This is a genomic window from Comamonas aquatilis, from assembly GCF_965139575.1.
Taxonomy (GTDB): domain Bacteria; phylum Pseudomonadota; class Gammaproteobacteria; order Burkholderiales; family Burkholderiaceae_C; genus Comamonas; species Comamonas aquatilis.
Genome location: NZ_CBCSIW010000008.1, coordinates 55,001 through 153,744 on the forward strand (window position 1 = coordinate 55,001; position 98,744 = coordinate 153,744).

The 98,744-nt window shown below is 59.9% G+C and carries 99 protein-coding genes, 1 tRNA gene and 2 pseudogenes (1 of these 102 cut by a window edge); 60 read left to right on the plus strand and 42 right to left on the minus strand.

Annotated features, from left to right (window positions below):
* The 3 genes in view from ACNAZA_RS11880 to ACNAZA_RS11890 are tightly spaced (at most 55 nt apart) and all read right to left on the minus strand, a layout consistent with a single transcriptional unit that may run on beyond the window.
* On the minus strand, positions 1 to 281 hold the 5' portion of the coding sequence (locus ACNAZA_RS11880) for a DoxX-like family protein (protein WP_415796788.1). The gene continues 139 nt to the left of window position 1, outside the view; only the first 281 of its 420 coding nucleotides appear in the window; the start codon lies at positions 279 to 281; its stop codon lies beyond the left edge, outside the window.
* A 4-nt stretch (positions 282 to 285) separates the two neighbouring features.
* A complete protein-coding gene (locus ACNAZA_RS11885) occupies positions 286 to 1,158 on the minus strand; it encodes an NAD-dependent epimerase/dehydratase family protein (RefSeq protein WP_415796789.1) in 873 nt (290 codons plus the stop codon).
* A gap of 55 nt (positions 1,159 to 1,213) precedes the next feature.
* The gene (locus tag ACNAZA_RS11890; RefSeq protein ID WP_415796790.1) at positions 1,214 to 1,747 is read right to left on the minus strand and encodes a GbsR/MarR family transcriptional regulator; all 534 of its coding nucleotides are present in this window, start codon (positions 1,745 to 1,747) and stop codon (positions 1,214 to 1,216) included.
* Between the two features lie 234 nt (positions 1,748 to 1,981).
* Here ACNAZA_RS11890 and ACNAZA_RS11895 point away from each other — a divergent pair, with 234 nt between their 5' ends.
* Both ACNAZA_RS11895 and rlmD read left to right on the plus strand, forming a co-directional pair.
* Positions 1,982 to 2,308, plus strand: a complete 327-nt coding sequence (locus ACNAZA_RS11895) for a hypothetical protein (RefSeq protein ID WP_415796791.1) — start codon at positions 1,982 to 1,984, stop codon at positions 2,306 to 2,308.
* 179 nt (positions 2,309 to 2,487) lie between these two features.
* Positions 2,488 to 3,975, plus strand: a complete 1,488-nt coding sequence (rlmD, locus tag ACNAZA_RS11900; RefSeq protein ID WP_415796792.1) for a 23S rRNA (uracil(1939)-C(5))-methyltransferase RlmD — start codon at positions 2,488 to 2,490, stop codon at positions 3,973 to 3,975.
* Positions 3,976 to 4,059: 84 nt separating this feature from the next.
* Here rlmD and ACNAZA_RS11905 read toward each other — a convergent pair whose 3' ends face one another.
* Together ACNAZA_RS11905 and ACNAZA_RS11910 are read right to left on the minus strand one after the other, a co-directional pair.
* Positions 4,060 to 4,419 (minus strand): hypothetical protein, encoded by a 360-nt coding sequence (locus ACNAZA_RS11905; RefSeq protein ID WP_415796793.1) that lies wholly within the window; start codon positions 4,417 to 4,419, stop codon positions 4,060 to 4,062.
* A gap of 92 nt (positions 4,420 to 4,511) precedes the next feature.
* Positions 4,512 to 5,204 (minus strand): Bax inhibitor-1/YccA family protein, encoded by a 693-nt coding sequence (locus ACNAZA_RS11910; RefSeq protein ID WP_415796794.1) that lies wholly within the window; start codon positions 5,202 to 5,204, stop codon positions 4,512 to 4,514.
* Positions 5,205 to 5,395: 191 nt separating this feature from the next.
* Here ACNAZA_RS11910 and ACNAZA_RS11915 point away from each other — a divergent pair, with 191 nt between their 5' ends.
* Positions 5,396 to 5,803: a GlcG/HbpS family heme-binding protein gene (locus tag ACNAZA_RS11915; RefSeq protein ID WP_415796795.1), complete on the plus strand. Its 408-nt coding sequence runs from the start codon at positions 5,396 to 5,398 to the stop codon at positions 5,801 to 5,803.
* A 237-nt stretch (positions 5,804 to 6,040) separates the two neighbouring features.
* Here ACNAZA_RS11915 and hemP read toward each other — a convergent pair whose 3' ends face one another.
* The 9 genes from hemP to ACNAZA_RS11960 form a co-directional block, all read right to left on the minus strand.
* On the minus strand, positions 6,041 to 6,196 hold the full coding sequence (hemP, locus tag ACNAZA_RS11920) for a hemin uptake protein HemP (protein WP_415796870.1): 156 nt from the start codon (positions 6,194 to 6,196) through the stop codon (positions 6,041 to 6,043).
* 87 nt (positions 6,197 to 6,283) lie between these two features.
* Complete coding sequence (locus tag ACNAZA_RS11925; protein ID WP_415796796.1) at positions 6,284 to 6,487, minus strand: hypothetical protein; 204 nt, start codon at positions 6,485 to 6,487, stop codon at positions 6,284 to 6,286.
* A 158-nt stretch (positions 6,488 to 6,645) separates the two neighbouring features.
* Positions 6,646 to 7,062 carry an ExbD/TolR family protein gene (locus ACNAZA_RS11930; protein WP_415796797.1) on the minus strand — a complete coding sequence of 139 codons (417 nt, stop codon included), beginning with the start codon at positions 7,060 to 7,062 and terminating at the stop codon, positions 6,646 to 6,648.
* Between the two features lie 3 nt (positions 7,063 to 7,065).
* Positions 7,066 to 7,788 carry a MotA/TolQ/ExbB proton channel family protein gene (locus ACNAZA_RS11935; RefSeq protein ID WP_415796798.1) on the minus strand — a complete coding sequence of 241 codons (723 nt, stop codon included), beginning with the start codon at positions 7,786 to 7,788 and terminating at the stop codon, positions 7,066 to 7,068.
* Positions 7,789 to 7,811: 23 nt separating this feature from the next.
* A complete protein-coding gene (locus tag ACNAZA_RS11940) occupies positions 7,812 to 8,537 on the minus strand; it encodes an energy transducer TonB (protein WP_415796799.1) in 726 nt (241 codons plus the stop codon).
* Between the two features lie 153 nt (positions 8,538 to 8,690).
* Entirely contained in the window at positions 8,691 to 8,984 is a 294-nt protein-coding gene (locus tag ACNAZA_RS11945; protein ID WP_120967123.1) for a (2Fe-2S)-binding protein, read from the minus strand.
* A 146-nt stretch (positions 8,985 to 9,130) separates the two neighbouring features.
* Positions 9,131 to 10,282: an alpha-hydroxy acid oxidase gene (locus ACNAZA_RS11950; protein WP_415796800.1), complete on the minus strand. Its 1,152-nt coding sequence runs from the start codon at positions 10,280 to 10,282 to the stop codon at positions 9,131 to 9,133.
* A gap of 43 nt (positions 10,283 to 10,325) precedes the next feature.
* A complete protein-coding gene (locus ACNAZA_RS11955) occupies positions 10,326 to 11,021 on the minus strand; it encodes a Fe2+-dependent dioxygenase (protein ID WP_415796801.1) in 696 nt (231 codons plus the stop codon).
* A 125-nt stretch (positions 11,022 to 11,146) separates the two neighbouring features.
* Positions 11,147 to 13,405 (minus strand): TonB-dependent receptor, encoded by a 2,259-nt coding sequence (locus tag ACNAZA_RS11960; protein WP_415796802.1) that lies wholly within the window; start codon positions 13,403 to 13,405, stop codon positions 11,147 to 11,149.
* A gap of 412 nt (positions 13,406 to 13,817) precedes the next feature.
* On the opposite strand from ACNAZA_RS11960, the gene ACNAZA_RS11965 reads away from it, so the two are divergent.
* The 5 genes from ACNAZA_RS11965 to ACNAZA_RS11985 all read left to right on the plus strand — a co-directional run bounded on the left by ACNAZA_RS11965 (position 13,818) and on the right by ACNAZA_RS11985 (position 18,543).
* The gene (locus ACNAZA_RS11965; RefSeq protein ID WP_415796803.1) at positions 13,818 to 14,471 is read left to right on the plus strand and encodes a PepSY-associated TM helix domain-containing protein; all 654 of its coding nucleotides are present in this window, start codon (positions 13,818 to 13,820) and stop codon (positions 14,469 to 14,471) included.
* A 69-nt stretch (positions 14,472 to 14,540) separates the two neighbouring features.
* Positions 14,541 to 15,068, plus strand: a complete 528-nt coding sequence (locus ACNAZA_RS11970; protein ID WP_120970865.1) for a DUF2271 domain-containing protein — start codon at positions 14,541 to 14,543, stop codon at positions 15,066 to 15,068.
* A gap of 62 nt (positions 15,069 to 15,130) precedes the next feature.
* Positions 15,131 to 15,931, plus strand: coding sequence for a DUF4198 domain-containing protein (locus ACNAZA_RS11975; RefSeq protein ID WP_415796804.1), 801 nt, complete (start codon positions 15,131 to 15,133; stop codon positions 15,929 to 15,931).
* Between the two features lie 108 nt (positions 15,932 to 16,039).
* Entirely contained in the window at positions 16,040 to 17,155 is a 1,116-nt protein-coding gene (locus ACNAZA_RS11980) for an FAD:protein FMN transferase (protein ID WP_415796805.1), read from the plus strand.
* Positions 17,152 to 18,543, plus strand: coding sequence for a sulfite reductase subunit alpha (locus tag ACNAZA_RS11985; RefSeq protein WP_415796806.1), 1,392 nt, complete (start codon positions 17,152 to 17,154; stop codon positions 18,541 to 18,543). The genes ACNAZA_RS11980 and ACNAZA_RS11985 overlap by 4 nt, the downstream gene beginning before the upstream one ends.
* A 94-nt stretch (positions 18,544 to 18,637) precedes the next feature.
* On the opposite strand, the gene ACNAZA_RS11990 is transcribed toward ACNAZA_RS11985, so the two are convergent.
* Positions 18,638 to 18,940 (minus strand): SWIB/MDM2 domain-containing protein, encoded by a 303-nt coding sequence (locus ACNAZA_RS11990; RefSeq protein WP_120967131.1) that lies wholly within the window; start codon positions 18,938 to 18,940, stop codon positions 18,638 to 18,640.
* Here ACNAZA_RS11990 and ACNAZA_RS11995 point away from each other — a divergent pair.
* Positions 18,864 to 19,124: a hypothetical protein gene (locus tag ACNAZA_RS11995; protein ID WP_162989456.1), complete on the plus strand. Its 261-nt coding sequence runs from the start codon at positions 18,864 to 18,866 to the stop codon at positions 19,122 to 19,124. The two genes, ACNAZA_RS11990 and ACNAZA_RS11995, sit on opposite strands and share 77 nt — an antisense overlap.
* A gap of 174 nt (positions 19,125 to 19,298) precedes the next feature.
* Positions 19,299 to 19,829 carry a ribonuclease E activity regulator RraA gene (gene rraA / locus ACNAZA_RS12000; RefSeq protein WP_415796807.1) on the plus strand — a complete coding sequence of 177 codons (531 nt, stop codon included), beginning with the start codon at positions 19,299 to 19,301 and terminating at the stop codon, positions 19,827 to 19,829.
* A 5-nt stretch (positions 19,830 to 19,834) separates the two neighbouring features.
* Here rraA and ACNAZA_RS12005 read toward each other — a convergent pair whose 3' ends face one another.
* A complete protein-coding gene (locus ACNAZA_RS12005) occupies positions 19,835 to 20,737 on the minus strand; it encodes a DMT family transporter (protein ID WP_415796808.1) in 903 nt (300 codons plus the stop codon).
* Positions 20,738 to 21,220: 483 nt separating this feature from the next.
* Between ACNAZA_RS12005 and aceA the strand changes: the two genes are divergently transcribed.
* From aceA to ACNAZA_RS12065, 12 genes are all read left to right on the plus strand, one after another.
* Entirely contained in the window at positions 21,221 to 22,552 is a 1,332-nt protein-coding gene (gene aceA / locus ACNAZA_RS12010; protein WP_415796809.1) for an isocitrate lyase, read from the plus strand.
* 352 nt (positions 22,553 to 22,904) lie between these two features.
* The gene (gene thrS / locus ACNAZA_RS12015) at positions 22,905 to 24,836 is read left to right on the plus strand and encodes a threonine--tRNA ligase (RefSeq protein WP_415796810.1); all 1,932 of its coding nucleotides are present in this window, start codon (positions 22,905 to 22,907) and stop codon (positions 24,834 to 24,836) included.
* An 83-nt stretch (positions 24,837 to 24,919) separates the two neighbouring features.
* Positions 24,920 to 25,546, plus strand: a complete 627-nt coding sequence (infC, locus tag ACNAZA_RS12020) for a translation initiation factor IF-3 (protein WP_120967136.1) — start codon at positions 24,920 to 24,922, stop codon at positions 25,544 to 25,546.
* 258 nt (positions 25,547 to 25,804) lie between these two features.
* Positions 25,805 to 26,008 carry a 50S ribosomal protein L35 gene (gene rpmI / locus ACNAZA_RS12025; protein WP_120967137.1) on the plus strand — a complete coding sequence of 68 codons (204 nt, stop codon included), beginning with the start codon at positions 25,805 to 25,807 and terminating at the stop codon, positions 26,006 to 26,008.
* A 26-nt stretch (positions 26,009 to 26,034) separates the two neighbouring features.
* Entirely contained in the window at positions 26,035 to 26,394 is a 360-nt protein-coding gene (rplT, locus tag ACNAZA_RS12030; RefSeq protein WP_120967138.1) for a 50S ribosomal protein L20, read from the plus strand.
* A 186-nt stretch (positions 26,395 to 26,580) separates the two neighbouring features.
* Positions 26,581 to 27,636: a phenylalanine--tRNA ligase subunit alpha gene (gene pheS, locus ACNAZA_RS12035; protein ID WP_415796811.1), complete on the plus strand. Its 1,056-nt coding sequence runs from the start codon at positions 26,581 to 26,583 to the stop codon at positions 27,634 to 27,636.
* A gap of 160 nt (positions 27,637 to 27,796) precedes the next feature.
* Entirely contained in the window at positions 27,797 to 30,250 is a 2,454-nt protein-coding gene (gene pheT / locus ACNAZA_RS12040) for a phenylalanine--tRNA ligase subunit beta (RefSeq protein ID WP_415796812.1), read from the plus strand.
* A gap of 29 nt (positions 30,251 to 30,279) precedes the next feature.
* Positions 30,280 to 30,606, plus strand: coding sequence for an integration host factor subunit alpha (locus tag ACNAZA_RS12045; protein WP_120970869.1), 327 nt, complete (start codon positions 30,280 to 30,282; stop codon positions 30,604 to 30,606).
* Positions 30,607 to 30,801: 195 nt separating this feature from the next.
* Positions 30,802 to 31,242 carry a MerR family transcriptional regulator gene (locus ACNAZA_RS12050; RefSeq protein ID WP_415796813.1) on the plus strand — a complete coding sequence of 147 codons (441 nt, stop codon included), beginning with the start codon at positions 30,802 to 30,804 and terminating at the stop codon, positions 31,240 to 31,242.
* A 31-nt stretch (positions 31,243 to 31,273) separates the two neighbouring features.
* Positions 31,274 to 31,350: transfer RNA gene (locus ACNAZA_RS12055), tRNA-Pro, on the plus strand.
* Between the two features lie 234 nt (positions 31,351 to 31,584).
* Entirely contained in the window at positions 31,585 to 33,081 is a 1,497-nt protein-coding gene (locus tag ACNAZA_RS12060) for a nitronate monooxygenase (protein WP_415796814.1), read from the plus strand.
* Between the two features lie 145 nt (positions 33,082 to 33,226).
* Positions 33,227 to 33,952: a ferredoxin--NADP reductase gene (locus tag ACNAZA_RS12065; protein ID WP_415796815.1), complete on the plus strand. Its 726-nt coding sequence runs from the start codon at positions 33,227 to 33,229 to the stop codon at positions 33,950 to 33,952.
* 95 nt (positions 33,953 to 34,047) lie between these two features.
* On the opposite strand, the gene chrA is transcribed toward ACNAZA_RS12065, so the two are convergent.
* On the minus strand, positions 34,048 to 35,409 hold the full coding sequence (gene chrA, locus ACNAZA_RS12070) for a chromate efflux transporter (RefSeq protein WP_415796816.1): 1,362 nt from the start codon (positions 35,407 to 35,409) through the stop codon (positions 34,048 to 34,050).
* Between the two features lie 355 nt (positions 35,410 to 35,764).
* Here chrA and ACNAZA_RS12075 point away from each other — a divergent pair, with 355 nt between their 5' ends.
* Both ACNAZA_RS12075 and ACNAZA_RS12080 read left to right on the plus strand, forming a co-directional pair.
* Positions 35,765 to 36,619 carry a nitroreductase family protein gene (locus ACNAZA_RS12075; protein ID WP_415796817.1) on the plus strand — a complete coding sequence of 285 codons (855 nt, stop codon included), beginning with the start codon at positions 35,765 to 35,767 and terminating at the stop codon, positions 36,617 to 36,619.
* A 310-nt stretch (positions 36,620 to 36,929) separates the two neighbouring features.
* Positions 36,930 to 37,256: a winged helix-turn-helix domain-containing protein gene (locus ACNAZA_RS12080; RefSeq protein ID WP_415796871.1), complete on the plus strand. Its 327-nt coding sequence runs from the start codon at positions 36,930 to 36,932 to the stop codon at positions 37,254 to 37,256.
* Positions 37,257 to 37,292: 36 nt separating this feature from the next.
* On the opposite strand, the gene ACNAZA_RS12085 is transcribed toward ACNAZA_RS12080, so the two are convergent.
* Positions 37,293 to 38,612: a DUF2325 domain-containing protein gene (locus tag ACNAZA_RS12085; protein ID WP_415796818.1), complete on the minus strand. Its 1,320-nt coding sequence runs from the start codon at positions 38,610 to 38,612 to the stop codon at positions 37,293 to 37,295.
* 160 nt (positions 38,613 to 38,772) lie between these two features.
* On the opposite strand from ACNAZA_RS12085, the gene ACNAZA_RS12090 reads away from it, so the two are divergent.
* Entirely contained in the window at positions 38,773 to 39,201 is a 429-nt protein-coding gene (locus ACNAZA_RS12090) for a TOBE domain-containing protein (RefSeq protein WP_415796819.1), read from the plus strand.
* 83 nt (positions 39,202 to 39,284) lie between these two features.
* Positions 39,285 to 39,578: a hypothetical protein gene (locus ACNAZA_RS12095; protein WP_415796820.1), complete on the plus strand. Its 294-nt coding sequence runs from the start codon at positions 39,285 to 39,287 to the stop codon at positions 39,576 to 39,578.
* 255 nt (positions 39,579 to 39,833) lie between these two features.
* Here the strand turns inward: ACNAZA_RS12095 and ACNAZA_RS12100 are convergent, their stop codons facing one another.
* Positions 39,834 to 40,238 (minus strand): hypothetical protein, encoded by a 405-nt coding sequence (locus tag ACNAZA_RS12100; protein WP_415796821.1) that lies wholly within the window; start codon positions 40,236 to 40,238, stop codon positions 39,834 to 39,836.
* A 315-nt stretch (positions 40,239 to 40,553) separates the two neighbouring features.
* On the opposite strand from ACNAZA_RS12100, the gene ACNAZA_RS12105 reads away from it, so the two are divergent.
* The 4 genes from ACNAZA_RS12105 to ACNAZA_RS12120 all read left to right on the plus strand — a co-directional run bounded on the left by ACNAZA_RS12105 (position 40,554) and on the right by ACNAZA_RS12120 (position 43,717).
* Complete coding sequence (locus tag ACNAZA_RS12105; RefSeq protein WP_415796822.1) at positions 40,554 to 41,600, plus strand: methionine ABC transporter ATP-binding protein; 1,047 nt, start codon at positions 40,554 to 40,556, stop codon at positions 41,598 to 41,600.
* 8 nt (positions 41,601 to 41,608) lie between these two features.
* The gene (locus ACNAZA_RS12110; protein WP_415796823.1) at positions 41,609 to 42,274 is read left to right on the plus strand and encodes a methionine ABC transporter permease; all 666 of its coding nucleotides are present in this window, start codon (positions 41,609 to 41,611) and stop codon (positions 42,272 to 42,274) included.
* A gap of 141 nt (positions 42,275 to 42,415) precedes the next feature.
* On the plus strand, positions 42,416 to 42,724 hold the full coding sequence (locus ACNAZA_RS12115) for a single stranded DNA-binding domain-containing protein (protein WP_120967155.1): 309 nt from the start codon (positions 42,416 to 42,418) through the stop codon (positions 42,722 to 42,724).
* A gap of 192 nt (positions 42,725 to 42,916) precedes the next feature.
* On the plus strand, positions 42,917 to 43,717 hold the full coding sequence (locus ACNAZA_RS12120) for a MetQ/NlpA family ABC transporter substrate-binding protein (RefSeq protein WP_415796824.1): 801 nt from the start codon (positions 42,917 to 42,919) through the stop codon (positions 43,715 to 43,717).
* Between the two features lie 111 nt (positions 43,718 to 43,828).
* On the opposite strand, the gene ACNAZA_RS12125 is transcribed toward ACNAZA_RS12120, so the two are convergent.
* From ACNAZA_RS12125 to ACNAZA_RS12140, 4 genes are all read right to left on the minus strand, one after another.
* Positions 43,829 to 45,736, minus strand: a complete 1,908-nt coding sequence (locus ACNAZA_RS12125) for a TonB-dependent receptor domain-containing protein (RefSeq protein ID WP_415796825.1) — start codon at positions 45,734 to 45,736, stop codon at positions 43,829 to 43,831.
* A 209-nt stretch (positions 45,737 to 45,945) separates the two neighbouring features.
* On the minus strand, positions 45,946 to 46,278 hold the full coding sequence (locus tag ACNAZA_RS12130) for a DUF3325 domain-containing protein (RefSeq protein ID WP_415796826.1): 333 nt from the start codon (positions 46,276 to 46,278) through the stop codon (positions 45,946 to 45,948).
* The gene (locus ACNAZA_RS12135) at positions 46,275 to 47,972 is read right to left on the minus strand and encodes a PepSY-associated TM helix domain-containing protein (protein ID WP_415796827.1); all 1,698 of its coding nucleotides are present in this window, start codon (positions 47,970 to 47,972) and stop codon (positions 46,275 to 46,277) included. Before ACNAZA_RS12135 ends, ACNAZA_RS12130 begins: the two co-directional genes overlap by 4 nt.
* Complete coding sequence (locus tag ACNAZA_RS12140) at positions 47,969 to 48,295, minus strand: iron transporter (protein ID WP_415796828.1); 327 nt, start codon at positions 48,293 to 48,295, stop codon at positions 47,969 to 47,971. Before ACNAZA_RS12140 ends, ACNAZA_RS12135 begins: the two co-directional genes overlap by 4 nt.
* A gap of 288 nt (positions 48,296 to 48,583) precedes the next feature.
* Here ACNAZA_RS12140 and ACNAZA_RS12145 point away from each other — a divergent pair, with 288 nt between their 5' ends.
* Complete coding sequence (locus tag ACNAZA_RS12145) at positions 48,584 to 49,282, plus strand: response regulator transcription factor (RefSeq protein WP_415796829.1); 699 nt, start codon at positions 48,584 to 48,586, stop codon at positions 49,280 to 49,282.
* Positions 49,263 to 50,600: a sensor histidine kinase gene (locus ACNAZA_RS12150; RefSeq protein ID WP_415796830.1), complete on the plus strand. Its 1,338-nt coding sequence runs from the start codon at positions 49,263 to 49,265 to the stop codon at positions 50,598 to 50,600. The genes ACNAZA_RS12145 and ACNAZA_RS12150 overlap by 20 nt, the downstream gene beginning before the upstream one ends.
* A gap of 69 nt (positions 50,601 to 50,669) precedes the next feature.
* Here the strand turns inward: ACNAZA_RS12150 and ACNAZA_RS12155 are convergent, their stop codons facing one another.
* The 8 genes from ACNAZA_RS12155 to ACNAZA_RS12190 all read right to left on the minus strand — a co-directional run bounded on the left by ACNAZA_RS12155 (position 50,670) and on the right by ACNAZA_RS12190 (position 58,041).
* Complete coding sequence (locus ACNAZA_RS12155; RefSeq protein WP_415796872.1) at positions 50,670 to 51,374, minus strand: nitroreductase; 705 nt, start codon at positions 51,372 to 51,374, stop codon at positions 50,670 to 50,672.
* A gap of 27 nt (positions 51,375 to 51,401) precedes the next feature.
* Positions 51,402 to 52,631: a thiolase family protein gene (locus ACNAZA_RS12160; RefSeq protein ID WP_415796831.1), complete on the minus strand. Its 1,230-nt coding sequence runs from the start codon at positions 52,629 to 52,631 to the stop codon at positions 51,402 to 51,404.
* Positions 52,619 to 54,124 (minus strand): AMP-binding protein, encoded by a 1,506-nt coding sequence (locus ACNAZA_RS12165; RefSeq protein WP_415796832.1) that lies wholly within the window; start codon positions 54,122 to 54,124, stop codon positions 52,619 to 52,621. Before ACNAZA_RS12165 ends, ACNAZA_RS12160 begins: the two co-directional genes overlap by 13 nt.
* Positions 54,117 to 54,716: a biotin transporter BioY gene (locus ACNAZA_RS12170; RefSeq protein ID WP_415796833.1), complete on the minus strand. Its 600-nt coding sequence runs from the start codon at positions 54,714 to 54,716 to the stop codon at positions 54,117 to 54,119. Before ACNAZA_RS12170 ends, ACNAZA_RS12165 begins: the two co-directional genes overlap by 8 nt.
* Before the next feature lie 26 nt (positions 54,717 to 54,742).
* The gene (locus ACNAZA_RS12175; RefSeq protein WP_415796834.1) at positions 54,743 to 55,336 is read right to left on the minus strand and encodes an energy-coupling factor transporter transmembrane component T family protein; all 594 of its coding nucleotides are present in this window, start codon (positions 55,334 to 55,336) and stop codon (positions 54,743 to 54,745) included.
* Entirely contained in the window at positions 55,329 to 56,093 is a 765-nt protein-coding gene (locus tag ACNAZA_RS12180) for an energy-coupling factor ABC transporter ATP-binding protein (RefSeq protein ID WP_415796835.1), read from the minus strand. The genes ACNAZA_RS12175 and ACNAZA_RS12180 overlap by 8 nt, the downstream gene beginning before the upstream one ends.
* Before the next feature lie 689 nt (positions 56,094 to 56,782).
* Entirely contained in the window at positions 56,783 to 57,190 is a 408-nt protein-coding gene (locus ACNAZA_RS12185; RefSeq protein WP_415796836.1) for a hypothetical protein, read from the minus strand.
* Between the two features lie 233 nt (positions 57,191 to 57,423).
* Positions 57,424 to 58,041, minus strand: coding sequence for an FMN-dependent NADH-azoreductase (locus ACNAZA_RS12190; RefSeq protein ID WP_415796837.1), 618 nt, complete (start codon positions 58,039 to 58,041; stop codon positions 57,424 to 57,426).
* A 202-nt stretch (positions 58,042 to 58,243) separates the two neighbouring features.
* Between ACNAZA_RS12190 and ACNAZA_RS12195 the strand changes: the two genes are divergently transcribed.
* From ACNAZA_RS12195 to ACNAZA_RS12225, 7 genes are all read left to right on the plus strand, one after another.
* Positions 58,244 to 59,158: a LysR family transcriptional regulator gene (locus tag ACNAZA_RS12195; protein ID WP_120967167.1), complete on the plus strand. Its 915-nt coding sequence runs from the start codon at positions 58,244 to 58,246 to the stop codon at positions 59,156 to 59,158.
* A 145-nt stretch (positions 59,159 to 59,303) separates the two neighbouring features.
* Positions 59,304 to 59,912 carry an RBBP9/YdeN family alpha/beta hydrolase gene (locus tag ACNAZA_RS12200; RefSeq protein WP_415796838.1) on the plus strand — a complete coding sequence of 203 codons (609 nt, stop codon included), beginning with the start codon at positions 59,304 to 59,306 and terminating at the stop codon, positions 59,910 to 59,912.
* Between the two features lie 253 nt (positions 59,913 to 60,165).
* Positions 60,166 to 61,167: a sulfate ABC transporter substrate-binding protein gene (locus ACNAZA_RS12205; RefSeq protein ID WP_415796839.1), complete on the plus strand. Its 1,002-nt coding sequence runs from the start codon at positions 60,166 to 60,168 to the stop codon at positions 61,165 to 61,167.
* A 159-nt stretch (positions 61,168 to 61,326) separates the two neighbouring features.
* Positions 61,327 to 62,208 carry a sulfate ABC transporter permease subunit CysT gene (gene cysT / locus ACNAZA_RS12210; protein ID WP_415796840.1) on the plus strand — a complete coding sequence of 294 codons (882 nt, stop codon included), beginning with the start codon at positions 61,327 to 61,329 and terminating at the stop codon, positions 62,206 to 62,208.
* Entirely contained in the window at positions 62,208 to 63,248 is a 1,041-nt protein-coding gene (cysW, locus tag ACNAZA_RS12215; protein ID WP_415796841.1) for a sulfate ABC transporter permease subunit CysW, read from the plus strand. Before cysT ends, cysW begins: the two co-directional genes overlap by 1 nt.
* A gap of 29 nt (positions 63,249 to 63,277) precedes the next feature.
* A complete protein-coding gene (locus ACNAZA_RS12220) occupies positions 63,278 to 64,405 on the plus strand; it encodes a sulfate/molybdate ABC transporter ATP-binding protein (protein ID WP_120967171.1) in 1,128 nt (375 codons plus the stop codon).
* A gap of 113 nt (positions 64,406 to 64,518) precedes the next feature.
* Positions 64,519 to 65,019: a disulfide bond formation protein B gene (locus tag ACNAZA_RS12225; RefSeq protein ID WP_120967172.1), complete on the plus strand. Its 501-nt coding sequence runs from the start codon at positions 64,519 to 64,521 to the stop codon at positions 65,017 to 65,019.
* A 321-nt stretch (positions 65,020 to 65,340) separates the two neighbouring features.
* Here the strand turns inward: ACNAZA_RS12225 and ACNAZA_RS12230 are convergent, their stop codons facing one another.
* Positions 65,341 to 65,616: an oxidative damage protection protein gene (locus ACNAZA_RS12230; protein WP_120967173.1), complete on the minus strand. Its 276-nt coding sequence runs from the start codon at positions 65,614 to 65,616 to the stop codon at positions 65,341 to 65,343.
* Positions 65,617 to 65,758: 142 nt separating this feature from the next.
* Here ACNAZA_RS12230 and ACNAZA_RS12235 point away from each other — a divergent pair, with 142 nt between their 5' ends.
* From ACNAZA_RS12235 to ACNAZA_RS12280, 10 genes are all read left to right on the plus strand, one after another.
* Positions 65,759 to 66,790 carry a sulfate ABC transporter substrate-binding protein gene (locus ACNAZA_RS12235; protein ID WP_415796842.1) on the plus strand — a complete coding sequence of 344 codons (1,032 nt, stop codon included), beginning with the start codon at positions 65,759 to 65,761 and terminating at the stop codon, positions 66,788 to 66,790.
* 57 nt (positions 66,791 to 66,847) lie between these two features.
* A complete protein-coding gene (locus ACNAZA_RS12240) occupies positions 66,848 to 67,051 on the plus strand; it encodes a hypothetical protein (RefSeq protein WP_415796843.1) in 204 nt (67 codons plus the stop codon).
* A 121-nt stretch (positions 67,052 to 67,172) separates the two neighbouring features.
* Positions 67,173 to 67,778, plus strand: a complete 606-nt coding sequence (gene ssuE, locus ACNAZA_RS12245) for an NADPH-dependent FMN reductase (RefSeq protein WP_415796844.1) — start codon at positions 67,173 to 67,175, stop codon at positions 67,776 to 67,778.
* Between the two features lie 210 nt (positions 67,779 to 67,988).
* On the plus strand, positions 67,989 to 69,014 hold the full coding sequence (locus tag ACNAZA_RS12250) for a sulfonate ABC transporter substrate-binding protein (RefSeq protein ID WP_415796845.1): 1,026 nt from the start codon (positions 67,989 to 67,991) through the stop codon (positions 69,012 to 69,014).
* Positions 69,015 to 69,039: 25 nt separating this feature from the next.
* The gene (locus ACNAZA_RS12255) at positions 69,040 to 70,101 is read left to right on the plus strand and encodes an aliphatic sulfonate ABC transporter substrate-binding protein (protein WP_415796846.1); all 1,062 of its coding nucleotides are present in this window, start codon (positions 69,040 to 69,042) and stop codon (positions 70,099 to 70,101) included.
* Between the two features lie 12 nt (positions 70,102 to 70,113).
* Positions 70,114 to 71,322: an FMNH2-dependent alkanesulfonate monooxygenase gene (ssuD, locus tag ACNAZA_RS12260; protein WP_415796847.1), complete on the plus strand. Its 1,209-nt coding sequence runs from the start codon at positions 70,114 to 70,116 to the stop codon at positions 71,320 to 71,322.
* Positions 71,323 to 71,332: 10 nt separating this feature from the next.
* Positions 71,333 to 72,160, plus strand: a complete 828-nt coding sequence (gene ssuC / locus ACNAZA_RS12265; protein WP_415796848.1) for an aliphatic sulfonate ABC transporter permease SsuC — start codon at positions 71,333 to 71,335, stop codon at positions 72,158 to 72,160.
* 109 nt (positions 72,161 to 72,269) lie between these two features.
* Positions 72,270 to 73,238 (plus strand): ATP-binding cassette domain-containing protein, encoded by a 969-nt coding sequence (locus ACNAZA_RS12270; protein ID WP_415796849.1) that lies wholly within the window; start codon positions 72,270 to 72,272, stop codon positions 73,236 to 73,238.
* Positions 73,239 to 73,270: 32 nt separating this feature from the next.
* A complete protein-coding gene (locus ACNAZA_RS12275; protein WP_415796850.1) occupies positions 73,271 to 73,486 on the plus strand; it encodes a TOBE domain-containing protein in 216 nt (71 codons plus the stop codon).
* A gap of 204 nt (positions 73,487 to 73,690) precedes the next feature.
* Entirely contained in the window at positions 73,691 to 74,803 is a 1,113-nt protein-coding gene (locus ACNAZA_RS12280; protein ID WP_415796851.1) for an enoyl-CoA hydratase/isomerase family protein, read from the plus strand.
* Positions 74,804 to 74,864: 61 nt separating this feature from the next.
* Here ACNAZA_RS12280 and ACNAZA_RS12285 read toward each other — a convergent pair whose 3' ends face one another.
* The 7 genes from ACNAZA_RS12285 to ACNAZA_RS12315 form a co-directional block, all read right to left on the minus strand.
* The gene (locus ACNAZA_RS12285; protein ID WP_415796873.1) at positions 74,865 to 75,644 is read right to left on the minus strand and encodes an SDR family oxidoreductase; all 780 of its coding nucleotides are present in this window, start codon (positions 75,642 to 75,644) and stop codon (positions 74,865 to 74,867) included.
* Between the two features lie 159 nt (positions 75,645 to 75,803).
* Positions 75,804 to 76,817: an ABC transporter substrate-binding protein gene (locus ACNAZA_RS12290; protein ID WP_415796852.1), complete on the minus strand. Its 1,014-nt coding sequence runs from the start codon at positions 76,815 to 76,817 to the stop codon at positions 75,804 to 75,806.
* Between the two features lie 25 nt (positions 76,818 to 76,842).
* Positions 76,843 to 77,631, minus strand: coding sequence for an ABC transporter permease (locus ACNAZA_RS12295; protein WP_415796853.1), 789 nt, complete (start codon positions 77,629 to 77,631; stop codon positions 76,843 to 76,845).
* Positions 77,628 to 78,386: an ABC transporter ATP-binding protein gene (locus ACNAZA_RS12300; protein WP_415796854.1), complete on the minus strand. Its 759-nt coding sequence runs from the start codon at positions 78,384 to 78,386 to the stop codon at positions 77,628 to 77,630. Before ACNAZA_RS12300 ends, ACNAZA_RS12295 begins: the two co-directional genes overlap by 4 nt.
* A gap of 4 nt (positions 78,387 to 78,390) precedes the next feature.
* The gene (locus ACNAZA_RS12305) at positions 78,391 to 79,842 is read right to left on the minus strand and encodes an acyl-CoA reductase (protein WP_415796855.1); all 1,452 of its coding nucleotides are present in this window, start codon (positions 79,840 to 79,842) and stop codon (positions 78,391 to 78,393) included.
* Positions 79,839 to 80,921 (minus strand): LuxE/PaaK family acyltransferase, encoded by a 1,083-nt coding sequence (locus ACNAZA_RS12310; protein ID WP_415796856.1) that lies wholly within the window; start codon positions 80,919 to 80,921, stop codon positions 79,839 to 79,841. Before ACNAZA_RS12310 ends, ACNAZA_RS12305 begins: the two co-directional genes overlap by 4 nt.
* A 225-nt stretch (positions 80,922 to 81,146) precedes the next feature.
* The gene (locus ACNAZA_RS12315; protein WP_415796857.1) at positions 81,147 to 82,247 is read right to left on the minus strand and encodes a DUF72 domain-containing protein; all 1,101 of its coding nucleotides are present in this window, start codon (positions 82,245 to 82,247) and stop codon (positions 81,147 to 81,149) included.
* Between the two features lie 179 nt (positions 82,248 to 82,426).
* On the opposite strand from ACNAZA_RS12315, the gene ACNAZA_RS12320 reads away from it, so the two are divergent.
* The 6 genes from ACNAZA_RS12320 (at position 82,427) to ACNAZA_RS12345 (ending at position 91,824) form a co-directional block, all read left to right on the plus strand.
* Positions 82,427 to 84,799 (plus strand): Tex family protein, encoded by a 2,373-nt coding sequence (locus ACNAZA_RS12320; RefSeq protein ID WP_415796858.1) that lies wholly within the window; start codon positions 82,427 to 82,429, stop codon positions 84,797 to 84,799.
* Positions 84,800 to 84,855: 56 nt separating this feature from the next.
* On the plus strand, positions 84,856 to 85,698 hold the full coding sequence (locus tag ACNAZA_RS12325; RefSeq protein WP_415796859.1) for an HDOD domain-containing protein: 843 nt from the start codon (positions 84,856 to 84,858) through the stop codon (positions 85,696 to 85,698).
* 418 nt (positions 85,699 to 86,116) lie between these two features.
* A complete protein-coding gene (locus tag ACNAZA_RS12330) occupies positions 86,117 to 86,884 on the plus strand; it encodes a LuxR C-terminal-related transcriptional regulator (RefSeq protein ID WP_415796860.1) in 768 nt (255 codons plus the stop codon).
* A gap of 14 nt (positions 86,885 to 86,898) precedes the next feature.
* Positions 86,899 to 87,771, plus strand: a complete 873-nt coding sequence (locus tag ACNAZA_RS12335; RefSeq protein ID WP_415796861.1) for a sensor histidine kinase — start codon at positions 86,899 to 86,901, stop codon at positions 87,769 to 87,771.
* Between the two features lie 78 nt (positions 87,772 to 87,849).
* Positions 87,850 to 88,950, plus strand: a complete 1,101-nt coding sequence (locus ACNAZA_RS12340; RefSeq protein WP_415796862.1) for a patatin-like phospholipase family protein — start codon at positions 87,850 to 87,852, stop codon at positions 88,948 to 88,950.
* A gap of 456 nt (positions 88,951 to 89,406) precedes the next feature.
* Entirely contained in the window at positions 89,407 to 91,824 is a 2,418-nt protein-coding gene (locus ACNAZA_RS12345) for an AI-2E family transporter (RefSeq protein ID WP_415796874.1), read from the plus strand.
* A gap of 59 nt (positions 91,825 to 91,883) precedes the next feature.
* Here ACNAZA_RS12345 and ACNAZA_RS12350 read toward each other — a convergent pair whose 3' ends face one another.
* Entirely contained in the window at positions 91,884 to 93,020 is a 1,137-nt protein-coding gene (locus tag ACNAZA_RS12350) for an iron-containing alcohol dehydrogenase (protein WP_415796875.1), read from the minus strand.
* A gap of 457 nt (positions 93,021 to 93,477) precedes the next feature.
* On the opposite strand from ACNAZA_RS12350, the gene ACNAZA_RS12355 reads away from it, so the two are divergent.
* From ACNAZA_RS12355 to ACNAZA_RS12365, 3 genes and pseudogenes are all read left to right on the plus strand, one after another.
* Entirely contained in the window at positions 93,478 to 94,008 is a 531-nt protein-coding gene (locus tag ACNAZA_RS12355; RefSeq protein WP_415796863.1) for a TniQ family protein, read from the plus strand.
* A gap of 65 nt (positions 94,009 to 94,073) precedes the next feature.
* Positions 94,074 to 94,433, plus strand: a pseudogene (locus ACNAZA_RS12360) (TnsD family Tn7-like transposition protein); the annotation flags it as partial.
* 290 nt (positions 94,434 to 94,723) lie between these two features.
* Positions 94,724 to 95,230: a TnsD family Tn7-like transposition protein gene (locus tag ACNAZA_RS12365; RefSeq protein ID WP_415796864.1), complete on the plus strand. Its 507-nt coding sequence runs from the start codon at positions 94,724 to 94,726 to the stop codon at positions 95,228 to 95,230.
* Between the two features lie 191 nt (positions 95,231 to 95,421).
* Here ACNAZA_RS12365 and ACNAZA_RS12370 read toward each other — a convergent pair.
* Positions 95,422 to 95,696, minus strand: a pseudogene (locus ACNAZA_RS12370) (LysE family transporter); the annotation flags it as partial.
* 209 nt (positions 95,697 to 95,905) lie between these two features.
* Between ACNAZA_RS12370 and ACNAZA_RS12375 the strand changes: the two are divergent.
* On the plus strand, positions 95,906 to 96,409 hold the full coding sequence (locus tag ACNAZA_RS12375; RefSeq protein ID WP_415796865.1) for a hypothetical protein: 504 nt from the start codon (positions 95,906 to 95,908) through the stop codon (positions 96,407 to 96,409).
* Positions 96,410 to 96,554: 145 nt separating this feature from the next.
* Here the strand turns inward: ACNAZA_RS12375 and ACNAZA_RS12380 are convergent, their stop codons facing one another.
* Positions 96,555 to 96,884 (minus strand): hypothetical protein, encoded by a 330-nt coding sequence (locus ACNAZA_RS12380; RefSeq protein ID WP_415796866.1) that lies wholly within the window; start codon positions 96,882 to 96,884, stop codon positions 96,555 to 96,557.
* A 277-nt stretch (positions 96,885 to 97,161) separates the two neighbouring features.
* Between ACNAZA_RS12380 and ACNAZA_RS12385 the strand changes: the two genes are divergently transcribed.
* Positions 97,162 to 98,004, plus strand: coding sequence for a CHAD domain-containing protein (locus ACNAZA_RS12385; protein WP_415796867.1), 843 nt, complete (start codon positions 97,162 to 97,164; stop codon positions 98,002 to 98,004).
* The last annotated feature ends 740 nt before the right edge of the window (positions 98,005 to 98,744 follow it).

Consider the following 98,744-nt stretch of genomic DNA (forward strand, 5'->3'; position numbering starts at 1 on the left):
ATGCTCGTCATCAACACCAGTGCCGCCAGATAGCTGGCGCGCACCGGTTTGAACAGCAGGGCCAGGCCCACGAGCAGATCCGTCAGCAGGCCGCCCCAGATCAGCAAGGCCTGCCAGCGCCTATCGTCTATGCCGGCGTCGGCCAGCAGTGTTGCGCCGGCGTGATCCAGGCCGGAATACCCCAGATAGTCCAGCGCGCTGACCAGGGCCGTGCCCAGCCAGACCACGACCAGGCTCAGATGCATGGCACGCCAAGCTTGCGCTGTTGAAACAGGACCCATGTTCTCAGTCATGTTTGGGCAGGGTGGAGAGCAACTGGCCGGGGGCTGTGGCGGTTCTGCCCAGCAGGGCGGCCAGGGTTTGCGGGTTGGTGACGTTGTTGTTCTCCAGCAAGGCCATGGTTTCACTGCACCAGGGAAGCCAGGGAATGTGGTCGCCCAGTTTGGCGCTGCTGCTGCTCAGCCAGCCGGGCAGGGTGCGCACGCTGGCCGGGCTGTATTTCATCTGCGCGCGCAGGCTGGCAATAAAGCGCTCTATGGAGATGGGCTCGGGCCCGCCGATCTCGATCACCCCGCCGGGCGTGGCTGCCGTGGCCATGCGGGCGACCACCTCGGCCAGCTCGCGCACGGCCACCGGCTGTATGAAGCTGTCCTGCATGAGCTGGGGCAGCAGCAAGACAGGCAGTCTGGCCAGGTTCAGAAACAGCTTGCTGCTGGCGCCGCCTGCGCCAAAGATGACGCTGGGGCGTACCACCACGGGGTTTAGCCTGGCGGCGGTGCCCAGCGCCAGCAGATGCTCGTCTGCCGCGCGCTTGGTGCTGGCGTAGCGTGTCTCGCTTTGCTCCACGCCCAGGGCCGAGATTTGCACCACGCGTTGGATGCCCAGCTGGGCGCAGGCATCGAACAAGGCCATGGGCGCTGCCGTGTGCAGGGTCTGCAAATCCTGGCCGGGTTGATCGCGCAAGGCGCCCACGGCATTGATGACGACATCAATGCCCTGCAGATGAGGCAGCCATTGCTCGGGCGAGGTGGCCTGGGCAAAGTCCAGCGGGGGCGAGGAGTGGCGACTGAGCACCACCGGATCATGCTCTAGCTGTGCCACCGCGTTCACGATATGGCGGCCCAGAAAGCCGGTGCCGCCGCAGATCAGAATTCGCATCTTGACTCCTTTGGTGGTGGCGTTTACTTCAGCCGCAGCCGAAACTCAGCGCCTGTCATAGCTTGTCATTGCCGCGCACAAAGCGCTGTACGCTGGCACCCAGGCGCAAGATCTTGTCCAGCGTGGCGGGCGACAGGCGCAGCATCTCGTCGGTCCAAAGGCCCATGGAATCCATGAGGCGCAGCGTCTCGTGCACCCGGTCCTGGGTGTCCGGGGTTTCCTGGTCGAATTCGGGCTGGGCAATCAGCTCGCGCAGCAGGGCCGAGGTTGGATTGAATTCGCGCTGTTTGCGCTCGCGCACAATGGTGCGTAGCAGCTCCCAGACATCGGCCGAGGTCTCGAAATAATCACGCCTGTCGCCGCTTTTGCGGCTGACGCGGATCAGATTCCAGCTTTGCAGCTCCTTGAGGCTGGTGCTCACATTGGAGCGGGCCGCGCCCAGGGTGTCGCCAATTTCCTCGGCATTGAGGGCGCGGCCGTGAAAGAACAGCAGGGCATGGATTTGCGCGACGGTGCGGTTCACGCCCCAGGCGTTACCCATTTCACCCCAGTGGTGCACAAAGCGCTCGGCGATTGGACTCATTTGCATAGATGGCAGTCTGGGTCTGTCTGAAATTTCTGTCAATACAGAAATTTGTTATTCCAAATACGATGAGTGAAGCCGTTCAGTGCCTATGCATTGAGTAGAAAGTACTGATCTTCAGATACATTGAAATTTCCGTAAATACAGAAATTTTGTGTTGCCGCCCGCTTGAATCGGCCTGAATCATAATGGCGTCATGCAGCTGAGCTGTGTTGAACCACGACCCGGAGACTTTCATCCATGATCGCCATCCAAGCCAGAACCGCCTTGCGTTGCGCTTTACTGCTGTCGGCCTGTGCCCTGGCCCAGGCCGCTTCGGCTGCCTGTTACATGGTTTACTCGCCCAGCAATGAACTGATCTATCGTTCCAACCGCGTGCCGGTAGATCTGTCTTTGCCTTTGCACCAGACCGTGCCCCAGCTCGCGCCGGGTGCCCGCATGGTGTTCTCGCTAGACGAGTTCAACTGCGCCACCGAAGTCAATCTGATTGCCGAGCGCGCGCAACTGAGCCAGGCCAAGGCCGAGCGTGGCCGCCGCCAGCGCGAGGACACCCGTTTCGGCTCTTGAAACCGTAGCGGCTGGCGTTGATTTTTCAATGGTTTTACGCATATTCAAGGCTGAAATCCATGTGTTGGATGCGCAAGGCGCTATGAAATTCGATAGCTTCGGCGTTTGACGGGCCTCAGCCATGGGTTTTTGTCGGGGTCGGCTCTCGGGTATGGGGCAGCCTGAGACAATCGGGCACCATGAGTGAATCCAGCCACAACAAAATTCCCGATAACCTGCCCGAAACCCCTGCCGATGCGCCCGTGCTGCCCGAGGGCTGGCTGGAAGTGCTGTCCATGGACATGGACGCTCAGGGCGTAGCCCGCAAGCCCGATGGCAAAGTCATCTTCATCGACGGCGCCTTGCCGGGCGAAATCGTCAGCGCCAGCACCTATCGCAAGAAGAACAACTGGGAAGCGGCCACGCTGACCGAGATCCATCGCGAGTCCTCGCAGCGCGTCACGCCCGGCTGCCCCAATTTCGGCCTGCATGCCGGCGCCTGCGGCGGCTGCAAGATGCAGCATCTGCATGTGGGCGCCCAGGTGGCCATCAAGCAACGCGTGCTGGAAGACAATCTCTGGCATCTGGCCAAGGTCAAGCCCGAAAACCTGCTGCGCCCCATCGAAGGCCCGGCCTGGGGCTACCGCTTCCGTTCGCGCCTGTCCATGCGCTTTGTGGCCAAGAAGAACAAGGTGCTGGTGGGCTTTCACGAGCGCAAGAGCCGCTACATCGCCGACATGGAAATGTGCAAAATCCTGCCGCCCCATGTGGATGCCATGCTCATGCCCATGCGTGCTCTGATCAGCAGCATGGATGCGCGGGAAACCCTGCCGCAGATCGAAGTGGCTTGCGGCGACGAGGTGACGGCCTTGGTGCTGCGCCATCTGGAACCTCTGAGCGAGGCCGACCAGCAACGCCTGCGCGACTTTGCCGCCGAGCACCAGGTGCAGTGGTGGCTGCAGCCCAAGGGGCCGGATACCGTCAAGCTGATGGAAGAGGGCGGCACTCAGCTGTCCTATGCGCTGCCGGACTTCGGCATCACCATGCCTTTCAAGCCCACGGACTTCACCCAGGTCAATCCGCATATCAACCGCGTGCTGGTCACCCGTTCGCTGCGGCTGCTGGACGCGCAAAAGCATGAGCGTGTCATCGACTGGTTCTGCGGTCTGGGCAATTTCACTCTGCCGATTGCCACCATGGCCCGCGAGGTGCTGGGCATCGAAGGCTCGGAGACGCTGGTCAAGCGCTCGCACGAGAATTACGCCGCCAACAATGCCAGCCGTGCCGAGGACGACAAGTTGTCGCCCACCGCTTTTGTGGCGCGCAATCTGTTCGAGATGACGCCGGCCATGCTGATTGCCGACGGCCATGCCGACAAATGGCTGGTCGATCCTCCACGCGAAGGCGCATTTGCCCTGTCCAAGGCCCTGGCCGACATTCACCAGATCCGCATCGGTGCTGAGACGCCCGAAGATGCCGAGCCTTTGCCAGCCCTGCCCGAAGGCCATGAGAGCTGGAACTTCCCCAAGCGCATCGTGTATGTGAGCTGCAACCCTGCCACCCTGGCGCGCGATGCCGGCTTGCTGGTGCACAAGGCCGGTTACCGCTGCGTGGCCGCCGGCGTGGTCAATATGTTCCCCCACACCGCCCATGTGGAGAGCATGGCTGTGTTTGAGCGCGCCGAATAAGCGCTAGCTGCCATCAACGCAAAAAGCCGTGGACGCGAGAGCGCCACGGCTTTTGTTTTGGGGTGAGGTCGCTGGGCGCCGCAATCAGCTGCGGTTGCGGCTGCTCGTGCCTTCTGCCTCTTCGCTGCGCTTTTCCGGCACGGCCTGACCCAGCACGGAAGGCACGCCTTCCATCTTGTTGCTGCGCATGTATTCGTCCATGTCCTTCCAGCCGGCAAACACCAGGGCCTTGCTGGCCTTGGGGTTCAGGGCGTAGCAGTCCTCCAGCCCGCGCATGGCATGGCGGCAGCCGCCGCCCACGGCCTTGGCCTCCGCCTCGCGCGCAAGCGTGCGCGGGTCCGGTCCCAGGCCCGGAATGTCTTCGATCTTGCAGCCTGTCAGCATCAACGATGCGGCCACAGGTAGCAGCAGGGCAAGGGCTCGGAGCAGGTGGTTTGGCTTCATCTTGTAGAGACTATCGGCAATTGCGGCGTTCTATTAAGGCTTGAAAACAAAAAGGCTTCCGAGGAAGCCTTTTTGCATGGTGCGATCGCAGTTTAGTCGCGTTCGCCGCCCATCAGGCCCAGCAGGGCCAGCAGGCTCTGGAACACGTTGAAGATGTCCAGGTACAGCGACAGGGTGGCGCTGATGTAGTTGGTCTCGCCGCCGTCGATGATCTGCTTGAGGTCATACAGCATATAGGCCGAGAAGATGCCGATTGCCAGCATGGAAATCGCCATCATGCCTGCGGTGGAACCCACAAACACGTTGATGATGGCGCCCACCATCAGCACCAGAGCACCCACGAACAGGAACTTGCCCATGCCCGAGAGGTCACGCTTGATGACGGTGGCCAGCATGGCCATCACGAAGAACACGCCTGCAGTGCCGGCAAACGCCGTCATGATCAGCTGCGTGCCGTTGGAAAAGCCCAGGATCATGCCGATCATGCGCGACAGCATCAGGCCCATGAAGAAGGTAAAGGCCAGCAGTACAGGCACGCCCGCAGCACTGTTCTTGGTCTTTTCAATGGCGAACATGAAGCCGAAAGCACCGACCATGAACACGATCAGGCCGACGCCGCCCGTCAGCGAGCGAGTCAGTCCCGTGGCCACGCCCAGCCAAGCGCCCAGCACGGTGGGTATGAGGCTGAGTGCCAGCAGCCAGTATGTATTGCGCAATACACGATTGCGCTCCTGCTGCGAGACACCGTAGCCCGCAGTGCCCAGTGTGGTGACTTGTTCATTCATGTAGCCATTCCTCCTTAGGAATTGTGAGTTGAGACTTCGTATTCTAGGTGGGGGCCCTCGGATTGCATTGCAATACCCTGGGGGAAACAGGCAGTTTTAGGATGAAATGTTTTGCATATTCCATCTACTTTTGTCTTGTGGGTACAGAATATCCTCTCCATATCGATAATCCAACGGAGCCTTGTACCTGTATGAAGACCAAGCACGAACTCGAACTGGCCGACGTGAAAGCCATTGCCGCTGCCGCAGAGGCCGAAGCACTGAAGAACAACTGGGCAGTCACGATTTCCATCGTCGATGACGGCGGTCACCTGCTGTGGTTGCAGCGCCTGGATGGCGCAGCCGCCATCTCTTCCCATATTGCTCCTGCCAAGGCACGCTCTGCGGCTCTGGGTCGCAAGGACACCAAGGCGTTCGAAGACATGATCAACAACGGTCGTACCGCTTTCCTGAGCGCTCCCACCGTGGACGGCTTGCTCGAAGGTGGCGTTGCCATCATGAAGAGCGGCCAATGTCTGGGTGCCGTCGGCGTCTCTGGCGTGAAGGCCAATGAAGATGCACAAGTGGCCAGCGCCGGCATTGCCGCCCTGGGCCTGTAAGCGTCCTGGTGCTGGATGCGGTCTTGCTGCGGGCTTTCAGCCTGGCAGCAAGACCGCTAGAAGGCCAAAAACAAAACCCCTGCGCGCATAAGCGGCAGGGGTTTTGTTTTTGAGCTTTGGGGGCGAAGAAAAAACGCTTGGCTATATGAGTTGCAGATGCAAGAGAGGGCAAGCATCCGGCGAACTCTGTGGCTGGCGAATAACGACACTTGCGGTGTCGCCCCACGATGAAACGGTTTACTTGGTCAGGATCAGCTTGCCAAGTTTGGTGGCCTGCAGGCGGTAAGGCGTGCCGTTGTGCACGATGGTGACTGCTTTTTGGCCATTGAGCAGCAAGGCGCTGTCGACGCCCATCTGCAGGCCCAGGCTGGCACAGCTCTCGGAACTGTCCATGGCGGCCGCATTGCTGCCCGTTGCGGCGGGTGTGTAGGGCTGTGAGGTCGCAACAAACGATGCAGACATGCCGTCAATTCCTTGAAATCAAAAACTGATGTAATGATAACGATTCTCAATTAAAAAACAAGTGATATTGACTCGCATTTCACAATATTTTTTTGCTGAGCTCGATGCTTTCGGCAATGCATGAGAGGGAGTGAGCGTTTTCAGTGAAGCAAAGCCCTGATTTTTGCTATCAAAAGAAAAGCAGATGGCGCTGATTGATGCTTGAATGCCGTATGGATTCATGCCAGAAATCATTCAAGGCAGGCGCTGAATGCTCATGATTTGATGAAGATGATGTGCGTGCGCCCATGAAAAAACGGCCCGATGGGCCGTTTCTCGTGGGCTAAGCCTTGATGCGCTCAAGCCGGCAGGCTTGCTATCAAGGCCTGTGTGCCTGCTGCTTATTTGGCGGGATCGGTCACAAAACCGATTTTTTTCACGCCGGCGCGCTGGGCTGCAGCCATGGCCTGGGCCACGCGTTCGTAGCGCACTTCCTTGTCGCCGCGGATGTGCAGATCGGGCTGCGGTTCCTTGGCGGCTTCGGTGGCCAGATTGGCTTCCAGTGCTTCGTCGCTGATGTCCTGGCCGTTCCAGGAGTATTTGCCGTCGGCGGTGATGCCCAGTTGCACCGTAGCTGGCTTGGCATCCTCGGGCTGATTGGTGGCGCGCGGCAGATCCACATTGACCGAGTGCTTCATCACGGGGACGGTGATGATGAAGATGATGAGCAGTACCAGCATGACGTCCACCAAAGGCGTCATATTGATCTCGTTCATCACCTCATCGCCGCCCTCGTCGTCCATGGTTCCGAATGACATGGCTTAAGCGCCTTTCTTCAGGGGCAGCACATTGCCGGAGCCCTGGCCGTCCACCGTCACGCGGGTGCCGGTCACAAAGTAAGCGTGCACGTCGTGGGCAAAGCTGTTGAGGGTATTCAAGATGCCCTTGTTGCCGCGCACCAGAGCGTTGTAGCCCAGCACGGCGGGAATGGCCACGGCCAGACCCAGAGCGGTCATGATCAGGGCTTCGCCGATGGGGCCTGCCACCTTGTCGATGGAGGACTGGCCGGACATGCCGATGGCTACCAGCGCGTGGTAAATACCCCAGACGGTGCCGAACAGGCCGATGAAGGGAGCGGTGGAGCCGACGGAAGCCAGAATGGCCAGACCCGATTGCAGACGGGCCGTGAATTCGCTGATGCCGTTGCGCAGGCAGCGGGTCACCCAGTCGCTGATGTCCAGCGTGTCATGCAGGTGGGCGCTGGTCTTGCGGTGGTGGGCGGTAGCTTCACGGCCTTCCAGCACCATGTGCAAAAAGGGGTTGACCTTGTCGTTGCCCAGTTTTTCAAGACCGGAGGCCAGATCGCTGCTGTGCCAGAAATCTTGCGAGCGATTGGCGAATTTCTTGAACTTCACAAGGTCCAGCGCCTTGATGACGATGACCAGCCACGATGCGACTGACATGGCGAGCAAGATGATGGCCACAGCACGCGTGACGAAGTCACCCTGTGTCCAGACGTGGGCAATGCCGAATTGGGATTCCATGGGTACTCCTGAAACTGCTGAAATTATTTGAGAACGAAATTGATGGGGACCACGTGCCACATGGGCTCGGCCACGCCGTTGCGCTTACCTGGCACGAATTTCCAGCGCTGTACGGTGCTGATGGCCGCTTCGTCCAGTCGCTCGAAGCCGCTGGACTGCTTGATTTCTATCTTCTCGGGCTGGCCCTGCTCGTTGATATAGACGCGCAAGAACACCTTGCCCTGTTCACCCATGCGCTTGCTCACTGCGGGGTAAGCCGGTGCGGGGTTGTTCAGATAGGCTGCGTTGCTCGACGGCAATTCCATCTTGGGCGCGGCAGGAGGTGCGGGTGGCGCCGGCGGGGCAGGTGGAGCCGGAGGCGCGGGTGGCGCAGGCGGTGACTTGTCCGGCTTGTTCTGCGCATCATCGGTAGAGCCTTGCGGCGCCGATGGCGAGGGTGTGGGGTCCTTGATGGCCTTGGGCAGCGGGGCCTTCTTCTCCACAGGCTTGGGCTGCGGCTTGACCGTGGGCTTGGGGGCCGGTGCCGGAGGAGAAGGGGGAGGCGGTGGTGCCGGCTTGGGTTCGGGCGCGGCTGCAGCCACAAACTCTGCAATCACCGTGGCGGGAACGACGACCTCGGGTATGGCGACTTTGCCAAGACCATGCTGCATGGCCAGCAAAGCCGCTGCGTGGGCAACAACCACCGCACCGGCAACCGCCATGTTGCGGCTGGTGCCGCCCACAGGCGTAAAACGATCAGACTGGGACATAAAAGAGCAGGAAGCAACCAGCGCGGGCTGGCTCAGAAAACAAAGAGCGCTGGTTGGCAGTGCGGCAAAAGACTAGGCAATGGATGAAACTGGGCTTGGCAGGGCAAAAGCATCAATCATGCAAGATCCACCAGGTGCAGGCCATCACAAGAATCAGGCTGCCGACAAGGGCTGAGAAGACGCTGAGGTATGCCATGCTTTGCTTTCCAATATGTTGGCGGCAAGCTGAACCGTCTGCTGTGGTGCGCTGGCATGCGCTTCGTTGTGAATCGCTGCCACGGGATGGCTGGCGCAGCACTGTGCCACCACATCGCGGGCGCAGCTTTCACACTGGCCGCATTGCATGGCAACGCCCAATTCAAACTGGATTTCATCAAAGCTCATACCCGCATGCGCGTGGCGTGCTATTTCTCGGTCCGAAACCCGGCGGCATACACAGACGATCATGGCTGCAAACAGTTGTGGCTGGCTATTGATACGATAGCGAGATTATAAATGAGAATCCGTCGCATTTGCAATGCATCCATAAGGCAGGTGTGGGAATGCCTGCTGAGCAACCTGTGATTTGAGCTAAGACCGGAGGAAATTTGCTCTTATTTTGAGAGCGTCAGATGCAGGTGGTCTGGCGTGATTTGCTCCAGTGTGGCGCAGCCCATCTGAGCCATGCTCAGCTCCAGCTCCGCCCGCAGCAGGTGCAGCATATGGGCCACCCCCAGCATGCCAGCCACGGCCAGTGCGTGCAGCTGTGGGCGGCCGACCAGCACGGCATTGGCACCCAGGGCCAGGGCTTTGAAGACGTCGGTTCCCAGGCGTACGCCGCTGTCCAGCAGCAGCGGAAACTGCGGCCCCAGGGCGGTTCGCAGCTCCGGCAGTACTTCAATCGGGGCGACGGCTCCATCAAGCACGCGACCGCCATGGTTGGAGACCACCACCGCATCGGCTCCCAGGTCCGCCGCTTTGCGGGCGGCATCGGGTGACAGAATGCCTTTGACGATCAGAGGCAGCCGGGTTTGCTGGCGCAGCCACTGCAAATCCTTCCAGCTTGGTGCCTGGGCAGCCAGCGGCGTGCCAAACAGAATGTGCTCGCTCATGAGATCGCCGCTTTGGCGATGCTGGGGCATGTTGCGCAAATTGGCCGCCTCCACGCCGGCAGGCAGCGGGTAGCTGGAGCGCTTGATGCTGGCATCGATGGTCCAGACCAGGGCCTGATAGCCCGCGCGCTCGGCGCGCTCGATCAGCTCCAGGGTATGAGCGGGGTCCGGCTGGCTATAGAGTTGAAACCACAGCGGGGCGGTACGCCCCAACTCCTGCGAGGCGCTGCTGGCCGCCTGGGCGATGTCCTCAAGGGTATGGCTGGACAAGGTGCTGGCCATCATGCCGGTATGCATGGCCATGGCGGCGCGAACGCTGGCCAACTCCCCCTCAGGGTGTGCCAGCCGCTGATACGCCACGGGTGCCAGCATGACAGGCCATTCCAGCAACTGGCCCAGCAGTGTCTGCCGGATGCTCGCCTGCGACAGATCGGCCAAGGGCTGGGGCCGCAAGCGAATGCCGTCAAATGCCGCGCGATTGTGCGCAAGCGTCAAACCCTGGTCTGCACCGCTTTCCATATGTGCCCAGGCCTGGGCTTCGACATGGTACTGCGCTCTCAGACGGTAGTCTGCGAGGCAGGCGATGCCTGCCGGAATCCGGCTGAGCGGGGCTTGCACGGGCTGGTCGAGACAGTTGGTGGGCGCTGAAGTCATGATGAGAGTATCTCTGGAGCGGTGGCAATGACGGCGCCGGGGCTCAGGCCTCGGACCACATGCGCAGCAGCTTGTGATAAGTGCCCGATAGCGAGGCGATGCGGGTGTGCCCAGGGTGATCTTGGGTTAGTTGCTGTATGGATTGGTCCAGATCGAACAGCAGGCTGCGCTGCTCGTCGGATTTGACCAGGCTGTGTGTCCAGAAAAACGAGGCATAGCGGGTGCCGCGCGTCACAGGGTTGACCCGGTGCAAGCTGATGCCGGGGTAGACGATGGCATCGCCGGCTGCCAGCTTGACCGACTGCTGGCCATAGCTGTCCTCCACCACCAGCTCCCCACCGTCGTATTCATCAGGTTCGCTGAAAAACACCGTGGTGGAAACATCCGTGCGCACCTTGATGGCCGTGCCCGGGATGGTGAAGAAAGCGTTGTCTATATGGTTGCCGTATCCATGATTGCCTTGTTTGCCGCCGCCTTCATAGCGGTTAAAGCGTGGAGGCAGAACCTTGAGCGGCAGCGCCGCCGACATGAACAACGGGTTGCGGCCCAATCTGTCCAGAATCAGGTCGCCTATCTGCTGGCCGATCTTGCTATCCAGCGGCAGTTGCAGATTGCTTTTGACCTGGGCCGCCACATGGCCTGCCGTGGTGCGCCCATCTTGCCAAGCGGCGGCTTCCAGGGCCTGGCGGCACTGGCGCACCTCATCGGCAGAGAGAAGGGCAGGGATTTTGAGCATCATGGCGGAGTATTTTCCTCGCAAGACGAGATGGGAGTGTGCATGTAAAAAGCCCCGCTGGCAGAAGCTGCCAACGGGGCTGTCAAGCCAGTCTGCGCCAGATCAACGGTGCAGACGCTGGCTCAGGCTCAGTACATGAACTTGAGCGAAGCCACGGCCGAGCGGCCTGCACCCATGTTGGCATAGTGGGGCGAACGCACGCCGGTGTAATAAGTCTTGTTGCCCAGGTTGTAGACGTTGAGCTGGAAGGCCAGGTTCTTATCGATCTGATAAGCCATCATGGCGTCATACCGGGCATAACCGCCAGCACCCTTGGTCACAATGCCGCCGTCCACGGTGGAAACCGCATAAGCTGCATTGACGCTGCTTTGTGCATAAACGCCCAGGCCCAGGGTCAGCTTGGCCATGGGCTTGTAGCTGGTCCACAGGCTGAAGCTGTGCTTGGGTGTGTTGACGAAGGGACGGCCGTTGGCCACGTTGCCGATGCCCATGTTCTTTTGCTCGCTATCCATGAAGGTGTAGCCGCCGAACACGCTCAGGTTGGACAGAATCTGACCGGTGAAGCCCAGCTCCAGACCGTTGACTTCCTTGTTGCCGCCCATATAGGTGCCGGTCGCATCGGAGATGCGGACATTGGTCACTTCATTGCGGAAGACGGCTGCCGTCAGGTTCAGCTTCTTGTTCAGCAGATCCCACTTGGTGCCCAGCTCGATGGACTTGGTCTTCTCGGGCTTCAGATCAGCCAGAGTCTGCGTGGTGGTGGTCAAGTCTTCGCTACCGTTGCCCAGCGTGGAGCCGCCGGGGCGGGAAGAGGTGCCGATATTGGCGTAGATGCTGCCATTGGTTGCTGGCTTGTAGACCACGCCCAACTGGTAGTTGAACAGAGTATCGCTGCGGGTCAGGTCGTACGCAGGGTAGTTGTTGGGCGCACGGCCGCCGGCAGGGCCGGAAGCGTTGAGCTTGTAGTGATCCACGCGCAGACCGGCATTCAGCAGCCACTGCTCATTGAGCTTCAGGGTGTCAAAGCCATACACGGCCACGGTGTCGATTTTGTTGACGGTGGATTGTGCTGGCAGAGCCCAGGCAAAGTTCCAGGGGGCGTTGGCGCCGCTGGGGTTGCTCAGCGTGGTGCACCAGGGATCGAGCACCGAGGTGCAGGTGCCGCCGCTCTGAATGGCGCTGGAGCGCACATCGGACTTTTCCTTGGACAGTTCCAGGCCAAAGGCATAGCTGTGACCGATAGAGCCGGTTTGTTCCTTGCCGGTGAACTCGGTCACGTTCTGCAGTGTCGTGGTGTCGGACACGCGCGCGTTGCCGCGGCGCCAGACATAGCCGTTGATGGCATTGCCCTTGGAGTCGTCAGGCTGGGTCCAGACATAGTCCTGCTTGGTCTTGCTGTAGCGCAGGCTGTTGCGGATCTTGTTGGTGTCGGTGAACTTGTGCGTGACCGAGGCGGTGAACAGATCGCTTTTTTCTTTTTCGAAGTCACGGTTGTTCAGGCCATACCAGTTGGCGCGGTCATTGCCATAGGTGGGGCGCACGGTAGAGCCGCCGGGCAGCTTGACCATGGCAGCATTGCTGTACAGATATGGCACGCCGCCATCGGGCGTGTTGTCGGTCTGCAGATGCTGCCAGGACAGGCTCACTTCGGTGGGCGTGCCCATGCCGAAGGTCACGGTGGGAGCAATACCCCAGCGCTTGTTGTCCGGGCCGTTGCGACCGGGAACATCGGCGCTGTGGCCCATGGCGTTCAGGCGGAAGGCGGTGGTGTCGTTGATCTTGCGGTTGATGTCCAGCGTGCCGCGCAGATAGTTGTCGGTGCCCAGGCCCACATCGCCAGAGATGAAGTTCTCGTTCTTGGCCTTCTTGGTGGCAATGTTGATGGAGCCGCCAGCGCCGCCGCGACCGGCGTAGGCCGAGTCAGCGCCCTTGATGACTTCCACGGATTCGACGTTGAACACTTCGCGGGTGCCGGCGGCGATGTCACGCATGCCGTCCACAAAAGTGCTGGACTGGGCGTCCATGCCGCGGATAAAGGGCTGATCGCCGGAGGGGTTGCCGCCTTCGCCGTTACCGAAAGTGATGCCGGGGGTGGAGCGCAGCGCGTCCTGCAGGCTGGTGGCACCGGTTTGCTTGATCAGATCTTCGCTGATCACCTGAACGGTCTTGGGCGTGTCCAGCAAAGGAGCGGTGAACTTGCCTTGCGTGCTGGCTTCGGTCTTGAAGCCGCTGTCTGCTGCAGCTTCCACGTTCACGGTGGAGAGTGTGGTTTCCTGCTGAGCCATGGCATGGCCGGCCACCAAGCCCAGGCCGACGGCGATGACGATCTGGCGCAGTTCGCAGCGACGGCCGCGGGAATCCATGGGAGTTGTCTTGTTTGTTTGCATGTTTTTACAAGTAGTGGGGCGAAGCAATCGAAATTCGCGATCGAATTCTAGATGCTATTGATAATAATTCTTGATTCCATTGACAAAACAGAGTTGTGTTTCACACGTTATGTAGTGTCGGGGCAACAGTGAAGCATGCCTGTGGGCATGTAGGTCTTTGCTTACTCCATCCAGGCCGGTGTGTGTCTCACAGGTAAAGTAAATGAAAGTGATATGCATTTGAATTGTGTCGTCTTCCCGTCGCCACTAGAATGCTTGCTGCTTTCGGTGAGCTCGGGCCTTGCATCTGGCTTGCTATGGAAGTGAAAGCAGCTTGCGCATGATGCATATGCGCTTGAAGGCTGTTTGCCATGAAATGACAGATTTAGGGCCGCGAAGTCATCGCTGCGGCTCTTCCCATCAAAGGTTTGCAATGAAGGCGGCTTCCTCCAGCGCTCCGCAAAGAGCGTATTGGCTTAAAAAACTGCATGAGTGGCACTGGATCAGTTCCGCCATCTGCTTGATAGGCATGCTGCTTTTTGCCTTTACCGGCATCACGCTCAACCATGCAGGCCAGATCGAGAGCAAGCCGCGCGTCGAGTCCCGCGAGGGCCAGCTGCCCGCTCCTTTGCTTGATGTGCTCAAGGCCGCGCAGCAGCAAGGCAGTGCCGCCAAGGATGACAAGACTTCGGTGCCGCTGCCCGATGCCGTCAAGCATTGGCTGGGCGAGGAGATGAAACTCAGCATGGGTCAGCACGAGGTGGAGTGGAGCGAGGATGAGGCCTATGTGCCCATGCCGCGTCCCGGTGGCGATGCCTGGCTGCGGGTGGACCTCAAGGATGGTGCTCTCGAATACGAGAGCACCGACCGGGGCTGGATCTCCTATATCAATGATTTGCACAAGGGGCGCAACACCGGCTCGGCCTGGAGTCTGTTTCTCGATGTGTTTGCAGTGGGCTGCCTGGTGTTTTGCATCACGGGCCTGCTGATCCTGAAGATGCATTCCGAGCGTCGCCCGCTGACCTGGCCCATGGTTGGACTGGGTCTGGTGATTCCGGCCCTGCTGGCCTTGCTGCTGATCCATTGAATGCTCTGAATCGGCGAGGCCGGGCCTGAGCGCGCTGCCCGGATGGTGATTTTTGTTGAAGGAAATGACATGGCAAGCAAGATTTATCAATATTCGGCGGCGCTGGCTGCCGTGGCCGGTTTGCCCGCAGCGGCCCTGGCGGCCGACCTGAGCGTGACGGTCACGGTGCCCCAGTTGCAGGTGGCCGAATACCACAAGCCTTATGTCGCCGTGTGGCTGGAAAATGCCGATGGCGGTGTGGCAGCCAATCTGTCCGTCTGGTATGACGCCAAGATGCGCAATGCCGAGGGCACGAAGTGGCTTAAGGACATGCGTCAGTGGTGGCGCCGCACCGGCCGTGAGCTGACCATGCCCGTCGATGGCGTGACCCAGGCGACCAAGCCAGCAGGCGCGCACGCTCTGTCGTTCGCCGAAGGCAAGAACCCGCTGCCCAAGCTGGCGCCCGGCCAATACAAGCTGATGGTGGAAGCTGCCCGTGAAGTGGGCGGGCGCGAACTGGTATCCATTCCCTTTGAATGGCCGGCCAAGGCTGCGACCAATCTGTCTGCCAAGGGCAGCACGGAACTGGGCTTGATCAAGCTCGATATCAAGCCCTGATCCCGGTATCCCGTTCTACGTTTTCCGCTAACCGATTCCAACCAGTCTTCAAGGGACTATCAATGATGTTCAAAAAGCACGCGATTCTTGCCGCAACACTGGCTCTGGCCGCCATGTCTTCGCAGGCGCATGACCTGTGGTTCAAGCCATCGAGCACGGTTCTCTCCAAGGCCGATTGGGTGACCATCGATGCCGCCGTGTCCAACGATGTGTTCTTCTTCAATCACCGCCCGCTGGGGCTGGAGAGTGTGGCCGTCTCCGCACCCGACGGCTCCGCCGTTGAAATGAAGAACGTCGCCAAGGGCGAGCTGCGCAGCGTGTTTGACTTCAAGGCCGAAAAGACCGGCACCTACCGCGTCACCATGCTGATGAACGGCGTGATGGGTGGCTACAAGGATGCTAGCGGCCAGCCCAAGCGCCTGCGCGGCACCGCCGAGGAAATCCTCAAGCAGATTCCGGCCGATGCCAAGGATGTGCGCATTACCGAGAACGTGCGCCGCATGGAGACTTTTGTGTCCGTGGGCAAGCCTTCGACCGTGGCCGTGACCGGCAAGGGTCTGGAGCTCAAGCCCGTGACCCATCCCAATGATCTGGTGAGCACCGAAGAAGCCCGCTTTGCCTTCCTGCTCGACGGCAAGCCTGCGGCCGATCTGGAAGTTGAACTGGTGGCCGACGGCATTCGCTACCGCGATGGCGTGAATGCGCTCAAGCTCAAGACCGACGCACAAGGCGTGCTCAAGGTCAAGTTCCCCCGTCCCGGTCTGTACTGGCTGAGCGCCGACAGCAAGGACAGCAAGACCAGCGTTCCCCAGGCCAAGGAACGCCATCTGGCTTATGTCGCGACCCTGGAAGTGTTGCCTTAATTTAGAGGGCAACGGTGCAGCCTGGGCGCATGGCCCATGCTGCACGGAACTCCAAACAGGCGCTCACCCGAGCGCCTCTGGTTTTTGCACTCCGTATTTGCAGTCCCCATGAGTCAAACTCCGCGCGTAAGCTATGCGCCCCATATCTGGACGCTGCCAAAGGCCGCTTCCACAAGCGCCGCTGCCGCCAATTACTCGGCCGGTGGCTGGGGGCGCGTGGCCATGCAGCGGCAGCAGGACTCCAGTCTGCACCGATTGACGGGCCAGACCATGGGAACCACCTGGTCGCTGCGCCTGCCCAATCCGGATTACCTGGATTTACGCCCCGTGGAGGACTGCGTGCAAAGCGTGCTCGGCGCCGTCATTGCGCAGATGAGCAATTGGGAGCCGGATTCGCTGATCTCCCGCTTCAACACAGCGCCTGCGGGCAGCCGCTTTGACCTGCCCGAGTCATTTGCCCAGGTGCTGCAGGCGGCTTTGCACTGGGCACGCTTGTCGGGCGGCGCCATGGACCCCACCATGGGTGCCTTGGTCTCTTTATGGGGTTTTGGGCCTGTAGCCCATAGTCGTCAAGCGCATCCAGCTACTAAACCCGTAGCAACTGATATTGAGCAACTGCTGCGCCGCTCCGGTCACACGCGGCTTGACTGGGAAGCCGGTCAGCCTCTGCTGCAGCCAGGCGGGCTGGTGCTGGATTTTTGCGGCATTGCCAAAGGTTTTGCCGTGGACTGGGTGGTGCAGCGCCTGCAAGGCAGTGGCTGGAAAGCCGGGATGTTTGAAATTGGTGGCGAGCTGCGTAGCTGGGGCTCGAAGCCGGACGGTAAGCCCTGGCAGGTGCAACTGGGCGGTCAGGCCACCGACGACTATGCGCCGCTGATTGTCGGGCTGTCCAGTGACCTGGAGGAGAGCGGCAGCTTTGCCACCTCGGGCGACTTCTGGCATCACTTCAGCGTGGATGGCAAGCGCTATTCGCACACGCTGGATCCGCGCACCGGCCAGCCCATAGAGCATGGCCTGAGCAGCGTGACGGTGTTTCACCCCGAATGCATGCATGCCGATGCGCTGGCCACGGTGCTGACCGTGCTCGGCCCGCGGCAGGGCCTGGAATTTGCCGAGCAGCACGGCATTGCGGCCGTGCTGTATGAGCATGGTGCTGCCCCATCCACAACCGCAGAGAGGCATCCTGCCATGAGCTCTGCATGGAATAAGCGCTTTAAGTCATGAGTCTTGATTGGGTTCTCACCCCCCAGCGACTGGCCTGGGCCGCAGCCTTGATCCTGGGCTACGCAGCTTTGTGCTGGGGTATTGCACGTGCCACGCGCCGGCGCAATGCAGCCCTGGCCCAGGAAGGGGCCTTGAGCGCAGGCGATGGCCCCAGCGTTCTCGTCGTGTTCGCCAGCCAGACCGGTCAGGCCGAAAGCATTGCCCGGGCCACGGCCAGAACGCTCACGCAATGCGGTTTTCGCGTCAGCCTGCAGTCCATCAGCCAACTTTCGGCAGCCACGCTGGAGCAGTATCCGCGCAGTTTGTGGATGCTCTCCACCACGGGTGAGGGCGATGCGCCCGATCAGGCCTTGGGCTTTGTGCGCCAGCTTTTGCCTGCGGCGCCGGGTTTGCAAGCGCATCAAGCCCAGGTTCTGGCCCTGGGTGATCGCGAATACCAGCAGTTTTGCAGCTTTGGTCTGGCGGTGCAGGACTGGCTTGCGGCCGGCGGCGCCCAGGTGCAGTGCAGCTGCATCGACAATTTGAACGCCGGCGATCTCAAGCTGTGGCAGCAGCAGGTGGCCGAGCTGGCGGCCCAATGGGGCGGCTCTGCGGTGCAGGCTTTGCCGCGCGATTGGCTGCAACCGCCGGTCAGCCAGCAGTTCAGGCTGCAAAACAGAAGCATGCTTAACCCCGGTAGCGAGGGCGGGCCTTTGTATTTGCTGGATTTTCTGCCGGTGTCCGGCGTGATGCCGCAATGGCAATCCGGCGATCTGGTCTCGCTGGCGCCGCCGGCGCAGGCAGACAAGCCGCGCGACTATTCCATTGCCTCCATCGTGAGCGAGCAGCGTCTGCAGCTTATGGTGCGGCTGAGCGCACGTGCAGACGGTTCGGTGGGCGCGGCGTCGGGCTGGCTGTGCCAGAACCTGGCTCTGGGGGACAGTCTGGAGCTCACGCTGCGTGAGCACGCGGCATTCCGTCTGGGTGAAAACGCCGAGCGGCCGCTGATTCTGATCGGCAACGGCTCGGGGTTGGCCGGCCTGCTCAGTCATATCAAGGCCAGAGTGGAAGCCGGGCGCTGCGATCAATGGCTGGTTTTTGGCGAACGCAGCCCCGAACACGATGCCATCTTCAATGGGCAGCTGCAGCAGTGGCACAAGCACGGCCAGCTGGAGCGCCTCGATTGCGCCTGGTCGCGTCATCCGGTTCAGCGGCGCTATGTGCAGGATGTGTTGCGCGAGCAGGGGGCATTGCTCCAGTCGTGGGTGGCACGTGGGGCAGCGATTTATGTGTGCGGCAGTTTGAAGGGCATGGGCCAGGGCGTGCACGAGGCACTGGAGCGCCTGCTGGGGGCCGAGACGCTGCAGCATATGCAACTACAGCGCCGCTATTGCCGGGACGTGTACTGAAGACCGCCTTGCTGCGGCGCGGAAAAACAAAAAACCGGCACATGTGCCGGTTTTTTTATGGGACAGCGCCTGCGGGCTCTGCTCCAGCGTCAGCTTACTTGACGTGTTTGCCGATCAGGCCGGCCATCTCGAACATCGAGACTTGGGGCTTGCCGAACACTTCCTTGAGCTTGGCGTCGGCGTTGATCATGCGCTTGTTGGCAGCGTCTTGCAGCTTGTTGGCCTTGATGTAGACCCACAGCTTGCTGATGATTTCGGTGCGGGGCAGGGGAGCAGCGCCCACCACGGCAGCCAGAGCAGGGCTGGGAGTCAGGGGTTTCATGAAGGCTGCGTTGGGAGTGCGCTTCTTTGCGGGTGCTGCTGCGGGTGCAGCCGTTGCCTTCTTTGCAGTTGCCATGTTGCTTATTCCTAATTGGGAGTGGATTCTGTACCAGCGAAAGACAGCTGCTATCCACTGGCACGGTGATGCTAATGGCAAAAAAACGCTCTTCCAAGCTGAGAATGGGTTTTTTTGCCTCGATTTGTTGTTCCAAGGCCAGTATGGGCAAGTTTTTGCGGGTTTGTCCGGGGCGTCGGGGTGAAAAACCGGTTTTTCGCAGGTGGCTGACTACTTCTGCCAAGAGGGCGAAACAGCGTGAAGGCCGGCTCTGACGGTGATGGCGGCGAGGCGATGGGGGTCTGGATTCAGGCAAGATGTGCTGCCGCTTTGCATGCGGTGTAGTGCTATGGGTACAACGAAATTTGGGGAGAGAGGTATGAGCGATTCTCTACAGTCGGCCGCCACGGGCCAGCAGGCCTTCAGCACCTGCGACTTTTGCGATGCCTATCTGACGGACGATAGTGGGCGGTTTCGCGTGCTGCCAGCCGTGTTTCGCCACTTTGGTGCCGTAGCGCGTTTTGGCGGCCAAGTCAGCACGGTGCAGTGCCTGGACGACAACAGCCTGGTGCGCGCCGCGCTGGCAGAGCCCGGCAATGGGGGTGTGCTGGTGGTAGATGGCGGTGGCTCGCTTCGGCGCGCGCTGGTGGGCGGCAATGTGGCGGCCTCGGCCGCGAAAAACGGCTGGTCCGGCGTGCTGGTCTATGGTTGTGTGCGGGATGTGGCCGAGCTCAATGCCACGCCTGTGGGTCTGCTGGCGCTGGCACTTCAGCCCATGCCCACCGTCAAGCAAAACCAGGGCTTGCGCGATGTGGTCGTTCAGATTGCAGGCTGCCCGGTACGCCCTGGCGACTGGCTGTATGCCGATGAAGATGGCGTGGTGGTGGCAGACCGCAATCTGCTGGGTTAAGGCCTCTATGCCTTGGCCCGCACCGGCCAGGTGGCAATCACCACGCTGGCCAGTGCGATGCCAAAGGCGAGAAACTGCACCGGGCTGATGCGCTCGCCCAGGGCCAGCATGCCCACCAGTGCGGCGCTGATGGGCAGCAAGACGGTGAAGATGCCGGCTTGAGAGGCCGCTATGGCGCGCAGCCCGGTCATCCACAACCACACCGTCCATACGCAGGCGGCCAGTGCGTAAAACAGTAGCAGGCCCCAGATGGGCAGTTGGACCTGGCTGAAGTCGAACCGCCAGGCCAGATAAACACCCATGGGCGTTGAGAGCACAAAGCCCCAGAGATTGATCAGGGCCGTGATGCGCTTGGGGCTGACGCTGGCGGTGAGCTTTTTGCCGATCACCGCATACAAGGCTTCGCAGAGCACGGCCGCAATCAATAGCAACTGGCCCAGCAGCGGTGAAGCGTTGGCGGCATTGGTATCGCCGCTTTGGCTCAATGCATTGAGGCCGATACCCAGCACTGCGAAAACAATAGCTGCCCACGTGCGCAGGGCAACGGCTTCGCGCAGAAAAAGCCAGCTCATAACGGCCACGGCGACCGGAATGGCCGCCATGGTGACGCCTGCAGTCACGGCGCTGGTCATGGCGACGCCGGTAATCATGCACAGGGTGAACAGGAAGTTGCCAAAAAAGGATTCGAGAAACAGCAGGACCTTGGTCTGCCCCGACATCCTGGCCTCGTGGCTGGGGCGCTTGAGCCAGCTCAGCATGGCAATGGCGCCGATGCCAAAACGCAGCCAGGCCAGCAATGCCACCGGAAAAACGAGCGCCAGAGGTTTGCTGAGTGCCACATAGCTGCCGACCAGAGACATGCTGAGTGCCAGGCAGAGAAAAGCGATGGGGCGGCTGGGAGTGAACATGGGTGGTATGGCAAAAGCCTGGCGGTGAAGCCCAGCAAGCATAACGGCCGGCAGGCCAGCGCTGGACGTTTGCTGATGATCTTCATGAAGCTGCGGGACTGGACTCCATGGCACAAGGGTGGACTCAGTTCCAAGGTCGGCCGACCGCCGAATCATCCGGGTCAGATATTTGCAGCAGCAAGGCAGCCGTTTGTCTGAACCTGAATGTGACTAGTGCATTCATACGATGCGTGTATATTTTTCACTGAAACGGTATACGGTTTCGTATTGTGAAATATTCAAATGTTGCATTGCCGCAATTTTTCTCAATATGAGAAATAAGTTTTCACATTGAGAAATATAAAAATAACTTGTTGTTTTTATTAATTAAAATATTTAGTCTTTTATAAGACACAAGAGTTGCTGCAATGCCCGATTGCTCGTAAATTTGATTCCAAGGACGAACACCCGAGTCACCTTGCTTCAACATCAAAGGAGTGCAACATGCCCCAATCTCTGAACCAGCAACTGAGCCGTGAACAGCAAATCGCCGCCCTCGAGAAGGACTGGGCACAAAACCCCCGTTGGAAGGGCGTGAAGCGGGGTTACTCTGCCGCCGATGTGGTGCGTCTGCGCGGCAGCATGCAGCCCGAGCACACCCTGGCTCAACGCGGTGCAGAAAAGCTGTGGGAAAAGATCAACGGCGATGCCAAGAAGGGCTATGTGAATGCCTTCGGCGCCATCTCCGCCGGTCAGGCCATGCAACAAGCCAAGGCCGGTCTGGAAGCCGTGTATCTGTCGGGCTGGCAAGTGGCTGCCGACGGCAACACCTCGGAAACCATGTACCCCGACCAGTCGCTGTACGCCTATGACTCGGTGCCCACCATGGTGCGCCGCATCAACAATACCTTCAAGCGTGCCGATGAAATCCAGTGGGGCCGTGGCGTGAACCCCGGTGACAAGGAATTCATCGACTACTTCCTGCCCATCGTGGCCGATGCGGAAGCCGGTTTCGGCGGCGTGCTCAACGCCTTCGAGCTGATGAAGAATATGATCGCTGCGGGTGCATCCGGTGTTCACTTTGAAGACCAGCTGGCTGCCGTGAAGAAGTGCGGTCACATGGGTGGCAAGGTGTTGGTGCCCACGCAAGAAGCCTGCGAAAAGCTGATTGCGGCCCGCTTTGCTGCTGACGTGATGGGCGTGCCCACCATTGTGCTGGCCCGTACCGATGCGGAAGCCGCCAACCTGATCACCAGCGACCACGACGCCAACGACAAGCCTTTCCTGACTGGCGAGCGTACGCAAGAAGGCTTCTATCGTGTCAAGAACGGTCTGGAGCAGTCCATCAGCCGTGGCGTGGCCTACGCTCCTTATGCCGATCTGGTGTGGTGCGAAACCGGTGTGCCCGATATCGGCTTTGCCCGTGAGTTTGCCCAGGCCGTCCATGCAGCCTGCCCCGGCAAGCTGCTGAGCTACAACTGCTCGCCATCGTTCAACTGGAAGAAGAACCTCAACGACAGCCAGATCGCATCCTTCCAGGAAGACCTGTCTGCTCTGGGCTACAAGTTCCAGTTCATCACCCTGGCCGGCATTCACATCAACTGGTTCAACAGCTTCAAGTTCGCCCATGCATACGCTCGCGGCGAAGGCATGAAGCACTACGTGAATATGGTGCAAGAGCCCGAATTCGCAGCCCGCGAGCAAGGCTACACCTTTGTGTCGCACCAACAGGAAGTGGGCGCCGGTTACTTCGACGATGTGACCACCGTGATTCAAGGCGGCAGCTCCAGCGTCAAGGCGCTGACGGGCTCTACCGAAGAAGAGCAGTTCCATTGATCCGCAAGGAGTCGTGAAACTGCATAGGTTGTAAATAGTGGGGTTATGGCGCCTGGGGCTTGTGTCTCGGGCGCTTTTTTTATTGCCGGGTTAAAATGCCACCCAGCATTTATCCATCAACAATTTTCAAGGGCGAGAAAGGCATGCTGGTTATGACACCGCGAACTACATCGGAGATGTATTTCAGCTGCTAATGGCAGCTGGCGGTTCGCGCCTGCACGAGTCATCTCGATACCCTCATCAAAGCGCGGACTGGTTCCGCGCTTTTTTGCATTCTGGCGGTGGGCCAGCAGCAAGCAGATCAAGCCCAGGCTTTCTCCTCTTACAAGAATTTGCTCAGACAAGGAATTTCATGATCAACATCACGCTCCCCGATGGTTCCAAGCGCGAATATCCAGGCCCGGTCTCGGTCGCTGAAGTCGCGGCCTCGATTGGCTCCGGCCTGGCCAAGGCGGCTCTGGCCGGCAAGGTCGGCACGGGTGACGATGCCAAGGTGGTGGATACCAGCTTTGTCATCGACCAGGACATGCCTTTGTCCATCGTGACTGCCAAGGATGCTGATGGCCTGGAAGTGATTCGCCACTCCACAGCCCACTTGCTGGCCTATGCCGTCAAGGAGTTGTTCCCCGAAGCGCAGGTCACCATCGGCCCCGTGATTGAAAACGGCTTTTTCTACGACTTCTCGTACAAGCGCCCCTTTACCCCCGAGGACTTGGTCGCCATTGAAAAGCGCATGACCGAGCTGGCCAACAAGGATGAGCCTGTGCAGCGCCGCGTGCTGCCGCGCGATGAAGCCGTGGCCTACTTCAAGAGCCTGGGCGAGAACTACAAGGCCGAGATCATTGCCTCCATTCCCAGCAACGAGGATGTGAGCCTGTACCGCGAAGGTGCGTTTGAAGACCTGTGCCGCGGCCCCCACGTGCCCAGCACCGGCAAGCTCAAGCACTTCAAGCTGATGAAGGTGGCTGGCGCTTACTGGCGCGGCGACCATCGCAATGAAATGCTGCAGCGCATTTATGGTACGGCCTGGGCGACCAAGGACGAGCTCAAGGACTATCTGTTTCGGTTGGAAGAAGCCGAAAAGCGCGATCACCGCAAACTGGGCCGCGAACTGGATTTGTTCCACATCGACGAGCACTCGCCAGGCACCGTGTTCTGGCACCCCAAGGGCTGGTCGGTCTGGCAACAGGTCGAGCAGTACATGCGCAAGGTCTACCAGGACAACGGCTATCAGGAAGTGAAAGCGCCCCAGATTCTGGACAAGACCCTGTGGGAGAAGACCGGTCACTGGGACAAGTACCGCGAAAACATGTTCACGACCGATTCGGAAAAGCGTGAATATGCCTTGAAGCCCATGAATTGCCCGGGCCACATCATCATCTTCAAGCAAGGCATCAAGAGCTACCGCGATCTGCCGCTGCGCTTTGGTGAGTTCGGTAACTGCCACCGCAATGAGCCCACGGGTTCGCTGCACGGCATCATGCGCGTGCGTGCCTTCACGCAGGATGATGGCCATATCTTCTGTACCGAAGACCAGATTCAGGCCGAGGTGACAGCCTTCACGGCCCTGCTGCAAAAAGTCTATGCAGACTTTGGTTTCACCAACATTCTGTACCGCCTCTCGACTCGCCCCGAAAAGCGCATCGGTACCGATGAAGACTGGGACAAGGCCGAGCACGCCCTGGCCGAAGGCTTGCGCGCATCCGGTTGCGACTTTGAGTACCTGCCTGGCGAAGGTGCGTTCTACGGTCCCAAGATCGAGTACACCTTGAAGGACGCGCTTGGCCGTGAATGGCAGTGCGGCACGATTCAGGTGGACCCCAACTTGCCCGAGCGTCTGGATGCCGAGTTTGTTGGTGAAGACGGCGAGCGTCACCGCCCCATCATGTTGCACCGCGCCATCCTGGGTAGCCTGGAGCGCTTCATCGGCATTTTGATCGAGCACCACTCCGGCGCGCTGCCTGCCTGGCTGGCTCCTGCCCAGGCTGCCGTGCTCAATATCACGGACGCACAGGCGGACTACGCTCAGGAAGTCGCGCAAAAGCTGCAAAAAGCATTGCCGAATCAATCCCTTAGAGTGGTGACAGATCTGCGCAACGAAAAGATTACGTATAAAATACGCGAGCATTCCATGCAGAAGCTGCCTTACATCCTTGTCGCAGGCGACAAAGAGAAGGCAGCTGGTGCGGTTGCAGTGCGCGCCCGAGGTAATAAAGACCTCGGTGTGATGTCGGTCGAGGCCTTTATTGAGCTGCTCTCCAACGACATCGCGGCCAAGGCCTGATACAAAGAGACTTTGTTGTGGCTAGCTGGCTTGCGTGCAGTGCACGCAAGCGGCTACGCTGTTGTAGCCATTTAAATCCAAGGGTGAAAACCATAGCTACTGAATTTCGCGATCGGCGCCACCGTGAAGAGCGCAAGCACCGTCTGAACCGAGAAATCATGGCGCCTGAAGTGCGTCTGTCGGGTCCTGAAAATGAGCCGCTGGGTATCGTGTCGCTTCAGGAAGCGCTGCGCATGGCTGGTGAGCTGGATGTCGATCTGGTGGAAATTGCCGCTACGGCCAATCCCCCGGTCTGCCGTTTGATGGATTACGGCAAGTTCAAGTACCAGGAACAGAAGAAGGCAGCTGAGGCCAAGGCCAAGCAGACTGTCATCGACATCAAGGAAGTGAAGTTCCGTCCCGGTACCGATGATGGTGACTACAACATCAAGTTGCGCAATATCCGCCGTTTCCTGGCGGAAGGCGATAAGGTGAAGGTCACGCTGCGCTTCCGCGGCCGTGAAATTACCCATCAATCGCTGGGTCTGGACCTGCTCAACCGCCTGCGTGACGACCTGTCGGACACCATTCAGGTGGAGCAATTCCCCAAGCTGGAAGGCCGTCAGATGATCATGATGGTGGCTCCTTCCCGCAACAAAAAGCCTGTTGTTGCTGCAAAACCCCAGGGTGACGCAGCCGCTTCTGCACCAGCAGAGGCAGATAAGGCATAATCTCGGTTTGCCTTGATGGCAAAAGTGGGTTGGCGCAAGCGGCCCACTTTTGTTTTTGCTGCGTCACTGGCGCATGCAAGGCGAAAGCAAAAGTCGGTCTGGCTTGGCAACTTGTTCCAGACCGCAGGATTTGCAGGCTTGCCTGCAAAACATGGGTTCAGGTTTTTTCTTGAACCCATGCATAAGTGCCTCGGTGGCTAGCGAAGTGCGTGCAGTGTTGTGCGCCGCCTCACGAGCACAATGTATAGGAGCATTCACATGCCCAAAATGAAGACCAAGAGCAGCGCGAAGAAGCGTTTTCGCGTTCGTCCAGGTGGTACCGTCAAGCGCGGCCAAGCCTTCAAGCGTCACATCTTGACCAAGAAGACCACCAAGAACAAGCGTCACCTGCGTGGTGCAGTGAATGTGCATGAGACCAACATGGCCTCCGTCGCACAAATGCTGCCCGGCATGGGCCTTTAATTCACTGACGAACAAGGAGTAATAACATGCCTCGCGTCAAACGTGGTGTAACGGCCCGTGCCCGTCACAAAAAAGTAATCGCCCTTGCTAAGGGTTTCCGCGGTCGTCGCGGCAATGTCTTCCGCGTCGCCAAGCAGGCGGTGATGAAGGCAGGCCAATACGCCTACCGTGACCGTCGTAACAAGAAGCGCGTGTTCCGCCAACTGTGGATCGCCCGTATCAACGCCGCTGCACGCGAACTGGGTCTGACATACAGCCAATTCGCCAATGGCCTGAAGAAGGCTGCCATCGAAATCGACCGCAAGATGCTGTCCGATATCGCTGTGCACGACAAGGCTGCTTTCGCAGCTATCGTCGACCAAGTCAAGGCCAAGCTGGCTGCCTGAGGTCACGATCGGTAGTTACTCTTAATTTAGTAGCTGCTGGTGCACAAACAGCAAGGGCTAGGGCTTGAAAAGGCACTAGCCCTTGTTTTTTTGTCGCTGAGATGGTCCTGGCGCTCGCGCTTCATGTGAAGTGGTGGTGTTGAAACGAGGACTGTCTTGGGTAATTAACGTCGATAAAGAGTCGATATGAACGAGTTGGATTCTCTGGTCGAAAGCGCTAAACAGCTGTTTGCGCAGTCACAAACCCCTGCCGATCTGGAAAATGCCAAGGCGCAGTTTCTGGGCAAGTCGGGCAAGATGACCGAGCTCATGAAGGGCATGGCGCAGCTTTCCGTCGAAGAGAAAAAATCGCGCGGTGCTGCCATCAACGTGGCCAAGCAGGCGATTGAAGCCGCTTTGACCGCTCGCCGCCAAGCCCTGGCCGATGCCGAACTGCAAGCTCACCTGAAGGCCGAAGTGCTGGACGTGACGCTGCCCGGCCGTCGTCGCGGCACCGGTGGTCTGCATCCCGTGTCGCTGACGCTGGAACGCATCGAGGGCATTTTTGGCTCCATGGGTTTTGATGTGGCCGAAGGCCCAGAGATCGAGTCCGACTGGTTCAACTTCACGGCGCTGAACACGCCCGAAGACCATCCCGCGCGCTCCATGCACGACACCTTCTATGTAGAAGGCGGTACCAAGCAGGCGCCAAATTTGCTGCGCACGCACACCAGCCCCATGCAGGTGCGTCATGCGGTGCAGCATGTCAAGAAATACCGCAATCAGCTGGACGCCGGCCAGTCCATGCCCGAGATCCGCGTGATTGCTCCCGGCCGCACTTACCGTGTGGATTCGGACGCCACCCACTCGCCCATGTTCCACCAGTGCGAAGGCCTGTGGATTGGCGAGAACGTGAGCTTCAAGGACTTGAAGGTGGTGTTCACCGACTTCTGCAAGACCTTTTTTGAATCGGATGATCTGGTGCTGCGCTTCCGCCCCAGCTTCTTCCCGTTCACTGAGCCTTCGGCTGAAATCGACATCCAGTTCCAGAGCGGCCCCTTGGCCGGCAAGTGGCTGGAAGTGGCGGGCTCTGGCCAGGTGCACCCCAATGTGGTGCGCAACATGGGTCTGGACCCCGAAAAATACATCGGCTTTGCCTTCGGCATGGGCCCCGATCGCCTGACCATGCTGCGTTATGGCGTGAACGACCTGCGCCTGTTCTTCGACGGCGACATCCGTTTTCTGTCGCAATTTCAGCAGTAAGAAAGTGAGCTGAATGCGCTCGCTATGCAAGGGTTTCCAATACAAAACAATCAGAACCCCAAGTAAAGCAAACGCAGACAGCTCCTTTTTTGAAAGCAAGATCGCCATACAGCCAGTGAATCCCGAGGGGTCACTGGCCTGAACGCCAAAGAGTCTGACTATGCAATTTCCTGAATCCTGGTTGCGTGAGTACTGCAACCCGAAGCTGACGACCCAAGAGCTGGCCGATACCCTGACCATGGCCGGCCTGGAAGTCGAAGAGCTGGACCCTGTCGCTCCTCCTTTCACCGGCATTGTGGTTGGTGAAATCAAGGAAGCCGTGCAGCACCCCGACGCCGACCGTCTGCGCATCTGCCAGGTGGATGTGGGCGGCCCCGAGCTGCTGAACATCGTATGCGGTGCGCCCAATGCGCGCGTGGGCATTCGCATTCCCTGCGCTACCGTGGGCGCGGCTCTGCCTCCCGGTGAAGACGGCAAGCCCTTCATGATCAAGATCGGCAAGCTGCGCGGCGTGCAAAGCTTTGGCATGTTGTGCTCGGCCAAAGAGCTGGGCCTTGCCGACGATACCGGCGGCCTGCTGGAGCTGCCGCTGGATGCGCCCCTGGGCCAGAACGTGCGCGAGTACCTGAATCTGGACGACACTCTGTTCACGCTGAAGCTCACGCCCAATCTGGCGCACTGCCTGTCGGTTTACGGCGTGGCGCGCGAGCTGTCGGCGCTGACCGGCACGCCGCTCAAGGCTTTGTCCTTCCCTGCTGCTGCCGTGGCATCGCAAGACAAGCTGCCCGTGAAGATTGAAGCGACCGATCTGTGCGGTCGCTTCTCGGGCCGTATCGTGCGCAATGTGAACACCCAGGTGAAGACGCCCCAGTGGATGCTGGATCGTCTGGCCCGCTGCGGCCAGCGCGGCGTCTCGCCCCTGGTGGACATCTCCAACTACGTGATGTTCGAGCTGGGTCGCCCCAGCCATATCTTCGATCTGGACAAGATCAGCGGCGGCCTGAACGTGCGTTGGGGCAAGGTGGGCGAAACGCTCAAGTTGCTCAATGGCAACATCATCGAGATCGACGATTTCATCCCCGTCGGCGTGATCGCCGACGACCAGCAGGTCGAATCCCTGGCTGGCATCATGGGTGGCGATGCGACCGCGGTGTCGGACGACACCCAAAATATCTACATCGAAGCGGCTTTCTGGTTCCCCAAGGCAGTGGCCGGTCGCTCGCGTCACTTCAATTTCTCTACCGACGCCGGCCACCGTTTCGAACGTGGCGTGGACCCCGAGTTCACCGTCGAGCACATCGAGCGTATCACGGCGTTGGTGCTGGAGATCTGCGGCACGCCCGAGACGCAGGTCGGCGCCATGGATGACCAACAGCCGAACATGCCGGCTGCCAAGACCGTGCAGCTGCGCGTGGCCCGTGCGGCCAAGGTCATCGGCATGGCCGTGACCCAGCAGCAATGCCTGGATGCCTTGAACGGCCTGGGCCTGCCTGCCACCGTGGCCGAAGAGGGTGTGATCAGCGTGACTGCGCCCACTTTCCGCTTCGACATCAATCTGGAAGAAGATCTGATCGAAGAAGTGGCCCGCATGATTGGCTACGAAAACCTGCCCACCACCAAGCCGCTGGCGCCCATCTCGCCCAAGCTGCGCGCCGAGAACCAGCGCAGCCCGTTTGGCGTGCGCCGCGAACTGGCGGGTCTGGGTTACCAGGAAACCATCAACTTCAGCTTTGTGGAAGAAAAGTGGGAGCAGGAGCTGGCTGGCAACCACAACGCCATCAAGCTGCTCAACCCCATTGCCAGCCATTTGAGCGTGATGCGCTCGTCGCTGCTGGGATCCTTGCTGCAAGTTTTGAAGTTCAATGTGGACCGCAAGGCCCAGCGCGTGCGTGTATTCGAACTGGGCCGTGTGTTCTTCAAGGATGACTCCGTGCTCGAGTCCGACACCACCGTCAAGGGCTTTTACCAGCCCATGCGCGTGGCAGGTCTCGCCTACGGCGCTGCCGATCAGCAGCAATGGGGCAGGGCCGAGGCCAAGGTGGATTTCTACGACGTCAAGGGCGATGTGGAAGCCTTGCTGTCGCCATTCAAGCCCACGTTTGAACCCGCAGAACACCCAGCCATGCACCCCGGCCGTTGCGCCCGCGTTCTGCTGGCTGGCCGCGCCATTGGCTTTGTCGGCGAACTGCACCCCAAATGGCGTCAAGGCTGGGATCTGGCCCAAGCGCCTATGCTGTTCGAGCTGGAACTCGATGCCGTGCTGGCCCGCGAAGTGCCCGTCTTCAAGCCTGTGGCCAAGCACCAGGCCGTGGAGCGCGACATTGCCGTCGTGGTCAAGGAGGCCGTGACCCATGCGCAAATCATGGATGCGATCTTTGCTGCCAAATCCGATGGCATCTTGCGCAATGCCGTGCTGTTTGACGTGTTCCGCGCCAAAAAACTCAAGGCTGGCGAGGAAGCGGCTCCAGGCAGCCTGGCCCAGGACGAGAAAAGCCTGGCTGTGCGCCTGACGCTGATGAGCGACGAAGGTTCTCTGGCCGATGCGCAGATCGAGCAGACGGTGCAAGCCGTGCTGGCCCAATTGCAAGAGCGCGCCGCCGCACGTTTGCGCTGATGATGTTCAATCCACAAGGAGATCGCCCCATGGAGCTTGCTGTTGAAAGCATTGACAGCCCCGCGCTGACCAAGGCACAACTGGCCGATCTGTTGTTTGAAGAAATCGGTTTGAACAAGCGCGAAGCCAAGGATATGGTGGACGCGTTTTTCGATCTGATCTCTCAAAGTCTGGTGGATGGGGAAGATGTCAAGCTCTCGGGTTTTGGCAATTTCCAGATTCGCACCAAGGCACCTCGCCCCGGCCGCAATCCGCGTACCGGCGAGCTGATTCCGATTGCTGCCCGCCGCGTGGTCACCTTCCACGCCAGCAGCAAGCTCAAGGAATTGATCCAGGCGGAAAAGCCCGGCGCTTAAGTAGCGCCTAGCCAACGCTGAAGGCGCGCAATCGCACAATTGCGCTGCAGGCCATGTACACCAACGAATGGAACCTGGCCTGTCGTAGAGCTGACCAGTCTTGCTTCAAGCAATTGAAGTCCGGCTTGTCAGCTCTTCGCGCTATATTGCTCATCTTTACTTCCCGGTAACTTGCATCCATTGACTGCAACCGACATGGCTTCACATCTGCCTGCCATTCCAGCCAAGCGCTACTTCACCATCGGTGAGGTGGCGGATCTGTGTGAGGTAAAGCCCCATGTGCTGCGCTATTGGGAGCAGGAATTCACCCAGCTCAAACCCATGAAACGCCGCGGCAACCGGCGCTATTACCAGCACCATGAAGTGCTGATGGTGCGCAGAATCCGTGAGCTGCTGTATGAGCAGGGTTTCACCATCAGTGGCGCCCGCAACCGTTTGCGCGAAACAGGTCTGGCCGGTCGCTCGACGGCCAACGAGGCAGCGCTTGGTATTGCCGCGGAAAGCGAACAGGCTGCGCTGCAGTCGCAATTGCTGGAGGAAGTGCTTGCCTCCAAGCCCTTGGGAGCCGTGCCTGCGCTGTGCATGCAGGGGGTCAAAGAAGAGCTTTTGCAGATCAAAGCATTGCTTTCTCTTTGAGCTTTGAATTTCTGTGTATAATTCAAGTCTTCGGAATGTAGCGCAGCCTGGTAGCGCACTTGCATGGGGTGCAAGGGGTCGCGAGTTCGAATCCCGCCATTCCGACCAAACTAGATAAGGGCTCCTAGCTATGAAGTTAGGAGCCCTTTTTCTATTGTTGCGTATTCAACACGCCATGATCAACTCATGGGGTAGGGCGTGGGAATAGAGAAGCTGCGCTCGCTTTGCAGGCTCGCTCAGTCGACTGCTTTGTCCGTGGCAAAGTGAGCTGCAATGGGCGTTTGAAATTGCATCTTTGCCTTTGGCAGTTCATGATCGTTTGGCTTCCTCCAGGAAAAGCCAATGACTCAGACCACTGCCGTACACGACGACCTACCTGATTTTTCGTCCACGCTGCGCACACCGCTGTGCGAATTGCTGGGGTGCAGACTTCCATTGATTCTCGCGGGCATGGGTGGCGTGGCGCGGTCTGAGCTCGTGGCAGCGGTGACGCTGACGGGCGGATTTGGTTTTCTCGGCATGGCGCGTGAGCCGCTTGCACTCATTGAGGCGCAAGTGCGCAAGGTTCGCGAGCAGACGAAAAAGCGCTTTGGCGTCAACCTGATTCCTGCGGGAACAGAGCCGGACCTGTTGCAGCAGCAGGTGAAGCTCTGTATCAGGCTCGGAGTGCCCGTGGTCGGCCTGTTCTGGGATATCAGGCGCGAGGTGATCGCCCAGCTTCGCGAGGCGGGCGTCACGGTTGTGCATCAGGTAGGCAGTATGGCCCAGGCCCTTGAAGCGCGGGAGGCGGGAGTCGATGCGCTCATCGTTCAAGGCGTCGAGGCGGGTGGACATGTCCATGGACGCCAACCGCTGGAAAAAATACTGGCGGATGTGCTTGCCGTGGTGGATATTCCCGTGGCCGCTGCGGGTGGGATCGCCACCGGTGAAGCCGTGGTGCAACTGCTTTCGCAAGGCGCGCAAGCTGCGGTATTGGGCACCGCATTGCTGGCTACCCAGGAGTCATTCGCACATGAGTATCACAAGCAACGAGTTGTCGACGCCACCGTGCAGGACACGGTGCTGACCGAAGACTTTCACATCAACTGGCCAGCGCATGCGGCGGTTCGTGTGCTGAGAAACAGCGTGACGCGCGGTGAACATGGTGACCCGCATACACAGGCCCATCGGCAGCCGATAGGCGAAGAAGAAGGTCGTCCCATTTACCTGTTCAGCACGGACTCACCGCTGCGCTCCATGACCGGCGATTTCGAGGCGATGGCGTTGTATGCGGGTCTGGGAGTGGGGCATATCGCCAGTATTCCATCTGCGGCCGAACGTATTGGGGAAATCATGCAGCATGCGCGGCTTGAATGGCATCGCTTGCATCCTCCGGAGGTCGAGCTGAGTTCACCCGTCTGCTATGCGCCTGAGTTCGAGCGTGTGCGCAATGCAGAACTGATGACGCGCCTCAACGAGCTGCTGGAAGCCGAGCGTGCCGGGGTGCGTGTGACGGCTCAGACGCTTGCGCAGGTCCCGGATCCGGCGACGCGCAGCCTGGTTGAAGCGGTTTATCGCGATGAGGTGCAATGGTGCACCATGCTGCTGCATGCGATCCGGGCGATGGGCGGGAAATCCAGCACTCATACCGGCGATTTTTTCCAGAAGGCGATGGCTATTGCTGACGTGAATGAGCGACTTGCGTTCCTTAACCGGGGGCAAGGCTGGGTGGCCAAGAAGCTGAGAGAACTTCTGCCTATGGTCGAGGATCCGGTACTCAACCGGAATCTGGCGCGCATGCTGGACTCGCATGTCGAAAACCTCGACAAGGTGAATGATCATCTTGCCCATCCAGGCTGATGCAGTGACTGGACGCTGCTCGGAATGACAAGGGCCAGATCCGTCCAATTCAACCCGTTGCGCATGCTGGCTATCGATTAGCAGGAATATTGGTGTTACTGCAGGCATCCAATGTGTAGATCTATCGATTACCAAGGAGTGGGCCATGGGCATAGAGCACAGCAAAATTCTTGCGCGCCAAGAAGTCGCGCAAGGCACGATGGCATTTCATCTTGCCAAGCCGGCAGGGTTCGAGTTCCGTCCTGGGCAGGCGTTCGAGATTCTGCTGCCGGGTGCAAGCTCCGAGGCAAGCCAGGAGGAGCGCGGTCATGCATTTTCCATCGTCAGCGCGCCGCACGAGAATGAATTGATGTTTGCCACGCGTATGAGGGACAGTGTTTACAAGCGCGCGCTTGGAGCTCTTCCCGTGGGCGCTGAACTGGATATCGACGGGCCGTTCGGCTCGCTGACCTTGCACAAGAACACGGCGCGGGCGGGCGTGCTCATTGCCGGAGGGATTGGTATTACACCTTTCATGAGCATGCTGCGGAACGCGGCAACGCAGCGGTCGCCGCAGGATCTACTGCTGCTGTATTCCAATCGCCGTCCCGAAGATGCCGCATTTATCTCTGAGCTTCAGGCACTCGCAAAGGTGCATCCGAAATTTAGACTCAAGGCCACCATGACCGATATGGCGCACTCTTCTGAAAGTTGGAGTGGGGATGCGCAAAAAATCGACAGTGCATGGGTTCAGCAGGCTATCGACGGTTTAGCCCATCCGATTTTCTATGTGGCCGGGCCGCCGGCCATGGTTGCGGCCATGCAGCAGATATTGGTAGCTGCCGGTATCGATGAAGACGATGTGCGTAGCGAGGAATTTTATGGATATTGAATGGCTCGAGTCTTCATAGAAATCACTGTGAGCGCGGTGGCGCATCACAGTGAATGATTTTCTGTCCACCCAAGGCCCTGCTTCCGCATTTGTGGTTAGAGCCAGAGGCGTACAAGCAGTCCCGTCAAGCCTGCCGCCACAATGACATAGATCACATTGATCTTGAAGCGCAGTAACGCAACGGCCGCAGCCAAACCTATTGCTATCGAGGGCCAATCGATGTTGCCGGCAAGACCCTGAGGCCATATGACGTGGTAGGCAAAAAAGACCGCGAGGTTCAGTATGACCCCCACCACTGCTGCGGTGATGCCGACCAGTGGTGCGGTGAATTTCAGCTTGCCATGGGTGGATTCAATGAAAGGTCCGCCGAGCAAAATGAAAAAGAAAGACGGTAGAAAAGTAAAAAAGGTCACGACGATTGCCGCTACAACTCCAGCCAGCAGCAGTGAATCCGACCCGAAGATGGCTTTGGTCCAGCCGCCTACGAAGGCTACGAAGCTCACCACCATGATGAGAGGGCCGGGAGTCGTCTCACCCAAGGCTAGGCCGTCGATCATTTGCGTCGCCGTCAGCCAATGAAAATTTTCCACTGCGCCTTGGTAGACATAGGGAAGCACCGCATAAGCGCCGCCAAAGGTCATGAGTGCCGCTTTGGTGAAAAACCACCCCATCTGCACCAGCGGTGAATGCGGTCCGAAAAGCGCCGCAAGAACGCCAAGGACGCTTCCCCACAGGGCCACACAGACAAAAAGCACGCACCAGAAGCGTCGCCAAGTGAACTTGGCATGAGGCGGGGCTGGGGTGGTGTCGTCTATGAGTGCAGGCCTGATCTCCGAAGGCTGCGTTCCTGTTTCGTGCTTGGTACTGCCGCCAAAAGCCTCGGGGTGGACCTTGCTGCCGAAGAATCCGATAGCTGCTGCTGCCAAGACGATCAGCGGAAACGGAACATTCAGCATAAAAATGGCAAGGAATGCCGCTGCAGCAATACTCCAATGCCAGCTGTTCTTAAGCGATCTGGAGCCCACACGATAGGCGGCCTGTGCCACGAGTGCTGTTACTGCAGGTTTTATGCCGTAGAAAAAGCCCGCGATGACTGGCACGTCACCGTGAGCCATGTACAGCCAGGCGAGAGCAATGATGATGAATAGCGAAGGTAGAACGAAGAGCACGCCAGCCAAAACGCCGCCCCATGTTCGATGCAGCAGCCAGCCCAGGTAGGTTGCAAGTTGCTGGGCTTCAGGGCCGGGTAGCAGCATGCAGTAGTTCAAGGCGTGGAGGAAGCGCTTCTCCGAAATCCATCGGCGGCGATCCACAAGTTCTTCGTGCATGAGCGCAATCTGACCTGCGGGTCCGCCAAAACTGATGAAACCGAGCTTTAACCAAAAGCGCAGGGCTTCTGAGAGCGAGAGCGCGGTGGGAGTGGCCGGGTCGGTCGACCTGGGCAAAGCGGTGTCCATAAAAGCTCCATAGAGGATGTCCAGCGCTTGGACGGGACACCGTCTACCCTTGCGGGACGGGAGGCTGTTTTCCCGATCAATAAATTCTAGTCTAAATGCTCAAATGAACTGCAGTGTTGCTAGATCGTGAGCAATGCGTGGATTGCCGCAATAGCAAAACTGTCTCCGTTCAATTGTTCCGGTCGCTTCCATGGAGATGCAATAAAGAGAAGAATGTATTCGTTATATATGATTGAATATATCGAATGTAAAATTGTCGTTCCATACTCCCGTAATGGAATTTCCGCGACTTAGCTTGAGCAATCCATGACCGACAAAATGATCTCGTCACGCGACTGGGGAGGCTGAGGCGCCGATGAAGCCGAATAAGATTTCCTACTTCCTGGCTTTGCATCGCGAGCAAGACTGGGCCAAGGCCGCCGCAGCCTGCGATGTTTCGGCGCTTGAGTTGCTGAAGGCGGTGGCGAATGCCGAAAGCGAACATGGATGCGCACTCGTGAAGGCAGGATCTCCATTTCAAGGCTTCACCGTAGAAGGGAAAAAAGTGATTGCACAAGCACAGCAGCTATCCAATGCGATGGCTTCGCTGGAACAGTGCTTCACGGCATCACGCAGAAAACGTATGGTGGCTCCATTGCTGGATCGCCGTTCCGTTTCTCCCAAGCGCTTATACGCGCCGGCGCCAGATGCAGAAGCCATCGAATTGATGACGGCTGCTGCGTTGAGTGCACCAGATCATGGTGGCCTGCATCCTTGGCGCATCATTGCATTCGGAACAGATCAGAGAGATGCTTTGGCACATCTGTTTGAGCAAGAGAAACGGCGTCGCGATCCTTTGGCATCTAGAGACGATATCCAACGGGCACGCGAGCATGCGACCCGCAGTCCTGCCTTGCTCGCTTTTGTTGTATCGCTCAAAGTAAAGACGCAAGTCCCCGCACGTGAGCAATTGCTTGCGGCCGGCGCTGCTTTGGGTAATTTCATGAATGCAGCGCATCAGCTGGGTTTCGGCGCAATCTCGCTCAGTGGTGAGCGCTGTTTCGATCCTATATTCAGTGCCCAACTGGGTCTCACGAGCAGTGAATACCTGGCGTGCTTCATCAGTCTAGGCAGCATTACCGAGCCTCCTGCGCCAAAAAGCAAGGTGGCACCCAGCGCTGTCATGAGTCGGTGGATCCCTTGCTCGACCGCTATTCAGCAGCCCATTTGACGGCTGCGGGCGAAAGTGCGCGCAAGCTCTGTTGAAGCCTCAACAGGCCAGCACATTTGGCGCAAAATTGCGCCTAGGCTTGGCCGCGAGAAACAGACCGTCATGGTGAGATGATCCACTGATTTCGGCCAGCCCCTTAAGATGCAAGACCTGTTCGGGGTACGCGCTTGTCTTTTGCCTCCAGGGGCAGCCCATTCGCCTTAGATTCTTTTGCCGCTTTGTTGTCTGAGCGCACTCATATTCACGCACCAATATGCCAAAACCCGTCGCGCCAGCTGCTGAAAACCTTGCTCCTTTCGTGAAGTTGCGCATGCGAGTCGTCGTTGGCGGCGTCAATGCGATCGGCCCCGGAAAAATAGAGCTTTTGGAAGCGATAGAGGCAAGCAAATCCATAGCTGCAGCGGCAAAATCTTTGGGCATGTCTTACCGTCGAGCCTGGCTTCTGGTTGATGAACTCAATCAAGGACTGAGTTCTCCTGCCGTAGCGAAAGCCACGGGCGGCTCCCATGGCGGAGGGTCGGAACTTACCGAAACCGGTCATCAGGTGCTCGCGCTTTACCGGAGCATCGAACAACAAGCTTTCGAAGCTTGCAAAGCCGATATGCACAAGCTGCTGGCACTGGTTCATGGCAGCTGAATTCTTCGATGCTCGTATGTTGTGTATCGGCAGACACTAGCTGTGTCTCAAGCATAGCTGCGGTAGGAATGCTGCAGTCTTGACGTCATTCGCAAGCTCGCGTTTGAGGGTGGCGGCAAAGCAGGCCAAGCTGGCACTTCTCAGCGGAACAAAAGGCACCTGATGGCGTTCGCTGAGGCGCTTGAGCTTGGTGACCGAATCATGGTCTACACAGTCCACAGGAAAAACAACCAGGCTGGCGCGTGGCAGCAGGCTGTCCAGCAGTCCTTTGCGATCCTCCAAACCTCCGTCATGGTGCAGAAATTCCCCACCTCGGCGGCATACATAGTCACGAATAGAAGGGGTGGAGCTGGGTCTTCCGCCAACGTAGAGAACCCGTTGCGCTTGTAGCGTCGCACTGTTTTCACAAGACGGATGGACAGCAGCGACTACGCCGCTCTGCACCTCGCTGAGATGATGCAGTTCCGCTTCTGCTGCTGCCAGCTCCTCCGCCAAGTATTGGCCATGCTTTTGCAAATGCGCCAACTGCTCTTGCAGCAGCAGTAATTGTTCTTGCGCCGCATGCGCCAGCTGCTCGGCACGCTCTCGCCTTTGGGTCTGCAGCACTACCAATTGATTTGCCTCTGGCGGAGCACAACGATCACTCAACTGAGTCCGATACTGTGCAACGCTGTTCTCCAGTCGCACAAGCTGTTGCCGCATTTGCTCTGCAATCTGGTCGCGTTCCTGAACCAGTTGCAGCCTGCGCTGTTGCTCACGGTCCAGGCGTTCACGAAGATCGGCATTTTCTTTTTCCAGCATCACGAAGCGTTGCAACTCATGGCGATTGGACGCGGCCATCAGATGCGAAAGCATATGCACCTCGCCAAATACCATTTGGCGCAAGTCTGCTGTGGTTTTCTTATGTGTCAGCACCGCCCAATAGGCACCAGGAATCTCGCCTTGCGCCCAGGCATCGCGCCAGCGCTGCGTCAACGCCGTCTCATCCTTGGCCGTTGAAAAGGTTCTTACGGCACCCGCATGGCGCTGGTCCAGCGCCTTGTGCAGAGCTTTGGATACCTCTCCGATCTGCCCCGCCATGACCACCGCCGTGTGATGTATTTCGAGGTCGCTGAGGTCTTTGACGGCAATGTGCTTGGCCATGAGCTTTCGCAGTTCAGCAGTGCTGAGGCAATTGCCCACAATCGAGCAATGCAAAGGGGTGTCCATCTCATGAAGTTTGGCACGCGTACTTGAAACACATGCGTCGACATCAAGGCTGTGTTGTTCACAGCATCCGACAGGTGGCTGGCTTGCCACACTGCTGCCGGTCACATCCAATCCTCCCAGATTTCGCTTGAATGGGGGTGCAAACATCTTCGGCCTCGCTTGGTGGTAACTGCAGGATGTCGTAATATACTGCTGAATATAACGAATCTCATCTCGCGCCTCTGAGCCTCTGGAATACACTCGCGGCAGACTGCAGCGTATGAACCCGCTTCAGATGCATCAAGAGAAAACAGCTTAGGAGTACGAGATGAAAGCAAGTGCACGCAACCAATTGACCGGTACGGTGACCAGCATTCGCGATGGCAGCGTCAATGACGAGATAGAGCTGCAAACAGCTTCAGGCATCAAGATCGTGGCCACCGTCACCCGCTCAAGCCGCGAAGCCATGGGTTTGAATGTGGGCGTTGCCGTCACGGCGCTTATCAAAGCATCGGCTGTGGTGCTGGTGACCGATGCAGAAGGCATGCGGTTTTCTGCAAGAAACCAGTTGACTGGCGTTGTGGCGCGAGTGAGCAAGGGTGCGGTCAATTCCGAGGTTCTGCTGAATTTGAACGCCGGTGAGCAGTTGGTGGCCGTCGTCACAAACGAGAGTGCTGAAAATTTGGATTTGGCTGTGGGTCAGGCGGCAACCGCGTTGTTTAAAGCCGGTAGCGCGATCTTGGCGGTGAAGGCCTAGGCGTCAGCTCTGTGGAGCGACTGCCCCGCACTGCCCTACCGCCGAACTCTCGAAGCCAAAAATCCCTGAAACGGCATAAACGGATGATTGATATGGGCAGTCAAAAACTGACGCTGGAAGAGCGTTTGCAGGTTCTGGAAATACTGATGGAAGAATCGGTATGGGGTCCGTACCTGGATCAGCCGGAACAGCGAAAGGCCATAGCTTCCGCTTTGTACACCCGGCTGGAAGTGGTCAAGCGGCATCGGGCGTATCCGCCTGGCGTTATCTCTGCTTTGTATGAGCATGCGGATGCGTTTTCCGAACTCGACAACACGCCGGAGGCGCTCAAACCCATGCTACGGCCTCTGGTGCGGCCATCTGAAAGATCCAACTGAGGCCTGAAGCCAGACGTGCTGGAGCACGCTCCTGGCTCTGGCCTGGCTAAGGCTTGTCAGAATCTTGTTGTTGCCCGCTCTCTTTCGAAAGAAGAGCGGGTTTTCTTTTGGGGCGATGTCGGTGCCAGCATTGAAAGGGGAATCTTTGCTGTCGCCGCTATGGGTCTTTGAATGAGAAATTTGTGCTAGAAGTGCCTTAAGCCCAATAAATATAAGTGTTGAATGCTATATATTCAGGACTGAAACAGCCTGTCCTCAACCCGGCATGCCAAACAGATCGTGTGCATCCAGCAAGGCATAGGCAATCTCCGGCTTGTGCTCCAGCCCCTTGCGGATGGCGGCGGGAATGCTTTGCCTGGTCTTGCGGCACAGGCCGGGCTGGTCGGCAATCTCGATCTGTATGCCGCGCATGGTGCGTACTTCGGCCCGGCCCGGGCCTATGGTGATGCTCAGCCCCAGTTGCTCGGCCATGCGCAGCTGCATATGGCGCAGATCCTGCAGGCTGCTGATGGACTCCAGCCGCAGCAGCAGACGCTTTTCTTCTTCTCGCGTGAGCATGAGAATGCGCCAATCGGCGCCAGGCGTGGCCAGCAATCTCTCGCGCTCGCAAATGCAGGAGCCGGGCGGGCATTCGGTGCGAATCGGAGGTGTCGTTGGCATTGCAGCTGCGGGGAGCAAGGTCGGGGTGAGGCTCTAGGGCGTCGAAGGTTGATGCCATATTAAGCTGTCGCCGCTGGCACCTACACAGGGGAGACACGCAGTGGGAGCGGCGGTTCTACGTGTATCCACTTGTCCCAGTTGTCATCAGGTTTGAGCAGACTCAGGCATAGTTGCGGGTTATCGCTAGGGTCGGGGCTTGCTCCGCCTGCAATCAAGACATGAGGTGGAGTGCACGCAGTGTTTGCGGCGCTCACGGGATCATTTACTTTTTTGAGAGCGCACAGCGCAGCATTGCTGCGGGATGCGCCGTTATTCATGATTGAAATTCGGGATCTATCCCTGACTTACAAAGGTCCGAAAGGACCGGTGCACGCACTGCACAACATCCATCTGGAAATCGCCTCGGGCGAGGTGTTCGGCATCATCGGTCGCTCCGGCGCGGGTAAAAGCTCGCTGGTGCGCTGCCTGAACCTGCTCAACCGCCCCACCAGCGGTCAGGTGGTGGTCAACGGACGCGATCTGATGACGCTCTCGGACGCCGAGCTGCGGGCTGCACGCCGCGATATCGGCATGGTGTTTCAGCATTTCAACCTGCTGTCCTCGCGCACCGTATATGACAACGTGGCCTTGCCGCTGGAGCTGGCCGGTGTCAGCAAGGACGACATCTACAAGCGCGTCACGCCGCTGCTGGAGCTGGTGGGTCTTGACCATCTGTCCGATCGCTATCCCGCACAGATTTCGGGCGGGCAAAAGCAGCGCGTGGGCATTGCCCGGGCGCTGGCCAGCAACCCCAAGGTGCTGTTGAGCGACGAAGCCACCAGTGCGCTGGACCCCGAAACCACCCGTTCCATTCTCGATCTGCTGCGCAAGGTCAACCGCGAGCTGGGCGTGACCGTGGTTCTGATCACCCACCAGATGCAGGTAATCAAGCAGATCGCCGACCGCGTGGCCGTGATTGACGGCGGCGAGATTGCCGAGCTGGGTTCGGTGATCGAGGTGTTCACCCGTCCGCAACAGGCGATTACCAAGAGCCTGATTGATGAAATCGTGCCCCAGGAGCTACCCGAGTCCGTGATGAAGCGCGTGGGCCAGCTGGCGGCTCAGCTGCAGCCTGGCCAGCAAGGCCAGCTCTTGCGCCTGTCGTACGCGGGCGAAAGCGCCTATCAGCCGATTCTGTCGCATCTGATCCGCGAGCTGGGCCTGGATCTTTCCATCCTGCACGGCCAGATTGATGAAATTCAGGAGCAGACCTTTGGCTCTCTGGCGGTGTACGCCAGCGGCGATGCGGCCAGGATTGAAGCCGCTATCGCTCATCTGCGCGCCAGCGGCGTGCAAGTACAGATCGTGCCCAGCAAGAATTGAGAGCCACCATGTTTGAGAATTTTTCGGAAATGATGCTGCAGCTGCTGGTGGACTCCCTGTGGGAGACCATCATCATGGTCGGCATTTCGGGCCTGATCGGCGGTCTGATCGGAATTCCCCTGGGCGTGTTTCTGCGCCTGACGGATCACGGCGGCATTTTGCAGAACGGACCGGCCAACAAACTGGTGGGCTGGATTGTGAACGCGCTGCGCTCCACGCCTTTCATCATCTTGCTGGTGGCCATTATCCCGTTGACGCGTTTGATCACCGGTTCCTCCATCGGCACCTGGGCGGCCGTGGTGCCGTTGACCATTGCGGCGGCGCCGTTTGTGGCCCGCCTGGTTGAAACCGCGCTGCGCGAAGTGGACAACGGTCTGGTGGAAGCCGCCCAGTCCATGGGCGCCTCGACGGCGCAGATCGTCTGGAAGGTGCTGCTGCCCGAGGCCTTGCCCGGCATCGTGGCCGGCCTGACCATCAGCTTTGTGAGCCTGACAGGTTACTCGGCCATGGCCGGAGCCATTGGCGGCGGCGGTCTGGGCGACCTGGGCATTCGCTACGGCTACCAGCGCTTCTTGCCTGATGTGATGCTGGTCGTGGTCATCATCCTGATCTTTTTCGTGCAGATCATTCAAAGCCTGGGCGACTGGGCTGTGCGCCGCCTCAGCCATCGCTGATTGACACACGGAACATTACCAAAAGTTAACCGGGCGGCCAGCAGGCTGAAAGCGGCTGCCCCTAAAATACAAATTCAAATTTTTTTGACAGGCCGCTCGCAACCGCGGGCGGCCACTATTTTTTCTAGATAGATAAAGCAAATGATGGATGGTTTGATCACCGGCCGACTGACCGGTATTCCTGAAAGCCGCGTGGACCGCAACCGCCGCCCCTATATGGTGGCCCGCATGCGCGCCAACGCTGGCGATGGTTCTTCTATTCCTGTGAATATTGTGGCTTTTGATGCAGCGCCCTGCGCCGTGCTGCGCAGTCTTGCCGAAGGCGATGCCATTGCCTTGCGCGGCAGCATCACCCCCAAGGTCTGGATCGATCGCCAGGAGGAGGCGCATGCCGTGCTCGACGTGGTGGCGCAGCAAGTGATGGCTGCACCCAGCCTTTCGGATCTCTAAGCGCCCATCCAACAGTCATTCAAGCCCGCAGCTGCAAAGCTGGCGGGTTTTTTTCATGGGGCGGCCGCACGCGGGCGAGCATTTGCCGCTCCGTAGTTAGCAAGTGAGCAATCTGTCTAAGCCTGAGCACTCAAAGCCCGGCGGCAGACGGTAAAGTGCAGGACATCGCATTTTTTGCCCCAAGGATTACTCATGCTGACCAAGCGCGCACTTTTGCGTAGCACCCTGGCCATGGCCGCTGCTGCCACGCTGGGCTTTTCTGCTCACGCCAACGACCAGACCCTCAAGATCGGTGTGACGGCTGGCCCCCACGCCCAGATCATGGAAGTGGTCAAGAAAGTGGCGGCCAAAAACGGCCTGAACCTCAAGATCGTCGAGTTTGGTGATTATGTGCAGCCCAATGCCGCGCTGTCCGCTGGCGATCTGGATGCCAACAGCTACCAGCACCGTCCCTATCTGGATGCCCAGGTCAGGGACCGTGGCTACAAGATCGGCTGGGTGGCCGATACGGTGAATTTCCCCATCGGCATCTACTCCAAGAAGATCAAGAAGCTGGCTGACCTGCCCAACGGCGCCAAGTTCGGCCTGCCCAATGATCCCACCAATGGCGGCCGAGCCCTGCTGCTGCTGCAATCGCAGGGCCTGATCAAGCTCAAGGACAACGCGGGCCTCAAGGCCACGCCGCTGGATGTGGTCTCCAACCCCAAGAAGCTCAAGTTTGTGGAGCTCGACGCTGCCCAACTGCCACGCTCTCTGGATGACCTGGATGCGTCCACCGTCAACACCAATTTTGCGATCGCTGCGGGCCTGAACCCCAAGAGCGACGCAATTGCGCTGGAATCGGCCAAGAACCCCTATGTGAACATCCTGGTCGTGCGCGATGCCGACAAGCAAAAGCCCTGGGTACCTGCGCTGATCAAGTCCTACCAATCGGAAGAGGTGCGCCAGTTCATCGACAAGGAATTCAAGGGCTCGGTGTTCCCGGCGTTCTAAGTCCTAGAGAACCGCATGTGTTCTGAGCTGCAATGCCCGGGCGGCATTGCAGCAGGGCGGGCTTGGCACGGATGATCCGCGATCAGGCCCGTTCCGTCTGGATTGGCGAAATCAAAACTGTGCCGTGATGCCCAGATACAATCTTCTGCCGTCCAGCGTCTTGCCGTAGTCGGCCAGATTGACGGTTTTATCCAAGAGGTTGTAGAGGCCCGCAAACCACTGCAGGTTCGGCGTGGCTTGGTAGCTCGCCCCGATGTCTACCAGGGTATAGGCCGGCAACTGGGCGGTGCCTCCATCGATGCTCTTGCTCTTGTATCGGGCCTTGCCCCAGAGCTTGACCTTGCCGGTGACGTTCCAGTCTGCACCCAGGTTCAGCATGTGTTTGGGCAGGTTGTTCAGCGGTTTGCCTGCATCCGGCCCATTGGCCACATCGCTGTGGGTAAAGGTGTAGGAGGTATTGAACTTGGCGCGGCCCCACGGTACGGCAACCGGCATGCTGTAAGCCAGTTCCAGCCCCTTGATGGTTGCGGAGCTGACGTTGACATATTGGTTGATGCGCGAGCGCACTTCGCCGTTGTAGTAGCAGGCGGGAGCCGAGGCGGGGCTGTTGCAGATGGTCTGCGTGCTGATCTTGTCGCGGAAGTTGGTCTTGTACGTGGTGATGCTGGCATTCACGTCCTGAGCGGGCGCCCAGTTCAGACCGATTTCATAGTTGGTGCTTTTTTCTGGCTTGAGGTTTTTGTTGCCCATGTCCCAGGCAGCGCCGCGTGCTGCAAGTTCGACGATGTTGTCGTCCGCCTGCTTCAGCGTGGGCGCCTTGTAGCCGCCGCTGACGCCGCCCTTCAACGTCAGGGTTTCGTTCATGCGGTACACCCCATACAGGCGCGGAATCCACTCGCTGCCGTAGTGCTGGTTGCGGTCATAGCGTATGCCGCCGACCACGGAAAATCGGTCAGTCAAAAAGTACTCGTCCTCGGCAAACAGAGCCATTTGCCAACGCTCCAGATTGATGTTGCGTGAGCCGGGGAAGCGGCTGCCGTCGTGTGCCGTGTTTTCTTTCTTGTACTCGCCGCCGAACGAGATCATGTGGCTGGCAAGTGGCACCACGGTCTTGGACTGCAGATAGGTCGCCTGATACTCGGACTGATAGGCACCATTGGTGATTTCCACGTTCTCTCGGGTGATGAAAGAGTTGGTGCGGATGCGCGATCCCCAGTCGATTTCATGAGTCAGCGCATAGTAGTTGCGCTGGTTTTGCACCGATCCCGCAGCGCCCGTGCGCTCTGTGCGCAGATTGTCCCCGGTGCCATGGGTGGCTTCCAGGCCCAGTGTCTGATGATCGCTGAGCTTCCAGGCTAGCTTGGCCGTCAGGTCCTTGTTTTCGCGGCCTGCGTAGCCGCCGGTGTACCTGTCCTCATGGCGCTTGAAGCGCGAGCCATACACCGTCAGCCCCAGGCGGTCTTGCACCAGCGGGCCGCTGAGGTAGAAACGCTGCTGGTTTTCGCTGCCGGCCTGGGAGTTTTCCTGCAACACGCCATCCATGGTGACGCTGCCGGTCCACTGGGTGGACACTTTCTTGGTGATGATGTTGATCACCCCGCCCAAAGCACTGGAGCCATATAGCGACGACATGGGGCCGCGAATCACTTCAATGCGCTCGATGGCTGACACAGGGGGCAACCAGCTGGTCTGCTGGGCACCGCCAAAGCCGTTGTAATAGGCCTGTGACGAGCTGCCCAGAGGCTTGCCGTCCACCAGGAACAAGGTGTAGTCCTCACCAAGGCCGCGAATGTAGATTTGCGTGGATTCGATCTTGCCGCCCGCGCCGCCTTCGATGGTGACGCCGGGAATGTCGAGCAAAGCATCGGTGACATCACGATAGCGTTTGCCTTCCAGCTCTTCCTTGCTCACCACGGTGATGGAGGCCGGCGCATCGGCCAGCGACTGCTCGAATCCGGTGGCGGTCACCACCACTTCGGAAAGCTTGGCTTCGCCTGCTTCCTGTGCGTGGGCGCTCATTACCGCGCAGCCAGCCAGCAACCAGGCAGTGGCCTGGCTGATGTGGGTGAGAGGTCTGCAGGTTCTGGTATGAAGTGCCGAAGTTTTAGGCATGATGGATTTCCGTCAAGGTTTGGTTTTGGATGTGTCTTGTGAAGGACGCAGGCGCAATGGCAGGCAGAAGTCCTGGCTTCTGTCTGCTGGCGTGCATCAAAAAAGGGGGCGCTAGCTCAGTGGAAAAGCAGCCACAGCATCAGGCCCAGCAAACCGGCCATGGGCGCGGTGCGGCGGATGTGTTGCTCGCAATAGGTGAGCATCAGACCCAGTGCAGCAGCGGAGAATGCCAGCAGACCCGTCCAGGTCGCGAGTGCCACAGAGGTGCTCCAGTGCATCAGGCAGGGCAGCAATGACACTCCCAGCAAGGTGTAGCCGCCCGCGCGCCATAGCCTGAGTTGACGATGGCTCAGTGCGTCGGTATGAAACTGATCGCCGTGGCGATCCATAGAGGCCGCAATCGCGGTAAAAGCCGCGAAAGCCAGGAACATAGATGCCCAGATCATCATGATGTTTGCTCCATGGACGCATGGGCCGCAGTCGCCGTTGCGCGAATGGGGTTGGCGGACCCCTTGGCTTGCGCTACAGCAGTGGAACGGGTTGGGGCGGTCTTGCCCGTGGCGGGCTTGAGCAGCCACCAGACAATGACGGCGTGCATGAGCGCCAGGGCCAGCATCATCAGATCAAAGCCCGCGATGCTCCACTGGCCTTGAGTCAGTGTCTGTGCCAGCGAAGCACCACCGGTCAGCAGATTGAGCACAGGCAGCAGTGCAAACAGCAGGGCGGCCAATGCCAGTTGTTCACACCAGGCCTTGCGATGGGGGCGTAGCAGTGGATGAATCAGACACAGCAGCCAGACGATGAAAAAGCCACGAATCTCCCAGTCGCTGCGCCCAGCCATATCGGCGGGAATCAGGCGGTTGAACCAGAAATAGGCGGCCGTTGCAACCGACAAACCTGCAATTGATCCAATGTTCAGCACTTCGACCAGGCGATGGCCATGTGGCGTGCGGCCGAGCTTGCGGCGCTCGGGCAAGCGCTTGACCACCCACAGCACCATGCCGGTGGCTGCCATGATGGTGCCCACAACACCGCTGAGGAACAGCAGCCAGCGCAATGCGGGTTCTGCAAAGCGGCCCAGATGCAAGCTGGTGAAGACATTGCTGGTCGCGCGTACCCAGGAGATTTCAGGACTGCCCGAACTCTTGCGCAGCTCGCCGGTTTTTCCGTCAAAACTCAGGCTGCGCGACTGGCCGCGATTACGCAAGCTGGTGCCGCCACGCTCGCGCAGATCCACTGTGGCACTCTGGGTGCCGGGAGCATTCACCGTGATGCTGCCCACTCCATGCTCGGGCCAGCTGCGGCGGGCTTGTTCCAGCATGGGGGCGATGGCCGCCAGCGGATGCAGCTCGAAGGAAGGGCTTTCCTTGGGCGCGCGTGGTTTGCGTTCGCCATTGCCCGTCGCTGCAGCGGCCTGACGATTGCCACGCATCTCTGCAAAGTAAGCCTGGTTATCGCCGTTGTAGGCGGCCTGAATTCCCCAGGGCATCAGCATATTCATCAGCAGCAGCAAGCCGCTGAAGGTGATGACGATGTGAAACGGCAGGGCCAGCACGGCAGTGGCGTTGTGTGCGTCCAGCCAGGAACGTTGACCCTTCCTGGGGCGGAAGGTGAAGAAGTCCGTGAAGATTTTCTTGTGGGTGATGACGCCGCTGATGATGGCGACAAACATCAGCATGGTGGCAAAGCCCACAATCCAGCGCCCCCAGATGCGGGGCATGGCATACAGCTCGAAGTGAAAGCGATAGAGAAAGCTGCCGCCACGGGTTTCGCGGGGCTCCAGGCGTTCGCCTGTGGCAGCATTGATTTCTGCGCGTTGGGTGCCGGCTCGACCTGCGGGAGCGCCCACATCACGCCAGGAGGCTTCGACCGCAGTTTGGCGTGCGCTGGGAAGATTCAGTGTCCAGGTCGTGGCATTGGGTGCTATTGCCTGCATAGCATCAAGCGCACGCTGGACGGTGCCTTCATCGCTGATTGACTGATGAAGCTCCGGCCGCATCCAGTCATCGATTTCATCGCGAAAATAGCTCAGTGTGCCGGTGAAGAAAACAGCATAAAGCAGCCAGCCCAGCAGCAGACCGCTCCAGGTGTGCAGCCACGACATGGATTGACGCAGCCCCTCGGGCTTGCCATCGACTCTCATACCGGACCTCCGGGCATCAGCAACCAGGCGAACAGCGCCAGGGCCAGGGCCGGAATGGCGCAACCTGCCCACGCGCGCCTGGTGCTTGCGCAGCCAAAGCACCACATGGCCGCAACGGCATAAACAATGAACGACAGCATGGTGGCCGCCATCGTGGCATCGCTGCGGCTCAGACCGAGATGTTGAAAGCCCAGCGATCCGGCGGCAGCGCTGGCCGCCGCCAGTGCGTATCCGCCGCCTATGGCCGCCAGGCTTCTTGATGCGATCTTGGCCCGATACCAGTTGAGGCTCGAAGCCTCAATGGTTGAAGCTGATTTACTCACTTTGTTCTTTCATAAGCAGAGGTGCAGACACACGGCTGCCGCTGTCCTCGCAGCGGCTAATCGTGGTCTGGGGTTTGTTTTTTGAGGATGGACAAAGAAGAGAGCTGAAATGCTGGCTGCAGATCAGCAATCTGCAGGCTTGCGCTCTAAGGCATGCGAGCCGCATGCACTTCTTCTTTGACGGCGGCCGGGTCAAATATTGCTGTTCACGCCGCTCTCACATCGCTTCAACCATAAAATGATCATCATTCTCATTTGTACTAAACATTCCTGATCAACGTCTGACCCATGAAGCTGCTCGTTGTAGAAGACCACCAAGATTTGAGAGCCTTGTTGCAAGCTCACCTGGAGAGAATGGGTTTTGCCGTCGATACGGCCGCTACCGGTCGCGATGCGCTGGATGCGATGGCCGTCAGCGATTTTGACGCCCTGATCCTTGATCTCGGACTACCGGATATGGATGGCATGCAGGTGCTGGCTTGCAGCGAAAAGCGCCGCAGAAGAATTCCCTGCATCATCCTGAGCGCCAGAGATGCGCTCGAGAGTCGGCTGGCCGGTCTCAACCGAGGCGCGGATGACTATGTCCTCAAGCCTTTTGACATGGCGGAGCTGGAAGCCCGTGTGCGTGTGGTCTTGCGTCGGGCCCGGGGCTGTGAGGAGCCGCGTCTGAGCCTGGGAAATGTGGTGTTTGAAACCATTGCGCGCCATGCCACGGTCAACGGCAAGCAAATCGAGCTGCAACGACGTGAGGCCATGCTGCTTGAAGAGATGCTGAGCGTTTGGCCGCGCATTGTGGTCAAGGAGCGCATGGAGGAGCATTTGTATGCCTCGCGGGAGAGTGTGACCCTGAACGCCGTGGAGGCTCTGATTTCGCGCCTGCGGCGCAAGCTGCGCGATGGCGGTGCCGATGTGCTGATCGATACGGTGCGCGGCGTTGGTTACCGCATGGTTCTGGCTGAGGTGGCAGGTGAAAAGCACCAGTCTTAAGGGGCGTGTCCTGATCGGTCTGACGCTGTCTTTTGCCGCCGGCGCCGGCGCCTTGGCGCTGTCGCTATATGACACCCGAGACCAGCTGCGCCGCGCCACCATGTGGATTCAGGCCCGCGAGATTGCGGCCGGCTTCACCATGGACAGCGATCCTGCAAGCCTGCCCAAAAGCTATGCCGGCGCCGAGCTGTCCTATACCTTGTACTCCCCGACAGGCCAGGTGCTGTGGTTTTCCGACAATCTGAAATCGCCGCGCCGCCTGCGGCCAGCGACCGTCAACCCGGAATTGAAGCTGTTTCAGCCGCCCATCTACAGCGGCAAAGTCATCAATGTGGCTGCGCCGCTGGCCGATGGCTCCACCTTGATGGTGGCCAAGCGTGACGAGCTCGAGCGGCAGATGATTGGCGATCTGTTGCACACCAAACTGTTGCAGAGCTTGGTCATGCTGCTTCCAGTCGGGCTTGTGGCCTTGCTGCTGATTTATCTGATGATGCGCTGGACGCTCAAACCGGTTCAGGAGGCTGCGCGTTTTGTGCAGAGCATGTCGGGAAACAAGACCCGGCCGATTCCGACCCGTGAATTGCCCAGCGAGCTGCTGCCATTGGCCGATGCGGTCAACCGTTCGCTGGAAAAGCTCACGCGCTCGCTGCTCAACGAAAAACAGCTGGTGGCGGATGCCGCGCACGAGTTGAGAACGCCTCTGACCGTACTCGATCTGCGTCTGCAAAAAGCGCGGGCTGACGCCGTGCCGGATTGGCAGGCCATCGATTCAGACATCAGCTATCTGCGGCAGGTGACGGATCAACTGCTGTTGCTGGCGCGCCAGGAGCAAGAGCCGGGGGGAGGGGAGGCCGCTTCTGCGGCGGCGGCCACGCATCTCACGCGTCTGGTTAGAGAAATCGTTGCCGACACATTGCCCTTGTTCGAGACGCAAGCACGTCGTATCCATGTAGATCTCATTGACGCGACCTATTGCAAAGGCGAGCGGGGTCTGTTGCAGGTCGCGATTGGCAATATTCTGGAAAACGCTTTCTATCACGGACAAGGGGATGCCACGCTCACCATGTCCATGGATGCGGAGCTGATCCGTCTGACGGTTGCAGATCAGGGGCCGGGGGTGCCGACCGAGAGTCAGGAGGCCATGTTTATTCGCTTCAACAAGAAATCGTCCGGCAGCAAAGGCGCCGGCCTGGGTCTGGCCATCGCCAGAAAAATACTGCGCAACTGCGGCGGTGAGGTTTGCTTTTTAAAACATTCTCACTGTGCGCTTGAGCTATGTTTCAAGCCTGCGCAGCCCCCAGCGGCCGTCTGGCGTTGATGGTGGCCCGAGAGGCGCCAGCCTGGCGATCTGCATGGCAGCCTGTGCTGCCAGCTCTTTGTTCAGCAATCAGCTCATCTCGGTGAAATATTCCGCCAGCGGCGCGCGCGTGGTTTGTGTCTGGTTGACCGGGGCTTCGAGGTCGGCCCAGCCCAAGGCCATGCCGCAGACGATGTGTTGCGTCTCGGCCAGGCCCAGCACGCGGCGCACGGTGGCGGGGTAGGAGGCCAGGGCGCCAATGGCGCAACTGCCCAGACCGTGGGCGGCGGCGGCTAGCTGCAGGCCGTACAAGGCCATGCCCAGATCCATATAGCCGCCGTGACCAAAGTGCGAATCTATCGTCACCACCAGGGCCACGGGTGCATCAAAAAAGCGGTAGTTGCGCGCAAACTGCGCATCGCGCCCGGCACGGTCGTCGCGGCCCACGCCCAGGGCGCTGTACAAGGCCTGGGCCGATGCCGCTTGCCGCCGTTTGAGTTGCATGGGCATGGGGCTGGGAAAGTAGGCGTAGTCCTCGCACTCGGGGACCTTGGCTTCATAGTCTGCCAGCAGCGCGTCAGACAGTTGCTGGCGCAGGGCGCCGCTGACGGCGATGAAGCGCCCGGGTTGCAGATTGCCGCCGCTGGGCGCCTGGCGGGCCGTGGTCAGCAGGGTGTGCAGCAACTGCGCGGGCACGGCATCGGCTTGATAGGCGCGAATGGAGCGGCGCTGCAGCATCAAGGCCAGAGAGGGGTTCTCAACTGCTGTTTCAGATGAAATCGCCGTATGGTGCATATCAGTCATGCGGTATCAGCTATCAATTCAAGAGTTTCTGGTGACTGCTTGTACCAGACAGGCCGCACCAATACCGCCTGCGCCGGCAATGGCGGCCAGTCCCAGGAGTGGCGCCGACGACGGCTCTTTGGCCTGTGATGGTATTTGCAAGTGCTGCAGCTGGGCCAGCGTGCGCACCAATGCAATGGCGCCCGAGGCGGCGATTGGATGGCCGCGCGCCAGGCCACTGCCCATGGGGTTGAGGCTTGCCAGCGGCAGGCCCAGCTCCTGGCAAAACGCCAGGGCCTGCACGGCAAAAGCATCGTGCAGCTCAATGGCAGAAATATCGCTGATGGACAGCGCGGCGCGCTCCAGCAGTTTGCGGGTGGCGGCAGCGGCCGAGAGCAGCGGGGTCTCGGGCGGGCCACCCACGCTGGCGCTGGCCAGCCAGTGGGCGCGGGGTGTCAGCTTCAAGCGCCTGCAGGCCTGGTGCGTGGCCATCAGCACCAGGGCTGCGCCATCGGCCTTGGCAGCAATGGTGAGGGCGCTGAGCGCAAAGTCGCGCGGGTCCTGATCGGCCGCCTGGCCGCTGCCCATGGCAACCATGGGCATGCGCGCGGCGCGCTCAATGCGCAAGGCGCGGGGATAGTCGTCATGCGCCAGACCGGCCACGGGAATGATTTCCTGGCTCAGCTCTGCCTGGGCCTGCAGCGCCCGCGCGTGGCTTTGCACTGCATAGGCTTCCTGGGCGCTGCGGCCAAAGCCCTGGGCCAGGGCGTAGTCGGCGGCGGACTGCAGCATGTCCGGGTCCCGCGCAACATCGGGGGCGAAGGCGGGGCGCTCGTAGCTTTGGGGCGTTTCGCCCGCATGGCGGGGCCGGGTCTGGCGAATAGGGGCGCGGCTCCAGGCTTCGGCGCCGCCGGCAATCACCACCTCGGCCTGGCCCGATTGCAGCAGGCCTGCGGCCAGGGCGATGGCGTCCAGCCCGGAGCAGCACTGGGTATCCACGCTATGGGCGGCGCAATGCTCGGGCAGGCCGGCGGCCAATGCCAGCATGCGCGCCGGGTTGCCGCCTGCGCCCATGGCATTGCCCAGTACCACCGCATCCACGGCGCCGGGCTCAAGGCCGGTTTGGCGCAGCAGCCCAAGCAGCACGGGCGCTGCCAGCTCATGAATCGATAGCGACGACAAGGCTCCGCCCAGCGGTGCCACCGGGCTGCGCGCCCAGGCTAGGATAGGCAGGGAGCGTGGGAAGGCGTCAGCGCCTAGGTCTGCCATGGCATCAACTCCACGCTGGCGGTTTGCCCTGCCAGACGGGCCGCCAATGCCTGGCCCAGACGCGCATGGTCGGTCTTGCCGCTGGCCGTCTGCGGCCAGTCGCCGGCAATCCACCAGTGGCGTGGCGCCTTGAAAGCCTCCATGCGCTCGCGCAGCCACTGGCCCAGCTCCAGAGCACTGGGCTGCGCCTTGCCAGTCTCATGCCACTGGATGACGGCGTGTACCTGCATGCCGCGCAGTGCATCGTTTTGCCCGTGCAGCGAGGCATGGGCAATCTGCGGATGACTTTGCAGCAGGTTTTCCACTTCTTCGGGAAACAGGTTTTTGCCCTGGGTCACGATCATGCGGCTTTGTCGCCCGGCCAGGCACAGCATGCCGCGTTCGTCGATATGACCTATATCGCGTACCGAAAGCCAGGGCCCGTCGCGCAGCACGCCGGTGCGGTCCTGGGCGTCGCCCATGTAGTCAATAAACAGCATGGGGCTGCGCACATAGATCAGTCCGTCCAGCGATGGATGGGACACGCAGGCAGTGTCGAGATCGGCGCTGCGGGCCGAGAGGGGGCGGATGTCCAGCTCCACATTGCTGAAAGGTCGGCCCACGGCCTGGGGCGAGCAGGACTCGTCGGCATCGAGCCAGGTGATAAAGCTGGCTTCGGAGGCGCCATAGAACTCGATGATGCGCGCCTGGGGGAAAAGCCGGCGCAGGGCGGCGGTGTGCGAGCGCATCCAGCGTGCGCCGCTGATGGTGATGAGCTTCACTGCGGCAATAGGCGGCAGTTGGCGGTGCGCAGCCCATTGCAGCATCAGCAGCAGCTGGCTGGGCACGGCGACCAGGCAAGGCGTCTCGCCCAGGGCCAGCGTGGCCAGGCCGCGCGCGGCAGAGAATTTTTCCTGCAGCACGGCGCCGCTGCCGTTCCACAGCGCCTGCACGGCCGCAAACAGAAACAGCGAGTGCGAGATGCGCCCCGGTGCCAGCGTGCGCAGCCCGGCCACGGCGCCAAAATCCTGCAGGCTGACGCGAAAGCTCTCGGTCCAGGAGCGGTGATGGCGCACAAAGCCTTTGGGCAGGCCGGTGCTGCCCGAGGTAAAACCGGCATAAAACGGGCTGGTGGCCGAGGCTTGGCTGATGCTGCAAGGCGTGGTGGGTAGCCAGCTTTCGATGCGCTGGCGCACCGCAGCGGGCCAGTCCGGGTCGGCCACGGCAGCGCAGCGGCCGCTGCGAATGATGGCCAGAAAGCCCACCACGCGCTCCAGCGTGCTCTGGTCGGCATCCAGCAGCACCATGGCCGGTGCCTGATGCGCGATCAGGTTGTCGGCGCGGCGTTCCACTTCGGCATGCAGCTGGGCAAAGGTGTAGCTATGGGTTTCGGTTTGCAGCGCCAGCGTATGGGGGCGTTGCTCGGCCCAATGGGCGAGCGGGCCGTGCACCAGCGTCCACAAGCCCTGCAGGGGCTGGGCCAGCGGGTGCGTTTCTGGCACGGCGTCAGTCATGGCGGCCACCAAAGCGCCAGTCGGGCATGCCGCGGGCCACCGTGTGCACGATCACGGCACACAGAATGCATTTGAGGAAGTCGCCGGGTACAAACAGCAGCGTGGCCTTGAAGGCCTGGGCGAAGCTGAGCTTGGCCATGGCCATCAGGCCCAGCATGCCAAACAGGTGCTCGAAAATCAGGCCGCCGATCAGCGCCGCCACAAAAGCGTGAATGGCGGTGCGGCGCGGCGACAGCTGAGGACTTTTTTGCAGCGCATACATGACGGCGCCCGTGATGCAGGCCGCCAGCGCATAACCGAGCAGATAGCCGGTGGATGGCGCCAGAAACACGCCTATGCCGCCGCGTCCGCCTGAGAGCAGGGGCAGCCCTACGGCCACGGCCGCCAGAAACAGGAGCATGGACTGCAGGCCGCGCCAGGGGCCCAGCATGACGCCGGCCAGCATGACACCCAGCGACTGAATGGTGATGGGCACGCCCAGCGGCAAATCAATCTTGGGGATCAGTCCCATCACAGCCATGAGGGCGGCAAACAGCGAAACCTGGGCCATGGAGCGCGCACCGTTGCGCGAGAGAGAGGTGGTGGATGTCATGTCGTGCCTCGAATGCTTGAATTGTCTTACTGTCCCAGCCGCGCCCAGATGGCGTCGGCCACGCGCTTGCTGGCCTGCAGCATGTGAATGGTCAGCGGCGCGATCAGCGCCAGGCCGCCGGGCTTGCCGGTACGCAGACGGTGGGCATCGTCCAGCTTCTTCCATTGCACAAAAAAATGCTCGGTAAAGCGCAGCATCAATGCCAGCTGCAAGGCCACTCGCTCGGGTGAAACACCCAGCGGTGCCAATGGCTTGAGCAGGCGCTCCAGCACCTCCACCAGATCGCTGGGGCGGGTGGTGACCGTCAAGGCAATGCCCAGGATGGAGGCCGACACCAGCCGTAGCGAGCTGACTGCCGCCAGCGTGTAGTTCTGCATGAAGACGTGAAAACCTGCCACCAGCAGCGAGGTGACAATCACCGTTCGCGGCAGGCGGCCGGCAATGCCTGTGGCCTCACCCAAGGATAGCCACAGCAGGGCACAGCCCACCGCAGCCGCAGCCAGCACCCAGGGGTTGGGGATGAGAAACAGCAACGTGCCCAGAACGGCCAGCAGCAGCAATTTGCTGCCTGCCGTCCAGCGGTGCAGCCAGGTCAGCTGTTCGCTGTAGAGACTACCCATGTGGCACCTGTGCTACTGTCTGCAGCGGCGTTTGCAGTCTGGTGGCTACGTCGGCTTCATAGGCGGCACAGACCTCCTGGCCTGGGCCGTCGCCGCGCAACTGGCCTTGGTCGAGCCAGATTACGCGTTCGAAGTCGCGCACATGGTCGAGCACATGGGTGGAAATGATGATTTGCTGCGGCGCTGCCGCGATGTCCTGCGCCAGTCGCGCCTGTCCGGGTAGGTCAAGGCTGGCAAAAGGCTCGTCCAGTAGCAGCACCCGGGGCGATGCGATCAGCAGCGACAGCCAGCACACCTGCTGGCGCTGGCCCTGGCTCAGACTGCTCACGGCGCGCTCGGCCCAATGGGCCAGGCCCCGGCGTTCCAACAAGGCGCGGGCCTGGGTCTTGGCTTCTTTCTTGCCCAGGCCCTGGGGGCGCAGGCTCAGGGCCAGCTCTTCTTCTACCGTGGGGAAGATGATCTGGTCGTCCGGGTTCTGGAACATCATGCCCACCAGCCCAGGTTGCTTGGCCCGGGCGGCGTGCAGCTCGGCCTCGCCAATCAGCACCTGGCCGCCGTGTGCCTGATCCAGCCCGCACAGCAGGCGAAACAGACTGCTTTTGCCGGCCCCGTTATCGCCGATCAGCCCTATGCGCTGCTCCTGCAGCGTGAGGTTCAGTCCTTCAAACACCTGGGTCATGCCGCGCTTGAGCGAGACATTGACCAGATGCATGCCCGCAAGACCCGGTGCTGCATGGAGTCCAGCAGGCGCGGGCATGGGCGGGGAGGCGGCGAAACTAGGACTTGAGAGGCTATCCATGACGGCAAACACAAAGATTGAGGCGGGCAACTGACCACAGCCCTGAATTTGCCAAAGCAGCTTCGCGACCGAGACCGAATGCGGCGGATTCTAGCGCCGTCCATTTGTTTTCAACGTCTCGCAACTCGGCTTCTTCTTGTGTGAATTACACGGAAGAATTTTCCTCACCGGTCGCATTGACTGGTGATGGTTGGGATGGCGTGCATATGCGGTCTTTAAACGTCACTTGGCCGGCTGTAGCGCTCTCTTGCGAGTGTTTGCTTTGAATAGACTCTATGTTTGCCTATCGTCGTGCAAGTTTGCGACTTGCATGTGTGGAAGTTGCCGTAGAAGCAGTGTTTTGGCATTGCGATACGCGGCGTTGAGCTAGGGCAGCCGGGCTGCGCGGGGTAATCTAGCGCTTTGGCGGCCATGCGAGTGCGGGATAAGCGGCGAATCGGCGCGGAGAACAGGGTGGGTTAGAGCCGAAAATATTCTCGGAAAATTTGTAACAGGCACTGGGTACAGTGCGCTACGGATCGCTTGTGCGTCTGTCAGCTGCGCACTGCCAGGCATCAATCGCTGGCTGATATGAGAGGAAAGCGCTTTCAGCCCTTGCCAGTCAAGTGCAGTCAGCTATCGAATTGGAATGAAGCCCGCTCGCCTGCTCAAGGCTTGGATGTTTTTCCTGCGGCCTGAGCCTGGTCAATGGCATCGATGATGGTCACGCCTGTGGCTTGAACACCGGGCGCGTTAAAGCCGGGGCCGGGCGTAACGCCGGGATGCTCGAGCAGCTTTTGCGTCACGCTGGACTGGGTCGGCGCAACCGCTGTGGCGGCGGGGGCCGGTGTTTTTGGCTCGGCCGCCTTTTGGGTGCGCAAATAGTCGTTGTAGCGGCGCAGTGCCTGCTGATCAGACTGCTTTTGCTCGCGTTCCTGCACGTACTTCCAGTACTGGTAGCCGCCCGTGCCCAGCACCAGCGTCAGCAGAAGAAAAATGCCCAGCACCGTGATGACGATGTTTTCGTCGGAGCGGCTGTGCTTGTTGGCAATGCGGGGAATGGGGGCGGAGGACATGGGGGCAGAGGCTCAGACAAACGCCCCGTTGCTGCTGGCTGGCATCGGTGGCTATCTGCGAAAAATTGGCGAGAAATTCTGTATGTCTTCAGCGTACCAAAAAACGCGGGATGCAAGGGCCAGAACAGAGCTGCTTAGCCCTGCCTGACTACTTGTTTGATCGATGTCAAAAAAGCCGGCAGGCTCTGGGCGCTGCCGGCTGGGCTGACTTGGTAGCCGTGATGAGTCGGCTATCAGGCGGCCACGGTCACTAGGGCGTCAATGCTGGCGTGGGCAGTTTCCAGGGCCTTGGCTCGGGCTTCAGGGCCCATGCCAATACCTTCGGCGCGCACATAGCTGACATCGGTCACGCCCATGAAGTTGAACATCACCTTGACATAGCTTTCTTGGTGTTCTAGGGCCTGGCCAATTTCCGAGGTGGAGTACATGCCGCCGCGGGTGGAGGCCACGATGACCTTTTTGCCGCCTGCCAGACCCTGAGGGCCGGTGGCGGTGTACTGAAAGGTGCGGCCGGCCTGGGCCACGCGGTCAAACCAGGCCTTGAGCTGCGAAGGAATGGTGAAGTTGTAGAAGGGCGCACCCATCACGATCACATCAGCGGCCAGGAACTGGCTGACCAAGGCTTCCGAGATGGCGTTCTCCTGGCGTTCGGCTTCGGTGGAAGCTTGTTGGCCGGTGCGAAAGCCGATGGAGACGGGGCTCAGGTGCGAAGGGGCGTTCACTGTCAGATCCAGGTAGTCGACCTGGGCTTCGGGGTTGGCTTGCTTGAGGTTTTCAACCACGGCGGCGGTGAGTTCGCGGGAGACGGAGTTGGTGCCGGTGATGGAGGAGTCGATGTGCAGGATACGCATAAGTAGTTCAGTCCGATTGAGGTGGATGTAGCAGGCCTCAGGCGGCTGAGTGTTGCTGCATTGCAATAACTCGCCTACCGAAACCAGTGATTCGATGGATAGATTATGAATTTATTGAGATTGTTCGATAAGTCGTCAAATTTGCGATAGATTGTCCTGAATATCGAAGTAATTGATCTCAAAAAATCAAAGGCAGGTGTGCATGGTCGATCTCAATGACATGCTGTATTTCGTCGAGGTGGTGGAGCGGGGTGGCTTTGCTGCCGCAGGGCGGGCACTGGGTATTCCCAAATCCCGGCTCTCGCGTCGCGTGGCCGAGCTGGAGGAGCATCTGGGGGTGCGTCTGTTGCAGCGCACCACGCGCAAGCTGTCGCTCACTCAGGTGGGCGAGACCTATCTGCGTCACTGCCAGGCCATGCGCGATGCGGCATTGGCCGCCTCCGATGCGGTGGCCGAAGTGCAGACCGAGCCGCGCGGCGCCATTCGGGTGACCTGCCCGGTAACGCTGGCCCAGACGGTGCTGGGCGAGCTGATGCCGGATTTTCTCAAGCGCTGCCCTTTGGTACAGGTGGAGATGCAGGTGACGAACCGGCCGGTCAATCTGGTCGAAGACGGCGTGGACGTGGCTTTGCGCGTGCGCGCCAGTCTGGAAGACAGCGGCTCCATGGTGGTCAAGCGCCTGGATACCTCGCGTCAGGTGCTGGTCGCCAGCCCCGATTTGCTCGAGCGTCAGGGCACTCCCACCCAACTGGAAGATTTGCAACTGCTGGACAGCATGGCCATGTCGGCCGTTGACGGCCATTACAGCCTGCTGCTGCTGGGCCCCGAAGGCAAGGAGCATAGACTGCAGTTGCAACCGCGCTATGTGGTGGATGATTTGCTGACCCTGAAATTTGCCGCCCTGGCCGGCAGCGGCATGTGCTGGCTGCCTGACTATATGTGCCAGGAGGAAGTGGCAGCCGGGCAGTTGGTGCAGCTGATGCCCGACTGGGCGCCGCCGCCGGGCATTGTCCATGCCGTGTTCCCGTCAAGGCGCGGGTTGGCACCTGCGGTCAGGCATTTCCTGGATTTTCTGGCCGAAACCATGCCGGGTCGCAACAGCCTGGCCCAGCCCTGAACGGGGACAAGCGGGCGTCTTGGCGCCAGGCTTTGCCTACGGTATTAGCTTCTACCCATAAAGTAAGAACAAAACATTCGTTGGGTTTGGCGGTCGGCCTCACCACAATGCGGCTCTTGCAGGCAATGCACTCGCAGGAGGCACCGTGGAATCCCCTTATCACATCGTTATCGTGCCAGGTTGGCGCAACTCAGGCCCGGGCCACTGGCAAAGCCTGTGGGCGGAGCAATTGCCAGGCGCACAGCGCGTGGTTCAGGACGATTGGCTGGTGCCGCACCGCGATGCCTGGGTCAGCACGCTGGAGAAAGTCGTGCTGGAATCGGACAAGCCCGTCGTCATCGTGGCCCACAGCCTGGGCTGCATCACCACGGTCCATATGGGCGAGGAGGCAGCGGCCCGTGTCCAAGGTGCTTTGCTGGTGGCACCGGCCGATCCCGAGCGACGCGCCCAGTTGGCCGATTTTGCTCCCGTACCTTATGCGCCTTTGCCTTACCGCAGCGTGCTGGTGGCCAGCAGCAACGATCCGTATTGCCCCATACGCCGAGCCGGTGCTTATGCACGCGCCTGGGGCAGCGAGCTGGTACGGCTGCAGAACGCCGGGCACATCAATGTGGAATCCGGCTTGGGCGACTGGCCGCTGGGTCTGGCTTTGCTGCAATCGCTGCAGCAAAGCAGTTCCTGGTCGGCGGCGGGCAAAAGCGCGGGGCGCACGGTGGCGGGAACGAGTTCCGAACGGCCTGCAGTGCCGGCCTGATAAACCCCGATTAAAGCAGCAGTCGCTGCTTTTTTCATAGCTAAAAGCGCTATTCCTGTATGTGTTTCGACGCCGTTTTTCATTGCTTTCGATGACTGGCTGGCGTCTGATGCTGCAAGAATGAAATCCTGCTCTGAGTTTCTTTATATCGAAATCAACAAAACAAAGAAAAATATATTCTTTTGAGTTTTAAGCAGCTGTTCGCACAATGTGTACATCTCCAAACACATGGCACAAGAAAAGGCAGCGAACCATGCATTCCGTGAAGCTCAAGACTTTGTTGGCATCCATCGCACTGGCAGCAGCCGGTGCCGCATCGGCCCAGACGCAGCTGCTCAACGTCTCCTACGACGTGGCGCGCGAGTTCTACAAGGACTACAACGCAGCCTTTATCGCCTACTACAAGAAGACCAAGGGCGTGGATATCAAGGTGGATCAGTCGCATGGCGGCTCCAGCGCTCAGGCACGTGCAGTCAACGACGGGCTCGCAGCCGATGTGGTGACTTTCAACACGACCACCGACGTGGACTTCCTGGCCCAGAACGGTGTGGTCGCCAAGGACTGGAACAAGAAGTTCCCTCACGATGCATCGCCCACCACCTCCACCATGCTGTTTCTGGTGCGTAACGGCAATCCCAAGAACATCAAGGACTGGTCCGACCTGATCCGTCCCGATGTGAAGGTGGTCGTGGTCAACCCCAAGACCGGTGGCAACGGCCGTTACGCCTATCTGGCAGCCTGGGGCTCGGTGCGTGAAAAAGGCGGCACCGATGCACAAGCCGCCGACTTTGTACAAAAGCTCTACAAGAACGTGCCCGTACTGGGCAAGGGCGGCCGCGATGCGACCAGCATCTTCTTGCAGCGCAATATCGGCGACGTGCTGATCACTTTTGAATCCGAAGTGGTGTCCGTGGACCGTGAATTCGGCCAGGGCAAGGTCGATGCCGTGTACCCCTCGGTCAGCATCGTGGCGGAAAACCCCGTGGCCGTGGTGGAGCGCACTGTAGGCAAGAAGGGCACAACCCAGCTGGCCCATGATTATCTGCAATGGCTTTACTCCGACGAAGCCCAGGAAATTGCGGCCAAGCATGCGCTGCGTCCCCGCTCCGAAGCCGTGCTCAAGAAGAACGCCGATGTGTTCAAGCCCATCAAGCAGTTCACCGTGGGCAAGTACTTCGGTTCCTTGACCGAAGCACAAAAAGTGCACTTCAACGACGGTGGCCAGTTCGACAAGCTCTACACCCCCGGCAAGTAAGCCTTGCCAACTGAGCTGCATCTGACTCGCAGCTGAATCGTCTTCGAGTGCAACAAGCAGGCGAGAGCCATGGGGGCTGGCCCCCGATGTTTCTCTTGCCTGCTTTCTTGCTCTCTGATCTCTTTATTTTCCTCACCACAAGGCTGCCTCGGAACGTTTATGTCGACTGCTGTCCCGACCAGTCCCACGCTTGCTAAGGAGAGCCCCCGCAAGGCTCGCAGCAGCAAGCGCGTTTTGCCCGGTTTCGGGCTGACGCTGGGCTACACGATTTTTTATCTGAGCATCATTGTGCTCATTCCGCTGGTGGCTTTGCTGTCCGCCAGCTTCACCTTGACCTGGGGGCAGTTCTGGAACGCCGTGGCATCGCCTGCCGTGGTGGCTTCTTACAAGCTGTCGTTTTCCATGTCCTTTGTGGCGGCCTGTGTGAACGTGGTGTTCGGCATGCTGATTGCCTGGGTGCTGGTGCGCTACCAGTTTCCCGGCAAGAAGGTGGTGGATGCACTGGTGGATCTGCCGTTTGCCCTGCCCACGGCCGTGGCCGGTATCTCGCTTTCGGCGCTGTATGCCGGCAACGGCTGGATTGGGCAGTACTTCGAGTCGCTGGGCATTCAGATGGCTTACAACCCCAAGGGCATTGCGATTGCGCTGATTTTTATCGGCCTGCCTTTTGTGGTGCGCACGGTGCAGCCGGTGCTCGAGGACTTCGAGAAAGAGCTGGAAGAAGCAGCAACCAGCCTGGGCGCTTCGCGCTGGCAGATTTTCTACAAAGTGATCCTGCCGCACATCGGTCCGGCGCTGCTCACGGGCTTTGCCATGGCGTTTGCACGCGCTGTGGGTGAGTACGGCTCAGTCATCTTCATTGCGGGCAATATTCCCATGGTCTCCGAAATCACGCCGCTCATCATCATGGCCAAGCTCGATCAGCATGATCTGGCTGGTGCTACTGCCGTGGCGGTGGTCATGCTGCTGATCTCTTTTGTATTGCTGCTGCTGATCAATGCCTTGCAGGCGTGGCAGCGCAAGGCACAGGGAGGCCGCTGATGCAAAAAATTCATGAATTGCTGGTGGGCTTTTTCCCCGGCCTGCAGCCCATCTGGACGGAGTTGCTGGTCTGGGTTATCGCCGCTCTGGTGCTGCTGGTGGCGCTTTACAAGATCACGGCGCCCGGGAAGAGCACCAAGCTCGAAAAGATCAGCACCACCGAGCCGCGCTGGGTGCGCTGGGTGCTGACCTCGGTGGCCCTGATTTTCATGGGCCTGTTCCTGATCCTGCCGCTGCTGTCCGTGTTTGGCGAAGCGCTGCGCAAGGGCTGGGACGTCTATATCAGCGCCCTGGGTGAGCCCGATGCGCTGTCGGCCATCAAGCTCACGCTGATCACGGCCTTGATTGCCGTGCCGCTGAATCTGGTGTTCGGCGTGGCAGCTGCCTGGTGCATTGCCAAGTATGAGTTCAAGGGCAAGGCTTTTCTGACCACGCTGATCGATCTGCCGTTTTCCATCTCGCCTGTGGTGGCCGGTCTGATGTATGTGCTGGTGTTTGGTGCCAACGGCTGGCTGGGCCCCTGGCTTGCCAAGCACGAGATCCAGATCATCTTTGCCGTGCCCGGCATTGTGCTGGCCACCATCTTCGTGACTTTCCCCTTCATCGCCCGAGAGCTGATTCCGCTGATGCAGGCGCAGGGCAGCGATGAAGAGCAGGCAGCGATCGTGCTGGGTGCTTCGGGCTGGCAGACCTTCTGGAAGGTGACGCTGCCCAACATCAAGTGGGGTCTGGTCTACGGCGTGATTCTGTGCAATGCCCGTGCCATGGGCGAGTTTGGTGCCGTCTCCGTGGTCTCCGGCCATATTCGCGGCCAGACCAATACCATGCCGCTGCATGTGGAAGTGCTTTATGCCGACTACCAGGCTGCAGCCGCTTTTGCCGTGGCATCGCTGCTGGCGCTGCTGGCCCTGGTGACGCTGTTCATCAAGTCCATCGCCGAGTGGCGTGCCGAGCAGCAGGCCAAGGCCGCTGCCGAAGCTCCTCCTGAGCGCCCCAGCCCGGTCGGCAGCATTTCAAGCAATACCGCCAAGGCAGCCTGAGCTGCCTGCATCTGAAGCAGAGTTTCATCATGAGTATCGAAATCCGTAACGTCAGCAAGCAGTTCGGCGACTTTCAGGCGCTGCGCGATGTGAGCCTAGACATCAAATCTGGCGAGCTGATCGCCTTGCTAGGGCCCTCGGGCTGCGGCAAGACCACGCTGCTGCGCATCATTGCCGGCCTGGAAACCGCCGACGTGGGCACCATCCACTTCAGCGGTGAAGACACCACCGATGTGCATGTGCGTGACCGCAACGTGGGCTTTGTGTTTCAGCACTACGCGCTGTTTCGCCATATGACGGTGTTTGAGAACGTGGCCTTCGGTCTGCGCGTCAAGCCCCGCAAGGAGCGCCCCAGCGAGGCCTATATCCGCGACAAGGTCATGAGTCTGTTGAAGCTGGTTCAGCTCGACTGGATTGCCGACCGCTACCCCTCGCAGCTGTCGGGCGGCCAGCGTCAACGTATTGCCTTGGCCCGTGCCCTGGCCGTGGAGCCCAAGGTGCTGCTGCTGGACGAGCCTTTTGGTGCGCTGGATGCCAAGGTACGCAAGGAGCTGCGCCGCTGGTTGCGCCGCTTGCACGATGAGTTGCACGTGACCTCCATCTTCGTGACCCACGACCAGGAGGAAGCGCTGGAAGTGGCTGACCGCGTGGTGGTCATCAACCAGGGCAAGATCGAGCAGGAAGGCACTCCCCAGGAAGTCTGGGACAACCCGGCCACGCCTTTCGTCTACGGTTTTCTGGGCGACGTCAATCTCTTCAAGGGTCGCGCCAGCGATGGTCGTGTCTATCTGGAAGAAGGCATGCAGCTCGATAGCAAGGATGCCCAAGGCGCGCAGAACAGCCATGCTTTTGCCTATGTGCGCCCGCATGATCTGGAGGTGGAACGCTACTCCCCGGGCCAGAATCTGGACGCTCAGGGCCGACCCACCGGCATCGTGGCCCAGCTCTCGCGGGCGATTGTGGTCGGGCCGATTGCGCGCCTGGAACTTATTCCCTCCGAAGGCACACAAAACACCGACAATGCGGGAAGCGATGGGCTGATTGAAGCCCAGATTCCTGCGCAGCAATTCAAGGACATGGGTTTGCGTGAAGGAGAGACCCTGGTGGTCACTCCGCGCCGAGCCAAGGTGTTCCTGGATGAGGCTGCCGGTATTTGAGGATGCACTAGCTTCCATTCGCATGGACAAGGCTGTGGCTTCTTGCAGATGCCGCAGCCTTTGCTTTTTTGTACTGGGTATTTCCTTGAAATGACGCCGAAAGAGAAGTAGACATGCTTGAATGGTTTGCCACCGCGCCCCGGCGCATCCTTGCCTTGGTCAGCGCCACCTGTGTGGCCATGCTGGCCTTTGGTCTGTATCTGCAACATGTGGTGGGCCTGGAGCCATGCCCGATGTGCATCGTGCAGCGCTATGCGCTGATTGCCGTTGCGGTATTCACTGCCCTGGCAAGCGCCAGAAGCTCAAAAGGCTGGTGGATGAGCTTTGGCCTGCTGGCGCTGCTCATGAGCGGTTTTGGTGCCTTTGTCGCCGCACGCCAAAGCTGGTTGCAGTGGTACCCGCCCGAGTTCGCCACCTGCGGCCGCGACTTCTACGGCATGATCGAGAACTACTCCATCAGTCGCGCTGTCCCCATGATCTTCCGTGGCTCGGGCGACTGCGCAGCGGTGGACTGGAGCTTTCTGGGCGGCTCGATTGCCAACTGGTCGTTTGTCTGCTTTGCCGTGTTCTCTGTGGTCTTGCTGCTGTTGCTGCTCAAGGGGCAGCGCAAGTAAGCCATGCCTCGCGATCTGAAGGCGAGGCATCGCCTTCAACACGATCTGGCGCCCTGCAGGGGCGCTTTTTCATGCCCAAAAACTTGAGGTTTGATGCTGAGTGCTTGCCAGAACGCCGCTTTTATTTTTTAACTCTTCAGAAGTTACCAAACCAAAAAGCCAAGCCCCTACAGCGCGAACTGTAGGGGCTTGGCTTTTTTTTTCGGAAATTTGGGCGGAATCAGGCTGAAGCCCAATCCAATAAAGCGCAACAAGCTATCTATTTGAGAGTGTGTCGCTCCAGTTTATAGCGATGCGCTAGCCTGCGAGCCCTGATCTCGATCAGGCTGCCGTAGGCGGTACGTAGCCCTGGGCGGCATCTGCGCCGCCGCCGAAGAAATGGTTCTCCATCTGGCGGGCCAGGTACTGGCGAGCGCGTGCATCGGCCAGATTCAGGCGGTTTTCATTGACCAGCATGGTCTGGTGCTTGAGCCAGTCGGCCCAGGCCTGCTTGCTCACGCTTTCATAAATTCGCTTGCCCAACTCACCGGGATAGGGAGGAAAGTCCAGGCCATCAGCGTCAACGCCGAGCTTGATGCAGTGAACGGTACGTGCCATGAATGGGGTCCTTGTTGGTGATTCAGATGTTTGAGTAATAACAAACTGAAATCTTATTGGTTTGAGTTTTAAGTCTGCGGATGAAGAATGCAAAGCAACGAGGGATGCCCGCGTTGTTCACTCACTTAAAGAACACAGACTCATGAAAAATCGCCGTCACTTTATCAAGTTTCCTCTGGCTGCCAGTCTTGCTCTGGGCTTGACCTTGTCCGCTTTGCCTGCATTGCCCGCTTTGGCGCAAGGAAGTGCCCAGCTGCTCAATGTCTCCTATGACCCGACACGTGAGCTGTACGTGCAATACAACCAGGCTTTCAGCAAGCACTGGAAGGCGGAAAAAGGCCAGGACGTCACCACCAAGCAATCGCATGGCGGCTCGGGCAAGCAGGCGCGTTCCATCATTGATGGCATTGAGGCCGATGTGGCCACACTGGCTCTGGCCGGCGATATCGATGCTCTGGTCAAGAACGGCAATGTCAAGGCCGATTGGCAAAAGCGCCTGCCGCACAACAGCGCGCCTTACAACTCCACCATCGTGTTTCTGGTGAAAAAGGGCAACCCCAAGGGCATCAAGGACTGGGATGACCTGGTCAAGCCCGGTGTGCAGGTGATCACGCCCAACCCCAAGACCTCGGGCGGTGCCCGTTGGAACTATCTGGCGGCCTGGGAATTTGCCAAGCGCAAATACGGCGGCGATGCACAGGCCAAGGACTTCATCACCAAGCTCTACAAGAACGTACCCGTGCTGGATACCGGTGCGCGTGGCTCCACCGTGACTTTTGTGCAGCGCGGCCTGGGTGATGTGCTGCTGGCCTGGGAGAACGAAGCCTATCTGGCGCTCAAGGAGTTTGGCGCCGAGAAATTCCAGATCATCGCCCCTTCGTTGTCCATCCTGGCTGAGCCTTCGGTGGCCGTGGTTGACAAGGTGGTGGACAAAAAGGGCACGCGTACCGTGGCCGAGGCTTACCTCAAGTATCTGTACTCCGAAGAAGCCCAGCGCATCGCCGGCAAGAACTTCTACCGCCCCACCGATACCAAGGTGGCGAGCGAATTTGCCGGCCAGTTCCCCAAGCTGGAACTGTTCACCATCGACAAGGCCTTTGGCGGCTGGGCGGCGGCAGACAAGGCCCACTTTGCCGACGGCGGCAGCTTTGACCAGATCTACGTCAACAAGTAAGCACAGCGCGGCGGGCCGGCCCGCCGCACCAGATCACAGCAAACACAGGAGCGGGTAATGAGCAATTTCTGGAGCCGTCTGGGGCAGTCGTTTTTGAGCGCAGGAGCTATGAATGCCCGCCAGCCGTTGCTGGCGTGGGAGGCTTCGTGGGATGAAGCCGAAGCACTGATTGCCAGCGGCAAGCTGTGGCCTAAGCCACCGCAAATCCCGGCCGGGAGCAGGACGCCGGACGAGTCCCCCAGCACGGTGCGACAGTCTTAGAGGCAGCAACACAACCCCTGATATGTCGCAGCGAAGTCTTGCCGTACCTTGAAACGCAAATCTACGATTTTCTGGACCCCGCTAACAGCTCTTAACGCACCCACAAAGATAAAGCCAAGCCATGTCGATTTTGCTGATTGCCGGTAGCCCTACACAGCCTTCACGCTCCACCGCGCTGCTACAAGCGACGGCTCAGCGCCTGCATGCCCACGGGCTGAGCACCGAGCCCTTGCTGCAGCTGTCCAGGCTAGACCCCGTGGCCTTGCTTGGTGCCCAGTTCGACGCGGCCGAAATTCGAGAGGCCACGGCCCGCATCGCCCAGGCCGATGCCATCGTGGTGGCCACGCCGGTTTACAAGGCAGCCTATAGCGGTTTGCTCAAGGTCTTTCTCGATGTGTTGCCCCAAACCGCGCTCAAGGGCAAGCTGGTCCTACCGCTGGCCACGGGCGGCAGCCCCCACCACATGCTGGCACTGGACTATGCCTTGCGCCCCGTGCTGCAGTCCCTAGGTGCGCGCCACATCTTGCCCGGCATTTACGCCACCGACCAGGGCGTGCCGTTGTTGCCCGAAGGTGGCTACGGCATTGCTCCCGATATCGCCGAGCGCGTGGAGGATGCGGCCCATTTGCTGGCCACCGATTTGCGCCGTGCCCGCTTGCAAGAGTCGCTGTACCGCGCCGCCGAATTTGAAGACATCGCTTTTGCCGATGTGCGATGTAGCGTCTGAAATCAAGCGCTCAGCTCGTGTGAGCTGAGGCCTTCCCAGCAGTCCTGATGTTTTGAGTCCGACGCCTGAAGGCCCGGGTTCCGGCTGCTGCATTCCTCTCCAAGATATTCCTGAATTGATAGCAGTCTGCGCGCTGTGAATGTGGGCTTGCGCCCGATTTTCCTGAAAACCTTCGCCAACGACAGACGGCAAGAACCCAAGACCTACATCATGAGCAAGCCATTGTTTCCCTCCGAACCGGCCAAGGCCGCCATTTCTCAAACCACACGCCGCCAGTGGCTGGCGCGCACCGCTGGAGTCGCAGCGCTGGCTGCATCGGGCTCGCTCTGGGCCCAGCAAGCCGGTCAGGGCGCTGCCCAGGGCCAGCGCGTGTTGCGCGTCGGTCACCAAAAAGGCTGGCTGTCCATTCTCAAGAACCGCGGCACGCTGGAAAAGCGTTTGAGTCCGCTGGGCGTGGCCGTGCGCTGGGTGGAGTTCAATGCCGGTCCGGTGCAACTGGAGGCACTGAACGTAGGTTCCATCGACTTTGGCGATGTGGGCGAGGCCCCACCCATTTTTGCCCAGGCCGCCGGAGCCCCTTTGGTCTACGCCGGCGCCACCGTGGCCAGACCCGGGCTGGAGGCGGTGATCGTGCCAAAGAACTCGGCCATTCGCAGCGTGGCCGACCTCAAAGGCAAGCGCATTGCCTATAACAAGGGCTCCAACGTTCATTACTTCCTGGTCAAGCTGCTGGAAAAGCACGGCCTGAAGTACGGCGATGTGCAGTCTGTCTTCCTGGCACCGGCCGATGCACGTGCGGCGTTTGAAAAAGGCGCGGTCGATGCCTGGGTCATCTGGGACCCCTTTCTGGCCGCAGCCCAGAAATCGCTGGATGCCCGCCTGCTTGCCGATGCCAAGGGCGTGGCCAACAACCGGGCCTACTACTTCACCTCGCGTGATTTCGCCACGCGCAATGCCGATGTGCTGCGCATTGCCATTGAGGAAATTGCCGTGATTGACGCCTGGGCCTCCAAGAACAAGAGTGCGGCGGCGGCCGAGCTGTCCCAGATTCTGGGTCTGGATTCCGCGGTGACCGAGTTGTACCTGAGCCGCACGGAGTTCGGCACCAAGGCTGTGAATTCCGAAATTCTGGCCGAGCAGCAAAAGATTGCCGACACCTTCTTCGATCTCAAGCTGATTCCCAAAAAGCTCAATCTGCTGCATGCCGCGCCGATCGATCTGGTGGCCGGTCGTTGAGACCTAGCAAGACAGGACATCCATCATGAGTTCTTCATTGTCTCGCCCCCGTTTCAATCGGGGCCGCCGTCAGGCACTGCAGCTGCTGGGCACCACGGCCTTCAGCTGGACGCTGGCCGCCCATTACGCCAACGCGCAGGGCACGCCCGTCAGCGGCGCACCGGCTCAGCTGCGCATCGGCTACCAGAAATCCGCCGTGAATCTGGTGGTGCTCAAGCAGCATGGCGTGCTGGAAAAGCGCTTTCCCCAGACGCAGATCAACTGGTTGGAGTTTCCAGCCGGCCCCCAGTTGCTGGAAGCCTTGTCTGTAGGCAGTCTGGATTTTGGTCTCACCGGCGACTCGCCGCCGGTGTTTGCACAGGCTGCCGGCAAGGATTTGCGTTATGTGGGCGCCGAGCCGTCCAAGCCCGAAAGCTCGGCAATTTTGGTGCAGGCCGACTCGCCGCTGCAAACGCTGGCCGATCTCAAGGGCAAGAAGGTCGCGCTGCAAAAAGGCTCGAGCGCCCACTATCTGCTGGTGCGCGCTCTGGACAAGGCCGGCATTGCCTGGGCCGATATCCAGCCCGTGTATCTGGCGCCGGCCGATGCACGCGCGGCGTTCGAGCGCAAAAGCGTGGATGCCTGGGCCATCTGGGACCCTTATTACGCGGCCACCGAGATCAGCATCCGCCCGCGCGTGCTGACCAATGGCGAAGGACTGTCGGGCAACAACGCCTTTTATCTGTCTTCCAAAGGGCTGGTGGAGCGCCATCCCCAGGTCATCAGGGCCTTGTTCGACGAACTGACCCGCGCCGATCAACTGGTGCAGACCACCCGCAAGGAAGTGGTGCAGCTGGTGGCCGCTTTCAGCGGGCTGGAGGCTAATGTGGTCAACCGCTTCATCGGTCGTCGGCCCAGCTCGCCCACCACCTTGCTCAGCCCGGCCATCGTGGCCGATCAGCAGCGTGTGGCCGATGCTTTTTTTCGTCTGGGCGTGATTCCGCGTCAGGTGCGGGTGGCTGACATTGTCTGGCAACCCACCGCTGAGCAATACGCCAAATACGCCCAGCTCAATTCCTCCGCCCCCAGCGTGGCCGCCAAGATTTAAGGACATTCGATCATGCAAGTTTTCTGGTTCATTCCTACCCACGGTGACGCCCGCTATCTGGGCACCGGCGAGGGCGCCCGCCAGCTCAGTCACGACTATGTGAAGCAGGTGGCCATCGCCGCAGACAGCCTGGGCTACGAGGGCGTGCTGATTCCCACCGGCCGCTCCTGCGAAGACCCCTGGGTGGTCGCCTCCAGCCTGATTGCCGTCACCAAGCGCCTGAAGTTTCTGGTGGCCGTGCGCCCCGGTCTGCATCAGCCTAGTCTGGCCGCGCGCATGGCGGCCAGTTTTGACCGGCTCTCGGGCGGTCGTCTGCTGATCAATCTGGTCACCGGCGGCGATCAGGCCGAGCTGGAGGGCGACGGCGTGTTTCTGGATCACGCCACGCGTTATGAGCAATCGGCAGAGTTCATCAAGATCTGGCGCGAGATTCTGGAACGCAGCCATGAAGGAAAGTCGCTGGATTTTGAAGGCCAGCATCTGCAGGTCAAGGGCGCCAAGTTGCTGTTCCCGCCGCTGCAAAAACCGTATCCGCCCGTGTACTTCGGTGGCTCTTCGCCGGCGGCCCATGACCTGGCTGCAGAGCAGGTCGACGCCTATCTGACCTGGGGCGAGCCGCCTGCCGAAGTGGCCAAGAAGCTGGCCGATGTGCGAGCGAAAGCCGAGCGTCTGGGCCGCAAAGTCAAATTCGGCATTCGCCTGCATGTGATCGTGCGTGAGACCGATGAAGAAGCCTGGGCCGACGCCGAGCGACTGATCAGCCGCCTCAAGGACGAGACCGTGGTACAGGCCCAGGCCGCATTTGCACGCATGGATTCCGAAGGCCAGCGCCGTATGGCGGCCCTGCACGCCGGCGGCAGCAAGCGCAGCCGCGCCGACCTGGAAATCAGTCCCAACCTCTGGGCCGGCGTGGGCCTGGTGCGTGGCGGTGCTGGCACGGCGCTGGTGGGCAGCGCGCAGACGGTGGCAGACCGCATCAAGGAGTACGCCGATCTGGGCATAGACACTTTTGTGCTCTCGGGCTATCCGCATCTGGAGGAAGCCTATCGCTTTGCCGAACTGGTCTTCCCGCTGCTGCCGGTGAACGTACAGCAAAAACTGGGGGGCGGCAATCCCAGCGGCCCCTTTGGCGAGACCGTGGCCAATCTGTACTCGCCGGGCGTCGATGCGCCGGGCGTCCGCGATCAGGTTCGCGACCAGGTCCGTGTTTCGCAAAGCTAAAGGAGCAGGCATGAGCGATGTTCAAACTCTGGCTTTGAAACCTGTAGCCCAGGCGGTGCCCCGGCTGGAGCTGTTTGCCCGTCAGGTTGGCTTACGGCTGCTGCCCTGGCTGGTGCCGCTGCTGCTGATAGCCGCATGGCAGGCCGCCTCGGCCTATGGCTGGCTCTCCACGCGGGTACTGCCCGCGCCGCTGGATGTGCTGCGCGCGGCCTGGACGCTGGCTGAGTCGGGCGAGCTGTGGACGCACGTCAAGGTCAGCGCCGGGCGCGCCTTGCTGGGCCTGGCGATTGGCGGCAGCCTGGGTTTGCTGCTGGGCCTGTTCACGGGCTCGCTGCGCTGGGCCGAGACGCTGCTCGACTCCACGATTCAGATGGTGCGCAACATCCCGGCGCTAGCCCTGATTCCGCTGGTGATCCTGTGGTTTGGCATTGATGAATCGGCCAAGCTGTTTCTGATCAGCATCTCGGTGTTCTTTCCCATCTATCTCAACACTTTTCACGGCATCCGCAATGTGGATCCGGGCCTGATCGAGATGGGCAAGAGCTACGGCCTGACCCGCTGGCAGCTGTACCGCGACATCGTGCTGCCGGGAGCGCTGTCCTCGATTCTCGTGGGCCTGCGTTTCTCTCTGGGGTTGATGTGGGTGATTCTCATCGTGGCCGAAACCATCTCGGCCCAGGCAGGCATTGGCTATCTGACCATGAATGCCCGGGAGTTTTTGCAGACCGATGTGGTACTGGTAGGAATTTTGCTCTACGCCTTGCTGGGCAAGCTGGCTGATCTGTTTGCCCGGTCGCTGGAACGCTGGTGGCTGCGTTGGCATCCGGGGTATCAGTGATCACCCCCTGAGGGGGACGACGCCTTCGCCGCGAGGCGGCTCTTGCTTGGCGTCTCTCGCAAGGAGTGGGTCGGTTTGAGCTTGATGAGAAAAATTTGAGGAGCTTGTGATGAGCAATTTGTGGAGTCGTTTGACGCAGTCGCTGACCAGTGTCGGCGCCTTGAATGTGCGTCAGCCACTGGTGGCCTGGGAGTCCTCGTGGGACGAGGCCGAGGCCTTGCAGGCAAGTGGCCTGCTGTGGCGCAAGTCGAAAGATGCAGAGCCAGCGGAGGCCGACCGTGTGAAGCTGCAAGGTGTGCATTTGCAGACGCAGCAGCTGACCAAGCGCTATGGCGAACGTGAAGTCCTGAAGCAGGTGCAGCTTGATGCGCGGCCCGGCGAATTCATCGCCATCGTGGGGCGCAGCGGCTGCGGCAAGTCCACCTTGTTGCGTCTGGTGGCGGGGCTGGAGAAATCCAGCATCGGCCAGGTGCTGATTGACGACGCGGCCGCCGACACGGCGCGGCAGGACACGCGCATCATGTTTCAGGATGCCCGCTTGCTGCCCTGGCTGCGCGTGCTGGACAACGTGATTCTGGGCCTGCCGCCATCGGCAAAGGACAAGGGCCGGGAGGTGCTGGCCCAGGTGGGTCTGGCAGATCGCGAGAACGAATGGCCTGCCAAGCTTTCCGGCGGCCAACGCCAGCGCGTGGCCTTGGCCCGGGCACTGGTGCACCAGCCGCGTCTGCTGCTGTTGGACGAGCCTCTGGGTGCACTCGACGCGCTGACGCGCATAGAGATGCACAGACTCATCGAAGGTCTGTGGCAGCGCCATGGCTTCACGGCCTTGCTGGTGACCCACGATGTGCAGGAGGCCGTGGCCCTGGCAGACCGGGTCATCCTGATTGAAGACGGGCGCATTGCGCTGGACGAACGCATTGAGCTGCCGCGGCCTCGTGTGCATGGAGATCCGCGCTTCGCGGCGCTGGAGACCCGCATTCTCGATCGCGTGCTGCAAAAGCCCGATGTGGCGCCGCCTTCGCTTCCCTCAGAACCCTGGCCCGGTGTGTCCGCATCAGGCCTGCGCTGGGCTATTTAACTTTCTTTTTCACCCTTCTCAAAGGAAACATCATGTCGATTCAAGCTATCAACGTTCGCAACCAGTTCAAAGGCAATATCAAGGAAATCATCCGTGGCGACGTGGTCTCGGAAGTGGATGTGCAAACCCCTTGGGGTATCGTCACATCGGTCATCACCACGCGCTCGGTGGATGACCTGGGCCTGGTCGTAGGCACGGAAGTCGTGGCCCTGGTCAAATCCACGGAAGTGTCGCTGGCCAAGCTTTAAGTTGTTCTCGGCGAGTCTCACCACGAGGTGATTGGCGGTCGTGCCTAGGGTACGACCGCCTTTTTTATAGCGACAGGCTTTGGCCCGATATGTCACGCAGATGGCTTCTTGAAGACAGTTGCTGCCTGCATAATCTGCTGCGCACCGGGCGAGCGTTCCCCCTGGTCCGGTCGATAAAACAGATGTTTCAAGGAGCCTTCAACCATGATCGAGAATTCAAGCAGCGCGGCGGCGAACCAGTCCGAGGTGATCGCCGAAGTGCGCTGCACGCTGGGCATGATCACGCTCAATCGCCCTCGGGCCTTGAATGCTCTTTCGCTGGGTATGGTGCGCGAGCTGCTGGCAACCCTGCTGGCCTGGCAAAAGGATGACACCATTCTGGGCGTGGCGATTCGGGGCAGCAATAAGGAAGGTGTCTTTGGCGCTTTCTGCGCTGGCGGCGATATCCGCTTTCTGCATGGCGCAGGCAGCAGCGGCAATCCGGAGCTCGAGGATTTCTTCACCGAGGAATATGCCCTCAACCATCTGATCCACAGCCTGGGCAAGCCTTATATCGCCTTCATGGATGGCATCGTCATGGGCGGCGGCATGGGTATCAGCCAGGGAGGCTCGCTGCGCATCGTGACCGAGCGCACCAAGATGGCCATGCCCGAGACGGCCATTGGCCTGTTCCCCGATGTGGGCGGTGGCTACTTTCTGTCGCGCTGCCCTGGAGCCGTGGGCGAGTGGCTGGCGCTGACCGGCGACACCATTGGCGCGGGCGATGCCGTGGCCTTCGGTCTGGCCGATGGCTGCATGCCTGCCGAGCAGCAGGCCGAGCTGTGGGAGACGCTGGCCACCACGAAATTTGCCAACGTGGAAGCACTCAATGCCGTGGTGCGCTCCCGCTTTGTGAGCATGGACGGCAAGAATACGGCGCACCGTGCCGAGATTGATGCCTGTTTTGGTCAGCCCACGGTGGCTGCCATCGAGCAGGCGCTGCAAGCGGGCAGCGACTGGGCCCGGGCCGAGGCTGCTACCTTGCGCAAGCGTTCGCCGCTGATGCTGCATGTGGTGCTGGAGCAAATCCGCCGGGCGCGAAAAATGACGCTGGCCGAGGACCTGCGCATGGAGCGCGATATGGTGCGCCACTGCTTTTATCTGCGCCCCGGTCAGAGCGAAACCCTGGAAGGCATTCGCGCTCTGGCCGTGGACAAGGACCATAACCCCCGCTGGAATCCCGCGCGAATCGAGGACGTGGGCGATGCGCAGTGGCAGGCATTCTTTGCCAGCCCCTGGCCCGCACATTCCCACCCGCTGGCTGCGCTGAAGGACTGATTTTTCGGGCAGGGCTGCTGTCCTTAAGCCTGTTGATCCGCTGATGCGCTGATCCGTAAGTTCAGCGCATCACCAGGCCGCCGTCCACCAACAACACCTGTCCCGTCATAAAGCCGCTGAGCTCCGAGGCCAGGAACAGCACCGGCCCGGCCACGTCCTCTGGTCTGGCCAGGCGTCTGAGCGGCGTGGCCGCCATCAGTGACTCGCGAAACGATTCCTTGGTGTTTTGCGTGCCCTGTGTGGGATAGACCAGACCCGGTGCCACGCAGTTGACGCGTATCCCCATAGGCCCGAGCTCGCAGGCCAGATTGCGGCTGAAGGACACCAGCGATGCCTTGGCCGTGGTGTAGTCGTGATAAGGCACGACCGGGTGCTCCACCAGATTGCTGACGATATTGACGATGCTGCCCTGTGCGCGCTGGCGCATCTGCGGCAGTACCGCGCGGCAGACGTTGAAGGCCGCGCCCGCGGCGCCGTCGAACTGGGCCTGATAGTCGCTCCATTCCAGATCGTCGAAGCGCTTGCGCCGCTCGGGGTCGAAAGCATAGGGTCTGAAGGCGTTGTTGACCACGATGTCTATGGCCCCGGCCTCGCGGACGATGCCGTCCACCATGGACTGGACGTCGGGTTGCGAGCCCACGTCGGCCTTGACGGCCCAGGCATCGCCGCCCATGTCCTGGCCAGCTGCCTGGCAGGCCGCCACCGTGCTGGCGGCGGCTTCATCGTTGGACAGGTAGTTGACCGCCACGGTCGCGCCCTGGCGCGCCAGCGCCGTGGCAATGGCCGCGCCTATGCCCCGGCCGGCACCCGTGACCAGTGCCACCTTGCCGCGCAGATTCATTCCAGAAGCTTGATGCATTTCAATTTTCCATTGTGCTGATATGTCGCTCGCAGACCTTCAAGCTGGCGCGGGCCAAGTGCGAGACACCGAGGAAGGGCCGCCCCGCACCGAGGGCGTCGTCCCCCTCGGGGGGAAGCCGCGTAGCGACTCAGGGGTGAACTACAGCAAGCTGGTATTGACGACGTCCGAGACCTTGATCTGGCGCTGTACCAGGCCCAGAGCGCGGTAGGCATCGGCCCCTTTTTGCAGGGCGGCGATATCGAAGCTGCCCAGGGGCTTGCCAGCCTGTACCGGCTGCGAGGACGCATTGCGCAGGCGGATCACGTCGAGGTTGATGTCGCGCTGCGTGCCGTCGATGGCGTACTTGCCGGCCAGTGTCGCTGCCTCCTCGGGGTTGGCCATCATCCAGGCCGCGCTGTCGCGGTAGCCCTTGAGGAAGGCCTTGAACAAATCTTTCTTCTCGCGCAGCACGTCCTCGCGCACCACGAACATGTCGCTGGAGATGTTCAGGTGCTCGCGCACCTGCATCACGTTGACTTCGCCAATGCCTTTGCGCAGGCCCACGGTAAGGCCGGTATCGGTGGCTGCCGTGGCATCGACCTGGCCTTGCATCAGCGGCGCGAAGTTGAGCAGGCCGGTGACGACGATGGTCACATCCGATTCCTTGAGGCCGGCCTGGTGCAGCATCACCAGCAGATTCTGGCGCGTGCCGCTGGACAGGCTGTAGACGCCGATTTTCTTGCCCTTGAGGTCGGCCGGTTTGTGAATGCCTGCCGACTTGAGCGAGACCACGTTGAACACGTTCTGCGGATAGATGTCGTAGATGGCGACCAGCTTCTCGCCCTTGTCCAACGCCATGAAGAAGGAGCCTGGATCGGTGAAGGCCACATCGGCCTGGCCGCTGAGCATGTTGCGTATGGCATCGCCGCCGCCCGCGCCCGGCAGGTAGGCCAGCTCCAGGCCCTGGGCCTTGAAAAAGCCTTTTTCGGGCTCGACCAGAATGTTGGTGATCTCGCTGATGGGCTTGCTCCAGCCTGCCAGGCGGATCTTGCCTTGGACAGGAGCGGCCAGGCTGGTGCCCGCCAGCGTCAGGCCGGCAAGGCCGGTGAGGGCGGCACCGGCGCCAAGCAGGCTGCGGCGGGAGATGAACGGAGGCTGAATCGGTGTGTGCATGGCGCGGATCAAACAGTGGAGAAACTCAAGACTTGCCGCTTGAGCGAGAGATTGGAAAGGCGTGGGCGCGCAGCAGTCTGCGCTCCAACATCAGACAGGCCTGGTACAGCAGCAGGCCCATGGCGGCGATGATGACCAGGGCCGCGAACATCAAAGAGGTATCCATCATTCCCTGGGCGGCGATGACCACGGCGCCCAGGCCGCGGCTGGCGCCCATGAACTCGGCCACCACCGCACCGACCAGGGCCAGAACCACGGCCACGCGCAGACCCGCCAGGATGGCGGGCAGGCCCGTGGGCAGCTTCAGGCGCAGCAGCGTCTGTAGCCGTGTGGCCCCCAGCATGCGAAACAGCTGCAGCCGCTGGGCATCGACCTGCCTGAGGCCGGTTAGCGTGTTCTCCATCAGCGGGAAAAAGCAGATCAGCGCCGTGATCAGCACCGTGGGCAACATGCCAAAGCCGAACCACAGCACAAACAGCGGCGCCAGCGCCAGCTTGGGTACGACCTGGCTGACCACCACATAGGGCTTGAGCACACGCTCCAGCAATTCCCATTCGGCCAGTGCCATGCCCATCAACAGACCGGCCAGGCTGCCGGCCGCCAGGCCCAGCAGCAGGGCTTGCAGCGTTGCCAGCAGGTGCGGCCAGAAATAGCCAGAGGCCAGGCCCGTCCATAGCGACGCTGCCACCACCGAAGGCGCGGGCAGCACCAGGGCCGACAGACCCCATTGCCGCACCAGCAGCTCCCACAGGCCCAGCAAAATCAGCAGCAGGGCAGCGGCCAGCAGCCGTGCCTGAAATGGCGTGGCGCTCATAGGGCAGTCCTGTCCATGGATGCGCGCACGCGGGCGCAGTATTCGTTGAAGAGCGGACCATGGCGCATGGCCTGGGTGCGGGGCGCGGGCAGCTCAATCGTCCAGTCGTCCACAATGCGCCCGCCATGCATGAGTGCGATGCGGTCGCCCAGGTAGACGGCTTCATTGATGTCGTGGGTGACGAAGAGCACCGTGGTGCCGCGTTCGCGGCAGGTGCGCAGCAGATCGTCCTGCAGCTCGGCGCGTGTGATGGCGTCCAGGGCGGCAAAAGGCTCATCCAGCAGCAATAGCGGTGGTGCAAGAATCAGCGCCCGTGCCAGCGCCGCACGGCTTTGCTGGCCGCCAGAGAGCTGGCGTGGATGTTGCTGTGCATGGCTTGCCAGTCCCAGTTGATTCAGTAGCTGCAGCGCGTGCTGCCTGTCCTGTGGTGTGGGTTTGCGTTGCAACGAAACAGGCAGCAGCACATTGTCCAGCACTGTCAGCCAATCGAGCAGCGTGGGGGCCTGGAACATAAAGCCCACTTGCGGCCCGGGTGCGGCCAACTCGCCCCCACGTTCGCGATCATGCAACACGATGCGGCCCGATTGCGGTCTGAGCAGGCCTGCCGCCAGCTTGAGCAGCGTGGTCTTGCCGCAGCCGCTGCGGCCCAGCAGGCAGTGAATTTCGCCGGCTTGCATGCGCCAGTCCACACCGTCCACTACTGGGGCGTGGCCGGGATAGGTGAAGACCGCTCGTTCGATATCGAGAAATGCCATGGCCTCAGTCCGAATAGGGCGCCAGCGGCTGGGCCGCTGTTTCGGCCGACTGCTCGATCTCGGTCATGCGCACCAGGTCGATCAGATTGAAGCGCCCGTCATGGTGCCAGCCGGCCTCGGGCATGCTCATGGAACCTATGGCACTGATGCGCGTAACGCCGGCGGCGCCCAGCAGGCCGGCCAGCCGGTATAGCTGCTCGGGTGTGGCGGCAATGCCGGCGGTCTGCAGGAATTCGCGCTGCGCGGCAACCACGGGGACCGCGGCATCCAGGTTGTCCACGCCGACCACGGCAATCGTGCGGTATAGGGCCGTGGGCGTCAGCGGCTGCAGGCCGTCGCTATAGGCCACGCTCCAGGGAGCATCCACCGGCCCCAGCAGCTGCTGCTCGTCACCTGCCCATTCCACGCTCTGCTGCCATTTGGCAACGGCCGTGCCTTCCTCCAGCGCCAGGGGGCGGCGCGCAAAGCGGCGCTGCAGATTGGCCAGCTCGGCCGCCAGATAGTCGGCAAAGGCGCGCGGGCTCACGGAGGCGCCACGCTCCACATAAAAGACATGGGGCGAGTAGCAGCCTTGCTGGTCGTAGCGCATCACGTCCCAGGCGGCGAGGCGGGCCGTAGCGGGAGCTTTGAGCGTATCCATTGCGGCCGCGCCGATCAGGCCAAAGCCCAGCTTGTGGCCATGGGGCAGAAAGCGGGTGGTCACGGGCAGGCGCCGGCGCAGCGCATCCAGCGTCTGATTGCCGCCATAGGCCAACACCGTATCAGCGCGCTCGTACAAGGTGCTGGCTTCCTCTGTGCCCGCGCCGCGCCACCACACCACGGCCAGACAATCGGCCAACGGCGGATGGACTTCGGCCAGCAGCCGTGCAAACCAGCCTGCGAACAGCGGCTCGGCACTGGCCAGCTTGCCTATGCTGGGGGCCTTGACCAGCAGGCCGCAGACCAGGCTCCACAGCGACAGCGCAGGCACGTTGCCCGCCCAGCTGTGCACCAGCAGATCAGGCCCGAAGGCCCGTACGGCTCCGCCCTTGGCTGCGGGCTGGAAACCGTCCAGCACGGCGGGATTGGCAAAGTCCTCGGCCACAAAGCGCCGCAGCTGCGCGGCGCGGAAGGTCTTGAAATAGCCGGTCAGTCCCAGCCGCACCATGTCCGCGTCGTAGCCGCTGACCACGGGCAGCCAGGCTTCGGCCTGTTGGCGATACGGATCATTGCGGTCAAGCAGGCGCGCAATGGCTTGGTCGATCACGGCGATGATCTCGGCCACCGTCATGACTCGCAGATGGCAGTCTGCCGCCTGCCGCACCCGATCCGCCAGCGCCCGCATCTGGGCGGCGCTCAGCACGGGAACAGAGACTTCCAGCCTCAGGTCCTCGCGTTCAAAGGGCAGCAGCTGCCATTGAACCTCGTCGTCGCGTAAGCCGGGCAGATAGCCGGCCGTGATCCGCTCGATCTTCATGCGGCAGCAGCTTTCACAAATTCCTCTACGGCCAGTGAACAGCCTTTGGCGGCCGCACCCTCGGCACGGCCCAGCAGCAGAAAACCACCCTCGGCCCACAGGCCCACGTCCTCGGTCAGGATGGTGGTGACGGCGTTGTAGTTGGCCAGGTCGCAGTGCACGAGAATGCCGCGCTCGCCGGGTGCCACGTTGCGGCCGGTGACGGGCTCGACCAGGCGCGAGCGTATCCAGTGCGGCCCCGATTTGACCGAGGGCAGCACGGTGTTGCCGTCGTCATAGAACTGCGTGCTCAGCTCGGTCATGCCATACATATTGATGCAGTAACTGCGCGGCACGCCCAGCAATTGGGACAGGTCGGCATAGAACTCCTCCAGCGGCAGCTCGCGCGACTGGCCTTTGTAGCCGCCCGTATCGAGGATGCGGCTGCCCGCCGGCAAGCGAAAACTGCGACCCTGGGCGCGCAGAGCATCCATCACATGCACCAAGCTGAAGCTGGCACCCAGCAGTGCGTAGGGGCGGCCCGTACGTTCGGATTCCTCCAGAGCCGCGCACAGCGCCGGCATGTCCAGCCCCTCAGGACCCAGAAAATAGCGGCTGTCAGGCGTGCCGAACTCAGACTTGGCCAGCGCCAGGTAATGCGCCAGAGAGGAGTTGGGCATGGTCTGCTCGTCGGGGAAAAGAATGCCCATAGGCAGACGCTCCGTTCCTTGCATGAAGCGCTGTGCGAAGTTGCGCGTCATCGACAGGTCGTAGACGTCGAGCTGGGGGTGGAAGTGGCGGCCGCGCGCAGCCCGACCCGTGGTGCCGCTGGTCATGAACACGCGCTCGGTGGGCGAGGCGGGCTCGCTGCGCAGCTCCATGGCCTTGAAAGCATCAATGGGCACGGCCGGAATATCGCTCCAGGTCTTCACATTGCGCAGCGTGGCACCGCGCCGCTGGCAGAAGCTGCGAAACGGCGCATTGGATTCGAACTGATAGGCAAACAGCCGCAGGGCGAGCTGGTCGAACTGGTCGTCGGTGCAGCCATCCATGGCAATGAATGAGAGCAGGTCTGCGACCAGCGAGGCGGCCTTGTCCATGGAATTCCTTCGAGAGCTGGGACATGATGCTCCGAAGGCCCCTGGCTGTGCCGCAAGCAGGTGCGGTCACGTCAGGATGCAAGCTCTTCTTCCGCCGGAATGACCCGGATCAAGTTCTCGGGTGTGGATCTCAGCACAGCAGTGCACCCCGGAGCGGAGGGCCATTTTACCGCAGTTGCGCTGACGCCGCCGTGTACGGCGGCAAGCGCCCGAATGTCGGTCTGGCTAGGCGGGGCCGCTTTGGGCCAGCGCCTGTGCCAGCAGGGCAATCGAGCGTGGCGCGCAGCCCTCGGCATCGTTGCTGATGGTCACAAAGGCGGGCTGGCCGGCACCCGTAATGCCCTGGATGGTGCGCGCCAGCAGGGTGCGGGTATGCAGGTCCTCGGAGCGGATTTCGTTGAAAGGCTCATGTTTTTTCTGCGCATCGGCGTAGCCATAGGCGCCGAAGACGCGGTTCAGGTTCCAGCGACAGACCAGGGGGCCGGGCCACAGGGCGCGCAGCGTGGGTAGCTGCTGCTCTATGGGCGGCATCTTGCCGTGCAGCCCCAGGCAGAAGGTGGCTCCGTGGGCCTTGAGTGTGGAGGCCAGTGCAGGGCCCAACAATTCGGGGTCGCGCACTTCCACGGCCACGATGACTTGCGGCCGCGCGGCCAGTGCCTGGCGCACGGCAGCCAGCATGACCCCCAGTTTCTCCAGCAACGCGCCGGGGCGGCTGAGCCAGCTCCAGGGCAGGGGGCTGAGCTGAAAGACCAGCACGCCCAGCTTTTCACCCAGACCTTCCAGCGTGGGCTCCACGAAACACTCCACGGCCAGGCGCGGGTCCAGAAAGGCCGGGTTGCTCTGGTGGGGCTTGCCGTCCTCGCTGCGAACCTGGGCATCGGTGACTCCGGCCGGACATTTGACGACAAAGCGGAAACCGGCATCGACCTGGGCCGCAAAAGCCGCGTATTGGCTGGCCGTCAGCGGGCGCCAGAAGGTGCGGTCTACGCAAACGGTGCGCAGCAGCGGGTGCTGGTGATAGGCGGTGAGCCCTTTTTTGGACAGCACGCTGGCGTCATAAGCTCCGTCCCAGACCAGTTCATCCCAGCCGGGATAGGACCAGGTGGATACGCCCATGCGCAGGCCCGCAGGCAGTTGGGCCGCCAGCTCTGCCAGCTGCAAAGCGCCGGGCGCGAGCGCTACACCGCCGGATTTACCCGCTGTTTTGGGAGCCTGTTTGGCATCGGCCTGTCCGGGAGACAAGCGCGATGCGGCTATGCCGGGCGCGGGCTGGCGCTCTGGTGGACTGGCATCGGCAAACAAGTCATCCTGGACAGAGTCGGGCATGGTGAGTCTGATTTTAATGAAATAGGCCTCAAGTCCATAGTGAGAAAGCGTGAGTAGCTATGAAATGCATAGTTTTTTCGTTTCTGTTGCACTTCAGCCGGCTTGCATGAGCAGAGGGGCGGAATGCCTATGGCACACTCATTGGCTTTCTGGGTTGAACGCCATGGGGCGGGTATCAAATGCAAAAAATCATTGGTCAGATTGCCGAAGAACTGAATGTCAAGCCGCAGCAGGTGAGTGCAGCGGTGGAGTTGCTCGATGGCGGTGCCACGGTTCCGTTTGTTGCCCGCTACCGCAAGGAAGCGACGGGCGGCCTGGACGATACGCAGCTGCGTACGCTGGACGAACGCCTGAGCTATCTACGCGAGCTGGCTGATCGCCGTGAGACGGTGCTCAAAGCCATTGACGAGCAAGGCAAGCTGACTGACGCATTGCGTCTGGCCATTGCCACCGCTCCCACCAAGCAGGAGCTGGAAGACATTTACCTGCCTTTCAAGCAAAAGCGCCGCACCAAGGGCCAGATTGCCAAGGAATTCGGTATCGAGCCGCTGGCCGACAAGCTGTTTGCCGACCCTACGCTGGATCCGCACAAGGAGGCCGAAGCCTTCTGCCAACCCGCTACCACCTTGGATGACGGCAAGCCGGGCCCGGATTTCTCGAACACGTTTGCCGTGCTGGACGGCGTGCGCGACATCCTGTCCGAGCGCTGGGCCGAAGACCCGGCGCTGGTGCAGAAGCTGCGCGAGTGGCTGTGGGAGGAGGGCCTGATCCGCTCCAAGAAGGTGGAGGCCAAGAACGAGGACGATCCCGAAGTCTCCAAGTTTCGCGACTATTTCGAATATGACGAGCCCATCGGCCGCGTGCCCTCGCACCGTGCTCTGGCCGTGTTCCGCGGCCGGGCGCTGGAGATTCTGGAAGCCAAGCTGGTTCAGCCGCTGGAACCAGAACCCGGCCAACCCAGTCTCGCCGAAGGCAAGATTGCCCTGCATCTGGGCTGGAGCCATGCCAAACGCGCATCGGACGACCTGCTGCGTAAATGCGTGGCCTGGACCTGGCGCGTGAAGCTGAGCCTGTCCACCGAGCGCGATTTGTTCAGCCGCCTGCGTGAAGACGCTGAAAAGGTGGCCATCAAGGTGTTTGGCGACAATCTGCGTGATCTGCTGTTGGCAGCGCCTGCCGGCCAGCGTGCGGTGATCGGCCTGGACCCCGGCATTCGCACGGGCGTGAAAGTGGCCGTGGTGGACAGCACGGGCAAGTTGGTGGATACCACCACCATCTACCCGCACGAGCCGCGCCGCGACTGGGATGGTTCCTTGGCCGTGTTGGCCAAGCTGGTGGAAAAGCACGGCATCAACCTGATTGCCATCGGCAACGGCACGGCCAGCCGGGAAACGGACAAGCTGGCGGCCGATCTGATCAAGATCGCAGAAAAAGCCGACAAGAAGATCGAGAAGGTGGTGGTCAGCGAAGCCGGTGCCTCGGTGTATTCGGCCAGTGAATTTGCGGCGCTGGAAATGCCCGATATCGACGTAAGCCTGCGCGGTGCGGCATCGATTGCGCGCCGCCTGCAAGACCCGCTGGCCGAGCTGGTCAAGATCGACCCCAAGAGCATTGGCGTGGGCCAGTACCAGCACGATGTGAATCAGAGCGAGCTGGCCCGCCAGCTCGATGCCGTGGTGGAAGACTGTGTGAATTCCGTGGGCGTGGACCTGAATACGGCTTCGGCCCCGCTGCTCAACCGCGTCTCCGGCCTTTCCGGCTCGGTTGCCAAGTCGGTGGTGCGCTGGCGTGATGCCAATGGTTCCTTCAAGAATCGCAAGCAGCTGATGGAGGTGGCCGGCCTGGGTGCCAAGACCTTCGAGCAAGCCGCAGGCTTTTTGCGCATTCGCGGCGGTGACAATCCGCTGGATATGACGGGTGTTCACCCTGAAACCTATGCGGTGGTCGAGCAGATCATTGTCTCCACCGGCAAGGCCGTGGACCAGTTGATGGGCCGTGGCGAGTTGCTCAAGACCTTGAAGCCCGAGCAATTTGCCAGCGAGAAATTCGGTGCTGTCACCATCAAGGACATTCTGGGCGAACTGGAAAAGCCGGGCCGCGACCCGCGCCCGGACTTTGTGGTGGCCCGCTTCAACGAGGGCGTGGACGACATCAAGGACTTGAAGGAAGGCATGACGCTGGAAGGCACGGTGAGCAACGTGGCCCAGTTTGGTGCTTTTGTGGATCTGGGCGTGCACCAGGACGGCTTGGTTCATGTGAGCCAGATGAGCCACAAGTTCATCGAGGATGCGCGCGAAGTAGTCAAGACCGGCCAGATCGTCAAGGTCAAGGTGCTGGAGGTGGACGTGGCGCGCAAGCGCATCAGCCTGACCATGAAGCTGGATGCCGCACCTGCACGCAGGGATGGACCGCGTGACAACCGGTTCGAGAGCGCCGGCCGAGGCCAGGGCCAACAGCGCGGCGGCTATACCCAAGCCCAGCGTAGCAATGAGGCAACACAGCAAAACGCCATGTCATCCGCTTTTGCCAAGTTGCAGAGCTTGAAGAAGTAAGCTCTGGTGGTCGCACCAGTCCATCCACACAGCTTGCCTCAAACGCTACGGAAATCATGAGTCTGTCACGTCCCATGGATCTGGCAGCCTTGCTCAGCTTGCCAGCTTCGCTGCCCAGCCAGCCCCGCACAGTGGCTTTGCTGGCCAGCGAGCTGCGCAAACCTGAGCCCAGCCTTCGTCGACTCTGCCAGCTGTTTTCCACCGATCCGGCCTTGGCCGCGTCGGTTCTGGAGTCGGCCAATGAAGCTGGGTTTTTGATGGGGCAGAGCGTGCCTGGTGTGCCTGAAGCCTTGGTTGTCCTGCCGCAAGCCCAGTTGCGCCAGTTGGTGCATGAGGCGTTGGCAGGCCTGGGCGGGCAGAACTTGCGTGGTTTTGATTTGCCGACTTTCTGGCGCCACAGCCTTGAGACGGCCAAGTTGGCGCGCACGCTGGCTACCACGGTCCAGAGCCACGGATCGGCGGCATATGCATTGGGCTTGCTTCACGGTCTGGGGCAGCTGCACATCCATCGCGTTGCGCCTAATCAGGCCGTCAAGGTCAGCGAACTGGTCTCGCCTTGGGATCCGCAGCGGCCGCTGCTGGAGTCGCAACTGTGCGGCTATGCATTCAGCCTTGTGACTGCCGGGCTGGCGCAGTCCTGGCATTTGCCTCCATTCATGGTGGATGCGCTGCAGTACATGCACGCGCCGCTGTCGCAAGCCCAGTTCGAACCGTTGACCGGGGTCTTGCATCTGGCTGCATGGCGGGCCAGCACCTATATACAGCGCTGGGATGAGCGCCAGTTGGCGGTGTCATTCCCCTCCGAAGTAGGCCTGGCCTTGGGCCTGGATATCGATATGGTGCTCAGACAAGCCTCCATCGATTGGCATGCGGTAAGCGGTGTGGATGTACAGGTTTAGGCCGTGATCGATTGATCCGCGCGGCATCGGATGCGGAGGTGTAATTTGTTTATGTTGTGAAACAAATTCTTGCGTGGTGCTTACATTTAGAGTTACAAATTGCCACTGGTCGATGGAGCTGGCATCCCCGGGAATGGGGGGTGAGCCCAAAGCATCTCACTGACTTTGTATTTCCTGTGTCATATGTTTTGGACTGCGTGGTGCATGGGTTGTATCAATGGCTGCACGTTGGTCGCTAGGTGGGCACTGACTTCTTTGTCCGATAAATTTGCTTACCAATACAGCTTGTTCGCTTACATTGACATCGTAAGGAAATTGATAAAAACTATCCTTGTGTTTCTTGGAGAGTTTTACTTAATTAAAACGGTGCTCTGGGATGTTGCAGCAATCACACAGTCTGACTGGCAAGGAGAGCGTCTTGAAACCGTCCAACATCCCAGCTGACACTGGCGCCACGGCACAGCCGGTGGCCGGCGAGACCCAGGGTTCAAGCATGTGGCCGGATTTTCTTGTCGGTCAACCTGACAAGCCGGTGCGCGTGATCGTAGTGGATGACGATGTGCACATCCGCCGGGTGATGGCCCAGGAAATCATGAATGACAAGCGCACCATGGTGGTTGCCCAGGCTTCCAGTCTGCGCGAAGCCAAGAAAGTCATACGTCAGCACGAGTTTGACGTGATGCTGGTGGACCTCAATCTCGGTGACGGCAACGGGCTGGAGCTGCTGGATGTGATGAAGAGTGCCTGTCCACATGCCGAGGCTGTGGTGGTCTCGGTGGTGGAGACGGATGATCAGGTGCTCAAGGCCTTTGAATTGGGCGCTGCCGGCTATATGGTCAAGAACTCCTGGTTTGGCAATTACGCACAAGCGGTCTTGCAAGTAGCCAACGGCGGTGCTTCCATCACCCCCAATCTGGCGCGGCGTTTGCTGCAGCGATTTGACAAGACTGCGACCTCGGCAGACGCTGTGCCCCGCGCGCCTGACCCTACGCTAGACCGTCTCTCCGCGCGTGAGCGCGAGGTGCTGCGCATGGTGTCCAGCGGCTACACCAGTGCTGAAATTGGCGAACGTCTGCTGATCAGCGCCATGACAGTTAACACCCATATCAAGAATATTTACCGCAAGCTGCAAGTGCGCACCCGCGCACAGGCCGTGCGCTTTGCCTCGCTGCGCGGCTTGTTCTGAAGAGGCTCAACACCATGGCCATGCAGCCGCCAGGCGATATTTGGGTGCGTTTGCTGCTGGCTTTGCTGCATTTGGCCGTTTTGATTGCCTGGGGTGTGCAGCCGCAGGCAATGCAGTCTCCGCTGCTGCTGGCGATGACCGTGCTGGCAGTGCTGGCCACGTTTTTTTGGCTGCTTTGGCTCTTGCCTCTGGCGTATCGCAGTATTTTGTGGCGCAGAAGGCGCAGCGTGCGTCCCTCGCGCGAGGTTCAGGCCGAGCGCCGTCGCATTGCAGCGGCCTTGCACGATGGTGTGGGCAGTCAACTGGTGCAGGCCATGATGCTGCTGGACGCCACTCCCGACAACGAGCATCCCGTGCAAGCCATGCTGGAGCAATCCTTGCTGGATTTGCGCTGGATTGTGGACTCCATGGATGGTCAAGGCGATGCCTTGATCATTCGGCTGGCCCGTTTTCGCCACCGCTTGCAAGCCGTGACCGAGCGCCGTGGCATGCATCTGTACTGGGAGGTTTGGGATCCGGAATTCGATGAAGCCAGTTCGGGCCGTAGGTTGCCGGCCGGGGCCATGGCCGAGCAGATCATGGCAATCTTGCAGGAAGCAGCGAGCAATGTGCTGCAGCATTCCCAAGCGACCGAACTCTGGATCACTCTGGAGCCTTTCGATCTGGCCAGCAATAAAACACCGGGCCAGGCAGCAGTTCGAACTGCTGCTCACTCTTTTGCCCATGCGCAACTCTCGATTCGAGACAATGGCCGTGGGCTGGATGTTCAAGCCCCGTCTGCAGGTTTGGGGCTTTCCAGCATGCGCCGACGGGCTGCGGAGATAGGTGCGCAACTACAGCTACAGCCGCGAGAGGGCGGAGGCGTTTCGGTTCTCCTGTATTGGTAGCAGTAGCGCTGCTTGGTCTTGGGCGTCTTGTCGCACTCGCCGTGTGCTGGTCTGGCATTGGGCTGCACAATGGCAGGCATGAGTCATACACCTGCGCTTCGCATTTACGCTGGCCCCAAGGCCTTGGCCCATATTCGCCAGAACGGCCTGGGGCCAGACTCCATTCGCGTGATTCCTGCTGCCGCCGGCGGGCCCAAGGGCTTGATTCTGGGGCCGCTGGATCGCTTCATCTTCGGACAGTGGCTGCCGCAGTCGTCTCAAACCGTGGATCTGGTGGGCGCCTCCATCGGAGCCTGGCGCATGGCTACGGCCTGCCTGGAGCAGCCTACCGCTGCGTTGGAGCGGCTGGAGCGCGACTATATTGCCCAGCGCTTTGATCCTCCCCCTGGTCAGAAGCGAACCCCATCCTGGTTGGTGAGCGAACGCTTTGCGCAAAGCCTGCAAGACTTTTATGGCGGCCGTGTGAGCGAGGTGCTGACCCATCCCCGCTATCGCCTGCATGTGATAGCTGCGCGCGGTCACAAGCTGCTGGCCCGAGAATCCCGCTGGCGTACGCCGCTGGGCTATCTGGGCGCATTTGCCTGCAATGCGGTACGGCGGCCGGCTCTGGGCCATTGGCTGGAGCGGGTGGTTTTTTCCACGGCTGCAGGCGGCGCGCTGCACGCCATGCCTTTTGGTGCTGATGATCTGCGCACCCACCAGGTGGAACTGACCTCACGCAATTTCATGGAGGCCGTGCGGGCCAGTTGTTCCATTCCCTTTGTGCTGAAGGCCGTGCACGATATCGAGGGCGCTCCACGCGGTGCGTACTGGGATGGTGGGATTACCGACTATCACATGCATCTGGATTACGCTGCCTCGCGTGCCGGCGAGGGCATTGTGTTGTATCCGCATTTTCAGAAAGCCGTGGTGCCCGGCTGGCTGGACAAGAGCTTACGCTGGCGCCACAAGCCCAGCCACTATCTGGATTCCATGGTGGTGCTGGCTCCGGATGCCACTTGGGTGGCCGGCCTGCCGCGCGGCAAGCTGCCCGATCGCCATGATTTTCTGGATTACGGCAGCGATCACCAGGCCCGTTCCCGCGCCTGGAATGCCGCGACGGCGGCAAGTCAGCAATTGGCCGATGAATTCGCCCAGTGGCTGGACAGGCCAGACCTCGGCCGTGTGCAGCCACTTTGAGTGGATGCATGATTTACTTTTGATAGCAGGCAGCGCCCCTATTCAAAGGGTTTAATGAATTTTTCATTCATAAATGAAGACTGGGAAAGCGCGAGCAGCTCCTCTTTGTGTGAGCTGAATCACGGTGCTGACGTCCAGGGCTTGCGCCTGAGCCGAGTCGCAGCTTTTCCAGGCATGGCTACCATGTAAACCCGCTTCTGTGTCTGGCAAATCATCCATCGAGTAACGCTGATCATGTCCCAGTCTGCTACTTCCACAACCGGTGGTGAGTCCTCCGCTTCAGGCGAAGATGCGTCGGCCGTACCGGTCCAGGTCGGAGCCGTTGCGCCCGCCAAGCCGCATGCCGGGGCTCCGATTGAAGTGGAGGGCAGTGCCCCGGGTCCGCGTTCCCGCAGCGTCCCTGCCCCCTGGGGGCGCTTGGACAGGCGCGAGCTTGAATCTGCGCTGCCGGGCCTGATGCAGCTGGCCGCCATGGTCCCTGCGCTGCGCCTGCTGGCGGGGCTGATGATTGCCACGCTTGTCATCGCCGCCCTGTATTTTGGGCGCGAGCTGCTGATTCCGTTGGCGTTGGCCATGTTGTTTGGTTTTTTGCTGGACCCTGCAGTCTCGCGACTCAAGCGCTGGGGTTTGCCGCGCATGGCTTCGGCGATTGTGGTGGTCGCGATTGCGCTGGCTGCGCTGGGCGGTCTGGGCATGTATCTGGGCAGCCAGGTTCAGCAGCTCAGCACCGATTTGCCGACCTATCAATCCACCATTCGGGACAAGCTGCGCAGCCTGCGCAAAAGCGCAAACATGCCCAGCGCCTGGGATGGTGTCTTCAAAACCTACAACACGGTGGAGAAAGAAATTTCCAGACCGGAAGGCGCTGCACCACGGGTGCAAAAGGTCGAGATCCAGACGGCTCAATCCAATCCCACCACCCGTTTGCTGCAATGGCTGGGCCGTATCGCCGAGCCCGTGACCACGGCGGGCATCGTGCTGCTGTTTGTGATTTTGATTTTGCTGGACCGCGATGATTTGCGTGACCGGCTGCTGAGGCTGATGGGTGGCAATCTGCATGTGGCCACCGATGCGCTGGATGAAGCATCCCAGCGCATAGGCAAGTATCTGCGCATGCAGTTCATCGTGAATGTGAGCTATGGCGTGCCGCTGGCAGCCGGTTTGTTGCTTGTCGGCGTGCCTGGAGCCATCTTGTGGGGAGTGCTGGGGGCCATCATGCGGTTTGTGCCCTATGTGGGGCCCATGCTGTCGGCCGTGTTTCCGCTGGCGCTGGCTTTTGCCGTCGATCCCGGCTGGAATATGTTCCTGCTGACGCTGAGTCTGATTCTGCTGCTGGAGTTGATCAGCAACAACGTGATCGAGCCCTGGCTTTACGGCGCCAGCACCGGGCTTTCCACCTTGTCCATCATCGTCGCCGCCACGTTCTGGACAGCGCTTTGGGGGCCTATCGGTCTGATTCTCTCCACGCCGCTGACGGTTTGCCTACTGGTGCTGGGGCGCAATATTCCCGCGCTCAAGTTCATGGAAGTACTGCTGGGCAGCGAGCCCGTGCTGGGTCCGCAGCAAAGGCTTTACCAGCGCTTGCTGGCCGATAACGTGGATGACGCCATAGGCATGGCGCTTGATGCAGTGCAGGCCCAGTTGCCGGCCAGACCCACGCAAAAAGACAAGGCCCAGGCCGTGGGCAGTTTCTACGACGAAGTGGCGATTCCCGCGCTGCGCATCGCAACCCAGCAGCATCTGGAGTCGGCCACGGCAGAGCATCGTTTGCGTCTGTCCAGCGGCATGGATGCACTGATCGACGAGCTGCAGGATCACTATGCACCCGCTCTCTTGCCCGCAGATACGAAAGGGCTGCAGCGACGCTTGCGTATCCACTGTGCTGGCGTGCGCTGGGAGGTGGATGCCCTGGCGGCGGCCATGGTGGCCCACGCCGAAAGACTGTATGGGCATGAGGTCAGTTGCTCGGAATGGGCACTGGCTGCAGACCCTTTGCTGGCGCAGCGTAGCGCGAAAGCCGTACTGGCGGACAGCGACTGGGTGCAGAGCATGCAAACCACGGATTTGCTGGTGCTCTCCATCTTCAACCATCAGCCGCAAGGCACGGCGCGGCGCATGGTGCGCCGTATTCGTCGGTACTGGCCGCATATGCGTGTGGTCCTGGTGCTGTGGAATGCGCCTCAGGTTGCTGCAGACCCGGACTTTGCGGCGCAGTGCGGTGCTCAAGCCTGCGTGACCAGCTTGCGTGAGTTGCGGCTATGGGTGGATGCCATGCAAAGCGCAGACATGGACGAGGGCGTGATTGCCGCCCCCATCCCTGAGAACGACAGCGAGCGGGTGGAGGTTTTGCATGGCAGTGGCGTGCTGGATGCGGGCTTGACGCCGCTTTATCACGAGGCAGCGCAAAAGGCGGCCAATGCCTTCAACACCCGATGGGCGCAGATTGCCTGGGTGGATTCACAAATGGTGCTGACGCCGGGCAGTCTGTTGCCTGTGCCGTCATCTCAGGCGCTGAATGCTGCAGGCATCCTCCGGGCTGAGAGCATCTGTTCTTATGTGATTTACGACGGAACGGCCATCGTCATCGGAGACATTGCCCGCGACCCGCGTTTTGCCGGCAATCGGCGCTTGCTGGATTTGCAGGTGCGCTTTTATGCCGGCGTGCCTTTGACGGATAGAAAGGGCCAGCTGCTGGGCTGCTTTGCGGTGCTTGATGACAAGCCCAGAAACATGTCGGAAGGCGAGCTGGAGCTGCTGAGCTCCATGGCCAGGCAACTGATGGAGGATGTCAGAGCCGCTCAAAAGCAAGGTGGCAGCAGCGCACAAAGTATGCCCAGCATGCAAGCAGAGAGCGATAGCAATCCATTGGTCTGAATTGCTATTTTTCTGATAGCTGTCAGCGCTTTCCTTTAAAGGCGCACATTGGATTTTTCTTACATGGAGTTGCTCAGCAGTAGCTGGTAGTCTTCCACCGACGCAAGGCGCGGATTGGTGGCGTGGCAATGGTCTTTGAGCGCGCCGCCAATCACGGCGTCAAACTGAGAGCGCTCCACGCCCATGGCCGCAAGCCCAGTCGGTAGGCCCAGGCGTGCATTCATGTCGCGGATGGCATCGGGAATGTCGCTGCCGCTGTTCAGGCCCATGGCGTGGGCCATGCGGTTGAGACGGTTGTCGCGCTGCACGCTTTCGGCCTGTGCATTGAAGAGCACGACGGCAGGTAGAAACATGGCGTTGAGCGTGCCGTGGTGCAAGCGCGGGTTCACGCCGCCCAGGCTGTGGCTCAGGCTGTGCACGCAGCCCAGCCCTTTTTGAAATGCCATCGCACCTTGCATGCTGGCGCTCATCAACTGGCGGCGCGCTTCGCCGTCGCTGCCGTTGCGCGTGGCGCGCTCGATATGTGTCCAGCCGCGGGCCAGGCCATCCAGGGCAATGCCGTCCGCCGGTGGGTTGAATGCGGCAGCCATAAAGGTTTCCATACAGTGGGCAATGGCATCCATGCCGGTGGCCGCCGTCAGTATGGGTGGCAGGCCGTAGGTAAGTTCGGGGTCGCAAATCGCGGCCTTGGGTACCAGGTGCCAGCTGTGAAAGCCCAGCTTGCGGTGGTCATCCACGATGATGATGGCGCCGCGTGCTACTTCGCTGCCGGTGCCGCTGGTCGTGGGTACGGCAATCAGCGGCGCTACGCGTTCGCTGATGCGCGGTGATCCACCCTCTATCGTGGCGTAATGTGCCAACGGGCCTTCATGGGTGGCGGCAATCGCCACACCCTTGGCACAGTCGATGGCGCTGCCGCCGCCCACGGCGATCAGCCCGTCGCAGCCATGCAGGCGGTAGAGCGCGGCGGCGGCGCGCACGGCCGTCTCCGTGGGGTTGGAGGGGGTCTGGTCGAACACGGTGTATGGCAGATCGCCCAGAGCATCCAGTGCTTTTTGCAGCACGCCTGCGGCTTTGACGCCTTGGTCGGTGACGATCAGCGGACGGGTGATGCCCACGCGTTCGCACTCCTGGCGCAGAAGGCGAACAGCGCCGAAATCAAATTGAATCTGGGTAACGTAGTTGATGAAGGCCATGGCGTGCAGCGTTTGAAGCAAAGCAGGAAATAGCTCCAATCTAAAAGCCTCATGCTGCAGTGCAAAGAAAGCAAACCCTCAATGTGCGTGATTTTCGTCGCGGCGGAGACAGGGGCTTATTGTTCTGGGTAAATAAAGTCGCAAACTCGCAAATAAAGTCGCAAACACCGACCTAGCATTCATGCGGGTTTGCGGGGGACGGTGGTGCAGAACTAAAGTCATAAACTCGCTCGCTTCAAAAAATAGCTCCCATGGAGGTCTTTTTTGGAGGGGGAGTAGATTGCCTTCAAGTCGCTAGCGTCTCTGTTCGGCGCATGTCCAAGAGATGACACCAGAAAGCATGCTGTTGACTTCTACTTAATTACGCGAGGCGCATCTGATAGGGGCGGCCGCAATTGGCCCAAAGAGGAAGCCAACAAGATCTTGCAATCCAAATCGGTGCTGCTAGATTATGTTGATGCCGCTTGATGATGGTGTCTCTATCCAGCTTCCACTCCTGGATTGGCTCCAGGATGAGACCTGCTTTAGCCTTGCGAGCCGCCATCACTACCTATGGGGGTATCCAAGCTCGGAAAGCACTTGTGAGCTGTTGTTTGCACATGCGCGTGGTGGCGTGCAACATGATTTACCTAATAACCTTCAGACCTGCGTTGAGCGTACGAACGGTAGGGTAGGTGACACAGGGCGTGTTGCCCGTGAACACATCTTGCTGAAGTTTTATCAAGCCTTCATTTCCGCTGGAGATCGTGAGGATGCAGTCAACTGGTTGGCCGGCTCCAATGTGGCGCGGTTGAAGCTTCGTCTAGGCATCCTTTCAAGCCGCTTCAGGGCAAGTCATCCGCTTAAAGCTTGCCCTGCTTGCATCAATGAAGACGTGCGAAACGTCGGGTGGGCCTATTGGCATCTTCGCCACCAGTACCCTGGAGTTTGGTATGCACAAAGCACCAGCAACTCCTCTCCCAGTCCGTTTACAAATCGACTGGACTAAAGCGCTTCAATTGGTTGTTACCAAGTTGTCATCTGCTACAGAGCGCAATAGAGGGCCAGGCCTCGATGCCGGACAAGACATTCGCGTTGCTCTGGCGTCTGGCACAGCTCATTGAGGAGATCGTGGAGGGCGGTGCGATAAGGCCCTTGTTGGCTCCGCAATTGAATGAGGTTTACTCGGGTGAGCTTGCTCGTCGAGGGTGGGTGACCCATGGGGGTTACCTTCGGCTTGCGCAGCTCTCCAGCGCCTTTCTCGAATATGCCGCTCCACTTGGGAAGGTTGCAGAGTTCGCAAGGCTTCCCATCGATACGGACGCTGCGGCGATGCAATTAGGGCGATTGCTGCATCCATCAAGAACAGGGACGCATCCGCTGAGCCACTTGTTGGTGATTCACTGGTTGTTTGGCAGTGCATCCAAGTTCAGAGAAGCTCAATCCATTAACCCACAATCCCAAAAGTTGTACTCCTTTTGCTTCGCTGATTCCTGGCAGCCGGTGGGTCTTGACGTCATTGCGCAGCCAGGTCATGCGCGCTCAATCGACTTGACTGCGGTGACTCAAGCTTGCGGAGGTGTTGGCTCAGAGACTCAAGCCACCACATTGCAGGGAGGTGATGCATTCACCGTAGGGCAGGACGTTTCACCGTCAGTGCTCCCCGCAATTGATGCTGCAGCGAGCCAGAAACTACGCCGTGGCAAAGGTGAGCCGAGATTGCTGTGCAGATGGGTGTCTCGTTGGAGGCAATCTCACAGATTGTGTTGTCCGAAGATGATGCTCGTTCCAGTTGGAACCAAGCTCAAAAGGTCAAAACAGATAGGGGAGACCAGGAGCGAGCTATCTGGCTTGGATTGTTGGAAGCTTCAGGCTTTCGAGGCATCACTTGGATGATCAAAAAGGCGCCGAGCACTCATACATGGCTTTATCGCAATGATCGCGTTTGGCTAGACAAGCACAAGCCGCCCTTCCTGCCTAAAGGAGCAAAGGTAAGAGGAGTGACTGTGGATTGGGACGCTCGTGACAAACTCTTAAGTGGCTTGGTGCGGGACACCACGCTGTTGTTGCTCAAAGAGCAGGGTGCTCGTCGTATCTTTTTCTGGCAGCTGTATCAAAAGATCCCGGAACTTCTTGCCAAGAAAGATTCTTTGCATCGGTTGCCGCTTACACGACAGGCGGTTCAGGATGCTTTGGGAGCTCATCAAAGTTTCAGAAAAATGCTGGATTGAGCCGAAGGGCGTCTTCTGGTTACGCTGACCTTCTTACCTTCCGTCGCTGAACATTCCGTTGCTTGTGGCCTTCGGCGTTCGGTCTGTAGCTGTCGGTTCACGCATTCTCATGGTGGCTGCTTCAGGCTGAACTGAGTCATTTGCGGCTGGCAACAGCATTCCGAATGCGGTAGTGACGCACGTTCACATGGTCACCGCGGTCCATTAGAAGTTCCTAGTAGGATTCCAAATACGATCAAAACTCCGCCGAAGGCACGGTCAATCGAGTGCTGCACGACAAGCAAACGATCACTTACTGTCCCATTCGAGAAGCAAAGTGCGACCAACGCAAACCAGGCCATGTGGGCCACTGAAACAAAAAACCGTAGCCCAATTGAACAGTCAGGGGTGTGTCTGATCGCACTACCTGCACGAACAAGCTCACGATCAACACCGTGGTCTTGGGATTCAATACATTTGTCAGAAACAGCCCGCAGGCCTCATTGCTTGAATGGCTGAGGCAGATGGCGTGACACGACTTGCCCGCGATGCAAAGTCCGCCAAACGGGCAAAAGTGACCGCTTTGGCCGTCAGCGACGATTGAAGAGCGAACGAAAGCTGAAACCGACTCCATCGACGAGTTGAGAGCCGTGCATTGGCATAAACTGTATATACCGTTATTTTGAATTCACTATCATGCCTGCAATCCGTAAAGCCGCCCCTTTTCCTACCTCGAAATCTGCCAAGGAAACTAAACTCAAGAAGCCCAAGTTGGTACGCGACAGTTTCACTTGCCCTATGGATGAGTACGCATCCATTGAAGAGCTTAAGCTGCGAGCTGCTCAGCAGGGGCGCGTGGTTAAAAAAAGCGAGCTGCTGAGAGCAGGCCTAATGCTGTTGACAGGACTGGAAGGGGAGCAGTTGCTGGCGGCACTTCAGGCTGTTCCTTCAATTAAGACAGGACGACCCGCAAAGTCAGAAGAGGTGCCAGAAAGCGTGCCAGCAACAGAAGCAGCACAAGTGTCACCGGAACCGGAACCGGCACCAGCACCAGAAACAGCAAAGCCACGAGCAAAGACACCAGCAAAAGCACCGGCACCAGAAACAGCAAAGGTACCAGCAAAGTCACGAGCAAAGGCCGCAGCAAAAGCACCTGCTCAGCGCGCGTCAAAATCCAAAAAGAAAGACAAGACGGCTTGATGCATTGATTGAATGTGGCCTAAGTCCAGGCCACATTCAGTGAATCCGTGGCGACGTCATTGCTAGGTGTCTCTCAATTGCATCCACTCCAACGTCTGAATGTGGTGCTGTGCTGGCACATTCATGAAAGCAGTCCGGCAGACGATCAGAAGTGGTGTTTGATCCAACAGCATACTTTGTGCTGTGTCACGGCTGGATCAAGTTTTTTCTGATGTGCGTTACTCGCTAGCTCCTCAACATCACGCAGTGCTGAAGCTCGTTGCATGTTTTGATCATGAGACAGGCTCTGCCCGCGCAGATGCAACACGTGCGACTCGGCGTAGTCGTGCTCTCGCAGTAAAAAAGCAAATTCATTGAGCCTCTGTAGGAAAACCCAACTTTCTAAGGATCCCCGCTCCAGATCCGACTGGATGGACCGGCACAGTTCCAGCAATTCAATGTGCTGAGCATCCAGCAATGGATCTTTCATGCTCATTAAGGCGGACCAGCGAGGAATGGGAGTAATCACTTCGATCCTTCGGGCACATTGGGAGCTGATGATATCAAGGGAATTCCTTGTGCCTTCAGATCAATGGAGGATGTTGTAAGCACTTGCTCAGTTCCACTCCAATGGAATGCTTCGATGCGTGGCACACTATGTCTAGCCTCGGCAAGAGCTGCGATGCAAATCCTCAGGCATCCATCTCCATTGCTCCATGAATTGATGTCACTACCAACGATGCGTGGCCACTGACGCTGGCCCAGGAGTTTGTATGGGCAAAGGAAAAGCAAGCCGAGACACTCGGTGTGTTGAGACAGCGCTTTCAGATCTCACGACTCCAGTTGTTGACTTGGCAGTTGAACAAGCCCGGGAGGTCGCGCAAGAGCCTTCCGTCGAGGGATTCCATCAAATCCGCATCACGATGCGCATCTTGCTTACGCTGTGGTGGTTCTACCGTCCCTTGACCGACTCAAGAGAATTTACCCGGCATCGAACCATCTATAAATCCATCGCCAATGCTGCAGGCAAGGCTCGCGATTTCGACATTTTGGTTGAGCTGCTGAGACTTCAGGGGAAATGCACCTCAGCATCGACTCCCGAAATTTCTGCCGCTCGAAACGCTGCCGTGGATGCAGGAAAAGAAGTACTTTCGCCGCTTTCAATACAGATGCAGTTGGGGCAAATTCTTTCGCAAACCTCAGCGAATCTCACGTCAAGGCACTCTTGCCATCAGCTTCGTGACTTTGCTGACAAGCGTGTGGCGAAGTCGGAGAAGCAACTTCATAAACAAATCGCTCAAGCATTGCGAGTGAAGAAGCCAGACCTTGCTGCATTGCACGATGTCAGAAAATTAGCCAAAAAGACTCGCTATTTGCTAGAGCTGCTTGAGCCAGTTCTGTCTAGAGGTCATCGCAGCACTCTGATACGCATCAAAAAAACTCTAAAGCCACTGGGTGAATTGAATGACGTCGTGGTTAGTGAAATGCTTCTTCGCGACAACCCGTCATTTCTTTCCGCAACTGACCGGCCGAAAAAGATACGGCATTGGTTTAAAAAGGAGCGGAAACGTCGCTTGCGCGCGTCGGCTTGCTTACTGCGCAAGGATTGGAGTTAATTGCGTGGCAGGTGACTTCTGATTGCAGCGCCTAGCAATAAAAAACGAAGTACCTCGCAGGAGCCGGGAGCACGAACTTCCTACAATCCATAGGGTTACAACTAAAGACCACTGTCAGCGGCTCACCTGAAGCCCGTCATTGAACAACTGCCTGTATCGCCTGTCGGATAACCGCTTTTAAGCAGACCGATAGGCCGCCCCCTGTCGCCACAGTCGACAGCAACCGTTGCACAGCAGACATCTGCTAACGAAACACAAACGGCAGCTAGGGGTCGGTCAGCGACAGTCGCAGATCGGCCAGGAGCTGTCATACCCTGATGTCGGCGAAGAGTGCAAAGCCTAAGATGGCGACCATGCATTTCCAGCGAGAGACTACATGCCTCAACCTGCCACGCTCCTCAGAGAAATTGTCGAAGTCTGCGAGTTCGTTGCACTCGCACTAACTATTCCTCCTGCAATCCTTGTGCTGATACTTGGATCAAGACCTCGGCCGCTTACCAAATCAATTGGTGGAGTCATTTCAGCATTGCTAATGTTCAGTTGCTCCTTGGCTTATGCAATTTGGACTGCCAGTTGTGTTTTGGGCGGTTTTATTGAGGGACAAGCAATATGTGGATTCGGGGATGCGGACAAAAACTTGGACTACCAGGAGGTAGTTCATGTACTCATACGCAGACAGGATTCGTGCAGTTGAGCTTTATATCAAGCTTGGCTTGCGTGTCAGAGCCACGATTCGCCAG

Coding starts and splice junctions, on each gene's coding strand:
- ACNAZA_RS11885 (WP_415796789.1), bottom strand. CDS start 1,158: ATGCGAATTCTGATCTGCGGCGGCACCGGCTTTCTGGGCCGCCATATC.
- ACNAZA_RS11890 (WP_415796790.1), bottom strand. CDS start 1,747: ATGCAAATGAGTCCAATCGCCGAGCGCTTTGTGCACCACTGGGGTGAA.
- ACNAZA_RS11895 (WP_415796791.1), top strand. CDS start 1,982: ATGATCGCCATCCAAGCCAGAACCGCCTTGCGTTGCGCTTTACTGCTG.
- rlmD (WP_415796792.1), top strand. CDS start 2,488: ATGAGTGAATCCAGCCACAACAAAATTCCCGATAACCTGCCCGAAACC.
- ACNAZA_RS11905 (WP_415796793.1), bottom strand. CDS start 4,419: ATGAAGCCAAACCACCTGCTCCGAGCCCTTGCCCTGCTGCTACCTGTG.
- ACNAZA_RS11910 (WP_415796794.1), bottom strand. CDS start 5,204: ATGAATGAACAAGTCACCACACTGGGCACTGCGGGCTACGGTGTCTCG.
- ACNAZA_RS11915 (WP_415796795.1), top strand. CDS start 5,396: ATGAAGACCAAGCACGAACTCGAACTGGCCGACGTGAAAGCCATTGCC.
- hemP (WP_415796870.1), bottom strand. CDS start 6,196: ATGGACAGTTCCGAGAGCTGTGCCAGCCTGGGCCTGCAGATGGGCGTC.
- ACNAZA_RS11925 (WP_415796796.1), bottom strand. CDS start 6,487: ATGAATCCATACGGCATTCAAGCATCAATCAGCGCCATCTGCTTTTCT.
- ACNAZA_RS11930 (WP_415796797.1), bottom strand. CDS start 7,062: ATGTCATTCGGAACCATGGACGACGAGGGCGGCGATGAGGTGATGAAC.
- ACNAZA_RS11935 (WP_415796798.1), bottom strand. CDS start 7,788: ATGGAATCCCAATTCGGCATTGCCCACGTCTGGACACAGGGTGACTTC.
- ACNAZA_RS11940 (WP_415796799.1), bottom strand. CDS start 8,537: ATGTCCCAGTCTGATCGTTTTACGCCTGTGGGCGGCACCAGCCGCAAC.
- ACNAZA_RS11945 (WP_120967123.1), bottom strand. CDS start 8,984: ATGATCGTCTGTGTATGCCGCCGGGTTTCGGACCGAGAAATAGCACGC.
- ACNAZA_RS11950 (WP_415796800.1), bottom strand. CDS start 10,282: ATGACTTCAGCGCCCACCAACTGTCTCGACCAGCCCGTGCAAGCCCCG.
- ACNAZA_RS11955 (WP_415796801.1), bottom strand. CDS start 11,021: ATGATGCTCAAAATCCCTGCCCTTCTCTCTGCCGATGAGGTGCGCCAG.
- ACNAZA_RS11960 (WP_415796802.1), bottom strand. CDS start 13,405: ATGCAAACAAACAAGACAACTCCCATGGATTCCCGCGGCCGTCGCTGC.
- ACNAZA_RS11965 (WP_415796803.1), top strand. CDS start 13,818: ATGAAGGCGGCTTCCTCCAGCGCTCCGCAAAGAGCGTATTGGCTTAAA.
- ACNAZA_RS11970 (WP_120970865.1), top strand. CDS start 14,541: ATGGCAAGCAAGATTTATCAATATTCGGCGGCGCTGGCTGCCGTGGCC.
- ACNAZA_RS11975 (WP_415796804.1), top strand. CDS start 15,131: ATGATGTTCAAAAAGCACGCGATTCTTGCCGCAACACTGGCTCTGGCC.
- ACNAZA_RS11980 (WP_415796805.1), top strand. CDS start 16,040: ATGAGTCAAACTCCGCGCGTAAGCTATGCGCCCCATATCTGGACGCTG.
- ACNAZA_RS11985 (WP_415796806.1), top strand. CDS start 17,152: ATGAGTCTTGATTGGGTTCTCACCCCCCAGCGACTGGCCTGGGCCGCA.
- ACNAZA_RS11995 (WP_162989456.1), top strand. CDS start 18,864: ATGAAGGCTGCGTTGGGAGTGCGCTTCTTTGCGGGTGCTGCTGCGGGT.
- ACNAZA_RS11990 (WP_120967131.1), bottom strand. CDS start 18,940: ATGGCAACTGCAAAGAAGGCAACGGCTGCACCCGCAGCAGCACCCGCA.
- rraA (WP_415796807.1), top strand. CDS start 19,299: ATGAGCGATTCTCTACAGTCGGCCGCCACGGGCCAGCAGGCCTTCAGC.
- ACNAZA_RS12005 (WP_415796808.1), bottom strand. CDS start 20,737: ATGTTCACTCCCAGCCGCCCCATCGCTTTTCTCTGCCTGGCACTCAGC.
- aceA (WP_415796809.1), top strand. CDS start 21,221: ATGCCCCAATCTCTGAACCAGCAACTGAGCCGTGAACAGCAAATCGCC.
- thrS (WP_415796810.1), top strand. CDS start 22,905: ATGATCAACATCACGCTCCCCGATGGTTCCAAGCGCGAATATCCAGGC.
- rpmI (WP_120967137.1), top strand. CDS start 25,805: ATGCCCAAAATGAAGACCAAGAGCAGCGCGAAGAAGCGTTTTCGCGTT.
- rplT (WP_120967138.1), top strand. CDS start 26,035: ATGCCTCGCGTCAAACGTGGTGTAACGGCCCGTGCCCGTCACAAAAAA.
- pheS (WP_415796811.1), top strand. CDS start 26,581: ATGAACGAGTTGGATTCTCTGGTCGAAAGCGCTAAACAGCTGTTTGCG.
- pheT (WP_415796812.1), top strand. CDS start 27,797: ATGCAATTTCCTGAATCCTGGTTGCGTGAGTACTGCAACCCGAAGCTG.
- ACNAZA_RS12045 (WP_120970869.1), top strand. CDS start 30,280: ATGGAGCTTGCTGTTGAAAGCATTGACAGCCCCGCGCTGACCAAGGCA.
- ACNAZA_RS12050 (WP_415796813.1), top strand. CDS start 30,802: ATGGCTTCACATCTGCCTGCCATTCCAGCCAAGCGCTACTTCACCATC.
- ACNAZA_RS12060 (WP_415796814.1), top strand. CDS start 31,585: ATGACTCAGACCACTGCCGTACACGACGACCTACCTGATTTTTCGTCC.
- ACNAZA_RS12065 (WP_415796815.1), top strand. CDS start 33,227: ATGGGCATAGAGCACAGCAAAATTCTTGCGCGCCAAGAAGTCGCGCAA.
- chrA (WP_415796816.1), bottom strand. CDS start 35,409: ATGGACACCGCTTTGCCCAGGTCGACCGACCCGGCCACTCCCACCGCG.
- ACNAZA_RS12075 (WP_415796817.1), top strand. CDS start 35,765: ATGAAGCCGAATAAGATTTCCTACTTCCTGGCTTTGCATCGCGAGCAA.
- ACNAZA_RS12080 (WP_415796871.1), top strand. CDS start 36,930: ATGCGAGTCGTCGTTGGCGGCGTCAATGCGATCGGCCCCGGAAAAATA.
- ACNAZA_RS12085 (WP_415796818.1), bottom strand. CDS start 38,612: ATGTTTGCACCCCCATTCAAGCGAAATCTGGGAGGATTGGATGTGACC.
- ACNAZA_RS12090 (WP_415796819.1), top strand. CDS start 38,773: ATGAAAGCAAGTGCACGCAACCAATTGACCGGTACGGTGACCAGCATT.
- ACNAZA_RS12095 (WP_415796820.1), top strand. CDS start 39,285: ATGATTGATATGGGCAGTCAAAAACTGACGCTGGAAGAGCGTTTGCAG.
- ACNAZA_RS12100 (WP_415796821.1), bottom strand. CDS start 40,238: ATGCCAACGACACCTCCGATTCGCACCGAATGCCCGCCCGGCTCCTGC.
- ACNAZA_RS12105 (WP_415796822.1), top strand. CDS start 40,554: ATGATTGAAATTCGGGATCTATCCCTGACTTACAAAGGTCCGAAAGGA.
- ACNAZA_RS12110 (WP_415796823.1), top strand. CDS start 41,609: ATGTTTGAGAATTTTTCGGAAATGATGCTGCAGCTGCTGGTGGACTCC.
- ACNAZA_RS12115 (WP_120967155.1), top strand. CDS start 42,416: ATGATGGATGGTTTGATCACCGGCCGACTGACCGGTATTCCTGAAAGC.
- ACNAZA_RS12120 (WP_415796824.1), top strand. CDS start 42,917: ATGCTGACCAAGCGCGCACTTTTGCGTAGCACCCTGGCCATGGCCGCT.
- ACNAZA_RS12125 (WP_415796825.1), bottom strand. CDS start 45,736: ATGAGCGCCCACGCACAGGAAGCAGGCGAAGCCAAGCTTTCCGAAGTG.
- ACNAZA_RS12130 (WP_415796826.1), bottom strand. CDS start 46,278: ATGATGATCTGGGCATCTATGTTCCTGGCTTTCGCGGCTTTTACCGCG.
- ACNAZA_RS12135 (WP_415796827.1), bottom strand. CDS start 47,972: ATGAGAGTCGATGGCAAGCCCGAGGGGCTGCGTCAATCCATGTCGTGG.
- ACNAZA_RS12145 (WP_415796829.1), top strand. CDS start 48,584: ATGAAGCTGCTCGTTGTAGAAGACCACCAAGATTTGAGAGCCTTGTTG.
- ACNAZA_RS12155 (WP_415796872.1), bottom strand. CDS start 51,374: ATGCACCATACGGCGATTTCATCTGAAACAGCAGTTGAGAACCCCTCT.
- ACNAZA_RS12160 (WP_415796831.1), bottom strand. CDS start 52,631: ATGGCAGACCTAGGCGCTGACGCCTTCCCACGCTCCCTGCCTATCCTA.
- ACNAZA_RS12165 (WP_415796832.1), bottom strand. CDS start 54,124: ATGACTGACGCCGTGCCAGAAACGCACCCGCTGGCCCAGCCCCTGCAG.
- ACNAZA_RS12170 (WP_415796833.1), bottom strand. CDS start 54,716: ATGACATCCACCACCTCTCTCTCGCGCAACGGTGCGCGCTCCATGGCC.
- ACNAZA_RS12175 (WP_415796834.1), bottom strand. CDS start 55,336: ATGGGTAGTCTCTACAGCGAACAGCTGACCTGGCTGCACCGCTGGACG.
- ACNAZA_RS12180 (WP_415796835.1), bottom strand. CDS start 56,093: ATGCCCGCGCCTGCTGGACTCCATGCAGCACCGGGTCTTGCGGGCATG.
- ACNAZA_RS12185 (WP_415796836.1), bottom strand. CDS start 57,190: ATGTCCTCCGCCCCCATTCCCCGCATTGCCAACAAGCACAGCCGCTCC.
- ACNAZA_RS12190 (WP_415796837.1), bottom strand. CDS start 58,041: ATGCGTATCCTGCACATCGACTCCTCCATCACCGGCACCAACTCCGTC.
- ACNAZA_RS12195 (WP_120967167.1), top strand. CDS start 58,244: ATGGTCGATCTCAATGACATGCTGTATTTCGTCGAGGTGGTGGAGCGG.
- ACNAZA_RS12205 (WP_415796839.1), top strand. CDS start 60,166: ATGCATTCCGTGAAGCTCAAGACTTTGTTGGCATCCATCGCACTGGCA.
- cysT (WP_415796840.1), top strand. CDS start 61,327: ATGTCGACTGCTGTCCCGACCAGTCCCACGCTTGCTAAGGAGAGCCCC.
- cysW (WP_415796841.1), top strand. CDS start 62,208: ATGCAAAAAATTCATGAATTGCTGGTGGGCTTTTTCCCCGGCCTGCAG.
- ACNAZA_RS12220 (WP_120967171.1), top strand. CDS start 63,278: ATGAGTATCGAAATCCGTAACGTCAGCAAGCAGTTCGGCGACTTTCAG.
- ACNAZA_RS12225 (WP_120967172.1), top strand. CDS start 64,519: ATGCTTGAATGGTTTGCCACCGCGCCCCGGCGCATCCTTGCCTTGGTC.
- ACNAZA_RS12230 (WP_120967173.1), bottom strand. CDS start 65,616: ATGGCACGTACCGTTCACTGCATCAAGCTCGGCGTTGACGCTGATGGC.
- ACNAZA_RS12235 (WP_415796842.1), top strand. CDS start 65,759: ATGAAAAATCGCCGTCACTTTATCAAGTTTCCTCTGGCTGCCAGTCTT.
- ACNAZA_RS12240 (WP_415796843.1), top strand. CDS start 66,848: ATGAGCAATTTCTGGAGCCGTCTGGGGCAGTCGTTTTTGAGCGCAGGA.
- ssuE (WP_415796844.1), top strand. CDS start 67,173: ATGTCGATTTTGCTGATTGCCGGTAGCCCTACACAGCCTTCACGCTCC.
- ACNAZA_RS12250 (WP_415796845.1), top strand. CDS start 67,989: ATGAGCAAGCCATTGTTTCCCTCCGAACCGGCCAAGGCCGCCATTTCT.
- ACNAZA_RS12255 (WP_415796846.1), top strand. CDS start 69,040: ATGAGTTCTTCATTGTCTCGCCCCCGTTTCAATCGGGGCCGCCGTCAG.
- ssuD (WP_415796847.1), top strand. CDS start 70,114: ATGCAAGTTTTCTGGTTCATTCCTACCCACGGTGACGCCCGCTATCTG.
- ssuC (WP_415796848.1), top strand. CDS start 71,333: ATGAGCGATGTTCAAACTCTGGCTTTGAAACCTGTAGCCCAGGCGGTG.
- ACNAZA_RS12270 (WP_415796849.1), top strand. CDS start 72,270: ATGAGCAATTTGTGGAGTCGTTTGACGCAGTCGCTGACCAGTGTCGGC.
- ACNAZA_RS12275 (WP_415796850.1), top strand. CDS start 73,271: ATGTCGATTCAAGCTATCAACGTTCGCAACCAGTTCAAAGGCAATATC.
- ACNAZA_RS12280 (WP_415796851.1), top strand. CDS start 73,691: ATGATCGAGAATTCAAGCAGCGCGGCGGCGAACCAGTCCGAGGTGATC.
- ACNAZA_RS12285 (WP_415796873.1), bottom strand. CDS start 75,644: ATGAATCTGCGCGGCAAGGTGGCACTGGTCACGGGTGCCGGCCGGGGC.
- ACNAZA_RS12290 (WP_415796852.1), bottom strand. CDS start 76,817: ATGCACACACCGATTCAGCCTCCGTTCATCTCCCGCCGCAGCCTGCTT.
- ACNAZA_RS12295 (WP_415796853.1), bottom strand. CDS start 77,631: ATGAGCGCCACGCCATTTCAGGCACGGCTGCTGGCCGCTGCCCTGCTG.
- ACNAZA_RS12300 (WP_415796854.1), bottom strand. CDS start 78,386: ATGGCATTTCTCGATATCGAACGAGCGGTCTTCACCTATCCCGGCCAC.
- ACNAZA_RS12305 (WP_415796855.1), bottom strand. CDS start 79,842: ATGAAGATCGAGCGGATCACGGCCGGCTATCTGCCCGGCTTACGCGAC.
- ACNAZA_RS12310 (WP_415796856.1), bottom strand. CDS start 80,921: ATGGACAAGGCCGCCTCGCTGGTCGCAGACCTGCTCTCATTCATTGCC.
- ACNAZA_RS12315 (WP_415796857.1), bottom strand. CDS start 82,247: ATGCCCGACTCTGTCCAGGATGACTTGTTTGCCGATGCCAGTCCACCA.
- ACNAZA_RS12320 (WP_415796858.1), top strand. CDS start 82,427: ATGCAAAAAATCATTGGTCAGATTGCCGAAGAACTGAATGTCAAGCCG.
- ACNAZA_RS12325 (WP_415796859.1), top strand. CDS start 84,856: ATGAGTCTGTCACGTCCCATGGATCTGGCAGCCTTGCTCAGCTTGCCA.
- ACNAZA_RS12335 (WP_415796861.1), top strand. CDS start 86,899: ATGGCCATGCAGCCGCCAGGCGATATTTGGGTGCGTTTGCTGCTGGCT.
- ACNAZA_RS12340 (WP_415796862.1), top strand. CDS start 87,850: ATGAGTCATACACCTGCGCTTCGCATTTACGCTGGCCCCAAGGCCTTG.
- ACNAZA_RS12345 (WP_415796874.1), top strand. CDS start 89,407: ATGCAGCTGGCCGCCATGGTCCCTGCGCTGCGCCTGCTGGCGGGGCTG.
- ACNAZA_RS12350 (WP_415796875.1), bottom strand. CDS start 93,020: ATGGCCTTCATCAACTACGTTACCCAGATTCAATTTGATTTCGGCGCT.
- ACNAZA_RS12355 (WP_415796863.1), top strand. CDS start 93,478: ATGCCGCTTGATGATGGTGTCTCTATCCAGCTTCCACTCCTGGATTGG.
- ACNAZA_RS12375 (WP_415796865.1), top strand. CDS start 95,906: ATGCCTGCAATCCGTAAAGCCGCCCCTTTTCCTACCTCGAAATCTGCC.
- ACNAZA_RS12380 (WP_415796866.1), bottom strand. CDS start 96,884: ATGAGCATGAAAGATCCATTGCTGGATGCTCAGCACATTGAATTGCTG.
- ACNAZA_RS12385 (WP_415796867.1), top strand. CDS start 97,162: ATGGGCAAAGGAAAAGCAAGCCGAGACACTCGGTGTGTTGAGACAGCG.